Genomic DNA, 100,000 nt, shown 5'->3' with positions numbered 1-100,000 from the left:
GCAATTGAGAGACCGAAAAACTTGGATTCTTGTAGGAACCGTTTTGTTTTTCTTACTCCTCTTTATAAACGGAATCTCAAAATCCGGAAACCGCTCCGACTTCAGAGATTATTATAATGCTTCGGTTCGATTCACCCAAGGAAACAATTTATATAACTTGGATCAGATTGATGAAATTCTTGCGAAACTTCAATCAGGAGAAATTAAAATCGAAGAAGCTTTTAGTCCGAAGGTATTTTTACAACTTAAAAGTATGATGGAAGGGCTTGGCTCTTATATTTATCCTCCCACGTTTGCCTTTTTACTGATCCCGATTTCTTTTTTTCCGTATGAGGTCGCGTCCGCGATTTTTCTTACGTTGAATTTTTTGGCATTTCTCGGTTCTTTGTATATTATTTCTCTCCGTTTTCATAGAAAAGGACATCTTGTTTTTTGCGTTGTTCTTTGTATCCTCAATCTGCGATTTTTGGAAAATCATCAGAACAACAATCAAGTCGGTTTTATTCTGATCTTCTTGATCTTAGCTTCCGTTCATATGAATAAGGATTGGTTATCCGGTTTTTTACTCTCGCTGGCGCTTGTGATTAAGTTGACTCCGGGAGCCTTTGTTCTTTTCTTTCTGATGCAAAAACGTTATCGGGCAATTTTTTATACGTTTGTATTTACGTTATTTTGGATTTTTCTTCCCTGTTTGTACGCTCCTTCGTTTACGATTGAAATGACTTTAACTTGGAAACAGTTGATTCTTGACAACTATCTAAGATCTCCTCTATTTCGAGCTTGGAAAAACAATCAAAGTTTAAACGCAACTCTTGCGAAATACTTTCTCAGCTATGCGGATATTCTGAATCAATCCAGGCTCGGGTATCCTCTCCTAGAACTGAGCGAATTGGTCGTTAAAGGAATGTATTCCGTTTTTTCCCTGATACTTGCGATTCCGTTTTTTTGGAAAGTATTTGCAAGGCGAAACGCGGAATCTGCCTTGGGTTGTCTGTTCGTTTTTTCAATCGTCTTCAGTGGAATTTCCTGGGTGCACGCCTTCGTTTTTCTTTTATATCCTTCCGCGATCTTATTGGATCGGGCTTGGTCTTTTGCGGAGTGTTCGATTTTACCCTTTTGGAAGGCGAATACGGACTCTTTTTCGAAAAAGAGTCTATATTCTATAAAAAGAATATTTAGAAATGATAAAGTGTCTTTTTGTTTCATGGCGGGCTCTGTTTTGATTTTTCTTTGCAACCGTTCGATTATCGGAAGCGTAATCGAGGAGAAATTGATGATGGCCTCTTATCTTTTATACTTCGCCATTTTTCAATACGTCTTGCTTTTGTTCGCTTTGAAGTATGAACCTGCGACTCGGAATAAACATGAATACGACTGGAACTGATGCCGATCCGAACCAACGAACTTAAATATAAACCTAGAGTGGGTGTGGATGTTCGCCCTCTTGCTTATGGGATTACCGGGAACTCCAGATATCTCGCGGAAGTTTTAAGAAGATTGATTACCAATGAATCTCCTTTGGAGTATTATCTTTATTCGAACAAACCGATTCATACAGTATTTTATGATATTCTTTCAAACGTAAATTCCCGTTTTTTTATGACCGGTAAACTTCCCGGATTTGCCTGGTTGAATTGGACGATCCCTAAACGGATCAGAAAGGATAGGCTGGATCTTTTTTGGGGAACTCTTCAGCTGCTTCCTCTGTCTTGTGGAAACGTTTTAACCGCCGTAAACTATCACGATCTCAACTTTCGCTCTGCGCCCCAAACGATGACGGCCGCAAATCTTTGGCAGCATAAGATTCTTTCGCCGAAGACGTTAAACAGGGCCGATCTTGTGTTCTGTCTTTCCGAAAACACTCGTCAAGACATCCTAAAATTCAGGGCGGATCTAAGCCCAAAACTGAAAGTTGTATATCCCGGAGTGGAGTCGTTTCCTTCCGTACGTGAGCCTCTGCGTCAACTTTTTGGAAATTTTTTATTTACCATTGGAACTTTGGAACCTAGAAAAAATTTGAGAACTCTGATCGATGCGTATCGAAAACTCAAAAAACAGAATTCTTCCTATCCTTTCTCTCTTGTGATCGCCGGTCGTTTGGGTTGGAAGTCGGAGGATTTAACCCAACTTTTAAAGGAAGGAAGTCTGGAATCGGAAGGAATCGTTTTTATGGAAAATCCTACGGATGAGGTTCTTGCTTGGCTTTATCGAAAATGTTCCGCTTTTTTATTCCCCTCGATTCATGAGGGTTTCGGTCTTCCTTTGTTGGAGGCGCTTCGAGAAGGAAAGGTTTGCGTCGCTTCCGATATTCCGGTATTTCATGAAATTTTGGAGCGAAAGGTGGACTTATTCGCGGAACCTTCGGATGTAGATGCCTGGGTTTCTTCCCTGTCGGAGTTACAACATAAAAAATTGCAAAGACCTTCCGTTTGGGATGCGTCTCAGTGGACCTGGGATCTGACCGCGAAAAAAATCGAAGAAGGTTTGATCGACCTCTGGAAACATAGAAAGGAATTGTACCACTAAGAATATGAAACAGAATGAAAAAAAAATTTATTCGGGGTGGGAGCTTTTAAACGCAAGCGAAGTTTCTTCTGGAACCCCGATTCGTCTGAGAATCAATCCCATTCCTCCGATTTTTGGAACTTTAGTCGTCTTTACGGTGTTATACGGTTGTTACTTAGGAGGGGAAGTCTCCGCTTTTTATCTTCAAAAGTTTACGGACTTTCTTCTCATTCCCAAAGTGCTGAATCTTCCGATTTTACAGGACCGTAAACTTTATTTGACGGTCGGGTATCTTGCTTTCGGTTATATCGGTTTTGCTTTTTTTTTGGATTGGGTTCGTTTTATCGAAAGGACTTGTTTGACAGCGGTTTTTCTCAAAGGGGATATTCTTTCCTTGGAAACGAGAGGCCTTTTCGGAAAGAACGTATTTCGGTGGAATTGCAAACAAAGCGGAATTCAAATCGTACACAAGACCGGTTTGTTCAGAAAGTTTTTCGGTTTGGAAAGAATCGTGATCGTTGCTGCCGATCTAAGATCCGAAGGAAATAACTCCGAATTCGGTTTACATTCTCCGTTTTTCTTTCGGGCTCAAAATCGAAACTTGATTCGAGGTTTATTTAAGAATTAGAATTTTAGAATATGTTTTTTCTAAAATTATGGCTTTCTTAGCGAAAATCCAGTTTCGAGGATGGATGCTTTAATAAAAGTTCCGTTTTTAAACGGAGTGATTTGAAAATAAAACGACCTTTTTTAAATTTGGTCGTTTAACTAACAAGGGTTTGTTTCGAAAAGTTTTCAACCCTTTCGTTTCGATGGACAATTGTGTAAAAGACGGATTGAATTACAGATGATTTTCAGAAACGCTCTTCAAAATAAAATTTTTTTCGGATTTCTGGTTCTATTTGTCTTTTCAATTTTTCTTTTCGATCTTCGGTTTCTTTCCAGGCACTACGACTGGGACGCGATTGTCTACGCATACAATATCAATTCCGATCTTACTTGGAGAATTTTCTATAATCCTCACCATCTCGGTTTTGAAAGTACCGGTTATCTCTATCTCAAATTTTGGCGGGAATGGTTCGGAAAGGAATCGGTGATGTTCGGACTTCGTCTTCGTATTTTGGGATCGGCTCTTTTTTTTCTATTTTGTTTTATCTGGATGTATCGAAAAATTTATTCGGACACGTTAGGCGCCATTTTATTGGGTCTGGCTGTCCATTTCTCTCAAGGATTTTGGTTTTACGCGCAACACAACGATACGCCTCTCATTCATTCCTGTCTGATCGCGGTTTTATATCTGTTCTGCGTTTATTTTGCTAAAAACGGGCATTCGCCGATTTCTATCTTTACACTTTTTGTGCTTCAACTCTTCGGAGTGTATTTTCATCAATCGGATATTTTATTTTTACCCTTGGTGCCGATTTCAATTCTATTTTCCGGAACTTGGAAAGGGAAAGAGTTCGGTTTTGCTTGGAAATTACGATGTGCGTTCGTGTATTGTTTTCTTCTCGTGGGGGCTCTTACTTTATCCTATCTTTACGTGGGTTTCATTTTGTTGAATCGAAATCTTTCTTCTCCTTTGGACAGCGAAAGGAATTTTGCGAACTGGCTTTTTTTGTACGCGACTAAGGATAAATGGGGAAATTCTCCCGAAGCGAAAAATTACGTGATGAATTTTTATCGTGGGATCGGAGACGCGTTTCTCAATTTCGAAGGAGTGAAGAACGGTTTGAGAATTCGTCCCCATTCTTGGGACAATAGGGAATCTTTGCCTTACAATCTCAATCTCGCGTTTTGGATTTTTATCTTTTCTTTTTTTCTTTTAAATCTTAGGAAAGTATGGAGACGTTTCCGAATCGAAACGGTTTTACTTGCATTCTGGCTCGTTCCTTCAATTCTCTTCTACACTTGGTGGGAAGGTTATTTTTTCGAATTTTGGGTTGGGACATCGATTGGAATGATTCTACTCGCAGGTTTGACTTTGAAGTCTTTAGAGTTTCGAACATTCGCGTTCGGAAGTAGGGCTTTTTATCATTCGTTTTTTTTTGTTTGGTGTCTTCTTTTATTTTTAGTCAATTTTTCGTTTTCCACCCTTCCCCGTTCCTCTAAAAAAACGGTGAGTTATATCGAGGGGATCGAATTCAAACTGGAATCTATTCTTCCCGAAAAGGTTTATCTTTCCGAGTCGGAAAAAACGGGTGTTTTTGCCGTGGATTCCGGATTGCCAAATCCGTAAATTGAAGTTGTAAGGATATTCTGCCTTGAAAAACTGCTCTTCAGATCTTTAAGATCCGATTTAGACGAAACATGCTTTTTAACTCGCTTCACTTTCTGTTTTTCTTTCCCGTTGTACTCGTCATCAATCATTTGCTCAAGGGGAAGATCCAAAGAATTTTTCTTCTCGGAGCCAGCTTTTATTTTTATATGTCCTGGAGAAAAGAATTCATCATTCTTTTGCTCTATTCGATCGTTATCGATTATTTTGTTTCTCTCAAAATCCAAACCGCGGCTTCCGGTTCAAAAAAAAGAAAAATTTGGCTTTTGTTGTCCCTCGTTACAAATCTGGGATTACTCGCTTACTTTAAGTATACGAACTTTCTTTTAGGGGTTGTGAACGATCTTACTCCCGTCGCCGGATTTAAGTTTGCGTATTACGATATCGTTCTTCCCGTGGGGATTTCTTTTTATACGTTTCAATCTTTAAGTTATACGATCGATGTGTATCGAGGACAAATAGAAGCGAAAAAATCCTTTTTAGATTTCGCTCTTTATGTTTCCTTCTTTCCTCAGTTGGTTGCGGGGCCGATTGTTCGCGCGCAGACGTTCTTTCGGGATTTGGAATTTCCTCTTCCGGTTCAAAAGGAAGACATACAAATTGCGTTTTGTCAGATCCTTATCGGGTTCACACGTAAGATTGTTTTTGCGGACAATCTCGCAAAGGTCGTGGATTCCACATTTGCAAATTATGCGACTCTCAATCCGATTGAAATTTGGACCGGAGCGCTCGCATTCGGTTGGCAGATTTACTTCGACTTTGCGGGTTATACGGACATTGCAATCGGTGTGGCGCGTCTTTTCGGATATAAGTTCGATCCGAACTTTAATTTTCCCATGGTCGCGAGAAACATCACGGATCACTGGTCTCGTTGGCACATTTCTTTTTCCACTTGGATTCGGGATTATATCTTCATTCCGCTTGGGGGATCGAGAGGAACGGCCCTTCTAACTTACAGAAACATTTTCATCACTTGGTTTTTTGCCGGAGTCTGGCACGGGGCGGCGTATCATTTTATCAGTTGGGGAGTCTGGCAAGGGGTTATGATTTTTGCACATAGGGAATATGCCAAAACAAAGATCGCCACCTTACTGAACGAAAAGGGAGGATTTGTCTACGATATCTGCGCTAGAATTTTTACGATGTTTTGCCTAACGTTTGGGTTTGTCATGTTTCGCGCTGAAACAATGGAAAAAGCCGTTTCCATGATGAAATCTCTTCTTTTTTTCGGTTCGGAAGGGTTTGTGGGGGTTAAGCAGTATTCGAACTATACCTACGGAATTCTTTTGTTCTTTTGTTTTGTGGCCTCCTATATATTCGCAAAAAATAATATAGAAAAAATCGTTTTAAGTCGATGGAAGTTCGTTCTATTCTTCCTCGCAAACGTCTTTATGCTTTTGGTTTTCGGTATTACGGAAAGCCAGAGTTTCCTCTACTTCGCGTTTTAGGAAAAGATCCGTTATGAAAGAATACCTTGCATTTTTCAAAGACCCCAAATTTTGGATTCCGGTCTTAATTCTGATTTTTTTAGAAACTGGGATGCAGTTCGGTTGTTACCGACCTTTTTTAAAAAAGAATTCCTATGCGGCTAACGTCTTGAGAATTACGAATCACGTTCTTGATAAACGAAAAGAATTGGATCCGGATGTTTTGGTTGTCGGAACATCAGTAGCTTATCAGGGTTTGTCCATTCCGATGCTAAACAGGGAACTTGCCCCCTTAGGTAAAAAGATTCAATCGATTGCGATTCCAGGGACGGAGTTGATCGTCCAGGACTTAGCGGTTTTGAAAACTCTTCCTCATTTCAAAAACGTAAGGACCGTAATCCACGTATTCGAGATTACGACTCCTTGGGTTGGCCAAAAGTTTTTGAACTTGCATACGCTTGCGATGATTTCCGAATTTGATCGTTCGAAAGTATATCCTAGAATTTACGATTTCGGTTACGACGTAAACACGGACGATCTTATCTACATCACTTTGAAGTCGATCGCGTATAGAAGGGATATTCAGGACCTGATTTTAAGTCCTTCCAAAAGAATCAAAGATATAGGGAAACGTTTTAAAAAAGAGAATCATCATCCTTGGGACTACGAAAATTCTTATCGAGAAAAGATCAGCATGTATCCAATTGCGGACGTTCCCGATTGTGTCGCAAAGACCAACCCTGCCAACGGTCTTCCGATTCCGGAAGGTTCGGATCGATTTCATAAAAAGGCGATCTTCGATACTTGCATCATTGCAAGTAATCCGCTGACTCATGCGAACGAAGACGAGGTGACAAAACAATACTTCGATCGACTCAAAATTCTTCACGACGAAATTCGAAGAATCGGAAAGGAGAACGGTCAAGACATTCGGATCGTCGGGGTTGTTGCCCCTTACAGCCAGCTCATTCAACAATGGAGACTTCCGGAAAGAAACGAGGTTTGGAAAAGGGAACTCGCAAGAATTTATCCTTACGATCCGATTCCGTTACTCGATTACCAGGATATTTTGGACGGTCCGGATAACGGGGACTATTATTATGATTTGATTCACCTCAATTCGATCGGGATGCAAAAGTTGACGATTGCATTTGCAAAAGATTTAAAAGCTCTTCTCAAAGAGGAAAACAAGTGATCTTTACCTCTACTCTCTTTCTTCTGTTCTTTCTTTGTGTTTATATACTTTATTGGGCTTACGACGGAAAAAACTATAGGGAATGGGTGATCGTAATCGCTTCTTTGGTTTTTTACGCGACTTGGAGTGTTCCGTTTCTATTTCATTTATTAGGAATTCTTTATATCAATTATTTGGCGATTCGAAGTTTGTTTAAAAGGAAAAGTCTCGGAGTTTTAAGGGCGATCGTCGTTTTGGATTTGATCAACCTTGGCGTTTTTAAATACTTCTATTTTTTTACGGATAACTTCTACGTTTGGACGGGCTGGAGCTTTTTAGACCAGAGAAACTTCGGGTTTCAGATTATTCTCCCACTTGCGATCAGTTTTTATACGTTTCAGATCATAGCGTTTGTCGTGGATGTCTATCGCGGTAAGATTACGAACGATTGTGGCCTTTTTCGGTTTGTTCTGTTTATCCTTTTTTTTCCTCAGCTGGTCGCAGGGCCGATTATGAGGCACCAAGATTTTTTCCCGATCTTGGATAAGGTAAGAATCAAACCCTCTTACGTTTATGCGGGTTTGTATCTTTTGGGACTTGGAATCGCGAAAAAGATTTTAGTCGCCGATAATATTGCATCTTTGATAGATCCTGTGTATCGGAACCCTTCCGAATACGACGGTCATTCCCTTTTCCTAGCCGTCCAAGGATTTACTTGGCAAGTTTATTGCGACTTTAGTGGTTATACCGATATCGCTCGAGGTTGTGCTTTTCTTTTGGGTTTTAACATTCCTGTAAATTTTCGTGCTCCGTTTTTCGGCCAAAACGTTCAAGATCTTTGGAGAAGATGGCACATTACTCTAGCCACGTGGCTTCGGGATTATATATATATTCCGCTCGGGGGCTCTAGGGCTTCGGAGCCCAGGGTATATCTGAACTTGATCATAACGTTCACGTTAGGCGGCTTTTGGCACGGGGCCAGTTGGACTTATGTGGTTTGGGGGTTCTGGCATGGCTTATGGTTGGTGATTGATCGGCTCATGGATCGGATCGGTATTCCTAAATTACCGGAAAAAGGATTTGTGTGGTGGCTCATTCGGGCCTTTATTGTGTATTCGATTTTTATGATCGGTGCCGTGTTTTTCCGATCTCACTCTTTGGCGGACGCTTGGTATATCTTATTTTATGGAGTCCAATGGGTAACCGAACCTTCGAAATTGGTTTTGAGAACCGATTTACTCGTTCCTTTTTTGGTCGCGGGGATTTTACTCCACACTTTGGAATATTTCGAAAAAGGGCTTCGGTTTTATTTTAAATATCAGAAAATTCTAATTTCCGTTTTTCTAATTTTATTGGTACTGCTTCTTTCCAATTACGCGGGTAAGGGTCAGGACTTTATCTATTTTCAGTTTTAAGGAGGGAGAATGAGCGCTCCAAAACGACAGAACTTGATCCCTTTGTTTCGTAAAAAACTGTTAACGGTCCCGCTTTTATTTTTTATTTTCGCTTTTTCTTTGGATCGTCTTTTGTCCTCGCAGTGGGTAAGGCCCTACACCGAAGCCGGGGCGGAATATTACTTTTATGAAATAAAAGACAAAGTACTTGCAGCTTTAATCGAAGAGAAATCCACCGCGGAAACGGACAAAAAAGTTCTGATCTTTTTCGGAACTTCTCACATGGGAGAATTTTCTCTCGATACGATCCGCAAAAAAAGAACGGATCTGATCGTGTATAATTTTTCCGCTCCCTCGGCTCCTTTTTCGTATCATAACTATAATTTTGAAAAGATACTTTCCGCGGGAATAAAACCGGACTACGCGATTTTGGAATTCTATCCCGATTCTATGACCGATTTTTGTAATCGTTATCCCCTGCGTTATTCTTACGATCTTTCCTATTTTCTACGTTATGCGAACGAGTTTTCTACAAACGATTGGGACACGTTTTTGAGATCCAGAGTTTTTAGAACCACTGTGTTCCCTCCGAGGTTCAAGGAAGCGATGGCAAGGATCAAAGATCCGCATTCCAAAGATACGATGCTTAAGATTCGAGATCTTCTGATGAACGAATCGGATAAATTCAAAGGAGGAATTCCGAATGTATTGTTGACGAATACTCCTCCCGAAAAATTAGAGGAGGAATCTGAAAAGTACTACAACGACGTTTATCGTTATATCAGGATATCTCCCGTGCAGAGAAAGTTCCTGTTTCAGTTTTTGGAAACCGCGGAAAAAAACGGAGTCAAAGTGGTACTTTGGTCCCCTCTTCTTTATGAAGGATTGGAAAAGAGGGTGAAATCCGCGGAGTTTTATCCTACCTGGGAGAAACTCCATAAACAGATTATATCAGAATTTAAGAATGTATATTCCCTGGATATGAACGATTTTCGTACTGAAGTGAAATGTAGAAAGTATATTGATTCTCATCATTTAAGTGGGGGTTGTTATCCCGAACCTACGGCAATTTTGATTGATCGATTGGACGTACAAAGATGAATGAAAACGAATTGTCTCTTAGCCAAGCTCAGAAAAAAGTAGACGAGTGGATTTCCGATTTCGGGGTTCGGTATTTTTCGGAACTCACGAATCTTGCGATTCTCATGGAAGAAGTGGGAGAATTTGCGAGGCTGGTGGCGAGAAAATACGGGGATCAATCTTTTAAAAAGGGAGAGGATCCGGAAGGAATTTCCAAGGAAGTGGGAGATATTCTTTTTGTACTGATATGTCTTGCGAACCAAATGGAAATTTCTCTGGAAGATGCATTACGCGCCACTTTGAAGAAAAACACTGAAAGAGATAAGAGTCGTCACAAAGAAAATCCGAAACTTCGGTCCTGATCACTCTTTCTTGATCGCGAGATGAAGTTCCTTCAGATTCGAACTTTTCAAGCTGTTCAATACGAATACGAACTTTCCGTAACCGACGCTTTCGTCCCCGTAAATCCACACGACTTGATTTTGAAATTCTCCTTTGGAGACGATCTGTTTCCAATCGGCTTCCGTAAAGTCTAACGCCGCATAACGTATATTTCCGCTTTTTAAAAGAAAGATCTCTTTTTTAATCCCGCTTCTGCCGATTTCCGCCTTTGCTTTAGGAAGAACTACGGGTAAGGAATGAACTTCTTTTTGGAAACTCATTGCGACCATAACGAAAATTAAAAGAATAAAAACCACATCCAACATACTCGTCATATCGAGAGGAGAGTCGTCTCCTTCTAAAAGGTTTTTCCTTTTTTGCGGATTCTTTTTCATTTCTAGATTTTTATCGCATCGGCATTTTTGTTGTCGATCGAAGATTTGAGTTCTATTTCCGTTTTATGAAGTATAATTTTGAGATATTGAAACCCGAGAACGGAAGGAATGGCCACGCATAATCCTTGGATCGTAGTATTTAAGGCAAGTCGAATTCCTTCGGAGAAAATTTCCAAACTTACCGTGCCTGCGTTTTTCATCTCTTCGAAAGCGACCGAGATTCCGATTACGGTTCCGAGAAGTCCGAGCATCGTAGCGATTCCGGCGAGATTTCGAATCCAAGAAATCATCGTTTCCGGAACAAAAAATTCTCTCCGAAAAAATTCTTCTGAATCTTCGAGGATGGATTTTAGTTTGTTTTCGTTTGGATCGTTATCTTGGAGTCTCGAAAGAATATTTTTTTTGAGGATCGGAAGAAAAGTACGAACTCTGATAAAAAGTCCAAGATTGACGAAACTTACGATTAAAATGAGAATTGAAACCCATCCTCCTTTTGCAAATAAAACTTCCACAAAACCTCCGAGAGTTTAAGAACAGATTGTCATTCCCTTCTCGTTTGTCATTCTAATCTTTCAGCTCTATTACTCATCTCTACATAATAGAGTGTCTAAAATTCTGCGTCTGAACATGGGATTTGTGCTCAAATTAAGGGTACTCTATTTTATAGGGATCAGTAGGTGATACCGCTTTCTTACAGTTGGGAGTTATAAAACTGATTCCCAAGACGATTTCTCTTGAGACACTCAGCGCATTCGAAAATAAATTTACTAAAAATGAGAACACGGGTCAGTAGAATGAAACTCAGCACGTTGCTTCCATATCATAAACAATCCCATAAATTAAGAAAGCTTTCGGGATAATAAGAATCAAAAACTGATATTTTTCAAGTGTTCCGACAAGAATGAGACTTTTTACTTGCCAAAAGTATGATTTTCTGATAGAGAAAAATCTCCCGAGTTTTCCCGCCTCCAGGCTCAATGATTTGCTCCCTACGGGTCGCTCATCACCCACCACCCAAAAATCAGGGCGGGGCCGAGCCTGTTTCACGGAGGATTTGTCGGAATTCCGACAGATTTATCTTCGGATCCAAGTATTTGTGGGTAAGGTTATGGCTCCCGTATGGGTCGCAACGTGGGTCAACCTCCTAGACAAGGCCAGAGTAATGGCTAAATCCTAGCCACTCACAACTCGAAACGTCTATGAGAGATTGGTTCGTAATCGGATTTCTACAAAAACACTTCTTGCCATTAGCAAACGCTTTCAAATCATTTCATTAAAGTTATGTCGGAATTTCAGATGCCTCATGTAGATACCAAAGCGGGTTTTGTTCGAGAGAACTTCAACAAGATCGCGAATAAATACGATCAATTCAACGATTGGAATAGTTTTCTGCTTCATCGGATTTGGAAAAATCAGCTGGTTCGTGAAATTGAAGAAAATCTTTCCGACCGTTTACATGTGATGGATCTTTGTTGTGGAACTGGAGATATTTCAGTGCGCTTGGGAAATTCTCTTCGGGTCCATCATATTACCTGTGTGGATTTTTCAGAAAACATGCTCGAAATCGCAAAAACTCGTCTGAAGAAGCAAATTGAAAAGGGTCGAGTCAGTTTCGAGATAGGAGATGCGACAGAACTCAAAAATTTTCGGGACTTTCAGTTTGATGCGGTTTCAATTGGTTTCGGTCTTCGCAACGTGGACGATCTTTCCAAAGCGGTTAGGGAAATTCTCAGAATTTTAAAACCGGGGGGATTGTTTCTCAATTTGGACGTGGGTAAGGTTAAAAATCCTTGGATTCGTTGGATCGCAGATTTTTATTTTTTTAAAATAGTTCCAATTCTCGGTTATATTCTTTGGGGCGGGAAAAACGAGATGTTTGATTATCTTCCAGTTTCTTCCCTTGCTTATCCGGATCAAGAAAATCTAAAGTCAATTCTTGAAAAACTGGGTTTTCAAGAGGTACGATATAAAAATTTTGTTTTCGGAAATGCCGTTTTGCATATCGCAAAGAAACCTCTTTGATTGAAATACATAAAAATTACCTAAAATTGCATTTGAATGCCCGAAAAAAACTTTGTTGAAATCTAAAAATCTCCTATAATTCCCTCTCCGAATAGTATTTAAGATTGAATACGATTCGTCTTTTATTCTGACTATAAAAAGGGATATGGGGATTATGAAGAAAATTCTAATATTATTGATTGTTTCGAGCGCTTTGGTTATCGGCTGTAGTCATAAAAAAAAAGGAATGTTATTTCCATTTTTGGCCTTATTGAATCAGGATACGAGTGCGGCGGGGACTAAACCCGAAACGAGCGCGGGAACCGCGACGGCTTCTAACGGAGGGGCGGTCGTAATTGTGGATAATGCAGGAAGTGGAAGTAATTCCAATTCTACTACACTTTCCAATACCGGCAGTCATTCTTCTTCGAATGCTTCCAATCCTTCTTCCAATTCTCAATCTTCATCGTCTTATTCGTCGGGAAACGATTCCTCCGGAAGTTCTAATTCTTCCTCCGGAGATTCTGGTAGTTCCAGTTCTACCACAGGATCCGGATCGAATAGTAATTCCTCTTCGGGAAATGATACAAATACGAATACGGGAGGAAGTTCCGATTCGTCCGGATCCGATGTTGGATCTGGTTCTAACAACAGTGGTTCCGAATCTTCTACAGGAAACGGTACAAATGCAAGCTCCGGTTCTTCTGCAGGAACGGATACAAGCGCAAACTCCTCTTCGGGAAGTGATACAAATACGAATACGGGAGGAAGTTCCGATTCGTCCGGATCCGATGTTGGATCTGGATCGAACAGTGGCTCCGGATCTTCTACGGGGAATGGTACAAATGCAGGTTCTGGATCTTCTACGGGGAGTGATACAAATGCAGGCTCCGGTTCTTCTGCAGGAACGGATATAGGCGTAAATGCGGGTTCTTCTGTAACTCCGACTCAGGAAATCACAGGTGTGATTACCGTAAACGACCAAATAGGCAGTATTCCTTTTACGTATAACACAGTGCAGACGATTCCTTTGAATTTAATCGTAACAGATAAACAATCCAAGCCGATCTCCGGGGCGACCGTAATCGTTTCCGATAACGACGGACATATTCTTTTTCAAGGAATTTCAAACAACGTAGGGAAAGTTTCCGGAAGTATTACCGTGGAAACTGCTGTAGGTCAGATCACACTTGAAATTACGGCAGGGGGAGAATCCATTTCCAACATAATCAATCTGATCAACGTAGTCGGAATCAATCGAGAAATTAAGTACGAGATCTTATTACCGGTTGTGACCGTTCCAGTTGACTCGGATAAAGACGGGGTTCCGGATATATTGGATGCGTATCCTCAGGATCCTACCCGCTCCGCTTTGATACGGATTCCTGCGGAAGGTGTAAGTACAGTAGCGTATGAGGATTTGTATCCGAGCGCAGGTGATGCGGACTTAAACGATTACGTCCTTCATATTCACAACGAAGAAGATTTGAATACTGCGGGAGATGTGATTCGTTTGAGAGGAACCTATCAACACGTAGCCCGAGGCGCCGGGTACAAACATACATTCTTTTTAAAACTTCCCATATCCATAGGAGCTACGTTTTCGAGAAAAGTGGTAAGGGAAGACGGTAAAGTAGTGACGGAGTTGACCACCAAAACTGTCTCCGCATCGGATCTCAATCAGGGAATTCAAATTCACGAAGAATCCAATAAAACTACATCGAATCCTAACGTAAATCCGGGCGGAGTCTACAAACCGGGACATATCGCCACGATCGAAATCGTATTCAACTCTCCGGTGAAAAAGTCGGCTCTTGGAATTTATCCGTACGATATTTTTATCAAAGTGACCAATACCGGGAAAGAAATTCACTTTCCGGGACTTTATAAAAATTCAAACGGAACGGATAAGTATTTAGATTCCAACAATTTTCCTTGGGCCATTTTGGTTCCGGGAGCTTGGAAATATCCATACGAGGGTTTGGATATTCGTAAGGAAACCCAAACGGGTTATAAAGAGTTTAACCTTTGGGTGGCTTCGAATGGCACGTCTTATAAAGATTGGTATAAACACATCACGAATCAAGCAAAAGTGTTTCCGGTTCCGGATGAAGATTCCGAACTGATGGGATTTTTGCTGCATTCCGTGAAAAAGAATGCAATCCTTGTAGCGATCTTACTGATAAGTGCAGGCGCAATAGCCGCGTATATTTTGAAAAGAAGAACTCTTTCCCGAGTTTAACCGATTAAAAGAAAGCGAGTATATTCCGATACTTTAAAGGAATATGCTCCTTTACTTAAAATTGGAAGGACTCTTAATCGCCTTTTTGAAGTTCGGCACGGCAGTATCTGCCGCCGGATTTTATTGGTTTTTTTATCGCAACACGTACTACCATCCGAATCGAAAGAGTTTCGATTTCTCGGCGATCTTCTGCGGAATTTTAACCGTGGGTTTGGCAATCTTTCCGGAAATATTCGTAAAACAGTATATAGACGAAAACTCTTATTTCGAAAGAGCCTTCCAAGGTAGTTCTCTTTTGGAGGAAATTCCGAAACTGATCGTCATCCTTTGGTATTTCAAAGGACTGAAAACGGTTTATAACACTTCCGACGGAATCTATTTCGGGCTTACATTAGGCGCTTCTTTCGGACTTCTGGAGAATTTTCTCTACGCTCCGATTTTGGACTTTTGGCCCTTGTTTTTAAGGGCGGTTACTTCCCTGCCGATTCATACGTTTACCGGAGGAATTTACGGTTTTGCGGCGATGGAATACTATCATTCCAGGCCCTCCTCGTTTGATTTTTTGGGAGTCCTTTATAGTCTGTTCGGATGCTTTTTGTTACACGGAACGTTTAATTATATTTTGCTTATAAACGGAAATTTTATGATTTTACTTCCGTTTATTCTTGCGGCGGGGTTTTTTGTTTTGGAATATTTACTCACAATTTCCCAAAATATTCTTCCGATCGAAGTTCTGCAGGCGATCGGATTGTTTAGCGACGATTATCAGGTGATTTCCAGATTCACCCGTTACGATTCGTGGATGCGTTCCAGTCAAAGTCGGAACCAAAAAGCCGATCCGATTCCTTTGTTTCGACAACTTTCCAAAGGAAAAATCTTCGTATCCGTTTTTCTTTTATTAATTCCATCTTTATTATATTCTATTTATTTAAATTTTCCGGAAAAAATCCCTCTTCTTCTCGGAGGAATTCGCACTTCCGAATTTATCGGACTTTTTTTGATTTATCCAATCTGGCTCAGTATTTTGATTCTTTTTAGGGGAATTTTCAATCCTAAATTCTTTCGGGAAAGGGTTCTCAAAATCCCCTTGTTTATCGCCGTATCTATCGTTCAAGAGGAAAGGGAATATTATTCCTTGGCGTATTCTCTTTCTAGGAAAGGATTTTATTCTCCGATCGAAAAGACGCTGAATATAGGAGATCGTGTTTACGTGACTTTTTACGTGGCGGGTAGGGAATTTCCTGGTATTCTTGCGATTCCCGTTTGGTTGAACGTGAGAGAAGGCGATCCTGAGTTTGCATCCGGCGCCGTTTTTATTTTCGTGAATCCGCCTTGGAAACTTCTTTTTTGGAGATCATTGGTGCGAGTGAAACAACAATTTCAGAATCTGATTCATCAAATTGCACATCCGGTCGGTTCATCTCACTCGGTTTAGACCGTCGAAGTTTTCCGCAAAGATACCGAATTCTTTTACATGGATTCCAAAAAAAGAATCGGAAAGAATTTCTGCCTTCAAGTATTTGGCGTTATCCGGAACGGTTAAACCGACCGTGCTTGTGTTCGTAAATAAGGGCAAAGTCTTGGATTGGATTTCGATCCAGTCCGATCCGAGAAAGGACCACCGGACATAGATCTTATCATTCTTGGAAAGTTTTTTCTCTTGAGGAATGAAGGCTTTCAGACGTATCGGAGCTCTACTTGCTAAAACCCAGGTCGCACCGGAGGAAAATTCGTGATAACGAATCCCGTTTTGAATCAGGTTTTGCCTTTTAGCCATAATTTGGTAGGACTTTAATTCCGTATAACGGAACTCGGGTCCGCGTAGATTCGGTGCAATTCCGATTAAAGTATAAGACAGAGAAAAAGAACCGAGAAGTAATACGAAAAGGTTGAATCCCGCTACGACAGCTTTGTGCAATTGTCTTGTTTGAGGGAAAGAGGACGTAACGAGCCAAAGGCAGAAGAAAGCGGCCGTTCCGTTACTTCCAATCCAAGGCATAAAGAAGATCGATATCGGCAGAAGTAGAATCAGAATTTTCCAATGATCGCGTAACGCGATTTCCAAGCCGATCCATGTTAAGAACACGAGAATTAAAAAGATCCCTCCGTCATGTAATAAAAAAAGAAAGGAAGGAAGTCCGAGTTCCCGAATTCCTCCAGGCGGCACTGGATTTGTGGATCTAGAATCAATCCAATTGAGGACAAAACTTCCGGCGCCATTGCCTATCCAAATCGATTGTTTGGCCCAGTTCCACGCGGATCTGGTTTGGATCCATCCCTCTCCCCAATAAAGATCCAAAAAACGGGCAAGATTGCCGTTGGGGCTACGATAACTTTTAGTCCAAGTTTGATAAAGTTCCTGCCAGGGTTCGAATGACCAAGAAAATGATCCCATCCATAAGATCAAAATCGTGAAAACGATCCATACGATCGTACAAACCGGAATGTACGATAATTTCCACCAACGGTTTCGGATTTTGGAAAAAGCTGTAACGGAATATCCGTATATCAAAAGGGTAAAAAATAAAATCCAGGAACCTGCGCTGAAATGTTTTCCTAAAACCAAAAAAGGAAGAACAAGCCCTAAGCTCAAAACGATCTTCGTATGGGAACGCCAGCTTCTGGAATGAAGATAATAAAAGAAATACGCAATTAAAAGAGGGAAAAGCCAATTGAGAGAACCTGTATCGGCAAAAAAGCCGGAAACGGAATAATAGGCCCCGACCATAGGAGTGAAGGGAATCACGGAATGTCCGATGAGTCCTTGAATTAAGAATAGTATAATATTTAAAAATACTCCCGCAAAAAGCCCCTGTCTCCAATACTTAACGGGGGAATCGCTTTCGTGAGAGGACGATTCCTCTGCAAGAAAATAAAGAACGGCGAGCGTCCAGGAACCCAGAAAATCCAGGCTAAGACCGAATGCGTATCTTGAACTGATTCCCGGCAAATAAACAGTATCTAAAATACCGAAACCTTTGAACGGAGGCGCATTGAAATAAACGAAAAATCGTTCCAAAAGAAGCAGTGTGAGAAAAATCAAAATTCCAGTTTTAGGGTTTTGATGGAATGGTAAAGATGATTTGTAAGGCCGGTTGATATAAAAAAAACGGAATATAGGATCCTCTTCGTTTACCGTTTGTGTATGAAAAGTGGAAATATACTGTCTCAAAAAAATTCCGAAAGTCGCTCCTGCGAAAAGTCCGCTCAAAGAGTTGAACATTGCGGTTTTCTCATAGAGCAGTCCCGGTAGAATAAGAGCTCCCGCCATCGTGAACATTCTTCCGGGTTTACGGTGATAGAGATTAGGTATAAATCCGAAAAGAAATTGAATCGTTCCGATAACGATAACCCCTGCTCCTTCCGTTTCTCTAACGAAAAGAAAACTTCGGAACAAAATGTAAGAAAGGACGGAACAGAGAATGAGCCCGAAAAACGTAGGGGTACGAAGGAGCTTTAGTCTATTGAATAATCCAGACACGAATAAAGAGGATTTTGGAAAAGATTCAGATTTCAATCGAAAAATGGCTGAAAATACGGCTCCCGAGAAATCGGAAATTCTTTTCTTTTTTCAAAAAGCAGTATTAACTTAGATGATGAATAGGGGCGGAAAAAAATTGAGGTTCAGTCGTCCATCGAATCCATATCGGATGGAATTTTATATGTACCCGTAAGGTTTCCCGCGTTATTGCTCTTTCGGGAAAAACCCTTACTTTTCGAAAGAGTTTCCGCGTATTCTACGGTATAACGGGTCCAGGGAATCGCTTTGAGACGTGCGATCGGGATTTTTTTGCCTGTTCCTTCGCAAACTCCGTAAGTACCATCCTCGATTTTTTCTAATGCGGCATCGATTTCGCGGATCGTTTCTATCTCCGCTTCGGAAAGAACGGAACTCAAAGTTTCTTCGTTGATTTCGGACGCGATGTCCGCAATATCTCCCATTTCTTTGAGACCGGAAGGCCTACTGTTATCTTCCCAATGGGCGTATTTTTCCAGGAGGGCGTTTTTTTTCTCGTGAAGGAGCTCGGCGATTTCTTGGAGAGCTTTTTTATCGTATGCCGGAGCTGTTTTTTTTGCAGTCATCCTAGTACCTAGAAACCTTAGACCTTGGTTTCCTTGTATTCGGTGTGTTTTCTACAAAATTTGCAGAACTTTTTAGTGACCAATTTTTCCGTTTTAGCCTTTTTGTTCTTGGTGAGGAAATAGGTGCTTTTTCCCTTGGAACAGCCTGGTTCCTGACAAACGAGCTTGATAATTTCTCTCATGGCGCTAATGTCTCGATTTCAATAAATTTCTCTCAGTAGACGGAAATAACCCGCATTTTCAAGTCCAACTTTCTCTGAAAATTTGAAAATTAGGCTTAAAAAAGCCCTACTGGAGGTTGTTCATTGTGCTAGAAAATGGGAAAGGGCTTAAAAATCAAGGAGGATTAAAGAAAATTCCCGAAAAAGAAAGAATTTTTTGAATGGTAAAATGAATCGACTCCAAAGTTGAAAAGGATTTTGGAATAAAGAAATAAAAAAGATCAAAAAAGGATTTTTGTAAGAGTTCCAACATTTCAAGTGGATTAGATTTTACTCATCTCTACATAATAGAGTGTCTAAAATTCTGTATCTAAACGTGGAATTTGTGCTCAAATTATCAGTAGGACTTTACATACATTACAAACCACTACTTTCTTCTTCGGCGGCTCGTTCCCGTAAAAGATTCATGGTTGAATAAAAGATATTTTGTTCTATTTTTCAACGACAATCGGAGTATCGAATTCCCTTATTTTGTGTCGTTGCTTCCACTGAAATGGATTCGGTTTTTGAGAGTTCTCGCAGGTCGGGGAGCGTGTTTTTTTCGCAAATCCAATTTGCGGTGTTTGTTTGAACGTTCAGATTTCCGCATCCTCCTATAAAACTCAGATTGCGCCAAACCAAAACCTCCAGATTTTGAAACGGAATCTGTTGCGGTATTCCTTTAGGGGTGGGAATGATTCCGATCTTAAAGGAATTCTCCCCTTGATGAAAATGATAAAACCATTCGTATTCCGTAATGTTCGAATTTCCTTCTACTCCGATCGTATCCGGAATCGATCCCAAAGTCAGTGAAAATACAACGTTAGTCTCATTGTCCTGCACATTTCCGGAGATCAGATCGAGATAGTCTACTTCCGATCCGGGAGTATTTAAAAAACCGGCTTTGACGTCTCCGTTCGTATCGGTAAAACTCCAAGGATTTGTATAAGTTTGCGGAAAACAGGAAAAACTCGTCGTGGTTAAAAGTAAATACAATGCGTAGTTTTCAGCAATCGGTTCTTCGATCTTACTACCGGTACAATCCGACAAACAAAAAAGAATCAAACTTTGAAATAGTATTTTTCGAATCACTAACGACTCCAAGGACAGATCGGATATGCGGAGCCAATTTGGTACGCACAAGTGATTCCTCTTAAAAACGTTCCGTTTTTGATATTTTGTGTGAGGTCGATCAAGCTGACGCTGAAGTTCAAATCGTTCTTGCAAGCCGCGTCGGTTGTCGGGATCAATGCAAGTTCCGCTTCTATACTGTTCAATCGGGACAATTCCTGAGAGTTGAGCAATCGGGAAAATTCTCCCGCGATAAAAGGGTTTGTTTCCAACCCGAGATCCTTACAAGTCTTTTGATTGGTAAATTGAAATTGCGATTCTACATTAGCCCCGTCGAATCCGAAAGAGTCCTTCCATAACATGGACGCGGGTGTTTGCAAGTTGGAATATTTTACGAATAAGGGCGCGGTCCCGGCCGCGCAATTCGGAAAGTTGATGCTGATAAACGTGAGATCGTCCCTTCTGTTTTGCAGAATCGTAGACGTTTTGATATTATTGAAGAAATCGAGATTGCACGATTCCTTTTCGACTTCGTAACAAGTTGTGATTGTTCCGCTTGCGATCCGAGTATTGACGAGACAGGCCTTGAGTTGGGGCATTTCCCGTCTCGGAATCGTCTGCAATTGACTTTGAACTAACGCCAGTTGCAAACTCGGATTGGATTCATTTTCTTGAATACAATAAAATAGGAATATAAAAATCCAGAACCCGCTCGATAAAATTCGTTTTCGGAGATTCACCAGCATTTTCCGGTAAATATGCAGATCAAAATTAGAATGTCGATCGGCGTAGGTTGAACTTCTACCGGTTGAGGTGGTTCTTCCTCGGGCAAAGGAATGACCACGGTATCGTCTCCGGGAATCGAGACCGCTCCGTTATAATGCGGCGGTCCGTTTTTAAGAGAGTTATGCCAATCGAGTTCCATTACTTTTGCCGACATCGCTCTCGCCCAAACCGTGTAGCCAATGTAGTTCAAATGCCCAATCTGATCCTGGTATAACCAAGGATTGGCCACCCAACAATGACCGAACTCAAAACAATCCCTCTGACGTATAAAAAGATGATACATAGGAAGAAAGCGAACTTTTCCGTATTTGCCGTTTACTTCCGCCGCCGCTTGTTCAATGGCGCCTTGGGAAAAATACATTCCTAAACTAGTCACCATACTGACATTATTTTTGATCGTGTGCAACCAAAGCCAATACCAATCGTCCTGCATGGTGGGCGAGGTTCCCGCATTTTTGATTTGTATACAAAGAGCTTCCAACTCTTCCACGCCGGTTTGAATTTCGAGATTGGCGATCACGCCGTTGTACGCTTCTTTGATATAAAGGATCGCATCTACAAATTCGGTATGCAGCTGATCCAAATCGATCGGCATATAAAGCAAAGCGAGCCATCCGGCGGGAGGCAAAAGCGCCAATACGGCGGCCTCTTCTTCTTCACGCATCGCTTTCTTTTGTTCCGTTTGGAGTTGACTCATGTTATAACTGAAACCTCCGTCCGGTTGGGTTGTCATCGGCGCGAAATATTGATTCGTATTTCCTAATGTTGGACTGTAGGAGAGATTGGGAAAGTTTCCCATGACGAGAACATCTTTGTTGCGCCTCGGATTTCTCAATTGATACAGAATGGATTTGGTATTGTGAGCGACTCGTTCTACCACGGAGCCGAACTTCCAAGGCATAACGGTCAAAAGGAGCGCGTTGTGCCAGAAATCGTTTCCTCCGATTTCAAATGCTACGTTAGGCGCCGTTTTGAAATTGATACGTCGTTCATATCGATCTGCGCATGCCGCAATCAAGTCATATACGCTTTTTGTTGTATATCCTCCGATGGCCAGATTTTGCACGTTCCATTCTACCCCAAAGTTCATGAGGGTCAGATATTTGTCCCAACCGAAATGTCCATAAGCCGGTTCGTCCACAAAGTCTCCTAAGCTATCCCCATACAAGGTAAGAAAGGTCTTATTGGGTTCAAAGGATTCCGAATGGTTATCATCGAATTGTGTGTTGCAATTGTTATCTTTGACTAGATGATCGTATGTATGATTTGTATCCGGAAACCAAAACTTGAAGGCGTTTTTGTCTGCAAAAATAGGAAAACTCCATAATAAAAGTATAATGATCGAAAAATATTTTCTAGCGTAGTTTATTCTTAACATTTTCTAACTCCTTTAATATCAATGAGCATTCTTTGGATCTGGCGATGTTGGCGTTGTAAAAGTTATTGTTCCTTTTCCAAAAATTGTAGTCAGTTTTATAAAAAAGTCTGATCTTTGCGGCGGGAGTGGAGGAGTTTGCAAACTTATAAATACATTTTCAAGTTGTCCTGGCAATCCAGAATCATCATCAGCTTTAAATTCTATTGGACTCGTTCCACACTTAGGAGTCGTAAGTTTAACTTCTTGTCCTGGATTTTCTTGAATTACAAAGGTGAATAATCTTTCTTCTCCCGCCGGAGCCGATTGTTGAAACCTTGCCCTATTATCAAAAAGATACGTGTCCCCTTCTTCCATAAATCTCGTATACGTTCCGGGTTCTAAGATGGGAATTTGATCCGTTGGCGGACAAAATTGATTGAGATCGAGATTGGGAAGAATAAAGAAAAACGCATATTCTCGAATGAACTCGTTTCGATAGTCACCGGTTGATCTTGTTTGCGGGTCGTTGCAGTTTAAATAAGCGATTGCGCTTAAAAGTAATATTTGTTTTAGCATGAGACCTCTTCTGAAATATTCATCTTTTAAAATATGTTTGGATAACGCGCGGATCATAAGGATTTCACTCCGCGTTTGATGAGTTCCAGATTGACCTTTTGTCGGATTGAGACCGCCTTTTCACGAGCCATAATTAAAAAGGAAATAGGAACTCCGTCCGGAGTATTTCCGTAATCGATTATAAATCGAATCATAACCAAACTCAGGGTAAAGTTTTCCCGAACTTTGACGAGCTGAGGAACCGTCATGTTCGGTAGATCGTTTTCCACCTTGCCGTAAAAAATGTCCGCCGCCTGACTTTCTTGAAGTAAAATTTGTTGTTCGGTTCCGTACGTAGGGGTCGGATAGGATTGACCTTTCAGTTCAGCCTCCACTTTCGCTTCCAATTCGGTGTCGGTTAACGGTCTGTTGAAAAGCACGTCTCTCGAAGCCATGGAGGATTCCTTTACGAATTTCTGATCCAATTGGCCGTTCTCGCTCATCAAACGAAATGCTTCTTCGATAGCGAGACGTTCGTTATCCGAAATTGCGGGTAACGTTTCTAATGGGGAATTTGCGGGAGGAGTCTGAATTCCCAAGTCGGCCGAAGTGTAAGGGATTACGTTGGATGTAAATAGAGGCGGAACTTTACCGGAATTCGATTTTATACAATCGGCGAATGCGGCCAAAAAAATTATAAAAACGGAATATTTAACGATTGGAATGTTTTTGGATCGGTCTTTGTTCATGCTTCATTTCCTCAAAAAGTTTGTGTGATTCCGAATTGAACCGTGGAAATTCCTGAAAAGGGCGATTTAGGATCGAAAACCTCGCCGACGGATTTTAATTCTCTGCCTTGAATTTGCAGGTCTTTGTAGTTTTCGTTTCTGCCGAAACGAACGTAGGCCTTGATCATCGTGAACGCGAAAAAACCTATCGTAACCGCCGCGAGGACTTGGTATCTTGTATAAGAATTTTGGAATGTTTCTTTTTCCCTGTGGTCGAATCCGGAATAGGCGTTTTTTAGGGATTGATTTTGCCGGTTTGCATCCGCGTAAGCCGTGGCGGTGAGGAGGAAAAGTCCGATCTTGATCCAGAACGTATAAGAATCTTCGAACTGTCCGCTCGTTGCGACGTCTTCCCGAGGAAAACCTCTCCACTGAGTGTCTGCGGAGGCGTTCCAATAAAGAAGGGATTCCCAGCCGCTTCGAAACGAAGACGAGTTATTTATCTTTTTATAATATTCTTCGGATATGAAATCGGTGACTTGGTCTTTCGGAATTTTTTTACCGATCTTGGAATTTCGGATAAAGTAAAAGTCCCGAAATTCGCTGACTTCTCCCGACAATCCCGGCCCGTTATTCAAAAGAAGAATTCCGTTGCGAAATGTGGAACCGCTCTGATTTTCCGAAAATAAACTCGCGGTCGTACAACCGACAAGTAGGATACAAACGACGCTTTTCAAAACCATCGAATGGCCTCGGCGTCTATCTTTGTTTCTTTTTGTCGGTTACCGATTTTTTCTTGAAACAGAATCCATTTCTTTCCGTTCTCTTTACGAGTCGCATAAGAAAAGAATTGGATTCTTTTGCCCTTCAGAAAGTCGGGCGGGTGCGGGAGAATTTCCGCGGTTGAAAGTAATTCTTTTTTGTTCGCATTCTCTTTTGAATCCCCGCAGTCGGATTTTGCACGAACCCACACGGCTTCGATCGGTGGCTTTTGAAAGATTTTGTAAGCAAATAAGAAATTACAGAGGATTGAAATTCCCAGTAAAATCAGAAAAACTCTTTCCTTTCTTTTCATAGCATATGTTAAAATAACGTTATTTTAACATATTTCTGACTTTCATTTTTTAATTCAAATAATTTAACATAATTTATGTTAAATTATAATTTGGATTTAAAATAAAACAATTGGTATTTTCATAATTTTTAATTCTGTAATGCGAATATTTTAGCAAAACAGATCATACGAATGTTCTGTCAAATGTCGGAATTCCCACAACTCTTCAGAGGTTAAGAAAGTTCCAAATCTGCGTTTTACATATTACATATATTCGTGGAATCGAATCTAACTGTGGGTTCGGAAAGAAGCGAGTTATTCTTCCGGCGTCCGTTTTCTCCAGAATGCCGCAAGTAAACTTCCGATCAGGGAATGCACGAGACTGGAAATCGCCGCTGGGATTGCAACCAACGGATCCTGAAAATTATTTCTGGAAAGAACAACTCCCAAGCCTGAGTTCTGCATCCCTACTTCGATTGAGATCGTTCGGGATGTTTTTTGTTTTCGAATGAATAACCAGGATAAAAAGTAACCGAACAAAAAGCCTGAAACGTGCAGGCTGATTACTGCGGCGATCAGGATTTCCGCAGATCGGAGAATTTTATCTCTACCCGCTCCTAAGATCGAAGCGACGATCATTGTGATCAGTAAAACGGCGGCGAAAGGAGATACGGTCTGAATTTTTTCGGAAATTTTTGGAAGATAAAAATTGAGCAAAATTCCAAGTACTGTCGGTAAAATGACGACTTGAAACGTGTCCAAGAACAATCCGCTCACGGAGGCTTCGACGCCTCTACCGATTAAAAGGAGAGTAAGCAACGGAGTCATAAAAACGGAAAGAATTGTCGAAGATGCGGTCATGGATACGGAAAGGGCCAGATCTCCCTTTGCAAGATAGGAAATAACGTTAGACGCAACACCGCCAGGACAACAAGAAACGACAATGAGTCCTGTCGCGAAAGGAGTCGGTAGACCGAATAAGATTCCGATTCCCCAGCCTGAAAGCGGCATCACAGTGTATTGTAGGATTACTCCCAAAAAAACGGGAATCGGTGTCTGAAAGACGTTTCGAAAGTCTTGGGGTAAAAGTGTGATTCCCATACCAAGCATCGTAAAACCGAGACCGTAAGTAATCCAAATTCCGGCAAACCAGGTAAACCATTCAGGAAAGAAAAAAGAAAGAACCGATCCGGTCAAAACCCAAATCGGAAATAACAATGTGCCGATTTCTCCGATTTTTTGTAGTTTGTTTCTCATTAAATTTTGATTACAGCTTTTTCTAAATTCTAAGTTTTCTATTATACTTCAAGTCGTTCGAAAACTTAGAATTTTGTTTCGGAGCTCAGTTTCACACTTTCTATTATGGACTTTATATACAAGTATTTGAATGTTCACAGAGAATTGTCGTATTTCCGCGACTGTTTTATTTTCAAACCCAGATAATTTTTGAGCGGAATTACGCTCCCTTGGTTTTGTTTAACGCGGAAAAGAACCGAGTAATTCCACAACTCGATCCAGTTGATCTTTGCGATTATAGATATGCGGAGAAAATCTTACTTTCCCGAGGCGCAGCGCACACATGACTCCGTTTCTCTTTAGATAAGAAACAAGTTCTTCCATAGGAACTCCTTCCTTATATCCCACCACGATTCCGGTTCGATTGTCGGGGAAATGATCGAGTTCTATTTGAAACCCGATGTTTTTCATTCCTTCGGAAAGATAATCCGCGAGTTCATAAATTCTTTCCATGACGGAATGAAATCCTATTTTCTGAAGCATTTCGAGCGTGGATTGAAAATATACCCAGTCGATAAAATTTCCTGTAGAAATTTCATAACGATCCGCTCCGGATTTTAATTCGGCGCGATAAGGCAAGTAAATCTCGTCGTTGACCACGGAGCCCGTTCCTTTAAACGGAAATGCGAGCGTATCGATTTTATCCTGTCGGATGTACAACATTCCCAAACCGAGAGGGCCTAAAAGCCATTTCCAAGCGGGGAAAGCGATGTATTTTAATTTCATCTTTCTAACATCGACCGGAACCAAACCTATTCCTTGAGCGCCATCTAAAACGAACTCAATCCCTCTAGAATCTAAAAAGGTTCCGATCTCTTCCAAGGGAAGAGGCATTCCTGTGCACCAATGAACGGCAGAAAGAGCCACAACTCTGGTTTTGGAGCTGACGGAAGATTTCAGATTTTCTAAAAACTGATCCGGAGTAAAAGCCATCGGAATGAATCCGATCTTAATTCCTTTTTCTTTCCAGTGCTCCCAGGGATAAATATTGCTCGGATATTCGTTTTCTAAGAGCAGAATTTCATCTCCGTTTTTCAAATGAAAACCCAAAGAAAGAAAATTCATCCCTTCATTCGTGTTGTGAATGATACAAAGTTCTTCCACGTCGCAATTGATGAGTCCCGCTACGATCTTTCGAATGGATTGTTTTACGGAAGCATATTTACGTACTTCCGTTAGGCCTCCTTTTCTAGAGTAACCTTCCAAGTATTCCCCGACCGCCTGGATTGTATGTACATTGCAAGGAGTTGTCCCGCAATTGTTCAACCAGATCATCTCCTGATTTACGGGATAGAGGTCTTGAATTTCTTTCCAATCAATGATCGTGGTGGATTGCATTACCTTTTTTTCTTAGCCTTTGCCGCTGACTTTTTTTTAGGCGTCGATTTTTTCGGAGAAACCTTTTTGGCCGCGCTTTTCTTCACTGCCTTTTTCGGTTTTGCAGATGTTTTCTTGGTTGTCGCTTTTTTCTTAGGAGCGGCTTTTTTGGCTACTGGTTTACTTGTGGCTTTCTTCTTAGGAGTCGCTTTTTTCGCATTCGTCGTTACGGCGGGTTTGGCAGTCGTAGCCGGTTTCGAAGTGGCGGGTTTTGCAATCGGAGCTACAGTCTTGGGCTTTTTCGGAGTTTTTTCGGAGTTAGATTCTGCTTTTTTAGCCACTTCTTCCGCTTGTTCGTCCCAGAAAAAAGTTCCCTGGCCCGATCCGGATTGATCTAATCCGTTTAGCTCGGTTTCCAGAAGGGATTGATAGTTTTGATTGTAGTCTTTCAATTTCGTAAAAAGAGATTTGATGTTCACGTCTTCGAATTTGTTTGCGAGTTTTTCATAGAAAGAAACACTATTCTCCGCTTCTCGAATCGCAAGTTCAAGAGCTTCGTGTGCGTCCTTGGTTCCAGGACCTGCGATTGTCCTTTCCACCTTATTCATCAATTTTTGAAGAGTCGAATCGTGGAACTTATGGATTGCGGTGAGTTGTTTGAGATTTGGGAGTTCGGATCCTTCCGCTTGCTCGTACAATTCCGTAATAAATTTGATATGATCGTCCACTTCTTCTGCTAGTCTTTCAAAAAGTTCCTTCGTGTCTCCGGGAGGAAGTTTTTCATACGTACTCATATAAAATTCGAAATAATCTTTTTCGTGTTGAATCGCCGCGGCGACCGCTTCTAAAAATGTGGTTTCTTTTAAAGGTTTAATATTCATGATAAGATCCCTCCCGATTTCTTTGCTATCTTAGTTACATTACCGATCGAATCAATAATTATTTAATTTTCTGCCATAGATTCATAGATGAGAAACTGCGCCGCATAGTAAGTCGACATGATCCAAACTCCGATCCAAGGAATCGGAATCGTCGTAAACTTATTCATCGCAATGAAACTATCGGATAAGATAAAAAGTAGAGCGCCTATTAAGGATTTCCGGAATGCCAAACTGGAACATTCCCTAGATGCCGCTCTCCAACCCATTGTGCAAATCGCGGTAATATAAACCGCGACCGGAACGTAAAGAGAAACCCCGATCCCGGAAAAAATCCAGGCGTAAAAAAAAATTCCAAATGCAAAGAACGGAATGGATCGGACAATATTTAGGGGATTCCCGATCGAGAATCCAATCGAATACAAAATTTGAGCCATGAGAAAGGACCCAAGCCCGAACACAAAATAATTTCCGGGAAGAGCTAAAAAAGCGTCTCCGAATAAGGAGAAAATCAAACCTGCGAAAATAAATTTTCCGGCTTTGTCTCTCCAGTTACCCTTGAAGAAAGAGAGAAAAATCAAAATGAGAATCGGTAGGATTTTACTTCCGAGTTTGAAAACGACTTCATTGGGTACAAAATACAAAACTAACAAATGAGTAATAGAAGCGATGGAAAATAAGACTGGAATCATAGGGGCCTCTTTATGGGAATTGGGATTGTAATTTTGTAAAGAGACGCTACTTTTGTCATCTAAGAATCGTACAAACAAAGAGGGAATATGGGGCATTGGAGTTCTGGGGAATTGATCTTAGCCGTTGTTTTTACTGTGGTTTTAGGTCTTCTCGTGTATTTGGATCTTTTTGTTCTCAACAAAAAAGCCCACAAAATTCCTTTCAAAGAATCGATTTATTGGTCTTTTTTTTGGTTCAGCCTTGCGATTTCCTTCGGCATCTTCATCTACGTTATGAATCAATCGCCGGAAGATCCGACTCTGGGAAAAACCAAAGCCCTTGAATTTATCACCGGTTATTTTCTAGAATATTCTCTTTCCGTGGATAATCTTTTCGTCTTCATCATGGTCTTTCAGAAATTTCGAATAACGCCTCAATATCAACCTTTGATTTTAAAATGGGGAATTATCGGAGCTTTGTTCTTCCGCGCAGTTATGATCTTCATCGGAGCGGAATTGGTTTCTCAGTTCGATTGGATCCTATATCTTTTCGGGATTTTTCTTCTATATACCGCGATGAAAATGTTCACTCATCGTGAGCAAGAGGATTTTCATCCGGAATCTTCTCTCGTAGTCAAACTTGCGAAGAAAATTCTTCCGATGACTCGGAGCCATTACCCAGAAAAATTCGTTGTTTTAGAACACGGAAGATATTTATTCACTTCCACATTCATTACTCTTTTGATCGTGGAATTCAGCGATATCATGTTCGCTCTCGATTCGATTCCCGCAGTTTTTTCGATCACTACGGATGCGTTTATCGTTTATACTTCCAATATCTTCGCTATCCTCGGACTTCGTTCTCTCTACTTTATGCTTTCAGGTGTGATGGAACTTTTCATTTTTCTCAAACGGGGAGTTTCAGTTCTTCTCGCGTTCGTAGGAATCAAACTTCTGCTTCCTCTTTTTTCTCACTACGTTTTCGGATATGAAATTCACATTCCGATTTTAGTTTCTCTGGGAATCATTTTGGGAACGTTGGTTATTTCAATTTTGGCTTCGGTTCCCCATTACCTCAAAATCAAAAACGGAACTTAAAAGCGGGTTTTTGACTTTACACCGGAGTCTTGCAAAGTTCCCTAGAAAGGGAACTTTGTGGAAGCTCCCCAAAAAAGAGAAAAATCAAAATGGCCGATCAAAAATTATTCGCAGACTTTCCTCCCGTTACTCGGGAAGCCTGGATTGCACTCATTCAAAAAGACCTCAAGGGGGCGGACTTCGAAAAGAAACTAGTTTGGGAAACGGCGGAAGGATTTAAGATCCAACCCGTTTATACGAAAGAAGATATCGGCGATAAACAATGGCTGACTTCCAATCTTCCCGGAACAATTCCCTTTGCCAGATCCACTCGAAAACTCGTTCAAGACTGGAGCATTCGCCAAGACTTCGATTCACCTTCAATAGCCGAAGCCAATCGGTTGGCAAAAGAAGCGGCGGCTAACGGTGTGACCGCGATCGGATTTATCATCGAAAATAAAACCTCTTCTCAAACAGGAATTCCGGTACATTCTTCCAAAGATTTGGAAACCCTCATCGAAGGACTTCCTTTCGATCAAGTGACTCTTCACTTCATTGCGGAAGAAAGATCTCCCGAAATTTTTTCTTGGCTTCCCAAAGACAAAGTGTTTGTCGGAGGACTTGGATACGATCCGTATCGGATTCTTCTCAAACACGGAAGATCGGGAAAACATTCCGTCGCGGGACTCAAAGAAATCTTAGAAACGATCGCTTCTTCTTGGCCGCATTACAGAGGTTTGTCGGTCCACTCCTCCACGTTCCGGGATGCGGGCTCCACCATTTCGGAAGAGCTTGCGTTTGCATTAGCGGCGGCGGCCGAGTATGTACAACAACTTAAGACGATAGGAATGGACACGGATACAATCGCTTCCCAGTTGATGTTCGAGTTTTCCATCGGTCCGGATTACTTTTTAGAAATCGCGAAGTTCCGTGCCGCGAGAATTCTCTGGGCGGAAATCATAAAAGAGTTCGGACCTAAGGAAGAATCTTCACAACACGCATTCTTAACCGCGCAGACTTGCCGTTACAATTACAGCGCCTATGATTCGAACGTAAATATGCTCCGCGCAACAACCGAAGCCATGTCCGCCGCGATCGGTGGTTGTGAGGTTATCAGCGTTTCTCCGTACGACAGCGTTTTAAAAACTTCCGATTCGTTCTCCTTGAGAATCGCTCGAAACATCCAACTGTTGATGAAACACGAATCGCACTTGGATAAGGTAGTGGATCCTTCCGCAGGTTCGTATTATCTCGAGTCGCTCACGGATTCGCTCACAAAAAAAGCTTGGGAAATTTTCTGTGAGATCGAATCTGCCGGAGGATTTTTAGAAGCCCTCAAAAAAGGAATCATCCAAAAGAAAATCGCCGATTCCAGAAGGAAGAAGGAAGAGAATCTCGCGAACCGCAAAGAGATTCTTCTTGGAACCAATCAATATCCGAACGGAGAAGATCGAGTTCCCACACTCAACCTGAGCAAAACGTTAGGCGATATCGATAGCGTTGCGGGCGAAATCGTTTGTGAAAAAATCTCCGAGTTCAGAGCCGGAGCCGGAATCGAGGAGATTCGACTGAAAACGGAAAATTTTTCAAAAAAGACAGGGAAGGTCCCGACTGTTCTTCTTCTCCCGATGGGAGATCTCAAAATGAAAAAAGCGAGAGCGATTTTCTCCCAGAATTTTCTCGCCTGCGCGGGTTATAAGGTAGTCGATCCGGGAAGTTATGCGACACCGGAAGAAGCGTTGCAAGGTCTGAAAGAAACGAACGCCGACATCGTGGTCTTTTGCACGAGCGACGAAGAAGTCGGTGGCTTTGTGGGTTCTACCTTTGCGATTTTGAAAAAACAAAATCGCCATTTGGTCGGAATCGTAGCGGGAAATCCGACGGAACAAATCGATTCTCTGGGATCCAAAGGAATCGAATTTTTCATTCACGTCAGATCCCAACATTTAGAAACTCTGAACCTCATTCAGAAAAGGCTGGGCATCTGATGAAACGTCCAAATTTTGATCGCCAACGTTATACGCCACAGGGAAACGGAAAAGTTTCCAAATCCGACTGGGAAAAAGCCGCTCTCGGAGATTTGGGCCTTAATTCCATGGAACAAATTCTGTGGAATACTCCCGAAAAAATTCCGGTCAAGCCGGTTTATACCGTAGAAGATCTGGAAGGTATGGAACATCTTGACTATGTTGCAGGAATTCCTCCTTACTTGCGCGGTCCTTATTCCACGATGTATGTTCAACAACCTTGGACCATTCGCCAATACGCCGGTTTTTCCACGGCGGAAGAATCCAACGCGTTCTACCGTAGAAACTTAGCCGCGGGACAAAAGGGGCTTTCGGTCGCGTTCGACTTGGCGACTCACAGAGGATACGATTCCGATCACGAGCGCGTGGTCGGAGACGTAGGTAAGGCAGGGGTTGCGATCGATTCGATTCTGGATATGAAGATTCTATTCGATCAGATTCCTTTGGATCAGATGTCAGTGTCGATGACGATGAACGGCGCGGTGATTCCTATATTAGCGTTTTATATCGTAGCCGCGGAAGAACAAGGCGTGAGCGCCGATAAACTTTCGGGAACGATTCAGAACGATATTCTCAAAGAATTCATGGTGCGAAACACATACATCTATCCGCCTGCACCTTCGATGAAAATTATCGCGGACATTTTCAAATACACTTCCGACTTTATGCCCAAGTTCAATTCGATTTCGATTTCGGGATATCACATGCAGGAAGCCGGAGCGACCGCGGATATAGAACTCGCCTACACTCTCGCAGACGGTTTGGAATATTTAAGAACGGGAATCAAAGCGGGAATGGACGTGGATACGTTCGCGCCTCGTTTGTCTTTTTTTTGGGCGATCGGAATGAATCACTTTATGGAAATCGCAAAGATGAGAGCCGGACGCCTTCTTTGGGCCAAACTCGTAAACCAATTCCATCCTAAAAACCTAAAGTCACTCGCTCTTAGAACGCATTGCCAAACATCGGGCTGGAGTTTGACCGAACAGGATCCGTTCAACAACGTCGCAAGAACCTGTATCGAAGCGTTGGCTGCCGCGCTCGGTCATACACAGTCGCTTCACACGAACGCGCTCGACGAAGCGATCGCGTTACCGACCGACTTTTCCGCGAGAATTGCGAGAAATACTCAAATCTTTCTCCAAGAGGAAACGAACATTCATCGTGTCGTGGATCCATGGGGAGGCTCGTATTACGTGGAATCTCTGACGCATTCCCTGGCGCACCGCGCTTGGGAACTGATCGAAGAAGTGGAAAAGTTAGGCGGAATCGCAAAGGCGATCGAGACCGGAATTCCCAAAATGAGAATCGAGGAAGCAGCCGCTCGCAAACAGGCTAAGATCGATTCCGGGAAAGATGTGATCGTAGGAGTCAATCGCTACAAGGCAAAAGAAGAAAAACCTTTAGATATATTAGATATCGATAATACTGCTGTAAGAGAGTCTCAACTCCGCAGACTCGCAGAGTTGAAGAAAAATCGAAACAGCACAGACGTGACGTCCGCGCTCGACGCGATCACAAAATGCGCCGAGGGCGCCGAAGGAAACCTTCTCGCGCTTGCAGTGGACGCGGCCCGCAAACGAGCGACTCTCGGGGAAATTTCGTACGCTATGGAAAAAGTATTCGGAAGATACCAAGCCACAATTCGTTCTATCTCGGGCGTTTATTCCTCCGAAATCGAAGACGATCCGGATTTCAAAAGAGCGAAAGAACTTTCGGACCAATTTTCGGTTTTAGAAGGGCGCCGTCCTAGAATCATGGTGGCTAAGATGGGACAAGACGGACACGATCGAGGCGCGAAAGTGATCTCCACAAGTTTTGCGGACATGGGATTTGACGTCGATATAGGACCACTTTTTCAAACTCCCGCGGAAGCCGCAAAACAAGCGGTGGAAAACGACGTGCACATTCTCGGCATTTCCAGTTTGGCCGCGGGCCATAAAACCCTCGTTCCTCAAGTCATCGGAGAATTGGGAAAACTCGGAAGAGAGGATATTATGGTCATCGCAGGCGGAGTGATTCCTCAACAAGATTATGATACTCTTTACAAGGCAGGGGTCACCGGGATTTTCGGACCGGGAACAAAAATTTCCAAAGCCGCCGTAGGTATTCTGGAACTTCTCATTCGAGATTTGGAAACTTCTAAAGTAAACGCCTAAAGGAAAACGAGCCTTTGAGTTCCGAAGAACAATCGGAGATCCCTCCTATAAGCGCGATCAATCAACGCCTGGGAAGACTGAATAGAACGCTACCTTCCAAGGAGGAATTCATACAAGGAATTCTTTCCGGGGATAGGGTTATCCTCGCCAGAGCGATTACGCTTGTCGAAAGCTCGCGTGCCGATCACAAAGAACTTGCGGAAAAGATCATAGACGCTTGCCTTCCTCACTCCGGTAAATCTGTCCGAATTGGAATCACTGGAATTCCCGGAGTCGGTAAAAGTACATTCATCGAATCCTTCGGAATGTATACCATCTCTCAAGGAAAAAAATTAGCCGTATTGACTATCGATCCATCGAGTCAAATCTCGGGAGGAAGTATTCTCGGAGACAAAACGAGAATGTCCGAACTTTCCAGAAACGAATCCGCGTTCATTCGCCCTTCTCCTTCCGGCGACTCGTTAGGCGGAGTCGCTCGAAAAACGAGAGAAACGATTTATCTTTGTGAGGCGGCAGGCTTTGATACGATCTTTGTGGAAACCGTCGGAGTCGGACAATCTGAAACGGCGGTTCATTCCATGGTGGATTTGTTTTTGCTTCTTCTCATCGCGGGCGCGGGAGACGAACTCCAAGGAATCAAACGCGGAATTATGGAAATGGCCGATTTATTTGCTATAACAAAAGCGGACGGGGACAACAAGACAAAAGCCGAAACGACCAGAACCGAAACCCAGTCTGCGATTCATTTTTTCCCAACAAACGAAAGCGGATGGATACCGAAAGTGCTCACCTGTTCCTCTCTTTCGGGAGAAGGGATTTCCGAAATATGGAATCAAATTTTAGAATATGAGAAAATTCTAAAGTCAAACGGTTATTTCGAAATCCGAAGAACAAATCAAGCAAAGTATTGGTTAGAAGAAACCGTGTCCGAACATCTTATGGAAGATTTCAAGGCTCAAATGAAAAATCTCTACAAAGACATGCAAGAGAAAGTAAGCCGCCATCAGATCAGCTCCTTTCAAGCGGCTGAGAAATTGATCGCAGAATATCGAAAACTTATTTAAGAATAGATCGATTTGAATTTAAAGTTCCATTCCGATTCGCTCTCGAACTTTTCCATTTTGGCCGGTCTATGTTCGTTTTTTTATCAACATTCGTTTAACGGATTGCTGAGATTAGCGATAGGCGCGGCTCATTGAGTGCTTACGAGAATATTTTTTTACGCAGCGTCTCAGTAAGATTATTTTCCCAAATCAAGAAATACAACTCGGCTTCAGCAAAAAAGACTGAAAGGAACTTTTATAAAACAGCAATAAGGATCCGCTTATATGAATAAATTATTTTTCGAAAACGTTTTGTTTTTCCAAATGAGGCACAAAAAATAAATCTTAAATTGAGTGAAAATCACCACATCTGATTGAAAGTCAATTCAACAATCGAAATCTATAATATTTAAGCCTAAAATTCTTCTTGCGCTGGCATATCCCATAAATGATACCAGTAAATATAGTGTTCTATCGAATAATTAAGACGCAAAACTAATTGGAAATAAATTAACTAGGGTTGCAGGTGAGTAATTGTGAAAACTTTTCAAATTCTTTCTTTATTTTTTATATCTTTGATTTTGTTCCATTGTGCAACTTCTTCCGCTGGAATCGCGACAAGTAACATCCCAATTGCGGATCGTAAATATAAAGTGATCGATCCTCCTGTGGAAGGGCATAAAATCTGGACTACGTTCGATATCGCAATTATAGGAATTCCCCTCTCTGAACCTCCGATCGACAGCATAATAACTACGATGTTGGCCGAAAAAGAAGCGGATGCTTTGATTAATATCCGTTATTGGACCGATAAATACATTTTTCTTTTCCTCACCGTCAATAGGCTTCATATCAACGCGGAAGCGATCAAATTCGAGGATCAACTCAATGGCCAGAACGCCAAAAAAAGAAAATAAAGATTTGACGCAGCAGCGAACTTTCAAGCAACCAATTGCGAATGTTACATTGAGTCCGGAAAGCTGCAATTTAGGGAAAATCCCCGCTTCGAATTTTTTTTCGTTTCAAATCGGTTTCTTTGCGATTGTCCTTTTTTTCGTCTTTGGAAATTGTATGGGAGCTACTTTATTCAAACCGGGCGGACGCGTTCGTTCACCGGCTCTTTACGATTCAGCAACGATTATACGAACTTCCGAATATGATATCTTAGAAGAATCGGAGGGTGAGTCTTCGACGTTCTTCCTTTTCGGAATGATTCCTATTACAAATCCGATTAGTATCGACTATGCACTCAGCCAAGCGGTGCAAAAAGTTCCGGGAGGAAAAAGTCTTATAAATATCAAGGTTTGGCACGAAACACACGTTATGTTTCCTCTTGGGACCGTTTCCGTTCTGAAAATCAAAGGTAGCGTAATTGGAAACAAAGAGGAAGCGAAAAAAGAAAGACTGAGATTGGAATCAGAAAAGAAGGAATCTTCCGCAGATCCTACTCCTTCGAAAGATGAAAAACGAAATCCGAATTCCTCTTCCGGAGGAATTTCCGTGGGAGGCACCAAAAAGGATTAGTATGTTAGAATATTCTTTAGTAAATTCTGTAAATTCGACCTTAGCCAAAAAGAACACTTTCGGACGAAGATTTGTACTTTTACAACGTACTTTTTTGGGATTTTTTTCCATTTTGATCCTGGCGGCTTTTTCGCAAAATTGCGTAAAATCAGAGGTTGTTTCGGCGGGAGATTCTCAGAGTCAGATCTATGCCGCCGCAAATTACCTGAGCAATAAATGTGGAAATCCGATTCCCACCCCGATGCCGTTCACCGTGCAGAGCATCCAACAAAGGAATTTGGATATCTGCACGATCGCAATTACCCGTTCGGAGTGCCCTTTTGTTTCGTATCCTTTGGCTTGCGTTCTAATCTATGTGGACAATCCCATCGGCGATATACCTTGGTATATAAACTTTCAGGAAGTATTCGTAAAAATTAAATTATAGCAAGGCAACGATGAAAATCATTAAAACCATATTAGTCATTCTTCGTGCCGTATCCATTGAACGATTCGTAACGTTGAAAAAACGAATTTCGTTTTTATTTCTTATCTTTCTTACTGTCCCAACTATGGAAGTATTTGCGGAAGTCTCTTTCCGTGCCCGCGTTTATTCTCGTAGTAAAAATTCGGGAGAGGCAAATGTGAGGGTTCTGCTTTCTGAAACTAAAAAGTTCTATCAGACCGATGCGGAAGGATATTTTCAAGCGGTGGCCCCTTCTTCCGGTGCTTATACGTTTCGCATTCTAAAAGATACAGGATTTCAGGAAGTTCGCAAGGAAATTGGAGAAGGTGAGGAACTTGTCATTCTTGATTCCGATCAGTCTTCCAAAAGTGGAAGCGGCGGCGGTTCGAAAGGTTCAATCAACGTAACCGGGGAGAAAGAAAAACAACTCATGTCTCGCACCAAACTCCGCTATGAGGAGATCAAGCGGATGCCCGGTACTTTCGGAGAACCGCTCCGTTCGATCGAAACAATTCCCGGAGTTGTTCCTGTTTCCGCTTTCGGGGGTGGTGCAAGTAACTACTCCTTTCGAGGCGCCGATCCGACTACGAATCTTTATCTTTATGACGATCTTCCTATTTTATACCCGTTTCACTTTGACGGTTTGACCGCTACGATCAACGGAAACTTAATCAAATCGATGGACGTTTATACGGGAGTTCTCCCCGCAAACTTCAACAACGCGTTAGGGGGGGTAATCGAAATCGAATCTCCCGATAAAGTGGAACGATCCAGCGGAAATTTTTTGTCTTCTCTCTGGGCCGCCTCCGCAAATTACCAAACCACTTTTGCAAACGGAAAAGGTTATATCCTAGGTGCTGTGAAAGTCGGTTATATGGATAAAACATTTGAGACTCTCGGAACGATTACAGGTGTTAGCTCTCTTCCGGATGGGGTGCGTTTGCCGCATTATACGGATTCTCAAGTGAAAATGGTCTATAATTTCAACGATAAGCATCAGATTTCATTCTATTCTTTGACCGCAAAAGATGATACTGCGTTCAATCCTCGTACCAAACGACAAAATGATCCCACCAAGGACCAATTTGCCGAATATTCGGGTGGAAATCTTTCATTAGGTCAAGGTTATCGCACTCAAGCCTTACGTTATATTTGGAGACCTTTCGAAAAATTCGTCAATCGAATCACTTTGATTAGCTACGATCCATTTGTGGATTACAATGTTTTATTCGGCTCCTTGAAAGCGAAACAAAGAGCAAGCGGCGCTTACACCGGGATTCGACAAGATGCTTATTGGGATCCCAATAAGCATCTAACTTTGGAATTTGGTTCCGAAATGCGACTCCTCAACTATAGAACTTCGGGTAACACAATCCAACAAACCGATCCGAATAATCCCGACCCAAATCCGTATGATACGGTAACTCCCGACTTTAAAACCGTTTCGGACACAAACCGAGTACAAAGCAAATACTACAATGCTTATACAACGATGAAGATCAAATTCGGCGGCCTGCTTATCGAACCCGGGGCGAGATACGATTATATTCCTTATATCAAAAACGGCGCGCTTGGTCCGAAGGCACAAATGTCCTATAAGTTCGAAGAAGGTCCCCTCAAAGGAACTACCATTTTCGGAGGTGCGGGGAATCATTTTAACTTTCCATTGGACACACGTTTTTCCGAACAAAGCGGAAATCCTCACCTGAAATTTCAAAAAGCCTTTAAATACGGCGGTGGGGTCGATCATCAGCTCAATTCCAATTGGCAAGTGAAAGGTGAAATTTTTAAACAGGAATTTTCCAGCTTAATCGTAACCGATCCTTATATTACGGAAATTATCGGAACGAATCCGGATCAGTACGGAAAAGTCTTTCAGCCTTACGTTGTCAATAAACCTCTCAATTATTCGAACAACGGATCCGGTCATTCTCGAGGTTACGAACTCTTAATCCGTAAAGTTGCCACTCCTGGAAAGAGAGATTGGTTCGGTTGGATTTCCTACACATGGTCTCAAACATTCAGAAATCCTAATATTTATAAACCCGACGGAATCATAGCTCCCGTTGCTACCGGGCCGGAACAAAGATTGCTCGCTCAGTCTTATCATAACTCGAAGGAAACCTTGTATGATTACGACCGTACTCATATCATCAACATAGTTTTCGGTTGGAAATTCAGCCAGAATTGGCAGCTTGGCGGGAGATGGTCTTACTTAACTTCCATGCCAGTCACTCCGATCGTAGGAGACGACGGCGGTAGATTTTCTAATCCGGCAAACAACCAAACGATCTGGGCGCCGATTTCGGCAAACAATCCATATCTCGCCGACTACATCAATACGAAGCGACTTTCGGATTATCACAGATTTGATGTCCGAATTGATAAATTCTTAAATTACGAATGGGGCTACGTAAACACATTCTTAGAAATTATCAACGTTTATATGAGGCAGAACGTTTCCGGAGAAGCTTTCAACGTTACGCGTCCTTATTCTTCCACAAACCCGAAACCAAATCCGACATTTGGGACTATCGCATTGCCGGGCGGCGTAGTGATTCCGTTTTTTAACATAGGAATCGAGGTGAAGTTCTAATGAAAAAGAATCCTTTCGCTATTTCGTGGAAACGAATCGGAAACTTTTCGCACTTCCTACTTGTATTCCTTTTAATTTGGGATTGTAATAATTTTCCGAACGAAAACGATAATTTCAACAGAGAAAACGAAAAAAGAGTCCTTCTTCAATATTTACTTTTGTCTCCGACGGACCCGGTTGAATCTTGTGTCACATCCCTACAAGCGGCTCAAACTTGTCTGAACAAAACCCCCGATTTACCAACCCCGCTTTCGGAAACCGCCATCGTGACCTTGTTTAGCAATGGGAACACATCACTTGGAACGTATCAGGATTTTTGTAGTGTTTTATTAAACTCCTCCACGTTCGCAAAATTTACGAATAGAGCCAAAACCTGCGTAATGAATTGCAATCGATCTTATTGGTTGAGTAAAGATTCTGCGGGAACCTGCGGGGAAAGCGGACTTTCTCAGATTTCAGGATTATCTACCGGAACCTTTTCTTGCACAAAAACTTGTGTGAGTATTTCTGGAGAATAAAAAATATTGTTTTAAAGAGAACAATTACGATTTGAGACCTTATCGGTTTTATAAAATAAAGTATATTAGAGGATCCAATTATGACTATGTTTTTAGTTGAATACGGCGAGACGTTCATTTTTATTGTCATGCTCGTAGCGAGCATTATCGCTCTTGCAGTAGGAACGGAAAGAATTCTAATTTTTCGCAGAAACCTTAGAAATACTGACGTAGTTCTTCCTATTTTAACCTCTGAAATTAGAAAGGGGGATTTTGGAGCCGTAAAGACTGTGGCAAGTGAAAACCCAACAAATATATATGCAAAGTTTTCCCAGTTTTCCACAGAAAATTACGAAGTCGGCCACGAAGCCCTCTCGGAATTGCAAGAAGGTAAGATCATCGGAGAAAGAATTGAACTCGAAAACCACCTTCCGATTTTAAACACGTTAGGAAATAACGCACCATTTATTGGTCTGTTGGGGACGGTTCTTGGCGTGATCAAAGCTTTCTACGGACTGGGAACGTTAGGAAGCACTGGAGCTGAATTCGTAATGAGAAGTATCTCTACGGCCCTTCTTGCAACCGCCGCCGGATTAGGAGTTGCAATTCCGGTCGTAATGGCGAACAACTATTTTACTCGTAAATTAAAGATCATTCAGGCAAATTTGGAAATTCTTTCAAAAGAGTTTCTTGCAAGTCTTTCCCGTAAGAAATAAACTTATAAGGAGAAGGTAAAAAACATGGCAGGTTCTGCTCCCTCCGGCGACGGAGAAGAAATAGGCAATATTAATATCACTCCGATGGTGGATGTGATTCTAGTTCTTTTAGTAATCTTTATGGTAACCGCTAACTTCTTAAAAAAAGAATCCATCAATATCAATCTTCCCAAGGTTTCGGCGGCGGATCCGAATGTAGCTCAATCGGTTCAAGTCGCTCTGACCAAGGACGGGAAAATTCTGATAGAAGGGGCGGAAGCTTCCATAGAAAAATTACAAGCTCAGCTTGAAAGAGATTCTAAAATTAAACCGAATATGCGTCTGACTCTTTCAGCCGATTCTTCTCTTTCATATGGAAAAATCGCGGAAACGATGGGAGTGATTCGTAAAGCTGGAGTTACTAGAATTGCGCTTTCGGTAAAACGTTAAGGGAAGCGGGAAAGCAGAATGGTAAGCGTTGCTGAAATTAAACAAAAGATCGTTCGATTCGGTTTGTTCCGATTTTGTCTGATCGCGTCCTTTACTTTGCATTCACTTTCAATCGGAATTTATTTCATCGCGACCTATATTCCCGATGCGGAAATCTCTTCTGAGGATTTGGATAATCAGGACGTGGAAGTGGATTTAGAAGACATCCCTCCCGAATTGATCGGCGGGACCTCTTCTCCCGCTCCCGTTGAAAAACAGGAATGGGTGGAAGGTTCCAACAAAAATGCTGATGACCCAATCGATGAAGATCTGAATCCGAACGCTGTTTCCGGAAACGGAACTGACAAAGACGGATTTCTATTTTCTTACAACGGAGATAAAACTCCGACTCCGATTATCGATTTTGATTTAAGAGATTTTTTCCCACCTCAAGCAAAATCCGCTGGGATCGTAACAAAACAAGTTGTAGTCATTGTTCAAATCGACGAACAAGGAAATTTACAAGGAGCAAAAGTCGCCTCCGGAAAGGCTGGCTTCGGTTTTGACGAAGCGGCGCTTAAAATCGTCAAATTGGCGCGTTGGAGTCCTGGATACGTCCAAGGAAGACCGACAAAAATGTCGCATCGGGTTCCGATTCATTTCAATCTCGAAGACTGATTTTATTTCAAATTTCAGCTCTTCGAGGTTCCTGCTCAAACAATACGTTTTCCATTCTTTTCAAGTATCAGAAGTTCTCTTCTTTGAAATTTAAAAAATTCCTTGCGGAGTCAAATTGCAAGTTCATACTTCATTTTTGGCTGAAAAAAATCAGCCGATGGAGACAAAGATGAATTTGAAAGCGTTTGCTTGGATCGGTTTACTATTTTTTACTTTGCCGCTTTTATCGGTACCCACTCCCCCTACCCTCGAACATCAGGTTAAAAATTCCGATTACATAGCTCTCACTCGAATTACAAACGTTCGCGAAAAAAAAATTTCCGAAACTTCGATTTCCGTAATAGCTACGGTTGAAATTTTAAAACCCTGGAAAGGCGGAGAAAAGCTTCCCGCCAAGTTTGAAATCGGATTTATGATTTTTCCGGAACTTTTAGGAAAATGGCTGAAAGCCGCTCCTCCCGAAGGGGATTACATTCTATTCTTAAATCAAAAAACAATCAAGGATAGCAAAGGGAACGAATCACAGTTGATTACTCTCTACGAACCCCATCCCTTTGCGTTTAAAGAATATTCCAGAGAAACGGAAGATAAAATCCGAGAAGTAGTTCAATCCCAAAAAGGGAATTAATAGGAAAACATATGAGAATTTTAAAATATTCTATTCTAACATCGATTCTTTTTTCGCTCGCTCTTAGCCCGGTTTTTGCGCAACCGTTGACTCGTTCTTTGGGGATGCAACGGGAATCCTCCGAACTTCTTTCCTCGTTAAGGGACACGAATCCGTACGGAATTTCTCACAGAGGGCTCGCTTCAAACGTGGACCTTTCTCCTTCCATGCCTCCTGTGGGAAATCAGGGGGAACAAGGCAGTTGTGTCGCTTGGTCCACCGCCTACGCGACTAAGAGTTTCCAAGAATATATCGAAAGAAAAGGTTCCAACAAGGATTGGTCTCTTAGAACCCCCGAAGGAAATCCGAATTACAGCAAAATCTTTTCGCCCGCGTTTATCTACAATCAAATCAACGGAGGAAGAGATAACGGATCCTTGATCTCCGACGCAATGCGCGTAATCGTGGAAATGGGAGCGGCACCTTGGGAAACAATGCCCTATAATTCCGCCGATTACAAAGCTCGTCCTTCTCAAGCAGCAATCGACGCCGCTTCCAAATACAAAGCCAAAGAATTTTTAAGAGTGAAAACGACGGACATAACCGAAGTGAAAGCGCAACTTGCGGAAGGTAAGCCGGTTGTCGCAGGAGTTTTGGTTTATGAGAACTTCTTCAATCTGAAAGGAGATCAGATTTACAAAGAGGGTTTAGGCAAAACCTACGGAGGACACGCGATCGCAATCGTCGGTTACGACGATTCTAAGAATGCCGTAAAATTCATCAATTCTTGGGGAACGGATTGGGGCGACCAAGGTTACGGTTATATAGACTATCGTTGGTTTACTCGAATTTGTCAAGGCGCCTTCGTAATGATCGACCAGATTGAAACCGTCAGCGATCAAGGAAAGCCGGATTCCAACACTCCCGAACCCACTTCGATCGCGAGTGATTCCAATCCAGTAGCGCCTTCTTCCATCACCGCTTCTCAAGGAAGTTTTACGGATAAGGTTTTAATCAACTGGGAAGTCGTTCCGAACGCAGTCGGATACGAAATTCATAGAAAGGGTCCGGGAGATTCCGATTTCGGGAAGATCGGTTTGGCGAGCACGAATAGCTTTAACGATGACGGAGTTCAACCGAATCTCGCCTATAGATACAAGATTATGACTTTAACGGATTCTTACGCTTCCGATTTATCTCAGGGCGAGGTAATCGGATTTGCAAAAACGGAAGAACTAAAACCTCCTCCCAAAGTTTTGGGGGTGAAAGCGACACAAGGTCAATACGACAACAAAATCGAACTCACTTGGGAGCCGGGAGCCGCTTCTTCCGAATACCAAATCTTTAAATGGAATAAGGCTCAGAAGAGATATAATCCGATCGGGAACTCCAAGATCAACAGTTATGCGGATCATTCCGCGGCAAAAAAAGGTATTATGGAAATCTATGTAGTTTCTGCTAAACTTAGCGGAAAAACAGGAGAACCTTCCGATGCGGTGAGCGGTTTTACGGCCCAACCGAAGACCCCTCCCGCAAAGCCGTTGGGACTAGTTGCTAGCCGAGGTTCTTATCAAAATAAAGTGGAATTGAAATGGCAAAAAGTTTCCGGAGCTTCCAAATATTTCGTATTTCGATATGTAAAATCCGGTTGGATTGGAGGGGGAGCTTGGGAAAAAATTTCCGAAACGGGAGCGGAAGAATTCATCGATGAAAATCTGCCCGCTCGATTCGCATACTATTCCGTAACAGCCGTAAACTCGGAAGGGAAAAACGGTCCGTTCTCAAGTTTTGCCTACGGATATACCGATCCCAACAAACAAAGGGGGGTAAAAATTACTTCTCCTGAAAACCTAAAAGGTGTTCTAGATACAAAAGCGGCTAAGATAAATCTGACTTGGGATAAGACGAAAGAAGCATCAGAATATTATGTTTTTCGTAAGAAAAGAGGAGAATCAAAATGGACTTTTCTCGGTTCCGCGGGAAACAAAAACGATTATGTGGCTGCCGTTCCGGAAAAAGAAACTTTATTTCTTTATTCTGTGACTTCAAAAACCGATCTCGGGGGAGAAAGCGAAAATTCCCTTCCCGTATCGGCTGTAATCTCCGCCGCAGTTACCGCTCCTAAGAAAAGAACCTTCGGTGGAGATTCCACTTTGGAGAAATTCAAGGGACCTTGGACCGCAATGGCCTGGGACGGAAATAACGGAGTAAGTCAAGTGCTTTTAGAAATCGAAAGTCAGGATAATATCAGCTACACCGTAAAGTTCAATAAAAAGAAAATCTTCGAAGGCAAATACGTAGAAGAATCGCCGATCATCGACAAGGACGGAAAATTCAAAATAGAGATCGAAAAATCGGGGGATGCTCTTTCGGTCACGATGAAAGACGTATCGATTGTAAGTCAAAAATCCAACTTGTCTTTCCTAAAAGAATAAGGAAATCGTTGATTAGGAGTTAGTAATATTTTACCTCGCTAATCTCTCGTGAGTCGGAAAAGTGATTGAAATCATGGTGGTTAAAAAAGCGGGAATTTTTGTGGGAACTCCCACAAAAAGATACCTTCTGTTTACAAAGTTATGATTTTGTGATAGAAAAAGTTTCTCAGGTTTCTCCGCCACCATGTCGCCAGTTCATACATCAGGAAAACTCAGGCACAACGCTTCCTAACATAACGTGAGTTCGGTGTAACAAAATGCGAAAGCGATTCTATGTTATGACCTGAATGCCGATCCATAGAGAGGCATTCACTGAGTTAGCCGATCCATAGAGAGGCATTCACTGAGTTTATTATGCAGCGACATTGAGTTTGAGCGCGGTCGCGAGAGCCATTTTATCTATGAAACTCGCGAGCTGCGACGACGACTCATAGGGAGTCGTTGCACTTTAGTTTCTTATTCGCCCGAACTTTCTTAGACCGAACTCACGTTAAATAGAACTTAACTTGCAGACAAGCAAGTAGAACTTTTAGATCTAACTCACACAAACCTTTATTTAAGAAACGAGTTCGAGCTCTTTTGCGAGTTTGAAGATATTTCCTTTTTTCTTTAGTTTGGAAAGAAGTTCTTCTGAACTCAAAATTTGATTCACGATTGTTTCCGGAAGATCCTGCATGTCCTCAAAAATTGCCTTATATTCTTCGACGGAAATCTTCTTACAAAATAGATTGGTTTGGAAATAATAGACTTGGTGTGTAATTAAGAAGTTTAAGGAATCTATGTCTTCCAAAGCCTCGGCTGTGATAATCGCTTCCCGATTATCCGAAAGTCTTCTGCAATAATCGATAAATGCTAAGTTATCCAAGAATTTGGTAAGATCCTGATTGGCCTTAAATTTAAAACTGATCGGATCGAGTTTGAATTCTTTAATCATCTCTCCCAGATCCAAAACAATCTGGTGGCTTTGGCTTTTGACTCCGAAATCATCTGCCGCAAAACTGATCCCGAAATTCCAGAATCTCTTGCATACGCTCTTGAGTGTGACATCTGTTTCTTCGTACGGCTTTTCAATTAATTCCATTCTTACGAGAGCCGGATTTAGATTTTGATTGAGAAGAAGATTATGAAAACGAGTTACTTTTTCGTCTGTATCAAACGTATCGATAAGAGTCTGCGGAGAAATGTTAAATTTTAAAAGACCGGGGGCTCCGTTACAACATACCGTCAATTTTTCCAAAATCAGAAGTTCGATTCGATTTAGATCCTGATAGTGAGGAATATCCCGAATAAGATCCGCATAACCCGAGTAAGCTTCTCCTCCGACAAATACCTCCCCTCCTTTCATAGAGTACGTATGCGCCTTGTGATTGTAGTAAATGATCGGCTGAATGACAGCATCCGCTTTTTCACCAGCGAAATAATCATTGACCCGATTGAGGTAAGTCCAACTCCAACGAATGAGATTGTCCTGCAAATTTTTGAGCGAAGAAACTTCCAATTCATGAAAGATTTCGTCCACATAAGAAATATAATTACATTGGGTTCTCGCAATTCCGAAATCGAAATTCATAGAACCGTTTTTGATCGAAACCTCTCTGAATCGTCCAAGAAGCGAATCGAAGTTTAAAAATCCGTTTGAGCCGCCGTTCATTTGAATCGGAGCGACTCCGATCAGCAGATTTTTTTTATCCCCATAACAGTAATAAGAATAGTGATTTTCCACACCGGGGCTCAGTTCCGATATTTTGATTGGAACAAGTTGTAAGAAATCAATAAAGGATAAGGATTTTATATCTTGAAACCGAAGAAGAACAATCGGTTTACCTCTGTTTTCGTTGATAAAGACGTTTTTAAACTGCTCAATTTTACCTTCGTCAAAGGATCGGATCTTCAGACTTTTAGAAGTTGTCATTTTAACCTTTACGATTCAAAAAATCCTACTGGATTTGAACCGATTCGTTCCAAAAATTCCAATAAAATATTTCTTTTAAGGATTTTCTTTGTAAAGTCTTAAAAGGAATATTTTCCGGACTCTAAAACTCCCGATCCCAAGTCCGATATTCTACGAAGCCCGGAACCGGTGTTCTGGATCACTACCTCGCCTACGATCGAAACTTTTTGATCGAATAGCACTTCCCCCTGAACAATGAGAGAGGCACAACGCGCCAAAGAAGGGATCTCCGGAAAAAGTCGATTGAAGTCCTGGATTCTCTTGTAGTATTTTTCATCCAGAGTAATCAATACTTCGCCTAATCCCGATTCCTTCCTTGCATCGGACATAGTAATCGAGTAGTTTTCCCAAAGATGATACGCGTCGGATCTCCGAGCAAGATAATCCTCACATTTTTTTACAGGAGTAAATCGATCCCTGGGAATAATAATCCCCTTGATCTTATTAAAATTTCGGATCGCGGACCCCATTGCGGTTTCAAGTTGGAGAACGTCTTTTCCTTCGATCGTCTTCGGATTTACGATCAGAGAAAGTTCAAAATTACCTTGAAGAATTTTTTCCCTAAGAGCAATCAAATCGATCCAAAGATTGTTGGTCGAAAAAGTTCTAAACTTGCCCAAACCTTCAAACTCGTGTATGTGTTCTTGAGGAACTTGAGCCGTTTCGAGAAGTTGATAACTCTCCAATTTTCCATGAACGATCCTTTTGTAGATCGCCCCGCCTTTTTTATCGGCAAGAGTTTTCGGAGTCATTTCCATACAGAATTCTAATTTTTCTTCCAACATATAAGAAAGAATTCCGGGATGTACCGTAGCTCCTAAATTATCCCCGTTAGATACAAACGCAACTTTGTATCCATTTGCAATGAGAGTGTCCAAAAATCCCGTCTCCAAAAGAGAAATCCAAATATCCCCGTGGCCGGGAGGACACCATTCATCGTCGGGATTTTTACACACAATCGGCGTTAGATTCTCTTTTAAAAGACGAGGTACTTTATGCTGTAAGAAAGAAGTCGGGAATTTTTGTCGGAACCCGATTCTTTTCAATTCCGTCTGACTTTCACTTTGCGTATTGAAACTATCCATCAGAATCAAAGGAACAGACACGTTATATTTCTTTTGAATGAATTCGGATTGTTTGGCGACGATTTCCAAAAAGGACATTCCGTCTTTCAATTCAATCAAGGACTTAGGACCGGAAAGCCCCATCGAAGTTCCAAGTCCTCCGTTCAGTTTGATAACGACCAGATTCTTAAGAATTGACGGATCCGGGACATTCTCTTTTTCAATTTGTTCGAGAGAGATTTCGTCCGTAACCGGGTCCAAATCGCCTACTTCCTCCCAGCGAACAATTCCAGTTTCCCCATTTCGAACCAGATCCGTTTTTTTCAAAAAGTCCTGGATGAAAGCGGAAGATAAACCTTCGGCAGCCATTTTCTTTTGGATTAGTTCATCCGCCCCTAATTTTATCGAATCCATCGAACCACCGATTTGCTATTGTATTGTTCGTCGAACTCTGTAAACTCAATCAGGAATTTCTCGGATGGGTTCGAAGGTTCGTAAAAAAGTTTCGCTCTTACTTCTTTTCCTTTGCCGGGAATCGCCTTAGGAACTTCCTCGTTTTCCGAATACAAAGGAAGAAAAACAAGATACGTATAGATATAAACGACAGTTTTCGGAGTTTTTTTATAAACCAAAACTCCCTTACCAGTTAAATCGCGTTTTAAAATTTTCGCATAAGGAACCGGAAATAACTTTCTCCAGGTTTCCTTGAAATTTTTCTCCATGCCGAAATGTGTCGGAATATTTGAATAGACAACGGAAGGCAGAATGAAAAAAATCCATAGGAAAAGAATCAGCTTCTTTGTTTTCATGAAAGACTCTGACAGTCTTATCTTTTCACTCCATAACTTCAAGCCATTCTCATGAAAAAAATCATGTCTACTCTTAGAACGTTTTTTTATTTCCTTTCCGAGATTTTAGAATTCATGTTTTCTTTAATTTCTTCGCTACTCCCCTCGAGTGCAGATCCGAGTCTTTCCAAAGGAGATATTTATATCGTAACCGGTTATCTTTCGGGAACTTTGTTTTATTCCAAGCTGTGCAAGGCTTTAGAATCGGAGGGATATCGACCTAAGATTTTGAGAATTCCCCCTTTTTTATTCAACACGAAAAAAGCTGTGGAAATTCTCGCAAAACAGATGGATCAAATTCCTTCTAAATCCATTCTACTCGCCCACAATACGGGCGGACTTTTGACTTTGTTGCTCCCGGATCGAAGCCGCCAAAAAATCAAAGGGCTCGTAACTTTAGGAACTCCGTTCCGAGGAAGTTATTTGTTCTCCCTTTTTCCCCTAAGCGGCTTGCGTTACGGTTCCGAATATTTGAAAGAACTCTTTAAAACTTTTTTATTCATGGACCGTTTTCATCCTCTTTCACCTTTAAAAGAATTTATCTTTCTTCCCGCTTCTTCTTCCGTTTATGGCGAAGGAAGGGATCTTTGGTTCGATATTCCAGGAAACTACAATCAAGTTCGCAAAGCGGAGAATATCCGAACGATTTTGGAATTTCTTTCGTTCCATTATCCGATTGCGGCCGCGCGGGAATTTGAAAAGCAAACGATTCCTATCACAAAAGCTCAGTTACAAACATTTCAATCCGAAATTTTAAAAGGAAATCTTTCGGCAAAGAAGAAATCGGTGAAAGAACGCGCTTCGAAGTCAAAATCGCCCGTTAAAAAAAATACTACGGCAAAAAATCAAAAAACAAATCCGACTTCCAAAAGAAAAACGAAATCCGTCATAAATCCGCAGGTTGCCCGCTCCAAAACGAAAAATGTGCCTAAGAAAAAACCGATCTCGACTTCCGGTAAAAATAAATCAGTAGCGAAAAAAAATAAGCGTTAGGCGAAATATCTGAGAGAGTAGATTCTCGTTTTTCATAGATCACTCGTCCAAAATTAAGAAAACTAAAGCTACGAGTCTAATTCCGCGGAGTCGAACGGTACTGACCGTAAAGAGTATCGTCCGAATCAAAGACGGATTCCGATAAGGCGAGAATTTCTCCCGATTGAAGAGATACGACTCTCAGTTGGAGTAAAAACGTCTGATCGTTAAATTGAACCACTCCTAAAAGCAGAAGATCCGTCCCCGACAATTTCCCGATCTCCAGATTTTGATCTGAAAGCACCAATCCGGACTTTTGAAAACTTTGCTCGTCGATAAGTCGCCCCAATTGGGACTTTTCCACGAGTGCGATCTTTCCCGGATCATACATCTGCGGCAGAAGTTGAGAGGAAATCGTGGTTCCTAAAATGGTAACCAAACCGTTTTCATTTAACAAAGGGAGAACGGTAAGCTTTAACGCGCCTTTTTTTTCGGGAAAATAAGCTTGTCGGTTGACGTTGATCTGTTTTTTCAACTCCGTAGAAACTTCCTGCAAAACCGCGCCTAAAGGTTTCGGAAGATCCTTTTTCGAAGAACGTCTAACCGAACAATCCGTGAAAAATAACAAAAGAAATAATATTATAAAAATAAAATGTTTCATTTAGAAATACTTAACCAAAGTGACTCGATTTCCCGCAGAATTGAATTTCACTACGTCGAAAGTGGAAAGTGCAAGCGCGATTCCCCTAGTCTGTAAAGTCGCATTTTCATTCGTTTTAGAAAAAGCATTTCGAACAATTCTCGCGTGATTGAATCCTTTCCCTTCGTCCGTAATTCTATAACCCACCTTTTGACTGGAAAGAAAATATTCCACGAGAATTTTTTTATCCCTATAATGCGGATCGTTTTGACGAGTTAGGATAAATTGAAAATAATTTCTACTTTTTAAGAATCTGGCCTTATCTTCGTTGGATATATTAAGATTTCCGTGTTCAATCGAGTTGATGAGCATCTCTCTCAGGCCCGTTCGAATCGAAAGAGCCATAGTAGGATTAGTAAAACGTATAAGATTAAATGTAAGTCTCTGACTCAGAAGTTCCGCGTTTTGAAGAGAATTGTTCATTGAAAACACGATTCTCTCCTCATCCAGAAATCTCCCAATCAGATCCCGATCCGGTTCAAAAGCTCTTCCTAAGATATCCCGACCGTATTTGTGCTCCAAAATTTGAAGACGAACCTGTAGCTCTTTGGGCTCTTTCAGATATTTCTGAATGAAATCGACTCGAAAATAAACTGGTTTTCTCGTGGAATGCAACTCTTCCATCCTTTCCATAACATACAATTTTTTGAATACGTCCTCCAAACTTCCCGTTTTGTACAACAGATCAAAAAAATTCTTACCGATCACGTCCTGCGGTTTAAAACCTAAAAACGTAGCAATAGATTTATTACTTCCTGTGATCGTTCCGTTGAAATCCAAATCGAAAAGAAAATCCTCCTCGCCTTCGTATAAATTTTTATACTGAACCGCAGATTGTTCGTGTCTTTGTTTCAAAAGGCCTAAACTCGTCATCTGCATCTCTAAAGTTAAGGAAAGTTGTTTGATCCGATCTGCCAATCCCAAAGACAAAAGAGCGACTTCAATCGCGGATCCAATCTGTAGGCCCCATTGAGTAAAAAAGTTATCTGAAAACACTCCAAAGGCGCTCATCGCGTATAAAAAACTCCCCAAAATCAAAACGGACCAAGCCATTAGGAAAAATCGAGCTGGACGATGTCCTTTCCACACACATTGAAGGCTGTTAGTCAAAAGCAAAGTTAGAACGATCAAAAGAACAATAATACTTGAAATCACACTGAACGTATAAGCGAAAAAAGTTAAGGAACCAACACAACCGAGCCCGCAAATCGCCATGATCGGATAATAAAGTTTGTTCGTCATCGGAGTCATTTTAGAGGATTCTAAAAAGGATTTTCCGAACAAACACGCAGCGAGAAGCGCAGAAAACATAAAAAACGGAAGGCTTACGTTCCCCCATCCCGGGTGATTAGGCCATAAAAACTGAAAGGACAAGCCGTTTAGAGTCATCTGAAAAAGAATATCAAAAAATATAAATATACTATAATAAAGATAACTTATATCTCGAATCGTAATCAAAAGAAACAGATTGTAGATAAACATTACAAGCATCGTTCCGTAGTACAAACCGAGGACAGTATATTCTTTTGCGGTTTGTTCCAAAAATTGGGTCCGCGAATACGCGGATAAGGGAACGATGATTGAATTTCTGGATTCGATCCGAATATAATAGTCGTTTTTGGAAAGAGGAGGTTCGCTCAATTGAAATGGAAAATTCCGATTTTCCGCAAGCCTTGTTGCAAATGGAAGTTTATCTCCGGAAACCACCAGAGGCGAGGGCCCGTTTCGAACGGAATAAAACTGTAAAGAATCGATCAGACAATAAGAGAATAGAAGGACCCAATTTTTTGTTCTCTTTTCCGAATTAGAAACCGGAATCCGAACCCAAATCGTTGCATCGGAATATCCGAGGCTACTATTGAAAAGCGGAATCGATTTCCCAGATCGAAAGATATTTTGAATCTCGGGAAAAGAAAGTTTTCCTGATTTGTCTTCGTAATACGTTAGATACGGTTGAAGATTCCATCCTTTCATTACCGCATTCGGTTCAAATTCGGCAGACGACTCGGAATGAATCGCGAAAAAAGCCCCGGAACAAGCCAAAATCGAAATGAAGGCCTTAAATTTCCGAAGCCCGAAAATCACATCAATCCCTTAAGAACTCGGAATAAGTCTGCGGTTACAATGAACGTACCGATACTGCTGCCTATTTGAGGAAGTATAAACACGAGAAAAATACGAATCACGTTATTCTTCCAATATCCTTGCCAGTGTTCCGAATCTTGAGCGATTTTTTCGAAGTCCTCGACGAGAGGTTTACGCAACCAAGACTCGCATAACGCGGCAACCCAACCCGGTTTGATAATCGGATTAAAATTACCTACGGGAGCCGCAAGAAACGCAAGGATCACGGATAGGGGATGTGCGAGAGAAATAATAGCGCCTAACGCGGCAAGTCCGCCTTTGACTAAAATCCAACGAAGAACTAATTCCTGACCTTGTTGTCTGCCTCCGAAATAGAAAACCGTCAGAATGAGACCGAAGAAAATCCCCGGAATCAAAAAACCTTTCCAACGGTCCAGGACCACTTTTTGAGGTAAATGATCGAGACTGGAAATATCCCTTTCTTCCTGAACATGACTCATGATACCTTGCAAATGACCCGCGCCGACTACGGCAAAAATTTTCTTCCCTTCCTTTGCGGCGTCTCGAATCTTTTGAGCGAGATAGGAATCCCTTTCATCGATGATTACGTTTTTAATCGACTCGTAACGTTTCGGAAGTTGGGAAAAAAGATCCTTGAGAACATCTTCCGATTTCATCTCTTCGATTTTTTCCTCGGAGACATCCTCTTTCACGAAAAGAGAAGCCAACAATGCGGAAAGAAGAAACATACGATTGAAAATTCCGATGTTCCACCAGGCTCTTTTGAGAGTCGTTGAAATTTCCCGATCAATTGGAACGATTCTGGCGCCAATTTTTTCACCTTCGACGATCGCCATTCTCATCTCATCCCCAGGGCGAATGGAGTCTTTACCGAGTTTTTTTTGGAACGCGGAGAGAATAAGACTTGAAAGGAGAAGATACATCTTTCTTTCTTTAAAAACTTTGAATATATCTAATTTTTTCCAGTGCTCGTTATCCTTCAGAGAACGCATTCTGGAGTTACAAAGCTCAACGCAGACCGTGTCCGGCTTTTCTTTCCGGATGATTTTTTGAACCTCGTCTATGCTTTTTTGACTGATATGCGCAGTTCCGAGAACCGTTACGATCGCCTTGCCCAGTTTAAACGTTTCAATCGGTTCGGAGCCGGAAACTTTTCTTTTGTGTTCGGATTTTACCTTATTTTTAAGTGCCGCTTTTGCCATTCCAAAGGCAGTATATGAAATCAAGATTCGAGAGTAAAATGAAATTCTGCCGTTTTTAGATTCAAAGGTATCTACTTCTTCAAATTGACTTAAAAAAGTATTGAAGAATTAAGGAGCCTCCTATAAAGTCTTGTTACACTTTTATAACTAAAATGAACACCGGGATAACGGGATACAAATGCTGACAAAAGGATCAAAAGTAGTCAACGTAGGAATCGCCGATATGCAGGGAGCACAATCTCCCGAAATTTTGAGAACCACCTTGGGTTCCTGCATCGGGGTGGTATTTTACGCTCCCGACAAAAAGATAGGAGCAATGGCTCACTTTATGCTCTCCAAAGACCCAAGCGGAAAAGATTCACAAAAGAGTCCTTTCAAATACGCGGAGACCGCAATTCCTCTCTTGATCAAAAAAATGAGCGAAATGGGCTGTAACCATGGAGAATATTCGGTAAGACTCTTCGGAGGCGCCTCCATGTTCAAAGGAGTTCAATCCAGTTTTTTACAAAACATCGGAGAACAGAACATCCTGATCGCCAGAGCTATTTTGGAACAAAGTAAAATTCCTTTAATCTTAGAGGATGTCGGAGGGAACGACGGTAGAACTATCAGCTTGTATTTGGACGACGGCCGGGTTCTTTTAAAAAAAGGCGGGTTTGAAAAGTATCTCTACAAGGTCAGGTAAGAAAAGATGAAAGAAAAAATAGACCAACTTTTTTTAAACGACGCTCAACTTCCTAGAATTTCATCCGTAGTTACGAAAGTAATGCAAATGGTGCAAAAGCAAGATGTATCAATTCCGGATCTAGCAAAGGAAATTTCACACGATCCGGGTTTGACAGCCGATGTGATTAAACTTTCCAATTCAGCTTACTACCGAGCGGCAAAACCAATCAAAACCGTACAAGAATCTCTGATGACTTTAGGGATCAAAACGGTAAAAGATATCATTCTACTAACCGCGGCGAGAGGGATTCTTAAAAAAGATCTGAAAGGTTATCAAGTAGAAGCGGAAGACAATTGGATTCATTCTCTCACGGTAGCGGAACTTTCCAAAAGAATTTGCGAACAAAAAAAACTTAAAATCGGATTGGACCTCGCGTTTACCAGTGGTCTCTTGCACAATATAGGCAAAGTGATTCTTGCCGACTTTTTTCCCGCTGCAATCGCCAATCTTAGGGAGGAATTAAAAACTCATTCCGTTTCGTTCGAAGAATTAGAAAGAAAACATTTCGGATATTCCCACGAAGAAGTAAGTGAGAAATTATTAGAAAAATGGAATTTTCCAAAAGAATTGATTCACGTGTCACGGAACTACAGCCAACCCGAAAATGAAAAAGAATTTCAGGAATTAGTATCCGTGGTTCATGTAGCTCATTCGATTTCCATCGCAGCGGGAGTGGGAATTGACATCGCGGGCTTATCCACTCCGATTTCCAATAAGGCTTTGCAAATTATAGGAATCACCGACTCTGACGTACAAATGTACTATACGGTTCTTCCGGAAATACACAAACACATCCGCGAGTTGATTCAGGCTTGAGAAAAAATTTCGCTCTGATCGGCCCAAGAGGGGTCGGAAAATCCAAAATTTCTCGTAAACTTTCTAAAATAACAGGAATGCCCGTAATATCTACGGATATGATCGCGGTTTACGAGATGGGAGGGATTTCCATTCCGGAATTCATTCAAGAAAATGAAGGAGATTGGAGAACTTTTCGAGATTTAGAGTTCCAAATCTTAGTAAAACTCAAAACTTCCCGGGGAATTATCTTAGATTGCGGAGGTGGTATTTTATTTGATTTGGATACCAAAGGAAAAGAGGTCCCTAGTAATCGTAAAATTGACCTTTTAAAATCCATTGCTCTCGTTTTTGGCCTTTCCAAGCCTACGGAAGCTTTAGTGGAAAAGATTCAAAACGACCCTACTCGCCCCCCACTCAGTGCAATTAACTCCTATCGGAACATATTAGAGGACCGATTACCCCATTATCGAAGTGTTTCAGATTATTATCTTGAAATAGATGATTTGAAGGTAGAGGAAGTCTGTTCTAGAATTCTGCACAAAATTGAATATTGAATTGACACATTTTGGCGATATTTGGTTCTCTTTCTCCAAAGCTTTTAGAAAAAGAATATGAAAATCATATAAAAGCAACTAACGAGTCTCATTACTAAATTAGCAGGGAAGAAAGATGGCAGAATTGGACGTTCCAAAAAAGAACAAACACTCAATTGAAAGACTAATAAAGATTATCCGCCAGAGAAATTATAAAAAAGCTACGGCTTATACTTACATGAAATATAACTTAGATTTTCTCCATTTTACGGACAAACCTGCAGAAAAGATCACCGTAAAGGATCTGAACCGTTATATGGATCATTTAAGGAAGAGAAAAGTATCCTCCTCTACCATTCAGATCAACGTAAGTTCTTTGAAAATGTTTTTCGAAGACGTAATGAAAATGAATGTATTTCAGGATTTTCAAAGACCCGTACGGGAATATAACAATCCGAATGCGATCACTTATAAGGAAATGCAAAGTATTTTAAAAACCGCGTCATCAAACGCGAAACACGAGTTGATGTGCGGTCTGGTGTATTTCGGAGGCCTTCGGGTCGGTGAGCTGATCACCCTCCGATGGGCTCATTTGGATACAAAAAGAAAATCAATTCACATCAAAGTTCCGATTCTTTCGCAATCTAGAACCGTGGAAATTCCTGCGGAATTAGGGACTCTGATTAAGAAGTATGAAAGAGAAGTCATCTCTTCTTCGAACGCATATCTGTTTCCGGGAAAAAGTTCAGGATCTCATACGACGTCTAGAAATGTGGAAAGGATCATTTCCGAAATAGGCAGAAACTCCGGGATTTCAAGTCCAGTAACCGTTTTTACTCTCAGACACAGCAGAGCTCTGCATTTGATCGCCGACGGTTCGTCCTTGAATCACGTGAAGGATTTTCTAGGACACAAAACTTTGGCAAGTACCGAATCTTATTTACCGGTGAAGAGAAATCTAAGATCGTCAGTCAGGGAAAAATCAAGACAAGATGCCCTTAAAAACATTCGTAAAAAGTTTAGGACCAGTTAAAATACCCATCTTCAAAATTTTCCGATGTCGGTGTGTATCTTAAAACTTGTCTTGAACTCGAAAAGAAGCTACGATTGTTAAGTTGCCAATAACAAAATGCAACGGTCCTCGTACAAGATCTCTCTTTGGGAAGTTTATAGATTTTTAAACCGTGTTTCACTATTAGTAGAGTGTCCAAAATTCTGTGTCTAAACGCAAGATTTGTGCTCAAATTAACGGTATTGGATCAGTAAGAATCCGTCTCAAAAATGTAGGAACTACTACAATTTTAAATAACAGAAACCGTCAATACGACGGCTTCTGTGGAACCCACGTTTTTAGAAACTTGCCGGATCGTTTTTAAAGATATCTTTTTAAGGTTTTGGGCGGGCTTTTAAAGTAGGAGTTCTTACAATTCTAAGACTTGGGAATAAGTTCTAAAAACAAACAAACGAAAATTAAAATTCGAACATAGAAAAAATCAGGAGAAATGTTCCCTTAATCTTTGGTATAAACAAATTGTTTTTTTAAGCCTTTTTTCCGGAGAATTGGACCCAAGATTGCGGCGGTTGCAGGAAATGCGTTTCCGATCTTCGCAAGAATACCGCGACTACCAGGGATCAAAATTTCAAGCGGTCTTTTGGTAAGAACCTTATCAAGAATGATTTTAGAAACCTCTTCCACCGTTAAAATCCTACCCCCGGAAAAAGTCATCGAAGCCTGTTTATAATCCTTTTGTAAATCCAGCATTGGAGTTTTGATCGCGTCAGGACAAACGACCGTAACATAAACATTCTTTTCTCTCAATTCTTGAGCGATCGCAAGGGAAAAACCTCTCACTGCAAACTTAGAGGTGGAATACAAAGAAATTCCAGAAATCGGAGCGACTCCCGCCAAGGAAGCGATATTTACGATATGCCCCGCTCCTGCCGCTACCATTCTGGTTGCGGCCTCCCTTGTTCCGTACATAACTCCCTTCGTATTGATATCGATATGCCGATCGATATGATTCGGAGGGACTTCATAAATATAACCGGGCAATAAATAACCTGCAACATTGAGAAGCGCATCGATCTTACCCCATTTTTTGATGGCAAGATCCATTACTTTTTTCCAATCTCCAGGAGAAGTTACGTCGAGTTTGGAAACAAGCACCCGACTTTTTTCATTTTTCCAAGGAATCGCGAATTTTTTGAGCTCCTTCTCGTTGATATCCGCGATTAAAATCGAATGCCCGGCGGCAAAAGCTTCTTCCGCTAATTTTTTTCCAAGACCGCCCGCACAACCTGTGATGAATAAAATCATCTTTTTATTTCCCTTAGAGCACCGGGGAACCGAAAGATAAACTTCCGAAACTAAAGGTAGGGGCCGTTCCCGGAAACAACCAATAGCTTGTCATCTCTGAAGAAGGCATAACGTTGTAAAAGTCCGAATTTCTGGAAGAAATTCCCGCCATTTCTTTTTCCTGAACCATGGAAATATACTGTTCCAACCCGCTCTCAAGTGTGTTTCCGTTTAAAATAACTTCCATACCGGTCGCCTTTGCGTATTTCTTCACTCCCGGGATCCGGGACTTTAACGGAGAATAACTATCCGCACTAACCCCGTTTTCACTCGAAACAAAAATCCCTTCGGGAGTATGAGCCACAAGAGAATGGTTTCCTGCGGTATGTCCCGGAGTACTTATCAAAGCAACTCCCTGTCCCAACGAGACGTCTCCGTCCAAGATCAGAATCCGATCACTTGCAACTCCTCCGGTTCCATTCGGACAATACCAATCTGCTTGAGAAGGAAGAAGCCCCTGAACCGAATCCCATTCTTGTCTCATTACCAAAAGTTTTGCGTTTGGAAAGTAGCCTTTTTCTCCGTTCGCCCCCAACCATTTACGGATATCCTGTGTATGAAGGTGATCGTAAGAAATATAATCGACTTTTTCGGGAGAAATCCCCGCGTCTTTCAAACACTCTTCCACTGTGTTCAAAATCGGTGCGATGATCTTTCTTCCGATGGATTGAAACGGTCCGAAAGATTCGGAAAGTCTTTTGAAAAACGGGGTCTCCGTATTTCCATCCAAATCGGAAGGAGAAAACAAAAGCGTTTTGACGCCATCCGGAGTTTTATACTGGATGATGAATAATCGATTGAGAATGTGCATATACGGAGTTGGAAGACTATAAGCATTCAAAAGCGCATAACGTGTAGGATAAGGAACCCTGATTAAATCGTAAGACCTGTAAAAAATCACTTGAGGACCGGAGAGCATCTTCTCCCGAAACTTGCGAGCCCTTCTTCGAACGTCCTCCAAACGATCTACCGGATGAGGCAGATCTCTAGAACCTAAAAAATCGTTGATGGATCGAATCGAAGAATCTTTCTTCGTCTTGGAAATTCCTTTTGCCGTGGATGTTTTTTTTGCCATATTTTTTTAATCCCCTTGAATGTTTTAGATTATATTCCTAGTTTCGTTTTCGAAGGTGAATGGAAATCAAAACGGTTTGTATATCGCGACATACACTACGAGAAGGCCAAGAAGAGGAAATCCGAACCAAAACATTTTTCCCAAAGACGGTTTTTTATAAACCACTGTCAAAAGTCCGCCATATGCCAGCCAGATCGCAAATTTTGCGATCACCCAACCCGGCCAAGACCAGATAACTCCAAGTCTTGCCAACATTCCGAATCCGCCTAACAAAATTAAAAAAAGTCCGATTCCATGCGTAATCGCTACGATTTTGCGATTGGAAAATTCTTTCGTACCCCCATTCAGAACATGAAGCGTAACCCCTCCAAGCGCGGTAAACAATAGAAGAATTCCAAAAATATGAATCATTTTATAGACTGTATAAGAAATCATAAGCCAGTTTTTTCCTCATTTCAAATTGATAGTTAAAAAGATTTTTAAAGACAATCCAAATATTTCGACAACAGTCGAAATCCCTTAAGCGCCGTATCACGGAATCCAATCTTTAAGGAAGAACAGACTTTGGCAACGATTGTTTATAGTCAGAGCCTGTAGCAAAACCCTAGAATTCATAATCTTTGTTCCGACAACTACCTTGCTGAAAAAACGCTTGAAACCGGACTTCAAAGTCTGTGAGGTTGATTCGAGGAAAATCATACTTTTTGGATGTCCGGCTTCACACGCTTGGGGCCTCAATCCGAGACGTTCGATCGCCGCAACGCTTCGTTATTAAACGAGTCGTTTAGCTTTTCAGAAAGTGTTGAACCCGATCTAAAAATTGTAAGTAAACCGTCTTTAAATCTTTCCTGCTATTTTGAAAAGCGGTTGCATCTCATTTGAATTCGGTATTCTTACTCCCGGAGGAAATTTGAATGTCGGATTCAATGTTAGGAACAAATCTGCCCACGATCAGTTTGGAAAGTACGGAAGGTAAAAACGTCAAACTTCCGGAAGATATCGCCGGTTCTTGGACTCTTCTCTATTTTTACCCTAAAGACGATACTCCAGGCTGCACCAAACAAGCCTGTAGTTATCGGGACAATATAGGAGAGTTCAAAAAAATCGGAGCGAAAGTTTACGGAGTGAGTTTGGATAATTTGGATTCTCACGGAAACTTCATCCAAAAATATTCTTTGAACTTCCCTCTTTTGTCAGATCCGGATCACAAACTCAGCGAAGCCTTGGGAGTTTATGGTGATCAGGAATGGAAAGGTAAGGTTTTCAAAGGACTTTCCAGGGACTCTTTTCTAATTTCTCCGAATGGAAAGATTCAAAAGGTTTGGAGAAAAGTTGACCCGACGACTACGGTGGAAGAAACTCTCCAAGAGATTTCCAAAGTCAGCGGTACATGATTGTCTAAACTTCACTTTTCTATTCAAGAATATCAACTTACGGGACATTATCTTCAAGTGGACTTGGAAATAATGTCCTCCCGAAAAGAAATAACCCTTTCTCTTCCCGTTTGGTCCCCCGGATCTTATATGGTTCGGGATTATTCCAGACATATTCATAAACTCGAAGTCTTCGCTTTAGGGAAAAATAGGAAACGTCCCGAAGTTTCGCAAATCGGTCTCGATTCCTGGAGCGTTCGCTGCGAAGGGCTACCGTTTCGCATGCGTTATGTGGTCTACGGTTACGATTATTCGGTTCGTTCCAATTATTTCACAACCGAGTTTTGCCTTTTGCACCCGCCCGCCTTGTTCTTATATCCGAAAGACGAAAAAGTTTCCGAAATCACATTAGAGATCTCGAATTCTCTTCCCTTTGAATTCTGTCACTCGGGTTTAGATGGAAAAGGGAAAAAACGTTTTTCCAAAAATCTGGACGAGTTCTTGGACGCCCCCATTCTTTTATCCAACCGCGAGGCCATTGCGTTCCGTGCGGGAGAATGTGCTCACGAAATCGTACTCGAAGGAGAATTATCCAAATCCGTTCAGAAAACTCTGATTCCGGATTTACAAAAGATTACGGAAGAACAAATCCGCTCTTTCGACGGCTCGCCAAATGACCGTTATCTATTTATTCTGATTTTATCCGAAGGGGCTTACGGGGGTTTGGAACATTTCAATTCTTCCGTAAATATGTACGATCCCTTAAAGGCGATTTCAAAAGACGGATATCTAAAACTTTTGGAACTTTTATCCCACGAATACTTTCATCTTTGGAACGTAAAGCGCATCCGTCCGATCGCATTAGGCCCTTTCGATTATCAAAAGCCGAGTTTAACAAGAGAATTATGGATAGCGGAGGGAATCACTTCTTTTTACGACGCATATTTTTTAGTCAAAACCAAACATCTCAACTCGGAGTCGTATCTTACGAAAGTAATGGAAGATTTACTGAGTTTGGAAAAATCGGAAGGCGAATCTTGGATGAGTCTTGAGGATTCTTCGTTTACGGCTTGGACCAAATTCTACAACCGCCCGAACGACCCGAACGCAAATAATACTGGAGTTTCCTACTATGTCAAAGGAAGTATTTTGGCTCTGGCCATGAATCTTTATCTTTTGTCCGAATCCTCGGGAAATCATTCTCTTCTAGATGTGATGAACGAAGTGTATCAAACTTTCCATTTGGGAAAAAATCGGGGGTTTACAAAAATCGAGTTCTTTGAAGCGGCAAAAAAACGCACCGGAATCGATCTAAAATTGGAATTCGGCGATTATCTTGACAAACCGATTCCGATTCCAATTGAAAAATACTTTCACAAAATCGGTGTGAAACGATCGGATTCGAATGCGGAAGCGGAACTCGGTTTTGGAACCAGGGAAGAAAAAGGAAACCTAGTCATCCATAAGATCGATTGGAAATTCTTAGACCCTTCTGTGGACCTGAGTCAAGGAGACGAGTGGATCGCATTGAACGGAACACGGATTCATTCCGGAAATCGAAAGAATCTTTTGAAACAATTTAGAGCGGGCGAAAAGATAGAACTTTTGATCGCAAGAAAAGGGAAAATCCTCAAAAGGAAAATGAAACTTTCCAAACGATTTCAAACGAGCCAATTTAAATTGGAAGAACACATATCCGAAAATCAGAGAAAGTTACGGAATCTTTTTTTCGAAATAAAGTAACAGAACGCGCGATCCGTATGAAAATATTCTAAATTTTAATTTTTTCAAACCGCAGTGATTCCGCCATCAACGGCCCAATTTGCGCCGTTGATATAGGAAGAGTTTTCGTTTAACATAAAAGATACGACCCTTGCGATTTCGTAAGGATACGCGATTTTTCCGGACGGTGTCATTTTAATGATTTTTTGTCTATGATCGGAAACCTGATCTTCCCGAATTCCCATCGACGTTTCCATATAACCCGGACTGACCGCATTCGTAGTAATTCCGAAAGGACCCCATTCATCCGCAAGAGATTTGACAAAACCGATCAAAGCGTGTTTCGATGAGGAATACGCGACCGAATTTGCGGAACCGATCAGCGATAAGGAAGAAGCGATAAACACCAATCTTCCCAATTGCAAATTTTTGAATATAGGCAAAAGAAACTTCGCAATCTGAAAAGAAGAACGAATATTTATCGAATAAATACGATCCCATTCTTCCAGACTGACTTGGGTGATTTTATGATAAGGCCCTCCGTATCCCGCACAGTGAACAAAACCGTACGGAATCTGTTTTTGGATAGAAATCGCATTTTCCCATTCGCAGAGCGAGGAAATAAGTTCTTCGTCTTTCGTAAGATCCGTATTCAGGAAAAGTTCTCCCGATACAATTTCCTTCGGAGCCTGAATATCTAAATTGGTTACGGAATAACCCTCGAATATAAGAGATTCGACGATGGCCCTTCCCAAACCCCCGCTTCCTCCGGTAAGAATCACATTCCTTTTTTTGTTCGTTTCTTGATTTTTCGGAGACAATCTCTATAACCTCATACGGGCAACTGATTATTCTCTATTTCTAGATGACAGAGCAAGACACAAGGATTCTTTTGTTTCTCATGGAAAAACTTTTGGAAAGAGTCAATCATATCCTAGAAGCCCTTCCTTACATCACCAAATATTCAGGCAAGACGATCGTGATCAAATACGGCGGAGCCGCGATGGATAAGGCCGATCTCAAAGAATCTTTTGCCAAAGATATCGTTCTTTTAAAGTATGTAGGCATTCATCCCGTAATCGTTCACGGCGGAGGACCTGAAATCAACCGTCTCTTGGATAGTTTGAAAATTCCAACCGAATTCGTTCACGGACATAGAATTACCGACGCTCAGACGATGGAAGTTGTGGAAATGGTTCTCACCGGTAAGGTAAATAAACAAATCGTTTCTATGATCAATTCTCAAGGAGGAAAGGCTGTGGGAATTTCCGGCAAGGACGGTAATCTAGCAAAAGCAATCAAAGCTCCGATAGAGATCGAATTGGAGGGAAAGGAAAAACAACTCTTCGATGTGGGGCTTGTAGGAAGAATCGAATCCATAAATCCAGAAATTCTTCATAACCTCCAAAAAGAAGGATTCATTCCGGTCATTTCCCCAGTAGCGGAAAGCGTGGAAGGAGACAGTCTAAACATCAACGCGGATACTTTCGCCGGTGAAATCGCGGGCGCTCTCAAAGCGGAAAAATTGATTCTTCTTACTGACACGGAAGGAATTTTGATCGACGGAAAATTAGCGACCGGCCTCAACCGAGTTAAAGTGAAGGAATACATTCGAAAGGGAGAAATTTCAGGCGGAATGATTCCTAAGGTAGAATGTTGTCTGGCAGCGATCGACCAAGGAGTGAATAGAACTCATATCATTGACGGAAGAGTTTCTCATTCCATCTTGATTGAAATTTTCACGAACCAAGGCATCGGTTCTTTGATCGAATCATGATTGACACGATTCCTTTTTCGAAGAGGGCACGTTCGATTAACGTCAATTTGTACCGTTTTTCCGGAAGTTTTCGATCCGTTGAAACTCCTTGACAAGGAAAACTTTCCTTTGTTCAATGATTGAATTCCTTCTACAAAAAAATCCCAACACCCCTTTATGAGTGAAAGGCAGTTATCCTTATCTTTAATTTCCAACATTACGGCGAAAATTAACTCGACCGACAACCTGGAAGAACTTCTTAACATTATCATAGAAACCACAAAAGACGTCCTCAACACGGAAGGTTGTTCCCTTCTTTTGTATGATCGGGACGAAGATTGTCTCGTTTTCAACATTGCTAAAGGCACAAAAGGAGAATCCCTTACGGAATTGAAAGTCCCAAGGGGAAAAGGGATTGCGGGAATGGTTCTGGAGACATTAGAACCGGTAATCGTAAACGACGCGAAAAACGATCCGCGAATTTATAGAAACATCGACGAGACCGTGGGGTTCGTCACCTACAATCTTATCTGTGTTCCGATGAGCACTCAAGGGGAAATTCAGGGTGTATTGGAGGCGGTCAATTCCCTGGAAAGAAAAGAATTTACAAACAAAGACATTAAGGTTCTTCAATATCTTTCGGATCTTGCGGCAATCGCAATCCGAAATCGAAAACTGATTCGAGATTTGAAAAGCCGCGCAAACGAGCTTGATTGTTTGTTTCAACTCAGTCAGGCGATTTCGAATATCTCTGAGATGGATCAATTTTTCAATCTCACCGTAAATTCCGTTTCGGAAGTTATGGGAGCAGAAAGAGTTTCCTTAATCTTTTTCAACCCAAAGAACGGAAAATACGAACTCAAAAAAAGTATCGGCTTCAGTCTTAAAGAAGACGAACATTTCATCAACGAAAAAGAAGGCGTAATCCGCAAGGTCATTGAAACCGGTAAACCGATTCTAGTCCAAAACGCCTCATCTATCATGGAAGACTGTGTTCGTCCCGAAAGATATAAAACCAAATCCTTTATTTCCGTTCCGATCCGTCAGGACGGAAAAATCATCGGAATTCTAAATTCTGCGGATAAAAAATCAGGAAACAGTTTCGACAATGCGGATCAAAACGTTTTGAGTACAATCTCCAATCAGATAGCGGAGGCTTATAATTCCCTTCTTTCCAAGGAACAAAAAGAAAAACTCAATTCGATCCACAGAGATATGCAGATCGCTTCCCAGATCCAGGTAAATTCTTTACCAAACATTCCCAAGAAGATCCAAGGATTGGAATTGGAAACGAGTTACATCGCTTCGAAGGAAATTGGCGGCGACTTTTACGACTTAATCTATCATAATCCGGACGAGGTCAGCGTTCTTATCGCCGACGTTTCTGGAAAGGGAATCGCCGCCGCGCTCTTTATGGAATTTTCCAAAACGATCATTGCGGGAGAAGTTTCCAGAAATTCCTCGACCAGCATCAGTTTGATGAGCGCGAACCGAATCATCCAGGAAAAATCCGGTTACTTTATGTTCGTCACGGTGATGCTCGCAAGAATCAATATGGCAAAACGAAAGATTCGTTATTCCAGCGCAGGTCACAACGAACAACTTCTCTATAAAGCCAAAGAAAAAAAAGTAGTCAGCCTTTCGGGCAAAGGGATGCCTCTCGGTATCAAAGAATCAGAGATTGACGAACACGAGCTCGATTATTATTCCGGTGACCTTTTAATTCTTTATACGGACGGGGTCAGCGAGGCGATGAACGAATCGAACGAGATGTACGGTCTCGAAAATCTCACCAAACTCATCGAACGAAACGGAGATATGCCTCTTGGGGCCTTAAAGGAACTTATTATCGATACGACCGACGCTTTTCGAGGGGAGGCGGACCCTCACGACGATTATACGTTGTTTATGGTTCGTCTTCCTTAAAAGATTCATAAGAAAGCGTTGCATTGAGTTTCCTTTGAATTTGGAAAACGTTCCTCTATCAGAAAATTATACTTTTTGCAATATGATTCTTGTCGAAACTTTTACAGAAATCGCTACAAAAAACCCTGACATCTGATCCCTATCCACTGACTCCTAACATATGCGCAGGTTGACCCGTGGAAGCCAAAAGAGATCTCCAGAGAGTACTTCTGTCCGGTTGTAATACTTTTCTTTCTTGGATCGCGACGGAAATCGGAAGATGTATGAATACGTTATTCCACATTCCGACAACCATATCAGTTTTACCAGCCATCCCCGCATGAACCGCGTTTTGAGCCAGAAAACCGCAAAATACGGAATCCTCCGCATTAGCCGGAATCGATCGAATGGTATAACTCGGATCTATGTATTTGATGTTCACCGGAATGTTTTCTTTTTTGAAAAATTCAGTCATCGTATCTCTGAGGAAAAGGCCGATATCCCCCAGTTTCAGATTTCCGGAAGAATCTCTTTCTCCCGTCGAATCGAAAAATTTCTGCCCGGCTCCTTCCGCCACGATGATAACCGCGTGTCTTTTTTTTGGATTCTTTTTTTGAGATCTTCGAAAAAGGCCCCATTCCCGTAGAGGTCAAAATTCACTTCGGGAATCAAGCAGTAATTTACGTTTCTAGAAGCAAGAGCCGCGTTTACCGCGATGAATCCGGAATGACGTCCCATCAGTTTGACCAAGCCAATTCCGTTCGGCGCTCCTTTCGCTTCCACATGCGCACATTCCACCGCTTCCATCGCTTTGGAAAACGCAGTAGAAAAACCGAATGTTTTTTGTACGTAGTTGATATCGTTGTCGATCGTCTTCGGAATTCCAATGACGGAAATTTCTATCTTTCTTCTCGCGATCTCACCCACGATCTCTCGAGCGCCTCGGAGAGTACCATCTCCTCCGATACAAAAAAGCATTTTTACTCCGTAAAAGCTGAGACAATCCACCATTTCGATCGGAGATTGATTCCCCCTGGAAGAAGAAAGCATAGACCCACCTTCATCCACAATATGCGCGACTTTTTCGGGAGTGAGTTCGATCGGTTCGTGGGAATATTTTTTTACAAGTCCTTGATAGCCGTAGGGAAAACCTAAAACCCTGGAAACTCCGTAACGATAGTAAAGCTCCATCACTATTCCTCGAATCACATCGTTGATTCCAGGACAAAGACCTCCGCAGGTTACGATTCCGGCGGTCACTTCTTTGGGAGGAAAGTATATTTTTTCTCTAGGTCCGGCCTGCTCGAAAAAATCGGGACTACCTTTAATATAAGAATTCCAATCCTCTTCCGATTGAAACACAGTTTTGAATATCAACCTGGAAGAATCACTCGTGTAATATTCATAATTCGCGGGACTAGGTATCAAACATTCGCCAAAATTTCGAATTCGTGTTTCCATAACGGGACCTCACACAAATAGTTTCGAGAATCCCCGTAAAAATCATCTCATTTTGCAATTTTATACTGACAGTTCTGTTCTATTTCCATAGTCTTACAGATGGCACGTCTTATGAACGAAAGGAACTCCCTCATTCTATTTTTGTTTTTATTCGGAGTTTCGATTTTTTCGGTCGAGGACCCTTTGCCGAGTCCGTTCGAACCTTATCATCTTTCCCGCGATTTCGATCTCAATCGACAGAAGTATTTACAGGTAATCGCAATTCCCTATAAGGATCCGATGGAACTCAAACTTGGACCGGAAAACAATTCCATTCCCCAAAAAAAAGCTCCCGAGATTACTTTTATCAAAACTCCCGGACTTTCTTTTTCAGGGATGTTCCAACCGTTCTTATTTTCCGTAATCCCTCAAGAAAGCGTTCAATTTTTACCCATTTCCGAAACCATTCTCGTAGATCAGATTCCCTCCCGAAACGGCAAACTCGTATCGGGAGCTTTTTCCGAAAAAAGGACCATGGATCGGATTACCGATTCCAGAAATCAGGTTCCGGGTTTTGGTTTGACGAGTTGGAATACGAACTCTCTGCAAAGCGGAAGCAATTCCGGAGTGATGTTTCTTTATATGAAACGTCATGCGGGTTTGGAAATGGATTTTAACGCGAGAATGATCGGCAACCAAGCAGGACTTGCGTTTTTAGAATCCGCAAGATCTACGATTGCATTCAACTACTCCGTGTTTCCGGAAATAGGGGAAAGTTCTAAGATGAATTTTTTTCTTCAATTTTCCAGTATCAAACGTTTCCAGGATAGGGGCTCGGCTTATGGCGGGGAACTGGGAAATCATTTTCGCGGCATGAAGTCCTACGAATACTATTTGAACCCCGGAATTTCCTTTTCCTCCAGAAATTTAAGTTTAGAAGGAATGGTAAGAGTTCCTCTTCCGACCGCAGTCCAACTTGGGGGAGAACAACACCAATGGATGCAGGATGTTCAGGGAATTCTCGGGATTAAATATAGTTTTTCAGAAACTTCCTCCAAATAACAGAAAAACTTTATTCTATAATCCCTTGTTTTTTGAGAGAGAAAATAAGATCCATCTTGTTGATTAAATGTTTTGCCCTTCCAAAGCGAATCATGCGCTTTGGCTCGGAATCTTGTTCTGAATAAAAGACTTCCAAGCAAGTTTCGATCACAGGGCAAGAATGATCCGTGCAACCAATTTCCGTCAGTTTTAAAATTTCGTTTCCCTTGAGTTCAAGAGGTCCTTTGAGCCAAGAAATCAACGTAGGATGAAACGAAAATTCTTCGGTTGCGTTTCGAATCTCAGAATACACTGGGCCGTGATCGTGTACCAATAAATGATTAGGAATAGTCGGTTCCATAATTCTCTACTCTAATGAGACGAATAGAATCGAAATTAAATTCGAAGTTTTATCGGGCCACCGAAACCGCAAGAGGATCATAAGCAAGATTCGGAGCCAGCCAACGTTCGACTTCTTCGACACTCATCGCCTTTCGTTTTGCGTATTCTTCGATTTGATCTCGGTTGATCTTTGCGACCGCGAAATATTTCGACTTAGGATGCGCAAAGTAGAGGCCGCTGACCGAACTTGCGGGCCACATCGCAAAATGTTCGGTAAGTGTAATTCCGGTATTTTTTTCAGCCTGCAATAGATCAAACAGAATTCTTTTTTCGGTATGATCGGGAGACGCGGGATAACCCGCCGCAGGACGAATCCCCCTATATCTTTCACGGATCAAATCTTCGGGAGAAAGATTCTCATCCTTATCATAACCCCAATATTCTTTTCGAACCTTGTAATGCATGTATTCCGCAAAAGCTTCCGCAAAACGATCTCCTAAGGCCTTCGCCATGATGGAATTATAATCGTCTTGATTGCTTTCGAATTCTTTCGCAAATTCCTCCACACCGTGTCCAGCGGTAACGGCAAATCCGCCGATATAATCGATTCTCCCGGAATCTTTCGGAGCAACGTAATCCGCCAAACAATAATTAGGCTCTGTTTCGTCTTCTTTTTGAATCTGCTGACGAAGAGTATGAAACACCGTCAGCAACTTAGAACGGAATTCGTCTTCGTAAACTTCGATATCATCCCCGATCGAATTTGCCGGAAAAATTCCAATTACTCCCTTCGTCTTAAAAAGTTTTCCGTCTACGATTGTCTTCATCAGCTTTTGCGCATCCGCAAAAAGTTCTCTGGCTTGTTTCCCCGTTGTCTCACTTTCCAAAATCGCCGGGTATCTTCCTTTGAGTTCCCAAGCGGTAAAAAACGGTGTCCAATCAATAAACGGAATCAACGTTTCCAAAGAAATTTCTTCGTCAAAAACCCGAATTCCCGTAAAAGAAGGTTTGTCGATCGTCGCAGCCGTCCAATCGATCTCTTCCCGATTCTCCCTGGCTTGTTCCAAAGAAATTAATTTCCTTTCCGCTCTCGTATTGAAATAATTCTCTCGTGCCGCTTTTTGATCTTTTTTTACTTTTTGCGTATAGGCTTCGTTTAAATCCGGATGAAGCAATTGATTGACCACGTTCACGACTCGGGAAGCGTCCACTACATGTACTACAGGCGGATCATATACGGGCGCGATCTTAACGGCGGTATGCGCGGAACTTGTGGTCGCTCCTCCGATCAAAAGAGGAATTTCGAAGCCGGTTCGTTTCATCTCGGAAGCCACATGTACCATCTCATCGAGCGAGGGAGTAATGAGTCCCGAAAGACCGATAATATTCACGTTATGTTTCTTTGCTTCTTCCAAAATTTTATCGGAAGAAACCATCACACCTAGATCGATCACTTCGTAGTTATTACATGCAAGAACGACTCCAACGATGTTCTTTCCTATGTCGTGAACGTCTCCTTTTACGGTCGCGATCAAAAACTTAGGGCGAGCGGCCGCATCCTCCAATTGATTTTTCTCTTCTTCCATAAAAGGAAGAAGATAGGCCACAGATTTTTTCATCACCCGAGCGCTCTTTACGACCTGAGGAAGAAACATTTTCCCTGCACCGAACAATTCTCCTACGATCTTCATTCCGTCCATCAGAGGACCTTCGATGACGGTTAACGGACGTCCGTATTTGACGCGTGCTTCTTCCGTATCCTGATCGATATATTCCACGATTCCCTTGACGAGTGCGTGCGAAAGCCTTTCCTCGACCGAAGTTCCTTCTCTCCAAGCTTCCTCTTTCTTTTCAGATTTGTCTCCGGAAGATTTTACGCTTTCGGCAAATTCCACGAGACGTTCGGTTGCATCGGGCCTCCTATTTAAGATTACATCTTCAACATATTCTAATAGATCCTTCGGAATTTCCTCATAGACCGCAAGCATTCCCGCGTTTACGATCGCCATGTCGAGTCCTGCTCGTATCGCATGGTATAAGAAAACAGAGTGCATCGCTTCTCTCACGGGATTGTTTCCTCTAAAGGAAAAAGATACGTTAGATAAACCTCCCGATACTTTTGCGCCCGGGCAGATCTTTTTGATCTCGCTTACGGCTTCTATAAAATCCATTGCGTAGTTGTTGTGTTCTTCGATTCCGGTCGCGACGGTCAGGATATTAGGATCAAAGATTATGTCAGTCGGACTGAAATTCGCCTTCGTGACAAGAAGGTCGTATGCCCTTTTGCAAATACGAACCTTCTCGTCCTTGGTCGCGGCTTGTCCTTGTTCGTCAAATGCCATCACGATCGCGGAGGCTCCGTATCTTTGAATTTTACGAGCGTGTTCTAAGAATTTTTCCTCTCCTTCTTTGAGAGAAATGGAGTTTACGATCGGTTTTCCCTGAATACATTTCAGCCCCTCCTCCAGAACGCTCCACTTGGAAGAGTCGATCATAAAAGGAACCTTCGCAATATCCGGTTCGCCCGCTATGAGATTCAGAAAATGTCTCATCGAAGCCTCTCCGTCTAACAGCGCTTCGTCGAAATTGATGTCGATGATGTTCGCCCCCGCTTCCACTTGCTGTAACGCGACGGAAACCGCTTCCTCGAAATTTCCTTCTATGATGAGTTTTTTGAATTTAGGAGATCCGGTAACGTTGGTTCTTTCCCCTACGAGTAAAAATCCCTTATCGGGGGTGACGTTCAACGGTTCCAATCCGGAAAGTCTCGTGATCTCTTCGATCTGAGGAAGAACTCTTGGTTTTTTTCCTTGGACCGCTTTTGCAGCGGCGGCGATATGTTCCGGGGTGGTTCCGCAGCATCCGCCCGCGATATTCAGCCAGCCGGAACTTGCAAATTCTTGAATATAGGTTCCGAATTCTTCCGGAGTCTGGTCGTAACCTCCGAACGCGTTCGGTAATCCCGCGTTCGGATAACAACTGATATAACAAGAGGAAACTCTCGCAAGTTCTTCAATATAAGGACGCATTTCGTCCGCACCAAGCGCGCAATTGATTCCCACCGAAAGAGGATTACAGTGCGCAATGGAATTGTAGAACGCCTCCACGGTTTGCCCGGAAAGAGTTCTTCCCGAAGCGTCTGTGATCGTCACGGAAAGACATACAGGAATTCGAACTTGAAGATCCTCGAATACTTGTTCGATGGCAAAGATTGCCGCCTTTAAATTCAAAGTATCGATATTCGTTTCGGGAAGAAACAAATCGACACCCGCTTCCACAAGAGCGCGCGCTTGTTCGTAAAAAGTCGCAACCAAATCGTCGAAAGTTATTGCACGAAACGCGGGATTGTTTACATCCGGAGAAAGGGTCGCAGTACGAGTCGTAGGCCCGATCGCACCAGCCAGAAAACACGGATGATCCGGATTTGTCTTTTTAAACTTTTCAATCGCGTTGCGGGCACATACAACCGCGGCCTTGTTCAAATCCGCGACGAGAAACTCCGTTTTATAATCGCCTTGAGAAACCTGATTCGAACTGAACGTATTCGTTTCTAAAATATTGGCGCCCGCTTCCAAAAATTTTACGTGGATCGCTTCGATTACGTCCGGTCTTGTCAAACAAAGAAGCTCGTTGTTCCCTTTGAGAGGATGCGGATGGTTTTTAAGAACCTCTCCTCTGAAATCGTCCTCGGTGAGGGGGAATCTTTGGATCATCGTTCCCATCGCCCCGTCTATGACTAAGATTTGTTTTTTGAGGAGCGAGAGAAGTTCCTTTGCTTTCGGATTCGTATAGTTCTGAACTTTATAAGTCATGAGCAAGCTTCTTTGATTGTTTTAAAAAATAGTATAACATTAAATTCTAATATTCCGGATTTACACATCCCTCTTTTTTGAGAGGAGTTTTCACGTCTATGATAACGGGAAAATGTTTCGCTTTGCGAACGTTCTCCGCGATCCAGCCATGCCAAATAGACGGAACTTCATAATCCGGATAAATCGCTTCCACCGGACATTCCGGTCTGCATTTATTACAATCGATACAGACGGAAGGTTCGATATAAAGACAATCGGCTCCTTCTCGAAACGCTTCCACGGGACAAACCGCGGCGCAATAGGTATATTTGCAATTTCTACAGGGTTCCGTGATTACATAAGCCATTGTTTTTCAAAAAGAAGAGAGTTGTGAAAAATTCCATAATTCTAAATCAAACCGACTAAAATCGTATGTTTCACAAAATGTAAAACGGCCGGTAATGAATGTTTCAACAACTCTAATGCTTTTTCCGGGACGATCTCATCCCGGAAAAAGATTCGCATCAGTATCTGTAGTTCTCCGGTTTGAAAGGACCTTCAACAGGAACTCCCAAATAGTCGGCTTGTTTTTGGTTCAGTTTTGTTAAACGAACTCCCAACTGCTCAAGATGAAGAGCGGCCACTTTCTCGTCCAAATGTTTCGGAAGAGTGTAGACTCCCAACTCGTACTTGTTGTTGTAAAGTTCGATCTGAGCCAATACTTGGTTCGTGAAGGAACAGGACATTACGAAAGAAGGGTGACCGGTTGCGCAACCTAAGTTTACCAGACGTCCTTCCGCGAGAACGATGATGGATTTACCGTCCGCAAAGGTATATTTGTCCACTTGAGGTTTGATTTCTTTTTTGGTTACGCCTTTTTCGCCGTTCAATCTGGACATCTGGATCTCGGTGTCGAAATGTCCGATGTTACAGAGGATCGCTCCGTCTTTCATCGCTTTCATGTGTTCGAGAGTAATGATGTCGTCGTTTCCGGTTGCGGTAACTACGACGTCCACTTGCTCGATGATGTCTTCCACGCGAAGAACTTGATATCCTTCCATAGAAGCCTGAAGAGCGCAAATCGGATCGATTTCGGTTACGATCACTCTCGCGCCGAAGTTACGAAGAGAAGCAGCGGATCCTTTACCTACGTCTCCGAAACCGCAAACGAGAGCCACTTTACCTGCGAGCATAACGTCGGTGGCTCTTTTGATTCCGTCCGCGAGAGATTCGCGGCATCCGTAGAGGTTGTCAAACTTAGACTTGGTAACAGAATCGTTTACGTTGAACGCGGGAACCCTCAATTCTCCCTTTTTGAGTAATTTGTAAAGACTCTTGACACCTGTGGTCGTTTCTTCGGAAATACCACGAATTTCGCTTAACAATTTAGGATGTTTTTCGTGAACGTAAGCAGTGAGATCTCCTCCGTCATCGAGTATCATATTCGGTCCTTTGTCTCCGAAGAAAAGGGTTTGTTCGATACACCACCAGTATTCTTCTTCGGTTTCTCCCTTCCAGGCAAAAACGGGGATTCCCGCTTTTGCGATCGCAGCCGCCGCGTGATCTTGGGTGGAGAAGATATTGCAAGAAGACCAGCGAACCTCCGCTCCCAATTCCGTCAGAGTCTCGATCAGAACCGCGGTTTGAATCGTCATGTGAAGAGACCCGGCAATTCTTGCGCCCGCCAAAGGTTTTTTACCTTTGTATTCCTGTCTTAAAGCCATAAGACCCGGCATTTCTTTTTCGGCCAGAATGATCTCTTGTCTTCCCCACTCTGCTTGGGAAAGATCTTTTACTTTATAGCTTGAACCTTTTTCTTGTGTTGTTGCGGACATTTTAGTCCTCCTTTTTCTTTGCTTGAATGATCAAAATTTTGAAAACGTTACCCGTATCGAATTCCTCGTAAGAACCAATCCTAAAACCGGAAAGTTCCAACCAATCTTGTAGAAGAGAATAATCGAATCCCAACCAAAGGTCGGAGAAATTATCCCTCATAAACTCTTGATTGTGTTTTTTCAAATCCACAAGACAGAAGGTTCCGCCAGGTTTCAGAATTTTATAAATTTCGCGAATCACCACAGGTGGATTGGAAAGATGATGGAGCACCATAGAAGCGACGACCGCATCCGCTTTCTCTCTCGCATAAGATGCCACGTTTTCCAAAGGAGAGCAGATCAAGGATACATGAGTGTTTCCCGTAAATGCTACCTCCGCCTCTTCCACCATTTTAGGAGACGCGTCGACTCCGATCACCTGATCCGACTTCGTCAAAAGATAAGGGATCAAACCCCCAGGACCACATCCCAAATCATAAATTAAGGAGGAAAAATCAGGCAAATAAGAAAGAATTTTTTTACGATAGATCGCAGGGTCCAGCACGTCCTTTTGAATCGATTCCCAGTCGTGAGCTACATTATTAAAATAGAACGTATTCTTTTGATCCCTTCTGGAAAGAATCTCAGAAATCTGCGCTTGATCCGTCGTTTGAAACGGCAAATCTTCTTTGTAAGAAAGAAGAAGTTCGGCGACCTCGGAAGAAAAAGCTGGGATCTTTTTTTCTTCTGGAATTCGGTAATAGACCCAAGAACCTTCTCTTTCAGGTATTAAAAAGCCCGCATCGGTTAAAATTTTGAGATGTCTGGAAACTCGAGACTGCCCCATTCTAAGTGCTTCCGTAATTTCCTGTACGTTCAAAGGGGATAAGGATAAAATATGGAGAATCCGGATTCTAGTTTCATCCGAAAGTGCCTTCAAAGCGGAAAGAATTTGCTTAGGGCCATTTCCAGAATAAATTTTGGCGTCTAAAAGCTGCTCCATTAAAGACAGGATATCAAGATATCTTGATATCTGCAAGATTTTTATGAGGAAGAATGAAAAAATTGGGAGAAGAATCGGTTTTGAGGTAAGAGGATTTCTCTGAGAAGGGTGATTTTTGTAAGAGCTCCTCCTGTTTGATAGTAAGGGATTTCATTAGTGCACTCCCACTCTTCTAAGATAGCGAAAAGGAGGCAACGGGAAACGCCTAATCCAAGAGCAAGGACTCCTAAAGCGACCCAATCCTTTTCATTTGGACGAAAGTTCATCTTTTTTAGTTTTAAACCTTTTCTCTGATAGCTCACTGCAGGAAAACTTCTTCCTAAGAATTTCTTTTCGAGCGCACTTTTTTGATATTTCTTTAAGAGAAAGCTCAATTCTTGATTCAATCTATCTGCTCTTAATTTTCTCAAGCGCACAATCTGCTCCGGAATGAGAAGAGTGACAGGTGCTCCTTTTTTTCGGAAGGTGATTTCTCTTTTCAAACTAATTTCTTCTTTTGATCCCATACCCAAACGGTTCTTTCAAGCAATCAAAAGAATTGGTTAAATTTGAGTTTTTAGAATTTTTTTAAGGTCTCCTGAAAAATTTTTCAACGGTAAAAATTTGTGATTCCTTAAGCTAACGTGAATCCGGTAAGAGCTCCTACTCCAAAAACCCTTTCTCAGTAAATACTCCTCTTTTTTTGTAAGACCTCCTACAAATTCTTCTTGTATTTTAAAATGACCAGTCACTTTATATCTCAAAAAAAGATGAAACTCTCTTCTATCGCAGCAGAAACCAGAAGGAAAAAGATCCTCGAAACCGGAATCCAGCTCCTCCGAAAAACCGGACCAGATGGAATCGGAATTCAGGAGATCGCGGACGCATCTGGGATTCCCAAAGGATCTTTTTACAATTACTTCCCTTCCAAGGATCATTTTCTTTTGGAGGCCTTAGAAATATATACGAACGCCGCGATCCAATGGAACGAATCCGTCTTAGAAGAAGGAGGAAGAGGACCTTCTGCTCTCCGCTTTCTCTACGAAAAAAAAGTAGATTTAGAAAAGAATCTTCTCCAAGAAGAATTCTCCTGTCTTATCAATGTCCTCTCTCAACACTCATCCTCTCAAAGACCGGAACTGAGAAAAAAATTAAAATTCTCTCTCGAAACCATCTCAAGAGGAATCATTACATCTCTTCGAGTTTCCGAATCTCCATCCCTCCTAAAACGCATTCAATATTTAGAATCTTCTTGGAGAGGTGCAATGCTCCTCTCCAGAGCTACGGGAGACGAATCCTATCTCGAGAATTTTTTATCCAATCTCAAAGAATGAATCTTAGGAGAAAAGAATGAAAACCGAAGAACCGACACCGATTCGCAAGAACCACTCGACACAAATCACGATCCGTTGGGATGAGTTGGATCCGAACCAACACGTAAACAATAAGAATTTCCAAGGATATTTGGACGAGGCGAGAATGCGAGCGATGAGAGATTGGGGTTTTTCCATGGAAAAACTAAAAACTCAGGGTTTTGTACCGGTGATTCTTTCGATTTACCTCGATTTTAAATGTGAAATCAACTACCCGGAAACGATCACGATCGAATCCGACCTCTTTCTAAAAACACCCATTCGCGCGGTATTCGCACAAAGGATCATTTGTCAAAGCAGTCAAACTCTTTCTTGCAACGCGAGTACAGATTGGGTGATTCTCAATTCAAACTCAAAACGGCCCTTAAAATTTTTGGAAGCGATCGGTCTTGAACAGACAGTTTAAACACCGTTGCTTCAAAGAAAACTTAGTTTTTACTGATCCCTATAAAATAGAATACCGTTCATTTGAGCATCAATTCCGCGTTTAGACGCAGAATTTTGAACATCCTATTATGTAGAGATGAGTAAGATTCGAAGTAAAACATCAAAGTTTTCGATTTTAATTTTCAAAACATTCAAAAAACGGTTTTCTAATCGAGTTTTTTGGGTAACGAAATTTTTGTCTAAAAGCGTTTCATCTTTTGAATTTGTATTTTTTTGTAAATCCGTTTGATCTTTCGATTTTTCTTGCTTGAATGAACTACGACTCTTCAAAGAAGAATAATAAATTTTCTCAAAATTTTTCCGACAGACGCAATCCAAAGATTTTTACATAGACAAAACAGCTATCAAAACTAGTCGTGAGAACTAACTTTGGCCCTATTTTTAAGGATTTTTCTTTTTCAGAACCAATCCCAAAACTTTCCGGACCTTTATAGAATTGGACTCATATCTTGTTTTTCGTTCGATATTTTGAAACAGTTTTAGAGGTTCTGAAGGAACGGAATCAGTGAACTTATATTTTCCCAAATTGCATCGGGGCGAATATTCGAATTTTGCAATATTCCATCCCGATATTTTCCGGTTTTCACGAGAACTCCCCGAATCCCACAAGCTTGAGCCCCACCTACATCCGAATCAAGATCGTCCCCGATCATAATCGTCTCGGACGCTTGCGTAGAAATCATCTTTAGAGCAGCTTTAAAAAACGCCGGAGAAGGTTTTCCTATGATCTCGGCTTTTACACCGGTCGCGTATTCTATTCCGGACACGAAAGCTCCCACATCCAACATCAACCCTTCTTTTGTCTGCCAATACTTTCCTTTGTGAAGAGCAATCAATCTGGCTCCTTTTTTCACTTTTTGAAAGATATCGTTTAAAATCCTATAATTCCATTTTTTTCCGATATCTCCGATTAATACGGCTTCCGGAATTTCCCGTTCGAAATCGATTCCTTCCAAATCCTTTTTGACTTCCTCTTGAATGACGAAAAAAGTTTTTGGATTTCCTGTTTCTCGAATGTATTCTCCGGCGGCCCGGGGAGAATTCAGAACTCTTTTTTCCTCTACGGGAATTTTTAGATCGTTTAGGAATTCGGAAATCCCCTTTCTCGATTTTGTAGTCGTATTTGTTAAAAATAGATGAGGTATATGATTCTCTTTTAAATAAGAAACCGTCTCTCGTGCCCCGGGAAGAACAGAATCTCCGGTATACAATACCCCGTCCAAATCCAACAAAACACCTCGAACGGACGCTCGCATTCTTTTTTGCAAAATGGTATTTTCATTCATATAAAACGTAATTCTAACGCATTTTTCTAAATTTGCGATCCTCTATTTTGAAAATCCTTTTCATCACATTCCATTCTTCTAAACCGTATTTTCTTCCATCCAGTATATGAGGCTATTTCTCACAGTTCTTGACCAAAAAACTCCAGACACGCAAAAAATTCATTTCCGTTGTTCGTAATATTATTTTATGTAGATTCCTTACTATTATCGGATATTGCAATTTTTGCAACTTCTGGCCTGACGACTTTAGAATCTCTAATTTTTACATTCGAAAGAACGCGGGAATAACTTCTCGTCTGGAAACAAGAACCCAAAGAGGCAAGTAAGGTCTGTATACTTTTTTTGGAACCGAAACATCGCATCTCCTTTCGCACCATCTGAAATCTATTCTTACAGTCCATACCGACTTTCCTCTGAAATTGTTTCAAATTCGATCGTAAACGCGACTTACGAAACGTAATCCTCCATTTCGCTTATCAGAGGAAGTTACAGCGAATCTCAAGTAAATTGGATCTCTTCGAATTCACAAAAGAAAACAGTATGGTAGTAAGTGTTTAATTACTTCAGTGTACTTTCGGAGATAAGAAATACATTCGAGAAATTCTTTTCAAATTCGGAAAAATGTTTTCAAGTTAACCATATTGTGATAATTATAGTTTCTAAAGTTTGGAGAGTTAGCGCTCTCCGGATAATTTAACGAGCGTAAAACAATATGGAAATCTACGAAAAAGAAAAACGAAAACTACTTTCAGCATCTACACCGGAGCAGTACATCGAGCTATCCATCAAATCGAAACTGACCGGACCCAAAAAATCTAGTATCACGTCGGAATGGCTTACATCCACCGGGTATACGATTGAGGATATCAAATACGCAAGAAACCGTCACCCCTTCTGGAGAAAGAAGAGGAATCAAGGTTCATACGAACGTAACAGTAAACGTTTGGAACAACACAATTATTACCGAACCGATCGGAAGATCGTTTGGGATAAAGACAAACTAGCAAAGTTCTTCGACCTCAACTCGAAAGGGTTAGCCGATCACGAGTTAGCAAAAAATTTTAGAACTTCGATTCCGGCTGTGAATCATATACGTAGAAAGTTTCGCTTTGCCTCCCAGCTTCTACAGCTCGAAAAACAAAAACCGGCAAAGGGTGGAATTCTGAAACTTTGCACCCACAGCGAATCAGTTTTAAAAAGATTGATCCGAGAGAAAGGAGGACAATAAATTTCTTTCGGAGGCTTTTGGCTGGTCCCCGGTCTTAAATCGAAATTTACATCGATTTTTATTTTTTTCCTAACTATCACGTTTTTTTCTGTCTGTTCTTTCGAACAGAAGAAAACGTAAGGAACTGGTTTTCATTCGTGAAACCGATCTGAATTCCTTTCAAGAGAGGAATTCTAAATTCAAGAACGGGGACTACTTGGAAGCGATCGAGTTTTTATTCAAGAGATCCGGACGTCAATCCGACCTCACTCAACAATAGAGGACTTGCCAAAAGCAAATCCGTAACGAAATAGGAGCGATTTCCGATTACAATCGGGCACGAGTAGATTATGCGATCGCTTTCAACAACCGAAGCTGTGCAAAAATGAAAGTTTTTGATTATCGAAGAGCGATCAAAGATCTTTCTTTAGTGATCCGGTTGAAACCAACTTATGCAAATGCGCTCAATAACCGCGCCGTGGCAAACTGGACAGTGAAAGAGCAACAAAACGCCTGCGAAGATTGGAAAAAAGCGGCAAATTTAGGACACAACGAAGCTGCAAAATCCTTTGTAAAGTTCTGCAATTGAAAACCTCAGGAATCGCTTGCCGGGGAAAGCGGTGTTAAAACACTAACCGAAGACTTTTCTTCCGGATTTCAGAATGCAAACAAAACCATTTACAGTTCGTTTTAAAACGTTAATTTTCTTTCATCCAAAAAAGCAAAACTACGAGGGAACGCAATGTTTCGTTTGCTTGCACCGTGTTTTACCCGACCGAAAGATCCAAGAAACCTTACAAAACACTTTTTATGGTTCGTATTTCGGACATATTCCGCTCTTATTTCGTTTTCTCATTAATAACATTATGCGCAATACCCTCACAACTTTCGCAATCTTTTATCTCTTAATATCTTCGATTCTTATCGCTTCCCCCGTGAACGATTTCCTCAACCCCGAGAAAAAGAGAAAACCGACCGCTTCGTCTCCCAAAAAAGATACGGAACAAAAACCGTCGTACACTCCCGAAGATTTCTCACAAAAAACCGTTTCCAAAAAAAATCAAAAAGAAAAAACGGAATCCGCTAACGTAGATTCTGACACCACTCAGTTCGAAGATAAAGTTTCCCGTAAAAAATCCGCACTTAAAAGCCAAAAAGAATCCGATTCAAAACAAGAAAATTTCGAAGTTTCTAAAAATCCCAAAAAGAAAAAATACGAAGACGCGCTTCCAACCGTTAAAGAAGATACTCCGCCTACTCCCAGTTATACGATTCAGGGAGTCGAATCCGTTTCCGGAGGTGGGATTCCCGTTCTTTGTTATCACCACTTAGCATCCAAAGGCGGGCCGATGGGAGGTTATAATCTTCACCCGAATCTTTTGGAAGAACAATTTAAGTTTTTGAAAGCTACAGGTTACAAAACGGTTCGTCTGGATCAATTCTACGCGTATATCAACGGTAAAAAACCCTCCGACTTTCCGGATAAACCGATTTTACTGACATTCGACGACGGCTCCAAAACACATTTGGAAGTTTTAGTTCCTCTTTTAAAAAAATACGGTTTCACCGCTTCTATCTTTATCTATCCTTCTATCATCTCTTCAGGAAAAAAATATTACATGACCTGGGAGGAGTTAAACAAGGCTTTGGACAGCGGAGTTTTGGACCTAGGTTCTCATACTTTATACCATCCGAAACTTCCGACGATGAGCCGCGCGTTCATTCGAAAACAACTCGCGGAATCCAAACAAATCTTAGAAGCAAAAACAGGTAGAAAAGTAATCGATCTCGCATATCCCTTCGGTCTTTTCGATCCGAGAGTAATCGAGGAAGCGAAAGCAATCGGTTATAGAATGGCGTTTACGGTCAACCCAGGTAAAAATCTTCCGGGAACTCCGATTTATAACATACACAGATCCTTGGTTCCTTGGGGACAATCTCAGTCGGCGTTCAATTCCATTCTTACGATGGCTCCTCCTCCGAAAATTTCCATTTCTATTCAAGACGGATCTTGGGTAAAAACGGGCCAAGAATTTAAGATTCACCTCGAAGGGGTCCAACCCGAGTCGGTTAGTATTAAGATCAAAAGCAAGAATGTACTCTTAGAAAATCAACCTCCAGATTATACGGTAAGGATCCCAAGTTTCGCAAAAAAATCCACATTTCTTCCCTTGATGGTGCAAGCTAAAACGAAGGACGGTAAACAAATCCAATATCAGTATCTTTTTATCAATCAAAAGGAGTTTCAAAAACATCCGGACGGTGATTTTTAAATTCCTGATTGAACTTACATCATGATCTTTGAAAATACTAGAGTATGAATTTCAAAGATCATTTTTCCTCTCATTCCTCTTCTTACTCCGAGTTCAGACCAGGCTACCCAATTGAGTTGTTTCCATATCTCAAAAGCCTTGTTCCAAACGCAAAAATTGTCTGGGATTGCGGAACCGGGACGGGTCAAGCCGCGGTTTCTCTTGCCGCAACTTTTGAAAAAGTGATCGCAACAGATCCGAGCACAAATCAAATCTCAAACGCCGAAACTCGTAAAAACGTTGAATACAGAATCTGCAAGGCGGAAGATTCTACATTAGAAAATCATGAAGCGGATTTGATCACAGTGGCTCAAGCATTTCACTGGTTCAATTTCGAACCGTTTTACAAGGAAGCGATCCGAGTTGGAAGGAAAAACGGAATTCTTGCGATTTGGGGTTACGGCCTGCATAGTATCTCCCCCGAAATCGACAATATCGTGGACAAACTTTATAGAGTCATCGTTGGTTCGTATTGGCCACCGGAAAGAAAATACGTGGAAGAAAAATACAAAACGATCCCCTTTCCTTTCGAAGAGATTATCCCTCCTCCGTTCAACATGAAGGAAGAATGGACCGTAGATCAAATACTAGGTTACCTCAGAACCTGGTCCAGTGTCCAGAAATACATTCAAAAAAATGAATCCGATCCGGTTCTTTTAGTCGAGGCGGAAATCCGAAATTTTTGGGGCAAAGCCCAAACAAAAATCGTGGAATGGCCGCTCTTTTTTAAAATCGGGAAACTTCCAGCCTGATTCCATTTTTTTTATATTCTTCAGTGGAATTTTCTTAGGAATCGGTTCCATTTCTCATTTATGAGTTCTAGTATACACTCCGTCCCAAGTTCTTTCCGGAGGATTCAATTTGTATTCTTCGCAACGATCTATGAGAAGAACCGCCGCCTTATCCTTGCTCCCCCTGGTGATCTGAGAACTTTCGAGTAGTTCCTGCGCTAAAGACCATTCCCGATTGAGATACGCCTCGAAACCTTTGGAGAATTCTAACACGGAAGCTTCCACTCTTTCGGGCACGTTATCCTGTCTTCCGATGAGTTCGTAGAGAAGTACGGGTTCGTTTTTTCCTTTGACCCGGACAACATCCAGAAGTCTTGTAAAAAATTCGTCCTTGATCTCGCGTTGAACGTGCTCACTCACAAGAATATTAACTCCGTAATCTTTACCGGCGGCTTCAAGTCGCGCGGCAAGATTCACCGTATCGCCCATCATCGTATACGCCGAAATGGAATCGGTTCCCATAAATCCCACTTTCGCAAGTCCCGTGTTGAGTCCGATTCGAATCTGCATCTCTTGCGCTTCCAAAATATAGGCTTTCTTTCCTTTCCATTCCTGTCTGAGTTTTTCGAGAGTTTCTATCATTTCAACCGAGGCTCGCGCCGCCTTGAGGCAATGTTTGTCCACTTCCACGGGCGCGTTGAAAATTCCCACAATGGCGTCCCCGATGTATTTATCTAAGACTCCCTCGTGTTTTTTCAGGATCAACGTCATCGCCGAAAGATATTCGTTTAACAAAGACGCTAATTCCACAGAAGTTAACTTTTCACTAATATTCGAAAAATTTGCTACGTCGGAAAAAAAAGCTGTGACTCTTTTCTCACTTCCCCGTTTAAGCGCCGCCAGATCCACCATAGCTTCTCTGACAACGACCGGATCGATCATAGTCCCGAGAATATTTTTGATTTTTTCTCTTTCCTTCAAACCGGTCACCATGGAGTTCAGAGCCACCGTAAGAGTTCCGAATTCGTCCTTACCGCCACGTTCAAATCGGACTTCCAGATTTCCTTGACCGACTTCCTTAGCGTGAAGGATGATTCGTTTGATCTTTTGAACCACAAAACCGGATATTAAAATCGCAATAACAAGCGCGGCGACACAAATCAACAAGGCGGTTGCGATTGTGGAATTTTTATTCTTTTGAATTATTTCTAGACCTTCGGTACGATCCACAATCGTTCTTGAAATTCCGGAAAGGTTTGCGGATAAAATCGCGGAACTGACTCCTTCTACCGATTCGGAAAAAAGAGGTTTGGAATCCAAGTTCCAAAGAATCTCTTCGGCTTCTCCTCTTGAGTTCGCTAGGATTCCGTGAGAAATCAATCTTTTCAGTTGCGGGGTCGGAGTTTCGCTTTTACCCGAATAAATCCATTCTCGAATCGCTTTCCATCTTTGTTTGGATAAATTCTGTTCCGAAGGATACTTTAGATAATCGGAATAATTTCCGGAATTCTGGCTAAACCGTAATACGATCAGATCTTCTAATCCCGCATTCCTAAGTGCGCCTAACGCGTCGATGAGGATATCGCTCTCGCTTTGAATCGGAAAGAAAACTTCCGTTTTAACCGGATGTTTTTGTTTTCCCGTTTTGAGTTTCTGCGCTGCTTCCGCAAAATCTTTTTTATCTTCGGAGTATCGGTTTCGAAACGCTTCGAACCCGGCTTCCCTCTCATCGATCAGTTTGGAATAACGAACGTAAAGATCGTTGAAAGTTTTATCCTTGAAAGGAGGCATCGGAGGTTTTTTCCCTTTCAATTCCTGAATTCTTTTTCTCAAAGAAGGCACCAAATCTCGAATCTTCATCGCAATATTTGCATCCTGTTGCAGATAATGTTTCGCAAAATCCGGCAGCTCTCCCTTAAGTCGGTCAGCTCGTTCGGTAGAGCTTTGATTTCTAAAAATCGGGGAATACAAGGTTTGCAATTCCATTTTACCGATCGTGTACGAATTTTGATTCGTATCCTGTGAGAAATCCAAAGAAAGAATTTTTGCAATGGAAGCCTTTAGGTTCACATCGATATCTTGCATAAAAATGTTCGAATTGATCGGAACATCCGGTTTAAAAATTTTCGTATCGAAAGAAGGATTCAAATTTTCTTTGATCTGATGGGAGATCACCGGAAAAGTCTGAATTCTATACTGAGACATGTTAAGTCCAAGCTCGTCAATCTTTCGATGTTGTTTCGGAAGTGCAAGTTCGAGAACGGAATGATCCAGATGATTTCTGGCTTTTTCGATTCCCTTTTTCAGATTGTCCATTCCGCTCTCAAGATTCTGTTTTTCTTTTTCGGAAGCTTTTCCCTGAGAACGCAACTCATCCCATTTTTGTTTTTGTTCGTTCAAATCCGCTTCCAACACCGCGACCTGATGCGCCATATTTTTGAGTTTGGAAAACATCGCGTCTGTAATTGCAAGACCGCTTGGATCCTTGAGTAGAAATTTGGTATTTTTTTCGAGCTCGTCGATGTCGGCTTTGGAAAGATAAACAGAATAGTACGTATCCTTAATGGACGACTTACGTTCCTTTCCTAGAACCCCGAACAGTTTCGTTTTAAACCCGAAAAGGCTGATTTCTTTCGTTTCCTGAGTGACTACTTTCGTTCTATATTTGCGTAGCGCCTGACTTTGACGTTTGACTTTTTCCCGAAAGGATTCCACTCGAATCAAACTACTGGAAATATTCTCCAACTCGAGCACTAAACCGGAAATATAATGCCTGGAGATCGCCGCTTCTTTTTCGTAACTTCGGGTGAGAATTTCGGTCTGCTGATGAACGTCTATCGCGGAAAGGATCATAACCGTAAATGCGATCAAAGTTCCCGTAAAAAGAGCAAGTTTAGCTCGGATTCCGAGGTAAAAAAGATTCTTAAAGTCGGCGAGAAATTCGAATTTCTTTTTTATCTTTTCAACGAAAGATTTGATTTTTAATTTTCCCAATTGAATTTGATCTTTAATCACTTGCGGCATCCTTGTTGTCGATACAACGTTTCCGGCATTCCGAGATACAGACTTGCGAGTCACAAAATTGATCTTTTAGTATAATGAATTTTCCAAGAACGGTAAATTCGATTTTTAGATAAGAATCCATCGAGGTTCAAAAAGTTTTTCGACCGAATGAAAGATTTTCATCTATTTCTTCCTCTACAAGATTGGTACCGCTTTCAAAATCCGATTCCAAATCTTATGAAAGGTTTAGAGAAATTCCCTAACGCAAGCAATGCTCAATCAAGCGACCAATTTCAAAAAGTTTTACGGACTATACAACGTATCGGAACTTGAATAAAAATTCTTTTCAAGTGTAACCGTTTTTTTACGGACTCGAAGAAACACTTGGAATTTCCAGGAGCGCCTTCTTGTCTATTTCCCACTTTTCCAAAAAGAAACTGCTTTTGTATTGCCTTCGCGCGATTGTAGCGTTCATACTTTTACAAACTCTCTTGTATAAGTTCACCGGAGCTTCTGAGTCAGTCGCGATTTTTTCCAAACTCGGAGTGGAACCTTGGGGGAGAATCGGAACCGGAATTTTAGAACTTGTCGCTTCGATTCTTTTGTTTCTACCGGGTTGGAATTGGCTTGGCTCCTTTCTCGGACTTGGGCTTATGTCCGGCGCCATTTTTTCTCATGTATTCGTGATCGGAATCGAACAGGAAAACGACGGCGGATTATTATTCTTATTGGCCTTAGGGAATACGATCATTTGTAGCCTTCTTCTTTGGTTGGAAAAAGACACTCTAATGGCCGCTCTGCGGAAACGTTTTTTAAAATAAGCTTTCCTATAATTTCAAATTCCCTAGACTTTCAAAAAGAAGGAGGATTTTATGGGAGAAGAACAGGCAAAAATTCACGCGTTGAATAAAATCGTCTCTATCATTGACGAAAAAGCTTCCATTTATAGAAACGAAAGAAAGTCCATGCCTTCCGCACGCGCAATTTCCGAGAAAAAGTTAATTCTCGAGTTGATAGACGACGGTATGAAGCTGGCTAAAACAATTCAGCCGAAACCGGCGGATCTGATCCGAGATCTGGAAACACTCAACAAACAATTTATGAATTTATGATCCATTTCCAAACATTTTACCAAAATTAAAAAGCAAATTCGAAAGGATAAAATCGAGTCCGTTTCGACTTAAAGCCTGTTTTAAAATCTGAAAATGTAGGAGCTCCTTGCGCTTTAGACTACGAAAAAATTACTCAAAAAGTCCAATAAGCACCAAAAGACAAAATCTGTAGGAGCTCTTACAAATTTCCTTTGAGGTTTTGGACCGGTTCTTAAAACAATTCACCCGATTGAAGAAACGCAAGCGTTCGCGGATCGAATCCCGTCCATTGCGGCAGATACAATTCCTCCCGCATAACCCGCACCTTCTCCGCAAGGATAAAGACCCTGAATTCGAACATGTTGTAGAGTATTTGAATCCCTAGGAATACAAACGGGGGAAGATGTCCTCGTCTCCGGAGCGTGAACTACCGCCTCATTTGTAAGATACCCTTTCATAGTACGATCAAATTCCTGAAAACCTTTTTGTAAGGATTGACAAACAAAATCCGGAAGAATTTCCCGCAATGCAACGGATGTAATTCCCGGAGCATAGGAAGTTTTCGGAAGATCCAAAGATACCTTTCCTTGCACAAAGTCTACGAGCTTTTGCGCCGGAGCCTTTTGTGTACGACCTCCCGCAATCCAAGCCTTTCGTTCGATCTCTTTTTGAAACTCCATCGCAGCGAGAGGACCGTATTTGGAGAAAGGTTTAAAGTCTTTCATCTTCAATTCGACTACGATTCCGGAATTTGCGGAAGGCCTTGCCCTTTTCGACGAAGACCAACCGTTCGTGACGATTTCTTCCGGTTTTGTGGCGCAGGCCGCGATTACCCCTCCCGGACACATACAAAAAGAATATACACCCCTCCCATCCACTTGCTTTGCGATACTGTAAGGAGAAGGCGGAAGATAAGGATTTCGAACCTCACAATTGTATTGAATGGAATCGATCAGAGACTGACGATGTTCCACTCGAACGCCGACGGCAATCGGCTTGAGTTTTAGTTCGATTCCTTTCCGATACAATAACTCGAAGATGTCTCTCGCCGAATGTCCCGTGGCAAGAATTACATTTTTTGAATGGAATTTATCTCCGTCTTTGGTAAGCACACCTTGAATTTGATTTCCGTTTAACAGAAAATCGGTTACTCTCTTTTCAAAGTGGACCTCTCCGCCCATCTCCACGATTTTTTCTCGAATACTTTTTACGATTTTGGGAAGTTTGTTGGTTCCGATATGAGGGTGCGCTTCCACCAAAATATCTTTGTTTGCGCCGAAACCTACGAGTAACTCCAGAATCTGACGAACGTTCCCTCTTTTCTTGGATCTCGTATAGAGCTTACCGTCCGAGTAAGTTCCGGCTCCGCCTTCTCCAAAACAATAATTCGAATCTTCGTTTACGTTATGACGAACGTTTATTTCCTTCAGATCAAAAGGACGTCTCATTACGTCCTTTCCTCTTTCCAAAAGAATCGGTTTAAAACCGGATAAGATCAATTGAAGAGAGGCAAAAAGTCCGGCAGGTCCGGCGCCAATTACGATCACTTCTTTCGAATGAGATACATTTGGAAAATCCGGAAGAATGATCGGCTTTTCGACAAAGTCCTCTCGAATAAAAACCAAAACTTTTAAATTAAAATAGACGGTCCTTTGTCTCGCATCCATGGAGCGATTCAATATTTCAATATGACGAATCTCTTGTATGTTTATATTTAGAGTTTTAGAAATATGCGTCTTGAGAGCCTCTTCCCGTCCCGCGACTTCCGGAACGACGCGAAACTGAAGTTCTTGTATCATAAATATACTTGTTTTCGAGGAAAGGACGAAAGAACAATCGCAATTTATCAATCTAAAACGAATAGCCCGTCTCAAAGCCTTAAAACGTAGGAACAATTGCAGCGATCCGAGGAGATTTTGATAAGATCGAATGGTTTTGGGTTAGATTACTTCGAACTTTGAGGCTCAACATCGTTAAACCCTATCATTTCAATATGGATCTACTTGGACTTTAAGAAAAAAGCCGCTTTCGCCCAATCCTTTTTCAGATATTCGAAAATTTTATCCTTGTTCAACCGAGCGTCCCGTTTCCCGAGTTCATAGGCCCTTCTCACTCCGTTCGGATCGGTATAATCGAAAGAAGTAATTGGTAAAGGTTCGGATGGAGTTTGCAAATAACACCTTTCTAAAAGTTTAGGATCTTTTCCGACAATCGTAGTCGGTTCATAATAAACTCCGATCGTCTTTTTATCCGGAGGAAACACCTCCAAAAGAAGATTGTTGGTAAGTCCCCCATCGAAATAATATTCGTTTCCGTGGCTCTGAACGGAAACGACGGGAGGAACCGAAGAAGAATTTAGAATAATCTGTTCCACTGCTTTTTCATCGTCGAAATCCTTTTCCGTAAATAAAACTTCTTTCATATTCCATTTTCTGAGTACTCTTTGCATTCTTCCCGTATTCAAACCGCGCTTTTTATCTCTCTCGTCCTCGAGAAACGCTTTTGCGGTTTCCGCAATCAATCTTGCGAGCCTGAATTTATTCCTTAAAGAATCCTCTTTAGGAATCGCTTTTAAAGTATGAATGAACACCTTGATTCCAGATTTGACGATTTTCTGAAAATCCATCCCGAAACGAATCGTCTTTCGATACATTTCTTCGTGCGGGAACACGCGTTCCCCTTTAAAAAGACGGCTGAGATAGAAATTAGCCGGATTTTTTCGGACTATGTTTTCGAAAAAGGAAACACATTCTTCCTCGTCCCCACAGATCAAACAAAGAACCATAGCGGCTCCCGCCGACACTCCGGAAACTTCCCTGAATTTCAATCCCCAAGATTTCATCTCGTGACCAAAACCCAATCCGTAAAACGCTTTACATCCTCCTCCCGCAATCGCAAAACAAATCTCTTCCTCAAACCAAAGACCTTGAAACACTCCGCCGAATTTCTTTTGAATCTCTTGTTTTTTTTCCAATGCGATGGAATCGTCTAAAATAGGAGCCATTTAACTCTCCAAATTCGTATTTTGCCATCTTCAAACAAAGTCCGCTTGAATGGAAAGAAATTATTTGAATTTACTAGATCGCCATTTATGCTTCATGTTGATTCGAAAAAGTTTCAATGGTATCTTTCTTTTTGTAGATTCTCGCTATTCTATTTCAATCCGCAACCGCGACGTTCCATCAAATCGCCCAACAACAACGCAAACCAACTCGATACCAATCCGGGAATCGAAGCCGGAATTTCCAAAGAAAGTACATTACAAAAAAGCCATACGCAAAATCCGACGACCATGGAAAGTACCGCGCCGGTTGAAGTCGAATTTTTTCGAAAAAGACCCGCTACAAGCGGAACAAATAAGGAAACAAGACTCAAAGCGGAAGCCTGAGACACAAGCTCATAAATATTACTCTTCGTATTTGCCATAGAAAGGGAAACTAATGTAATTGCCACGACTGAAATTCTCAATACTCGAAGCAGAGTTTTCTCATCCGGTTTTTTGAGGAAGGGACGAACCAAATTCTCGCCTAAAATCGAAGCGGAAGCAAGTATCGCTCCGCTTGCCGTACTCATTACCGCGGACAACAAGGCCCCGAAAAACAGGATCTGTGTAAAAAGTCCCGTGTGTGCGAGCACCGTTTTCGGAAGAATCATCTGCGCGTCTTCTTTCGCTATCTCCGGATATATTTTTTTCGCGTAAAGAACTGCCAGCAACGGCAGAAACGCCACACTCAAGTAAAAGAAAGACCCTAATAAGGAAGAATAAACAGCGACTCTTTCCGATTTGGAAGCCATCACTCTTTGAAAGATATCCTGTTGAGGAATCGATCCGAGTCCGATCGTCATCCAAGCGGCGACGTACATAAGAATACTTTTGGAATTCATCTCGGGAAAGAACCGAAAAAAACCCGGTTTTGCGGATGAAAGCACTACGTCGATGCCACCCGCTTTTGAACTTAAATCCCAAACTAGATAAGCAAGTCCTAATACGATTAGAATCGTCTGTAAAAAATCGGTAAAAGAAATCGCCCACATTCCTCCGATTACAGTGTAGACTAAAACGACTCCTGCACCCGCAAAAATTCCGATCGATACGGGAAGATCCGCCAAAGAATGAAGAATAATTCCCAACGCAACAAACTGAGCGGCAACCCATCCAAAATAAGACGGAATCATAAAAACGCTCGATAGAATCTCCGCTTTTCTTCCAAATCGGTTTTTATAAAAATCCCCGAAAGTAAGAATATTCATTCTGTAGAGCGGCCTTGCAAAGAAAATCCCTACAAGAAACAGACAAAGCGCCGCTCCGAATGGATCCTCGATAACTCCCAAAATTCCGTCCTCGACAAAGCGGGAAGACGCGCCGAGCAATGTCTCCGAGCCGAACCAGGTTGCGAACAATGCCGAAGACGCAAGGAACAAAGGCAATCTTCTGCCCGCAAGAACGTAGTCTTTTGAGTCGCTTACAAACCGAGAAGCCACGACTCCAATGAATATCGTCGTAAGCAAATAAAGAATGACAGATACACCAAGCAACGGATTTCCTTTGTTATCCCTTTCTTATTTTTCTTCTAGAAAGGCAATCAATTCTTGGTCTTTCGACTTCGGTTTAAAATTGTGAATCGAATACGTTATTTTTTTTCACTTTCGGTTTTTCCTTATTCTCGCTCATATCCTGTGCTTCCAATCGCTCTACGTTCGGTTTAGGTCGATCCGGCACGGGAGAGCTGTTCGGTTTTACCGCTTCCTTTCCGTCTTGATTTTCTTTCGGAACCGCCTTCACCTCGTTTCTTTTTTCCTCGGCGTCCTTATCTTGCCAAGAAGGACAGTACACTTCCACGGTCCTCGCGGTATAAAAAGGTCCCGCAAAAAAATGAATCAGGGTATCCGGGATCGTACGAACCATCCTCACTTCTCCGGGCAGATCCTGACAGGAAGCCTCCTCGCTATCCGATAGAGAATAAATCCCGAAAAACGTATTTGCCTGTTTGTTTCTTTTTTCCGGAGGCGGAGGCGCGTGAATCGACGACAAAGGTTTGGAGTTTTCCTTATGAACGATTACCGTAGAATGACACTCTACACAAAAACAAATCGTTAGACACAAACCTAAAATTCTGACTAAGGATAACATTCTACCTCCAAGGTCTGGGGAGAATAGATCGTAAGAGTCAATTGTTCCCAGATCGCATCCCAAAAAGAAGTGAACTGATGCGCCGATCTTGGTCCTCCTTCCGGACAATATTTCGTTACGTCCACTATCTGTTCCGTAGGCAATAATCCGAAAAAATAATACCTCTGGTGAATCGTATGGATCTTTCCGGGTTCTTCCTTTCTTGTCCTTTTCTCCTCCATCATCCGCTTGCATTCGCTCGAATTCTGATAACCCTGACAGGCCTTCTGCGGAAATCGAACCCATGCGTGTCTGCATTCCCCCAAAAAAAGAACGAATAAAACGCAAACCAATATTTTAAAACTTTTTGTTTTTAGAATATTCTTCATTTTGAATTTTCCTTTCCCTTTAGTTCTGCTGACGATACGTCCTAACTGGCACTCCGCTTTTTCCCGCGCTTACGTAGATATAATTGATACTTCCCGAAGGTACGGAAACCGCCGAGTAGATTTGTTGTACGTTCGTCGCGTCCGTGAGCCCGTTCCCCGCGATCTGGCTCCAAGACGCGGAGGACGATCCGGGATTGGCTACGTTAGTTCTGTAAATTCTGATTCCGTTCGAATTATCGTATCCGACGTAAAGATAAGATCCGTTTTTCATCACCATCGTGATCGTCCGGTTGGTCGAATCTCCCATGTTTGTGATTCCGGTTCCGTCATCACCCACCACGGACCAATCCGCCGCGTCGCACTCGCTCGTGTTTCCCGAAATCGTAGGATCACACTTCCAGAGTTGCGCCCTTCGGTTCGTAGTTGTTCCGTCCGTACATCCGGCGACGGTTCCCGCGCTCGTTCTGATTCCGATCGCCTGAGAACTTTGAACGCAGACAGTTCTCGTCACGTAAAGGTTGTTGTTGAATTCGGCGAATTGTGCAAAAGCTTTGTCCCCGGGAATCAAGTTGTAAAATTGATTCAACTCCAAAGAGAACCAGTTGTTCGTCGGGCTGTTATGCCATTTCGTATTGGTTCTTGGCCCGATCTCCACCCAGTTCGAACAAGAATCGGGACCCGTACAAGCCGCCGTAGGATCGGCCGTGGTAGAACGTATGATAGATCCGTTATGCCCTACCGCGTGTAACCCCCCGTTTGCGGCGTAGATACGATTTTTGAATACGAACATAGAATCGACTCCGATATAATACCCCCAGTTTGGATGCGCATTATTATTGATTCCTAATAAACCCGTGGACGGTCCTCCGAAGTAAGGAAGGAAATCGATCCGGATTCTTTTGCCTTTGGTTCCGTCGAACGCATCACAGTTGGAACCGGGAGTACAAAATCCGGTTCCGGAATCCGCAGAGTTGAAGGTTACAAATCCGAAATCAGGTGCGTTTAGTCCTCCGAACAACCCGACTCCGTCGTTGCTGGATTTCGCAAAACCGGCAAACACTCTATTGTTAAGAACCGTCAGCGAAGAAGTTCCAGCGGTCAAAGTCCCCGTGATCGAGCCAAGGTCTATGTATTTGAAACTCATGTTGGAAGAAGGATCTGCGGAATAATACAGATAATCGAAAAAGTATTGTCCGAGCCCGTCCGCTACGGTTCTCGCACCTGCGACAAAAAGATAAGATACGCTGGAAAGAATTCCCGTAACGAACGCCCCTCTTCCACTTTCGTTATCCGGACCACATCCAAGAGAAAGAGTTCCGTTGTTCGGGGTACATCCGGAATGTCCCAGAGTTACGTAAGGCGGAATCGCGATCGAATTCTCCCGAGAAGAAGCGATATTCGAACTCACATTTGTCGGATCACCATCCTGAGCGGTCGTATCCTTTTCAAAGGAGAATTGAACCGATTCGGGAGCGCTTCCGTCATAAGCGAACCTGAGTGCCCCGTTTCCGGAATTATTCGGTCCCGAATAAATCTTAGAGTTGAAATCCATGAGATACCCGAACGTGGACGAATTCGGATCGATGGAAATCGGTCCATCCGCAAAGTTTACGGGAGAAGTTCCACATCCTAGGAAGGAAGCCCTGTCTCTCGGAGAAGATTGAAGATTCTCCGTATCCAAAGAATTTCGAATTGATCCCCAACTTGCGTTGTCGAACCCATCCCCGTCCGCGGAATCCGCGGCAATGATAGTATATTGTGCGCCCGTTTGCACAAGATTGTGTACGACACAAACTTTTGCGGAATCGGCCGTCGCTCCGTTACAAACAATTCCATCCAGCGTCTTAGCGCTGTTGATCGTTCCCAAATCGCTCGCACCGGCAATTTTGTAACGGCTTGCACATTCCGTAGAACCGGTACATTCCGCAGAACCTGAAATGTTATTTCCGGACTTAGGAGCCTTGGAAAAATTCAGGATCACAGAGCTGGAATTCGCGCAGGAAGCGGAAACGATTTTGATCTGTTCCTGTCCTAAGAAGTCACCATAGTTCGCACAACCCAAATTGTTCGGACTAGTGGAAAGGTCCTGTACCCCCGACTTATTGACTAGAATCGTATAAGGAGCGTTAGACGTTTGAGAGGACCCGAGCGTTAAAACGAATACGGATCCGCTTCCGCTCACTGAAGAGACAGTAATCACAGAAGAAGTAGAAGTAAAGTTGCTGTTATCCGAACAACTTCCACTCACAGCCGACGTAAGAGCTAATTTATAATTGGCCGCAGTTTTAGCCTGAATCTCGTTTACGTTTTCCGAATACGTGATTCTCACCGTAGTAGGAGTCAAAGCCACTACGTTCGTAACCGTCGGAGCAACCGTATCCAAAAAGATCACGGACAAAGAAGTATTTCCGCTGATGCTTCCCAGAGTGGCAGTGATCGTCACGGCTCCGGCCGCAATTCCCGTGGCCTTACCCTCCGTTCCGAAAGCGTTGCTCACCGTTCCCAGAGTCGTGTCGGAAGAAGTCCAAGTCACTTGGGTAGTCAGGTCCTGCATCGTTCCATCGGAGTATGTTCCGGTAGCCGTAAAATACTTCGTTTGTGTCATATAAACAAAGCTATTCGTAGGGCCCACCGAAAGGGAAACCAGTACGGCGGCCGTAACGGTCAGGCTTGTGGAATTGGAAACCGCTCCCAGAGTTGCGGTAATCGTGGTCGTTCCGGCAGAAACGGTGGTAGCCAAACCTTCGTGACCGCTCGCATTGCTGATCGTAGCAATGGAAGTATTGGAAGAAGTCCAAGTCACCTGAGACGTGACGTCTAACGTTGTAGAATCCGAATACACTCCGATCGCAGCGTAAGCCTTTGTGTTTCCTTTTGCCACGCTGATATCAGCGGGCGAAACCTGAATCGAATTTAAAACAGCCGCCGTCACTGTTACGTTCGTATTCGCACTCGACGTTCCTCCTAAAGACGCCGAAATGTTAGTAGAGCCCGTATTGACCGCTGTCATTTTTCCTTGAGTCCCGCTCGCGTTGCTGATCGTAGCAGTGGAAGTATTGGAAGAAGTCCAAGTCACCTGAGACGTCAGATCTCTGGATGAACCGTCCGTATAATAACCCGTCGCTACAAAGTTTTGATTCAATCCTTTCGCGATATTGAAAGAAGAAGTCGGAGCGATCGTGATGCTCGTTAAAGTCGCGCTTGTAACCGTAAGAACACTCGGATCGGAAGTGACCGGGCCCAAACTCGCGCTGATATTAGTCGATCCCGTTTGAAGCATTGTCGCCTTACCGTTCGATCCCGAAGCGTTACTGATCGTCGCAATAGCCGGATTGGAAGAAGCCCAAGTCACGGAATCGGTCAGATTCTGATTGCTACCGTCCGAATAAACACCCGTAGCAGTAAAGTTCTGAGATAAACCGTTGGCAACGTTCGGATGAGTGGGATCGATCTGAATGCTGACCAAGTTCGGAGCAATTACGGTAAGGTCGGCAAATCCGCTCACCCCACCGAGAGTTGCAGTGATTCTTGAAGTTCCCGTGGTACTACTTCCGTTTGCGGGAGAATTCATCAGTTTCTTTTTAGGACCGGCTTCTAAGATTCCAAGCTGGATCACATTTGTTTGAGAGCTATCCCAAACGACCTGATCGCTGATATTCAAATTGCTACCGTCGGAAAAAACACCGGTCGCGATCGCCCTGGTAAACGTACCTTTCGCAATCGGAGAATCTTCCAAGGTAACCTGAATGGAATCCAAAACCGCGGCGGTCACCGTAAAATTGATCGTAGCGGAAACTCCTCCCAACAAGGCGCTGATTTGAGTCGTACCCTGTGCGACACCGGTTGTTTGTCCCTGTCTACCCGCAGCGTTGTCTACGGAAGCGATGGAAGAATCCACACTTGTCCAGGCAACGGAAGTAGTTAAATCCTGGGTATTTCCATCCGAATAAGTTCCCGTCGCGGTAAGATTCAAACTTCTTCCACCTGCAATCGAAGGAAGAGTCGGGGTGATCGTGATCGAATTTAAAACCGCATTTGTGACAGTGAGAGTCGTAGAGGAGGAAGTAATGGCACCTAACGTGGCAGAAATATTCGTAGTTCCGGCGGAAGAACCTAAGGCAATACCTTCGGAACCCGAGGCGTTGCTGATCGTGGCTCGATTTGTGTTAGAAGAATTCCAAGTCGCTTGAGAAGTCAAATTCTGATTGCTGCCATCCGTATAAACTCCTGTGGCAGTGAAAGGAACCGTAAGACCAGCTGCAACCGAAGGATTTGTGGGAGAGACTTCAAGCGAAATTAAAGTTGCCGCAGTTACTGAGATATCCGTATGCGAGGAAATCGCTTCCAAAGTGGCCGTGATCCTTGCCGTACCAAAACCGCCGGAAGAAGGGGATTGCACTTCTCGTTTCGGAATCGCATTCAAATTGGCGATTTGCAAAACGGAAGAATTAGAACTGCTCCAAGCGACCTGGTCGCTAATGTTCTGAGAAGAACCGTCCGAATAGACTCCGATCGCCTGAACGAACGTGGACGTGCCTCTGGCAATCGAAGAAGAATCGGAAACCACCTGAATCGATTCTAAAACGGCGTTCGTGACGCTTAAAGAAAGAGTATTATCCACTCCTCCGATCCCCGCGGTGATATTTGTAGTACCGACCCCGACTCCTGTAATTCTACCGGATAAACCCGCGGAGTTATCCGCAGTAGCGACACTCGCCAAAGAACTGGACCAAGTTACTTGATTTGTGATGTCGGAAACCGTACCATCCGAAAAAATTCCAGTTGCAGTCAAAAACAAAGTTCTTCCGTTAGCAACGCTTGGATTGGCAGGAGTAATCGTAATACTTGTAAGAACCGCCGAGGTAACGTTAACCTGGGTTTGACCGGTAATCGCGCCTAAAGTGGCCGTGACATTTGCAGAGCCTGAAGATTGTGTAGTGAGAAAGCCTTTGGCGGACGCAGAGTTATCGATTGTAGCGACGGTCGTATTTAAAGAAGCCCAAGAAACTTGATTTGTAAGATCCTGAGTAGATTGGTTGCTGTAGGTTCCGATCGCGGTATATTGTTGCACTTTACCGAGAGCATAACTCGCGTTTGCAGGAGTCACGGCGATCGAACTTAGGGTCGCGGCGCTTACCGTAACGGTCAAACTGGAAGTTATACCATGATACGAACCAGTAATCGAAGCGGAACCTGGAGAGATTCCCGAAACAAGGCCGGTGGTGTTTACTCCAGCAACGGAAGATTGAGTGATGTTCCAAGACGTGTCGGGGTCGGAGGTTAAAACTTGTGTGCTGCCATCTGAAAAAATTCCTTCCAATTTGCATTGACGATCGATTCCCACCGGTAAGACACTTCCCTGATTGACGCAGGTGACAATCAAATCGGACAAAACCGCAGATGTAACGGTTAATGTGGAAGAAGCGTTCTTACCTTGAAACGCAACTTTTACATTTCCAGAGCCGAGATTCATCCCTTTGAACTGAGATAGAGTCAACAATTTGAGAATACTTGAATCCGCAGAGGACCAAGCTCCTTCCGAAGAAATATCCCGATGAGTATTGTTTTTATAGATAGCGACCGCATTCAAATGGACAGTGGTTCCCCGAGCCAAACTCGAAGAAGGAGAAGAAATTTCAATTCGATCTAATTCAATTTCGGTTTGATCCAATTCAAACAGATCGTTCACACCTAAAAAGAGCATCCAAAAAGAATTGTTGGCCCCTCCTTTTTTACCGGCCAGTAAACCGGGAGCGCCCGAAAAAATCGGCCAAGCCGCGCAAGCTTCCAAAAAGAATAAGCTGAACGTTAGAAAAAGAATCGAGATAAGTTTAAAAAAGGATCGTGTTTTTTTATCTTTGGATTTGTTGATCTTCTCAGTCATCGCCATAACCCTTTAGTAAAAGACTTAAAAATACGACATGCAGCGGAGATAACGCATAATATCCGTCATCGGAAACAAATAATACTTCCGCACTTCAAATAGCAAATTATTATAATATTCTTACAACAATATGCCAAATCATTACTTTATCAAAATAATAACCACTAATAACACAAAAGTAAATTCGATAAAACGTTAAATACTTTGAATGACCAAAAAAACGAGTGAGAAAAAGACAGCAGACTCGTTCTGTCTTTTGGAAAATGATAAATAATAGATTTTAAATTATTTCAATATTAAGAGTACATAAAATAATAAACAGACTTGAAAAAAATTGATAAAATTACAAGAATCAAATGTATTCCAGAACGAACATTTTAGAAAAGGAAAAATACTAAGAAAAGTAAATCACAGAATCGACTTTGGACAAGATGACGCCTTCTGGGCTTGAAGACCGTGAGTCAGATGCCAGCATTTACCACAAAACAAGAAAACCAATTTGTTTTGCAATATTTGAGGCTGGACAAAAGCCCACTTTTTGAGAAATCTTCAAATTCTTTTGGCCAATCTATTTTCGTTTTCTTCATCAAAAAGGGTTTAACAGATTTTTTTACATTAGAGTTGTCGAAAAATCCCATGATTCAGATTAACAAAACCGCTTCAAACGTCCATTTCAATGAAGCAGAAATAGATAGAGAAATTAATTTTTCAACGACTCTATTAACGAAAGGTAGGGTTCATTACTCATCTCTACATAATAGAGTGTCTAAAATTCTGCGTCTAAACACATGGGATTTGTACTCAAATTAAGGTACTCTATTTTATAGGATCAGTAGTTGCCGATCTCGTCTGGATATACTTGATTTTCGGGTTGGCACAAAGCTTTTGTATTTCGGACTTTGATATTCCGTCATCGAAATCAAATCGGTTTGTTGCAAATGGAAGCATACAATAGAGTTTTGAAAAATTACCAATTGAAGCGTTTAGCAAAAATAAATAAAGAATCAATTCTCTTCTATATCCTGTAAGATTGATTTTCTACCTTTTGTAAAATTACGATAAATTTTTCGAAGATAGAGATTACACCAGTCAACCTCTGTTTGAACGTCTTTATGAGAAGGGGATTCAACTCATTACAAAATTAAAAAAGAATATGAAGAATCAATGAATGCCTTGAGTTGATAAAATTCTCCTAAGAAAAAGAGTTATCATTGAATCGGTAAATAAAAATATCTGCCAAATTCAGCAGAAGAGAGACATCGGAATTTTTTCAATTGGACCATTCACTTACTACTCGAAGGCACGAATAGAATACTATGACAAACTTATTTCGAAAATTAGAATATTGGAATCTTCCTTTAAAAAGTCGGGATTGCCCGATTTGATTAATTTTTGAGAACCGCTGTACTTTTGCAAAACCGACCGCTTATTTTCGAGTATCATTTTCACACGTCCGAGTAATAACGTGAGTTCATTTTAAGAAAATGAGAAAGGATTTTCCAAAAGTGGGAGTTCCTACTTTTAGAATTTGTTCGTAAAATCGCGATTTGTTGTAGCTCCCACATTTTAAGAATAGATTTATAAAGT

General features: G+C 41.9%; 84 protein-coding genes and 3 pseudogenes (1 of these 87 only partly in view). 46 read left to right on the top strand and 41 right to left on the bottom strand.

Annotated features, from left to right (window positions below):
• The 9 genes from FHG67_RS20590 to FHG67_RS20550 all read left to right on the top strand — a co-directional run.
• A protein-coding gene (locus tag FHG67_RS20590) for a glycosyltransferase family 87 protein (RefSeq protein ID WP_232423627.1) crosses the window boundary here: on the top strand, positions 1-1,384 show its 3' portion. Its footprint begins 2 nt before the window's first position; 1,384 of the gene's 1,386 nt are visible here — the last part of the coding sequence; its start codon straddles the left edge of the window (only 1 of its three bases is visible, at position 1); it ends in the stop codon at positions 1,382-1,384.
• A complete protein-coding gene (locus tag FHG67_RS20585) occupies positions 1,384-2,526 on the top strand; it encodes a glycosyltransferase family 4 protein (protein WP_004500833.1) in 1,143 nt (380 codons plus the stop codon). The genes FHG67_RS20590 and FHG67_RS20585 overlap by 1 nt, the downstream gene beginning before the upstream one ends.
• A 4-nt stretch (positions 2,527-2,530) precedes the next feature.
• Complete coding sequence (locus tag FHG67_RS20580) at positions 2,531-3,133, top strand: LIC20162 family protein (protein WP_004500838.1); 603 nt, start codon at positions 2,531-2,533, stop codon at positions 3,131-3,133.
• Between the two features lie 219 nt (positions 3,134-3,352).
• Complete coding sequence (locus tag FHG67_RS20575) at positions 3,353-4,741, top strand: hypothetical protein (protein ID WP_004500870.1); 1,389 nt, start codon at positions 3,353-3,355, stop codon at positions 4,739-4,741.
• Positions 4,742-4,812: 71 nt separating this feature from the next.
• Positions 4,813-6,228, top strand: a complete 1,416-nt coding sequence (locus FHG67_RS20570) for an MBOAT family O-acyltransferase (RefSeq protein WP_004500837.1) — start codon at positions 4,813-4,815, stop codon at positions 6,226-6,228.
• Between the two features lie 13 nt (positions 6,229-6,241).
• On the top strand, positions 6,242-7,402 hold the full coding sequence (locus FHG67_RS20565) for an SGNH/GDSL hydrolase family protein (RefSeq protein WP_142499942.1): 1,161 nt from the start codon (positions 6,242-6,244) through the stop codon (positions 7,400-7,402).
• The gene (locus FHG67_RS20560; RefSeq protein ID WP_010579235.1) at positions 7,399-8,796 is read left to right on the top strand and encodes an MBOAT family O-acyltransferase; all 1,398 of its coding nucleotides are present in this window, start codon (positions 7,399-7,401) and stop codon (positions 8,794-8,796) included. Before FHG67_RS20565 ends, FHG67_RS20560 begins: the two co-directional genes overlap by 4 nt.
• A 9-nt stretch (positions 8,797-8,805) precedes the next feature.
• On the top strand, positions 8,806-9,876 hold the full coding sequence (locus FHG67_RS20555) for a DUF1574 domain-containing protein (protein ID WP_078125647.1): 1,071 nt from the start codon (positions 8,806-8,808) through the stop codon (positions 9,874-9,876).
• The gene (locus FHG67_RS20550) at positions 9,873-10,217 is read left to right on the top strand and encodes a nucleotide pyrophosphohydrolase (protein ID WP_010579233.1); all 345 of its coding nucleotides are present in this window, start codon (positions 9,873-9,875) and stop codon (positions 10,215-10,217) included. The genes FHG67_RS20555 and FHG67_RS20550 overlap by 4 nt, the downstream gene beginning before the upstream one ends.
• Here FHG67_RS20550 and FHG67_RS20545 read toward each other — a convergent pair whose 3' ends face one another.
• The gene (locus FHG67_RS20545) at positions 10,218-10,631 is read right to left on the bottom strand and encodes an ExbD/TolR family protein (RefSeq protein ID WP_010579232.1); all 414 of its coding nucleotides are present in this window, start codon (positions 10,629-10,631) and stop codon (positions 10,218-10,220) included.
• A gap of 2 nt (positions 10,632-10,633) precedes the next feature.
• A complete protein-coding gene (locus tag FHG67_RS20540; protein WP_020984629.1) occupies positions 10,634-11,143 on the bottom strand; it encodes a MotA/TolQ/ExbB proton channel family protein in 510 nt (169 codons plus the stop codon).
• A gap of 769 nt (positions 11,144-11,912) precedes the next feature.
• Between FHG67_RS20540 and FHG67_RS20535 the strand changes: the two genes are divergently transcribed.
• From FHG67_RS20535 to FHG67_RS20525, 3 genes are all read left to right on the top strand, one after another.
• Positions 11,913-12,653: a ubiquinone/menaquinone biosynthesis methyltransferase gene (locus tag FHG67_RS20535; RefSeq protein WP_026054482.1), complete on the top strand. Its 741-nt coding sequence runs from the start codon at positions 11,913-11,915 to the stop codon at positions 12,651-12,653.
• 154 nt (positions 12,654-12,807) lie between these two features.
• Positions 12,808-14,874, top strand: a complete 2,067-nt coding sequence (locus tag FHG67_RS20530) for an LruC domain-containing protein (protein WP_142499941.1) — start codon at positions 12,808-12,810, stop codon at positions 14,872-14,874.
• Between the two features lie 43 nt (positions 14,875-14,917).
• Positions 14,918-16,309: a PrsW family glutamic-type intramembrane protease gene (locus FHG67_RS20525; protein WP_004500815.1), complete on the top strand. Its 1,392-nt coding sequence runs from the start codon at positions 14,918-14,920 to the stop codon at positions 16,307-16,309.
• Here the strand turns inward: FHG67_RS20525 and FHG67_RS20520 are convergent.
• The 14 genes from FHG67_RS20520 to FHG67_RS20455 all read right to left on the bottom strand — a co-directional run bounded on the left by FHG67_RS20520 (position 16,292) and on the right by FHG67_RS20455 (position 28,891).
• The gene (locus FHG67_RS20520) at positions 16,292-18,391 is read right to left on the bottom strand and encodes a hypothetical protein (protein WP_085988572.1); all 2,100 of its coding nucleotides are present in this window, start codon (positions 18,389-18,391) and stop codon (positions 16,292-16,294) included. The genes FHG67_RS20525 and FHG67_RS20520 overlap by 18 nt on opposite strands.
• 107 nt (positions 18,392-18,498) lie before the next feature.
• Positions 18,499-18,957, bottom strand: a complete 459-nt coding sequence (locus tag FHG67_RS20515; protein ID WP_004495182.1) for a TraR/DksA family transcriptional regulator — start codon at positions 18,955-18,957, stop codon at positions 18,499-18,501.
• Positions 18,958-18,974: 17 nt separating this feature from the next.
• Positions 18,975-19,139 carry a 50S ribosomal protein L33 gene (rpmG, locus tag FHG67_RS20510; RefSeq protein ID WP_002625087.1) on the bottom strand — a complete coding sequence of 55 codons (165 nt, stop codon included), beginning with the start codon at positions 19,137-19,139 and terminating at the stop codon, positions 18,975-18,977.
• Positions 19,140-19,616: 477 nt separating this feature from the next.
• Positions 19,617-20,249, bottom strand: a complete 633-nt coding sequence (locus tag FHG67_RS20505; protein ID WP_004503862.1) for a hypothetical protein — start codon at positions 20,247-20,249, stop codon at positions 19,617-19,619.
• On the bottom strand, positions 20,249-20,974 hold the full coding sequence (locus FHG67_RS20500) for an LA_1694 family PerA/PerB upregulated protein (protein ID WP_036075531.1): 726 nt from the start codon (positions 20,972-20,974) through the stop codon (positions 20,249-20,251). Before FHG67_RS20500 ends, FHG67_RS20505 begins: the two co-directional genes overlap by 1 nt.
• Positions 20,965-22,392, bottom strand: coding sequence for an LIC10707 family hydrolase (locus FHG67_RS20495; protein ID WP_004501578.1), 1,428 nt, complete (start codon positions 22,390-22,392; stop codon positions 20,965-20,967). Before FHG67_RS20495 ends, FHG67_RS20500 begins: the two co-directional genes overlap by 10 nt.
• Before the next feature lie 18 nt (positions 22,393-22,410).
• Complete coding sequence (locus FHG67_RS20490) at positions 22,411-23,004, bottom strand: LIC_10705 family lipoprotein (RefSeq protein WP_004500826.1); 594 nt, start codon at positions 23,002-23,004, stop codon at positions 22,411-22,413.
• The gene (locus FHG67_RS20485; RefSeq protein ID WP_004500842.1) at positions 23,001-23,675 is read right to left on the bottom strand and encodes a hypothetical protein; all 675 of its coding nucleotides are present in this window, start codon (positions 23,673-23,675) and stop codon (positions 23,001-23,003) included. The genes FHG67_RS20490 and FHG67_RS20485 overlap by 4 nt, the downstream gene beginning before the upstream one ends.
• An 11-nt stretch (positions 23,676-23,686) precedes the next feature.
• Positions 23,687-24,397 (bottom strand): hypothetical protein, encoded by a 711-nt coding sequence (locus tag FHG67_RS20480; protein ID WP_004500860.1) that lies wholly within the window; start codon positions 24,395-24,397, stop codon positions 23,687-23,689.
• The gene (locus tag FHG67_RS20475) at positions 24,388-24,729 is read right to left on the bottom strand and encodes a hypothetical protein (protein ID WP_004495192.1); all 342 of its coding nucleotides are present in this window, start codon (positions 24,727-24,729) and stop codon (positions 24,388-24,390) included. Before FHG67_RS20475 ends, FHG67_RS20480 begins: the two co-directional genes overlap by 10 nt.
• A gap of 294 nt (positions 24,730-25,023) precedes the next feature.
• Positions 25,024-25,965, bottom strand: a complete 942-nt coding sequence (locus tag FHG67_RS20470) for a bile acid:sodium symporter family protein (protein WP_004495214.1) — start codon at positions 25,963-25,965, stop codon at positions 25,024-25,026.
• Positions 25,966-26,184: 219 nt separating this feature from the next.
• The gene (locus FHG67_RS20465; RefSeq protein WP_004501566.1) at positions 26,185-27,342 is read right to left on the bottom strand and encodes an aminotransferase class V-fold PLP-dependent enzyme; all 1,158 of its coding nucleotides are present in this window, start codon (positions 27,340-27,342) and stop codon (positions 26,185-26,187) included.
• Positions 27,342-28,202 (bottom strand): ferritin-like domain-containing protein, encoded by an 861-nt coding sequence (locus FHG67_RS20460; RefSeq protein WP_004495186.1) that lies wholly within the window; start codon positions 28,200-28,202, stop codon positions 27,342-27,344. Before FHG67_RS20460 ends, FHG67_RS20465 begins: the two co-directional genes overlap by 1 nt.
• 62 nt (positions 28,203-28,264) lie before the next feature.
• A complete protein-coding gene (locus FHG67_RS20455) occupies positions 28,265-28,891 on the bottom strand; it encodes a lysoplasmalogenase (protein WP_004502430.1) in 627 nt (208 codons plus the stop codon).
• Between the two features lie 87 nt (positions 28,892-28,978).
• Between FHG67_RS20455 and FHG67_RS20450 the strand changes: the two genes are divergently transcribed.
• The 14 genes from FHG67_RS20450 (at position 28,979) to FHG67_RS20385 (ending at position 45,082) form a co-directional block, all read left to right on the top strand.
• A complete protein-coding gene (locus FHG67_RS20450) occupies positions 28,979-29,968 on the top strand; it encodes a TerC family protein (protein ID WP_002624930.1) in 990 nt (329 codons plus the stop codon).
• A gap of 89 nt (positions 29,969-30,057) precedes the next feature.
• Positions 30,058-31,935 (top strand): methylmalonyl-CoA mutase family protein, encoded by a 1,878-nt coding sequence (locus FHG67_RS20445; protein WP_004501576.1) that lies wholly within the window; start codon positions 30,058-30,060, stop codon positions 31,933-31,935.
• Positions 31,935-34,133: a methylmalonyl-CoA mutase gene (gene scpA / locus FHG67_RS20440; protein WP_004500843.1), complete on the top strand. Its 2,199-nt coding sequence runs from the start codon at positions 31,935-31,937 to the stop codon at positions 34,131-34,133. The genes FHG67_RS20445 and scpA overlap by 1 nt, the downstream gene beginning before the upstream one ends.
• A 14-nt stretch (positions 34,134-34,147) precedes the next feature.
• The gene (gene meaB / locus FHG67_RS20435) at positions 34,148-35,197 is read left to right on the top strand and encodes a methylmalonyl Co-A mutase-associated GTPase MeaB (RefSeq protein ID WP_004495208.1); all 1,050 of its coding nucleotides are present in this window, start codon (positions 34,148-34,150) and stop codon (positions 35,195-35,197) included.
• 515 nt (positions 35,198-35,712) lie between these two features.
• Complete coding sequence (locus FHG67_RS20430; protein WP_002625063.1) at positions 35,713-36,093, top strand: LIC20211 family lipoprotein; 381 nt, start codon at positions 35,713-35,715, stop codon at positions 36,091-36,093.
• Between the two features lie 49 nt (positions 36,094-36,142).
• Entirely contained in the window at positions 36,143-36,700 is a 558-nt protein-coding gene (locus FHG67_RS20425; protein ID WP_004495184.1) for a hypothetical protein, read from the top strand.
• A 1-nt stretch (position 36,701) separates the two neighbouring features.
• Positions 36,702-37,127 (top strand): hypothetical protein, encoded by a 426-nt coding sequence (locus tag FHG67_RS20420; protein ID WP_002625079.1) that lies wholly within the window; start codon positions 36,702-36,704, stop codon positions 37,125-37,127.
• Between the two features lie 10 nt (positions 37,128-37,137).
• Positions 37,138-39,741 carry a TonB-dependent receptor plug domain-containing protein gene (locus FHG67_RS20415; protein WP_036075528.1) on the top strand — a complete coding sequence of 868 codons (2,604 nt, stop codon included), beginning with the start codon at positions 37,138-37,140 and terminating at the stop codon, positions 39,739-39,741.
• Entirely contained in the window at positions 39,741-40,259 is a 519-nt protein-coding gene (locus tag FHG67_RS20410) for a hypothetical protein (protein ID WP_004501569.1), read from the top strand. The genes FHG67_RS20415 and FHG67_RS20410 overlap by 1 nt, the downstream gene beginning before the upstream one ends.
• A gap of 80 nt (positions 40,260-40,339) precedes the next feature.
• Positions 40,340-40,954 carry a MotA/TolQ/ExbB proton channel family protein gene (locus tag FHG67_RS20405; RefSeq protein ID WP_020782327.1) on the top strand — a complete coding sequence of 205 codons (615 nt, stop codon included), beginning with the start codon at positions 40,340-40,342 and terminating at the stop codon, positions 40,952-40,954.
• A 24-nt stretch (positions 40,955-40,978) separates the two neighbouring features.
• A complete protein-coding gene (locus FHG67_RS20400) occupies positions 40,979-41,383 on the top strand; it encodes an ExbD/TolR family protein (protein WP_002624746.1) in 405 nt (134 codons plus the stop codon).
• A gap of 18 nt (positions 41,384-41,401) precedes the next feature.
• Positions 41,402-42,040, top strand: a complete 639-nt coding sequence (locus FHG67_RS20395) for an energy transducer TonB (RefSeq protein WP_004500863.1) — start codon at positions 41,402-41,404, stop codon at positions 42,038-42,040.
• 169 nt (positions 42,041-42,209) lie between these two features.
• Positions 42,210-42,668, top strand: a complete 459-nt coding sequence (locus FHG67_RS20390) for an LIC_20196 family exoprotein (RefSeq protein WP_026054327.1) — start codon at positions 42,210-42,212, stop codon at positions 42,666-42,668.
• 11 nt (positions 42,669-42,679) lie between these two features.
• Positions 42,680-45,082: a C1 family peptidase gene (locus FHG67_RS20385; RefSeq protein ID WP_004500864.1), complete on the top strand. Its 2,403-nt coding sequence runs from the start codon at positions 42,680-42,682 to the stop codon at positions 45,080-45,082.
• Between the two features lie 556 nt (positions 45,083-45,638).
• Here FHG67_RS20385 and FHG67_RS20380 read toward each other — a convergent pair.
• From FHG67_RS20380 to FHG67_RS20370, 3 genes are all read right to left on the bottom strand, one after another.
• Positions 45,639-46,994 carry an EAL domain-containing protein gene (locus FHG67_RS20380; protein WP_004500858.1) on the bottom strand — a complete coding sequence of 452 codons (1,356 nt, stop codon included), beginning with the start codon at positions 46,992-46,994 and terminating at the stop codon, positions 45,639-45,641.
• 98 nt (positions 46,995-47,092) lie between these two features.
• Positions 47,093-48,511 (bottom strand): UTP--glucose-1-phosphate uridylyltransferase, encoded by a 1,419-nt coding sequence (locus tag FHG67_RS20375; RefSeq protein WP_004500852.1) that lies wholly within the window; start codon positions 48,509-48,511, stop codon positions 47,093-47,095.
• The gene (locus tag FHG67_RS20370; protein ID WP_002618195.1) at positions 48,499-48,906 is read right to left on the bottom strand and encodes a hypothetical protein; all 408 of its coding nucleotides are present in this window, start codon (positions 48,904-48,906) and stop codon (positions 48,499-48,501) included. The genes FHG67_RS20375 and FHG67_RS20370 overlap by 13 nt, the downstream gene beginning before the upstream one ends.
• Before the next feature lie 51 nt (positions 48,907-48,957).
• Between FHG67_RS20370 and FHG67_RS20365 the strand changes: the two genes are divergently transcribed.
• Entirely contained in the window at positions 48,958-49,938 is a 981-nt protein-coding gene (locus FHG67_RS20365) for a lecithin--cholesterol acyltransferase (protein ID WP_004501580.1), read from the top strand.
• Positions 49,939-50,014: 76 nt separating this feature from the next.
• Here FHG67_RS20365 and FHG67_RS20360 read toward each other — a convergent pair whose 3' ends face one another.
• Genes FHG67_RS20360 through FHG67_RS20350 form a run of 3 tightly spaced genes read right to left on the bottom strand, consistent with a single transcriptional unit; the run spans position 50,015 to position 53,925 of the window.
• Positions 50,015-50,578 (bottom strand): hypothetical protein, encoded by a 564-nt coding sequence (locus FHG67_RS20360; protein WP_004500818.1) that lies wholly within the window; start codon positions 50,576-50,578, stop codon positions 50,015-50,017.
• A complete protein-coding gene (locus FHG67_RS20355; protein ID WP_004500866.1) occupies positions 50,579-52,702 on the bottom strand; it encodes a 7TM diverse intracellular signaling domain-containing protein in 2,124 nt (707 codons plus the stop codon).
• Positions 52,699-53,925, bottom strand: a complete 1,227-nt coding sequence (locus FHG67_RS20350) for a TraB/GumN family protein (RefSeq protein WP_004500829.1) — start codon at positions 53,923-53,925, stop codon at positions 52,699-52,701. Before FHG67_RS20350 ends, FHG67_RS20355 begins: the two co-directional genes overlap by 4 nt.
• A 178-nt stretch (positions 53,926-54,103) precedes the next feature.
• Between FHG67_RS20350 and FHG67_RS20345 the strand changes: the two genes are divergently transcribed.
• The 4 genes from FHG67_RS20345 to FHG67_RS20330 all read left to right on the top strand — a co-directional run bounded on the left by FHG67_RS20345 (position 54,104) and on the right by FHG67_RS20330 (position 57,016).
• On the top strand, positions 54,104-54,610 hold the full coding sequence (locus FHG67_RS20345) for a chemotaxis protein CheD (RefSeq protein WP_002617050.1): 507 nt from the start codon (positions 54,104-54,106) through the stop codon (positions 54,608-54,610).
• A 6-nt stretch (positions 54,611-54,616) separates the two neighbouring features.
• Positions 54,617-55,468, top strand: a complete 852-nt coding sequence (locus FHG67_RS20340) for an HDOD domain-containing protein (RefSeq protein WP_004500820.1) — start codon at positions 54,617-54,619, stop codon at positions 55,466-55,468.
• A complete protein-coding gene (locus FHG67_RS20335) occupies positions 55,465-56,004 on the top strand; it encodes a shikimate kinase (RefSeq protein ID WP_004495205.1) in 540 nt (179 codons plus the stop codon). The genes FHG67_RS20340 and FHG67_RS20335 overlap by 4 nt, the downstream gene beginning before the upstream one ends.
• A gap of 115 nt (positions 56,005-56,119) precedes the next feature.
• Positions 56,120-57,016 (top strand): tyrosine-type recombinase/integrase, encoded by an 897-nt coding sequence (locus tag FHG67_RS20330; protein WP_004495210.1) that lies wholly within the window; start codon positions 56,120-56,122, stop codon positions 57,014-57,016.
• A gap of 477 nt (positions 57,017-57,493) precedes the next feature.
• On the opposite strand, the gene FHG67_RS20325 is transcribed toward FHG67_RS20330, so the two are convergent.
• The 3 genes from FHG67_RS20325 to FHG67_RS20315 form a co-directional block, all read right to left on the bottom strand.
• Positions 57,494-58,300, bottom strand: a complete 807-nt coding sequence (locus tag FHG67_RS20325) for an SDR family NAD(P)-dependent oxidoreductase (protein ID WP_004496643.1) — start codon at positions 58,298-58,300, stop codon at positions 57,494-57,496.
• A gap of 13 nt (positions 58,301-58,313) precedes the next feature.
• The gene (locus FHG67_RS20320; RefSeq protein ID WP_004500875.1) at positions 58,314-59,414 is read right to left on the bottom strand and encodes an MBL fold metallo-hydrolase; all 1,101 of its coding nucleotides are present in this window, start codon (positions 59,412-59,414) and stop codon (positions 58,314-58,316) included.
• 66 nt (positions 59,415-59,480) lie between these two features.
• On the bottom strand, positions 59,481-59,849 hold the full coding sequence (locus FHG67_RS20315; protein ID WP_002617059.1) for a SirB2 family protein: 369 nt from the start codon (positions 59,847-59,849) through the stop codon (positions 59,481-59,483).
• Positions 59,850-60,328: 479 nt separating this feature from the next.
• Here FHG67_RS20315 and FHG67_RS20310 point away from each other — a divergent pair, with 479 nt between their 5' ends.
• Both FHG67_RS20310 and FHG67_RS20305 read left to right on the top strand, forming a co-directional pair.
• Positions 60,329-60,808 carry a peroxiredoxin gene (locus FHG67_RS20310; RefSeq protein ID WP_002617045.1) on the top strand — a complete coding sequence of 160 codons (480 nt, stop codon included), beginning with the start codon at positions 60,329-60,331 and terminating at the stop codon, positions 60,806-60,808.
• Entirely contained in the window at positions 60,809-62,530 is a 1,722-nt protein-coding gene (locus tag FHG67_RS20305; RefSeq protein ID WP_004501565.1) for a M61 family metallopeptidase, read from the top strand.
• A gap of 44 nt (positions 62,531-62,574) precedes the next feature.
• On the opposite strand, the gene FHG67_RS20300 is transcribed toward FHG67_RS20305, so the two are convergent.
• Positions 62,575-63,330: an SDR family NAD(P)-dependent oxidoreductase gene (locus FHG67_RS20300; protein ID WP_004501590.1), complete on the bottom strand. Its 756-nt coding sequence runs from the start codon at positions 63,328-63,330 to the stop codon at positions 62,575-62,577.
• 80 nt (positions 63,331-63,410) lie between these two features.
• Here FHG67_RS20300 and argB point away from each other — a divergent pair, with 80 nt between their 5' ends.
• Both argB and FHG67_RS20290 read left to right on the top strand, forming a co-directional pair.
• The gene (argB, locus tag FHG67_RS20295; protein ID WP_004500888.1) at positions 63,411-64,286 is read left to right on the top strand and encodes an acetylglutamate kinase; all 876 of its coding nucleotides are present in this window, start codon (positions 63,411-63,413) and stop codon (positions 64,284-64,286) included.
• Between the two features lie 156 nt (positions 64,287-64,442).
• Positions 64,443-66,191, top strand: coding sequence for a SpoIIE family protein phosphatase (locus FHG67_RS20290; protein WP_004496670.1), 1,749 nt, complete (start codon positions 64,443-64,445; stop codon positions 66,189-66,191).
• 139 nt (positions 66,192-66,330) lie between these two features.
• Here FHG67_RS20290 and FHG67_RS20285 read toward each other — a convergent pair.
• Positions 66,331-67,631 (bottom strand): annotated as a pseudogene (locus FHG67_RS20285) (ATP-dependent 6-phosphofructokinase).
• A gap of 111 nt (positions 67,632-67,742) precedes the next feature.
• On the opposite strand from FHG67_RS20285, the gene FHG67_RS20280 reads away from it, so the two are divergent.
• Positions 67,743-68,672: an LIC_20087 family outer membrane protein gene (locus tag FHG67_RS20280; RefSeq protein WP_004501572.1), complete on the top strand. Its 930-nt coding sequence runs from the start codon at positions 67,743-67,745 to the stop codon at positions 68,670-68,672.
• Positions 68,673-68,682: 10 nt separating this feature from the next.
• On the opposite strand, the gene FHG67_RS20275 is transcribed toward FHG67_RS20280, so the two are convergent.
• The 6 genes from FHG67_RS20275 to FHG67_RS20250 form a co-directional block, all read right to left on the bottom strand.
• The gene (locus FHG67_RS20275; protein ID WP_016759002.1) at positions 68,683-69,012 is read right to left on the bottom strand and encodes a hypothetical protein; all 330 of its coding nucleotides are present in this window, start codon (positions 69,010-69,012) and stop codon (positions 68,683-68,685) included.
• A gap of 49 nt (positions 69,013-69,061) precedes the next feature.
• Positions 69,062-72,805, bottom strand: coding sequence for a methionine synthase (gene metH / locus FHG67_RS20270; protein ID WP_142499940.1), 3,744 nt, complete (start codon positions 72,803-72,805; stop codon positions 69,062-69,064).
• 46 nt (positions 72,806-72,851) lie between these two features.
• Positions 72,852-73,151 carry an indolepyruvate ferredoxin oxidoreductase subunit alpha gene (locus FHG67_RS20265; protein WP_004496665.1) on the bottom strand — a complete coding sequence of 100 codons (300 nt, stop codon included), beginning with the start codon at positions 73,149-73,151 and terminating at the stop codon, positions 72,852-72,854.
• Between the two features lie 157 nt (positions 73,152-73,308).
• Positions 73,309-74,619: an adenosylhomocysteinase gene (ahcY, locus tag FHG67_RS20260; protein ID WP_004500822.1), complete on the bottom strand. Its 1,311-nt coding sequence runs from the start codon at positions 74,617-74,619 to the stop codon at positions 73,309-73,311.
• Between the two features lies 1 nt (position 74,620).
• A complete protein-coding gene (locus FHG67_RS20255; RefSeq protein ID WP_004496655.1) occupies positions 74,621-75,601 on the bottom strand; it encodes an ArsR/SmtB family transcription factor in 981 nt (326 codons plus the stop codon).
• 41 nt (positions 75,602-75,642) lie between these two features.
• A complete protein-coding gene (locus FHG67_RS20250; RefSeq protein WP_004500880.1) occupies positions 75,643-76,107 on the bottom strand; it encodes a DUF1564 family protein in 465 nt (154 codons plus the stop codon).
• Between the two features lie 243 nt (positions 76,108-76,350).
• On the opposite strand from FHG67_RS20250, the gene FHG67_RS20240 reads away from it, so the two are divergent.
• The gene (locus FHG67_RS20240; protein WP_004500824.1) at positions 76,351-76,914 is read left to right on the top strand and encodes a TetR/AcrR family transcriptional regulator; all 564 of its coding nucleotides are present in this window, start codon (positions 76,351-76,353) and stop codon (positions 76,912-76,914) included.
• A gap of 16 nt (positions 76,915-76,930) precedes the next feature.
• A complete protein-coding gene (locus tag FHG67_RS20235) occupies positions 76,931-77,359 on the top strand; it encodes an acyl-CoA thioesterase (RefSeq protein ID WP_004500859.1) in 429 nt (142 codons plus the stop codon).
• Positions 77,360-77,879: 520 nt separating this feature from the next.
• On the opposite strand, the gene FHG67_RS20225 is transcribed toward FHG67_RS20235, so the two are convergent.
• Positions 77,880-78,686 (bottom strand): TIGR01458 family HAD-type hydrolase, encoded by an 807-nt coding sequence (locus FHG67_RS20225; protein ID WP_002630084.1) that lies wholly within the window; start codon positions 78,684-78,686, stop codon positions 77,880-77,882.
• 712 nt (positions 78,687-79,398) lie between these two features.
• On the opposite strand from FHG67_RS20225, the gene FHG67_RS20215 reads away from it, so the two are divergent.
• The 4 genes and pseudogenes from FHG67_RS20215 to FHG67_RS20200 all read left to right on the top strand — a co-directional run bounded on the left by FHG67_RS20215 (position 79,399) and on the right by FHG67_RS20200 (position 82,957).
• The gene (locus FHG67_RS20215; RefSeq protein ID WP_004500869.1) at positions 79,399-79,914 is read left to right on the top strand and encodes an LB099 family protein; all 516 of its coding nucleotides are present in this window, start codon (positions 79,399-79,401) and stop codon (positions 79,912-79,914) included.
• Positions 79,915-79,935: 21 nt separating this feature from the next.
• Positions 79,936-80,482: pseudogene (locus tag FHG67_RS22535) on the top strand (tetratricopeptide repeat protein).
• A 277-nt stretch (positions 80,483-80,759) separates the two neighbouring features.
• Complete coding sequence (locus tag FHG67_RS20205; protein ID WP_232616685.1) at positions 80,760-82,166, top strand: polysaccharide deacetylase family protein; 1,407 nt, start codon at positions 80,760-80,762, stop codon at positions 82,164-82,166.
• Positions 82,167-82,210: 44 nt separating this feature from the next.
• Positions 82,211-82,957, top strand: a complete 747-nt coding sequence (locus tag FHG67_RS20200; protein ID WP_004500893.1) for a class I SAM-dependent methyltransferase — start codon at positions 82,211-82,213, stop codon at positions 82,955-82,957.
• Between the two features lie 54 nt (positions 82,958-83,011).
• Here the strand turns inward: FHG67_RS20200 and FHG67_RS20195 are convergent, their stop codons facing one another.
• Positions 83,012-85,960 (bottom strand): adenylate/guanylate cyclase domain-containing protein, encoded by a 2,949-nt coding sequence (locus tag FHG67_RS20195; RefSeq protein ID WP_051017929.1) that lies wholly within the window; start codon positions 85,958-85,960, stop codon positions 83,012-83,014.
• 386 nt (positions 85,961-86,346) lie between these two features.
• Here FHG67_RS20195 and FHG67_RS20190 point away from each other — a divergent pair, with 386 nt between their 5' ends.
• Positions 86,347-86,760 (top strand): DoxX family protein, encoded by a 414-nt coding sequence (locus FHG67_RS20190; RefSeq protein WP_004496640.1) that lies wholly within the window; start codon positions 86,347-86,349, stop codon positions 86,758-86,760.
• Between the two features lie 51 nt (positions 86,761-86,811).
• Positions 86,812-87,051, top strand: coding sequence for a hypothetical protein (locus FHG67_RS20185; RefSeq protein WP_002630110.1), 240 nt, complete (start codon positions 86,812-86,814; stop codon positions 87,049-87,051).
• Between the two features lie 221 nt (positions 87,052-87,272).
• Here the strand turns inward: FHG67_RS20185 and FHG67_RS20180 are convergent, their stop codons facing one another.
• The 6 genes from FHG67_RS20180 to FHG67_RS20155 form a co-directional block, all read right to left on the bottom strand.
• On the bottom strand, positions 87,273-88,829 hold the full coding sequence (locus FHG67_RS20180) for an FAD-dependent protein (RefSeq protein ID WP_004496651.1): 1,557 nt from the start codon (positions 88,827-88,829) through the stop codon (positions 87,273-87,275).
• Positions 88,830-89,029: 200 nt separating this feature from the next.
• Positions 89,030-90,034 (bottom strand): patatin-like phospholipase family protein, encoded by a 1,005-nt coding sequence (locus tag FHG67_RS20175; protein WP_004500827.1) that lies wholly within the window; start codon positions 90,032-90,034, stop codon positions 89,030-89,032.
• A gap of 149 nt (positions 90,035-90,183) precedes the next feature.
• On the bottom strand, positions 90,184-91,566 hold the full coding sequence (locus tag FHG67_RS20170; protein ID WP_036075524.1) for a high affinity choline transporter 1: 1,383 nt from the start codon (positions 91,564-91,566) through the stop codon (positions 90,184-90,186).
• Positions 91,567-91,639: 73 nt separating this feature from the next.
• Positions 91,640-92,161, bottom strand: coding sequence for an LIC_10461 domain-containing protein (locus FHG67_RS20165; protein ID WP_002630108.1), 522 nt, complete (start codon positions 92,159-92,161; stop codon positions 91,640-91,642).
• Positions 92,149-92,529 carry a Bor/Iss family lipoprotein gene (locus FHG67_RS20160; RefSeq protein ID WP_004496664.1) on the bottom strand — a complete coding sequence of 127 codons (381 nt, stop codon included), beginning with the start codon at positions 92,527-92,529 and terminating at the stop codon, positions 92,149-92,151. The genes FHG67_RS20165 and FHG67_RS20160 overlap by 13 nt, the downstream gene beginning before the upstream one ends.
• A 19-nt stretch (positions 92,530-92,548) precedes the next feature.
• Positions 92,549-98,413 carry a beta strand repeat-containing protein gene (locus FHG67_RS20155; protein ID WP_142499939.1) on the bottom strand — a complete coding sequence of 1,955 codons (5,865 nt, stop codon included), beginning with the start codon at positions 98,411-98,413 and terminating at the stop codon, positions 92,549-92,551.
• 465 nt (positions 98,414-98,878) lie between these two features.
• On the opposite strand from FHG67_RS20155, the gene FHG67_RS21920 reads away from it, so the two are divergent.
• Together FHG67_RS21920 and FHG67_RS22530 are read left to right on the top strand one after the other, a co-directional pair.
• Positions 98,879-99,223, top strand: coding sequence for a hypothetical protein (locus FHG67_RS21920; RefSeq protein ID WP_036058927.1), 345 nt, complete (start codon positions 98,879-98,881; stop codon positions 99,221-99,223).
• Between the two features lie 244 nt (positions 99,224-99,467).
• Positions 99,468-99,733: pseudogene (locus FHG67_RS22530) on the top strand (transposase); the annotation flags it as partial.
• Positions 99,734-100,000: the final 267 nt, after the last annotated feature.

Source organism: Leptospira weilii (assembly GCF_006874765.1).
Taxonomy (GTDB): domain Bacteria; phylum Spirochaetota; class Leptospiria; order Leptospirales; family Leptospiraceae; genus Leptospira; species Leptospira weilii.
Note: the sequence above shows the minus strand (reverse complement) of the source record. Positions and strands in the feature narration are given on the sequence as shown.

Coding starts and splice junctions, on each gene's coding strand:
- FHG67_RS20585 (WP_004500833.1), top strand. CDS start 1,384: ATGCCGATCCGAACCAACGAACTTAAATATAAACCTAGAGTGGGTGTG.
- FHG67_RS20580 (WP_004500838.1), top strand. CDS start 2,531: ATGAAACAGAATGAAAAAAAAATTTATTCGGGGTGGGAGCTTTTAAAC.
- FHG67_RS20575 (WP_004500870.1), top strand. CDS start 3,353: ATGATTTTCAGAAACGCTCTTCAAAATAAAATTTTTTTCGGATTTCTG.
- FHG67_RS20570 (WP_004500837.1), top strand. CDS start 4,813: ATGCTTTTTAACTCGCTTCACTTTCTGTTTTTCTTTCCCGTTGTACTC.
- FHG67_RS20565 (WP_142499942.1), top strand. CDS start 6,242: ATGAAAGAATACCTTGCATTTTTCAAAGACCCCAAATTTTGGATTCCG.
- FHG67_RS20555 (WP_078125647.1), top strand. CDS start 8,806: ATGAGCGCTCCAAAACGACAGAACTTGATCCCTTTGTTTCGTAAAAAA.
- FHG67_RS20550 (WP_010579233.1), top strand. CDS start 9,873: ATGAATGAAAACGAATTGTCTCTTAGCCAAGCTCAGAAAAAAGTAGAC.
- FHG67_RS20545 (WP_010579232.1), bottom strand. CDS start 10,631: ATGAAAAAGAATCCGCAAAAAAGGAAAAACCTTTTAGAAGGAGACGAC.
- FHG67_RS20535 (WP_026054482.1), top strand. CDS start 11,913: ATGTCGGAATTTCAGATGCCTCATGTAGATACCAAAGCGGGTTTTGTT.
- FHG67_RS20530 (WP_142499941.1), top strand. CDS start 12,808: ATGAAGAAAATTCTAATATTATTGATTGTTTCGAGCGCTTTGGTTATC.
- FHG67_RS20525 (WP_004500815.1), top strand. CDS start 14,918: ATGCTCCTTTACTTAAAATTGGAAGGACTCTTAATCGCCTTTTTGAAG.
- FHG67_RS20515 (WP_004495182.1), bottom strand. CDS start 18,957: ATGACTGCAAAAAAAACAGCTCCGGCATACGATAAAAAAGCTCTCCAA.
- rpmG (WP_002625087.1), bottom strand. CDS start 19,139: ATGAGAGAAATTATCAAGCTCGTTTGTCAGGAACCAGGCTGTTCCAAG.
- FHG67_RS20500 (WP_036075531.1), bottom strand. CDS start 20,974: ATGCTGGTGAATCTCCGAAAACGAATTTTATCGAGCGGGTTCTGGATT.
- FHG67_RS20495 (WP_004501578.1), bottom strand. CDS start 22,392: ATGTTAAGAATAAACTACGCTAGAAAATATTTTTCGATCATTATACTT.
- FHG67_RS20490 (WP_004500826.1), bottom strand. CDS start 23,004: ATGATCCGCGCGTTATCCAAACATATTTTAAAAGATGAATATTTCAGA.
- FHG67_RS20485 (WP_004500842.1), bottom strand. CDS start 23,675: ATGAACAAAGACCGATCCAAAAACATTCCAATCGTTAAATATTCCGTT.
- FHG67_RS20480 (WP_004500860.1), bottom strand. CDS start 24,397: ATGGTTTTGAAAAGCGTCGTTTGTATCCTACTTGTCGGTTGTACGACC.
- FHG67_RS20475 (WP_004495192.1), bottom strand. CDS start 24,729: ATGAAAAGAAAGGAAAGAGTTTTTCTGATTTTACTGGGAATTTCAATC.
- FHG67_RS20470 (WP_004495214.1), bottom strand. CDS start 25,965: ATGAGAAACAAACTACAAAAAATCGGAGAAATCGGCACATTGTTATTT.
- FHG67_RS20465 (WP_004501566.1), bottom strand. CDS start 27,342: ATGCAATCCACCACGATCATTGATTGGAAAGAAATTCAAGACCTCTAT.
- FHG67_RS20460 (WP_004495186.1), bottom strand. CDS start 28,202: ATGAATATTAAACCTTTAAAAGAAACCACATTTTTAGAAGCGGTCGCC.
- FHG67_RS20455 (WP_004502430.1), bottom strand. CDS start 28,891: ATGATTCCAGTCTTATTTTCCATCGCTTCTATTACTCATTTGTTAGTT.
- FHG67_RS20450 (WP_002624930.1), top strand. CDS start 28,979: ATGGGGCATTGGAGTTCTGGGGAATTGATCTTAGCCGTTGTTTTTACT.
- FHG67_RS20445 (WP_004501576.1), top strand. CDS start 30,058: ATGGCCGATCAAAAATTATTCGCAGACTTTCCTCCCGTTACTCGGGAA.
- scpA (WP_004500843.1), top strand. CDS start 31,935: ATGAAACGTCCAAATTTTGATCGCCAACGTTATACGCCACAGGGAAAC.
- FHG67_RS20420 (WP_002625079.1), top strand. CDS start 36,702: ATGTTAGAATATTCTTTAGTAAATTCTGTAAATTCGACCTTAGCCAAA.
- FHG67_RS20415 (WP_036075528.1), top strand. CDS start 37,138: ATGAAAATCATTAAAACCATATTAGTCATTCTTCGTGCCGTATCCATT.
- FHG67_RS20410 (WP_004501569.1), top strand. CDS start 39,741: ATGAAAAAGAATCCTTTCGCTATTTCGTGGAAACGAATCGGAAACTTT.
- FHG67_RS20405 (WP_020782327.1), top strand. CDS start 40,340: ATGACTATGTTTTTAGTTGAATACGGCGAGACGTTCATTTTTATTGTC.
- FHG67_RS20400 (WP_002624746.1), top strand. CDS start 40,979: ATGGCAGGTTCTGCTCCCTCCGGCGACGGAGAAGAAATAGGCAATATT.
- FHG67_RS20395 (WP_004500863.1), top strand. CDS start 41,402: ATGGTAAGCGTTGCTGAAATTAAACAAAAGATCGTTCGATTCGGTTTG.
- FHG67_RS20390 (WP_026054327.1), top strand. CDS start 42,210: ATGAATTTGAAAGCGTTTGCTTGGATCGGTTTACTATTTTTTACTTTG.
- FHG67_RS20385 (WP_004500864.1), top strand. CDS start 42,680: ATGAGAATTTTAAAATATTCTATTCTAACATCGATTCTTTTTTCGCTC.
- FHG67_RS20380 (WP_004500858.1), bottom strand. CDS start 46,994: ATGACAACTTCTAAAAGTCTGAAGATCCGATCCTTTGACGAAGGTAAA.
- FHG67_RS20375 (WP_004500852.1), bottom strand. CDS start 48,511: ATGGATTCGATAAAATTAGGGGCGGATGAACTAATCCAAAAGAAAATG.
- FHG67_RS20370 (WP_002618195.1), bottom strand. CDS start 48,906: ATGAAAACAAAGAAGCTGATTCTTTTCCTATGGATTTTTTTCATTCTG.
- FHG67_RS20365 (WP_004501580.1), top strand. CDS start 48,958: ATGAAAAAAATCATGTCTACTCTTAGAACGTTTTTTTATTTCCTTTCC.
- FHG67_RS20360 (WP_004500818.1), bottom strand. CDS start 50,578: ATGAAACATTTTATTTTTATAATATTATTTCTTTTGTTATTTTTCACG.
- FHG67_RS20350 (WP_004500829.1), bottom strand. CDS start 53,925: ATGGCAAAAGCGGCACTTAAAAATAAGGTAAAATCCGAACACAAAAGA.
- FHG67_RS20345 (WP_002617050.1), top strand. CDS start 54,104: ATGCTGACAAAAGGATCAAAAGTAGTCAACGTAGGAATCGCCGATATG.
- FHG67_RS20340 (WP_004500820.1), top strand. CDS start 54,617: ATGAAAGAAAAAATAGACCAACTTTTTTTAAACGACGCTCAACTTCCT.
- FHG67_RS20330 (WP_004495210.1), top strand. CDS start 56,120: ATGGCAGAATTGGACGTTCCAAAAAAGAACAAACACTCAATTGAAAGA.
- FHG67_RS20325 (WP_004496643.1), bottom strand. CDS start 58,300: ATGATTTTATTCATCACAGGTTGTGCGGGCGGTCTTGGAAAAAAATTA.
- FHG67_RS20320 (WP_004500875.1), bottom strand. CDS start 59,414: ATGGCAAAAAAAACATCCACGGCAAAAGGAATTTCCAAGACGAAGAAA.
- FHG67_RS20315 (WP_002617059.1), bottom strand. CDS start 59,849: ATGATTTCTTATACAGTCTATAAAATGATTCATATTTTTGGAATTCTT.
- FHG67_RS20310 (WP_002617045.1), top strand. CDS start 60,329: ATGTCGGATTCAATGTTAGGAACAAATCTGCCCACGATCAGTTTGGAA.
- argB (WP_004500888.1), top strand. CDS start 63,411: ATGGAAAAACTTTTGGAAAGAGTCAATCATATCCTAGAAGCCCTTCCT.
- FHG67_RS20290 (WP_004496670.1), top strand. CDS start 64,443: ATGAGTGAAAGGCAGTTATCCTTATCTTTAATTTCCAACATTACGGCG.
- FHG67_RS20280 (WP_004501572.1), top strand. CDS start 67,743: ATGAACGAAAGGAACTCCCTCATTCTATTTTTGTTTTTATTCGGAGTT.
- FHG67_RS20275 (WP_016759002.1), bottom strand. CDS start 69,012: ATGGAACCGACTATTCCTAATCATTTATTGGTACACGATCACGGCCCA.
- metH (WP_142499940.1), bottom strand. CDS start 72,805: ATGACTTATAAAGTTCAGAACTATACGAATCCGAAAGCAAAGGAACTT.
- FHG67_RS20265 (WP_004496665.1), bottom strand. CDS start 73,151: ATGGCTTATGTAATCACGGAACCCTGTAGAAATTGCAAATATACCTAT.
- ahcY (WP_004500822.1), bottom strand. CDS start 74,619: ATGTCCGCAACAACACAAGAAAAAGGTTCAAGCTATAAAGTAAAAGAT.
- FHG67_RS20255 (WP_004496655.1), bottom strand. CDS start 75,601: ATGGAGCAGCTTTTAGACGCCAAAATTTATTCTGGAAATGGCCCTAAG.
- FHG67_RS20250 (WP_004500880.1), bottom strand. CDS start 76,107: ATGGGATCAAAAGAAGAAATTAGTTTGAAAAGAGAAATCACCTTCCGA.
- FHG67_RS20240 (WP_004500824.1), top strand. CDS start 76,351: ATGAAACTCTCTTCTATCGCAGCAGAAACCAGAAGGAAAAAGATCCTC.
- FHG67_RS20235 (WP_004500859.1), top strand. CDS start 76,931: ATGAAAACCGAAGAACCGACACCGATTCGCAAGAACCACTCGACACAA.
- FHG67_RS20225 (WP_002630084.1), bottom strand. CDS start 78,686: ATGAATGAAAATACCATTTTGCAAAAAAGAATGCGAGCGTCCGTTCGA.
- FHG67_RS20215 (WP_004500869.1), top strand. CDS start 79,399: ATGGAAATCTACGAAAAAGAAAAACGAAAACTACTTTCAGCATCTACA.
- FHG67_RS20205 (WP_232616685.1), top strand. CDS start 80,760: ATGCGCAATACCCTCACAACTTTCGCAATCTTTTATCTCTTAATATCT.
- FHG67_RS20200 (WP_004500893.1), top strand. CDS start 82,211: ATGAATTTCAAAGATCATTTTTCCTCTCATTCCTCTTCTTACTCCGAG.
- FHG67_RS20195 (WP_051017929.1), bottom strand. CDS start 85,960: ATGCCGCAAGTGATTAAAGATCAAATTCAATTGGGAAAATTAAAAATC.
- FHG67_RS20185 (WP_002630110.1), top strand. CDS start 86,812: ATGGGAGAAGAACAGGCAAAAATTCACGCGTTGAATAAAATCGTCTCT.
- FHG67_RS20180 (WP_004496651.1), bottom strand. CDS start 88,829: ATGATACAAGAACTTCAGTTTCGCGTCGTTCCGGAAGTCGCGGGACGG.
- FHG67_RS20175 (WP_004500827.1), bottom strand. CDS start 90,034: ATGGCTCCTATTTTAGACGATTCCATCGCATTGGAAAAAAAACAAGAG.
- FHG67_RS20165 (WP_002630108.1), bottom strand. CDS start 92,161: ATGTTATCCTTAGTCAGAATTTTAGGTTTGTGTCTAACGATTTGTTTT.
- FHG67_RS20160 (WP_004496664.1), bottom strand. CDS start 92,529: ATGAAGAATATTCTAAAAACAAAAAGTTTTAAAATATTGGTTTGCGTT.
- FHG67_RS20155 (WP_142499939.1), bottom strand. CDS start 98,413: ATGACTGAGAAGATCAACAAATCCAAAGATAAAAAAACACGATCCTTT.
- FHG67_RS21920 (WP_036058927.1), top strand. CDS start 98,879: ATGCCAGCATTTACCACAAAACAAGAAAACCAATTTGTTTTGCAATAT.